This window comes from Xanthomonas translucens pv. cerealis (genome assembly GCF_006838285.1).
Taxonomy (GTDB): domain Bacteria; phylum Pseudomonadota; class Gammaproteobacteria; order Xanthomonadales; family Xanthomonadaceae; genus Xanthomonas_A; species Xanthomonas_A cerealis.
This window is the reverse complement of sequence record NZ_CP038228.1, coordinates 798,127-912,054: the sequence shown is the minus strand read 5'-3', so window position 1 is coordinate 912,054 and position 113,928 is coordinate 798,127. Positions and strand designations below refer to the sequence as shown.

General features: G+C 68.1%; 100 protein-coding genes and 13 pseudogenes (2 of these 113 cut by a window edge). 66 read left to right on the top strand and 47 right to left on the bottom strand.

All coding sequences use genetic code 11. From position 1 onward, the window contains the following. From E4A48_RS04025 to rraA, 5 genes are all read right to left on the bottom strand, one after another. Positions 1–820: the 5' portion of an ABC transporter ATP-binding protein gene (locus E4A48_RS04025; protein ID WP_142741926.1), read on the bottom strand. 1,010 nt of this gene lie to the left of the window's left edge; 820 of the gene's 1,830 nt are visible here — the first part of the coding sequence; the start codon lies at positions 818–820; its stop codon lies off the left edge, out of view. Positions 821–919: 99 nt separating this feature from the next. Then, positions 920–1,228, bottom strand: coding sequence for a helix-turn-helix domain-containing protein (locus E4A48_RS04020; RefSeq protein ID WP_260608059.1), 309 nt, complete (start codon positions 1,226–1,228; stop codon positions 920–922). 317 nt (positions 1,229–1,545) lie between these two features. Then, complete coding sequence (locus E4A48_RS04015; protein WP_222937051.1) at positions 1,546–1,944, bottom strand: VOC family protein; 399 nt, start codon at positions 1,942–1,944, stop codon at positions 1,546–1,548. Between the two features lie 8 nt (positions 1,945–1,952). Beyond that, entirely contained in the window at positions 1,953–3,542 is a 1,590-nt protein-coding gene (locus E4A48_RS04010) for a serine hydrolase (protein ID WP_260608120.1), read from the bottom strand. Positions 3,543–3,598: 56 nt separating this feature from the next. After that, positions 3,599–4,081 carry a ribonuclease E activity regulator RraA gene (gene rraA / locus E4A48_RS04005; RefSeq protein WP_003468754.1) on the bottom strand — a complete coding sequence of 161 codons (483 nt, stop codon included), beginning with the start codon at positions 4,079–4,081 and terminating at the stop codon, positions 3,599–3,601. Between the two features lie 124 nt (positions 4,082–4,205). Between rraA and E4A48_RS04000 the strand changes: the two are divergent. The 3 genes and pseudogenes from E4A48_RS04000 to E4A48_RS03990 all read left to right on the top strand — a co-directional run. Beyond that, positions 4,206–4,505 (top strand): annotated as a pseudogene (locus tag E4A48_RS04000) (DUF72 domain-containing protein); the annotation flags it as partial. Positions 4,506–4,736: 231 nt separating this feature from the next. After that, positions 4,737–5,702, top strand: coding sequence for a 2-keto-3-deoxygluconate transporter (gene kdgT / locus E4A48_RS03995; protein ID WP_142741924.1), 966 nt, complete (start codon positions 4,737–4,739; stop codon positions 5,700–5,702). Positions 5,703–5,797: 95 nt separating this feature from the next. After that, positions 5,798–6,745 carry a DMT family transporter gene (locus E4A48_RS03990; protein ID WP_039005374.1) on the top strand — a complete coding sequence of 316 codons (948 nt, stop codon included), beginning with the start codon at positions 5,798–5,800 and terminating at the stop codon, positions 6,743–6,745. 18 nt (positions 6,746–6,763) lie between these two features. Here the strand turns inward: E4A48_RS03990 and E4A48_RS03985 are convergent, their stop codons facing one another. The 3 genes from E4A48_RS03985 to E4A48_RS03975 form a co-directional block, all read right to left on the bottom strand. Continuing rightward, a complete protein-coding gene (locus tag E4A48_RS03985; protein ID WP_039005378.1) occupies positions 6,764–7,831 on the bottom strand; it encodes a GGDEF domain-containing protein in 1,068 nt (355 codons plus the stop codon). A gap of 88 nt (positions 7,832–7,919) precedes the next feature. Further along, entirely contained in the window at positions 7,920–8,639 is a 720-nt protein-coding gene (locus E4A48_RS03980) for a pseudouridine synthase (RefSeq protein ID WP_039005379.1), read from the bottom strand. A 143-nt stretch (positions 8,640–8,782) separates the two neighbouring features. Beyond that, entirely contained in the window at positions 8,783–10,780 is a 1,998-nt protein-coding gene (locus E4A48_RS03975) for a DEAD/DEAH box helicase (protein ID WP_142741923.1), read from the bottom strand. Positions 10,781–10,939: 159 nt separating this feature from the next. Here E4A48_RS03975 and E4A48_RS03970 point away from each other — a divergent pair. After that, a pseudogene (locus tag E4A48_RS03970) lies at positions 10,940–11,463 on the top strand (RNA polymerase sigma factor). Here the strand turns inward: E4A48_RS03970 and E4A48_RS20890 are convergent. Beyond that, positions 11,460–11,627: a hypothetical protein gene (locus E4A48_RS20890; protein WP_230812942.1), complete on the bottom strand. Its 168-nt coding sequence runs from the start codon at positions 11,625–11,627 to the stop codon at positions 11,460–11,462. The pseudogene E4A48_RS03970 and the gene E4A48_RS20890 sit on opposite strands and share 4 nt — an antisense overlap. 94 nt (positions 11,628–11,721) lie before the next feature. Between E4A48_RS20890 and E4A48_RS20885 the strand changes: the two genes are divergently transcribed. Together E4A48_RS20885 and E4A48_RS03960 are read left to right on the top strand one after the other, a co-directional pair. After that, positions 11,722–12,138 carry a hypothetical protein gene (locus E4A48_RS20885; RefSeq protein ID WP_235426686.1) on the top strand — a complete coding sequence of 139 codons (417 nt, stop codon included), beginning with the start codon at positions 11,722–11,724 and terminating at the stop codon, positions 12,136–12,138. A 125-nt stretch (positions 12,139–12,263) separates the two neighbouring features. Next, positions 12,264–12,485, top strand: a complete 222-nt coding sequence (locus E4A48_RS03960) for an RNA-binding S4 domain-containing protein (RefSeq protein WP_003478383.1) — start codon at positions 12,264–12,266, stop codon at positions 12,483–12,485. A gap of 579 nt (positions 12,486–13,064) precedes the next feature. Here E4A48_RS03960 and ubiM read toward each other — a convergent pair. Both ubiM and E4A48_RS03950 read right to left on the bottom strand, forming a co-directional pair. Further along, positions 13,065–14,252, bottom strand: a complete 1,188-nt coding sequence (gene ubiM, locus E4A48_RS03955) for a 5-demethoxyubiquinol-8 5-hydroxylase UbiM (RefSeq protein WP_039005382.1) — start codon at positions 14,250–14,252, stop codon at positions 13,065–13,067. A gap of 154 nt (positions 14,253–14,406) precedes the next feature. After that, entirely contained in the window at positions 14,407–14,796 is a 390-nt protein-coding gene (locus E4A48_RS03950) for an MAPEG family protein (RefSeq protein ID WP_039005383.1), read from the bottom strand. A gap of 173 nt (positions 14,797–14,969) precedes the next feature. On the opposite strand from E4A48_RS03950, the gene E4A48_RS20410 reads away from it, so the two are divergent. Continuing rightward, complete coding sequence (locus E4A48_RS20410) at positions 14,970–15,137, top strand: hypothetical protein (RefSeq protein WP_185910713.1); 168 nt, start codon at positions 14,970–14,972, stop codon at positions 15,135–15,137. Between the two features lie 13 nt (positions 15,138–15,150). Here E4A48_RS20410 and E4A48_RS03945 read toward each other — a convergent pair whose 3' ends face one another. Then, on the bottom strand, positions 15,151–16,113 hold the full coding sequence (locus E4A48_RS03945; protein ID WP_039006527.1) for an IS1595 family transposase: 963 nt from the start codon (positions 16,111–16,113) through the stop codon (positions 15,151–15,153). A gap of 230 nt (positions 16,114–16,343) precedes the next feature. Between E4A48_RS03945 and E4A48_RS03940 the strand changes: the two genes are divergently transcribed. Continuing rightward, the gene (locus E4A48_RS03940) at positions 16,344–16,946 is read left to right on the top strand and encodes an SEL1-like repeat protein (protein ID WP_142741922.1); all 603 of its coding nucleotides are present in this window, start codon (positions 16,344–16,346) and stop codon (positions 16,944–16,946) included. A 149-nt stretch (positions 16,947–17,095) separates the two neighbouring features. Beyond that, positions 17,096–17,404 carry a hypothetical protein gene (locus E4A48_RS20405; protein WP_185910712.1) on the top strand — a complete coding sequence of 103 codons (309 nt, stop codon included), beginning with the start codon at positions 17,096–17,098 and terminating at the stop codon, positions 17,402–17,404. 136 nt (positions 17,405–17,540) lie between these two features. Here the strand turns inward: E4A48_RS20405 and E4A48_RS03930 are convergent, their stop codons facing one another. The 3 genes from E4A48_RS03930 to E4A48_RS03920 all read right to left on the bottom strand — a co-directional run bounded on the left by E4A48_RS03930 (position 17,541) and on the right by E4A48_RS03920 (position 19,642). Then, positions 17,541–18,104, bottom strand: coding sequence for a DUF4019 domain-containing protein (locus tag E4A48_RS03930; RefSeq protein WP_039005384.1), 564 nt, complete (start codon positions 18,102–18,104; stop codon positions 17,541–17,543). 74 nt (positions 18,105–18,178) lie between these two features. Beyond that, positions 18,179–18,439: a hypothetical protein gene (locus tag E4A48_RS03925; protein ID WP_039005385.1), complete on the bottom strand. Its 261-nt coding sequence runs from the start codon at positions 18,437–18,439 to the stop codon at positions 18,179–18,181. 87 nt (positions 18,440–18,526) lie between these two features. Further along, entirely contained in the window at positions 18,527–19,642 is a 1,116-nt protein-coding gene (locus tag E4A48_RS03920; RefSeq protein ID WP_185910711.1) for a COG3904 family protein, read from the bottom strand. Between the two features lie 155 nt (positions 19,643–19,797). On the opposite strand from E4A48_RS03920, the gene E4A48_RS03915 reads away from it, so the two are divergent. From E4A48_RS03915 to E4A48_RS03895, 5 genes are all read left to right on the top strand, one after another. Beyond that, on the top strand, positions 19,798–21,270 hold the full coding sequence (locus E4A48_RS03915; RefSeq protein WP_142741920.1) for a DNA-3-methyladenine glycosylase 2 family protein: 1,473 nt from the start codon (positions 19,798–19,800) through the stop codon (positions 21,268–21,270). After that, the gene (locus tag E4A48_RS03910) at positions 21,267–21,791 is read left to right on the top strand and encodes a methylated-DNA--[protein]-cysteine S-methyltransferase (RefSeq protein WP_068829964.1); all 525 of its coding nucleotides are present in this window, start codon (positions 21,267–21,269) and stop codon (positions 21,789–21,791) included. The genes E4A48_RS03915 and E4A48_RS03910 overlap by 4 nt, the downstream gene beginning before the upstream one ends. 241 nt (positions 21,792–22,032) lie before the next feature. After that, positions 22,033–23,292, top strand: a complete 1,260-nt coding sequence (locus tag E4A48_RS03905; RefSeq protein WP_142741919.1) for an alkaline phosphatase family protein — start codon at positions 22,033–22,035, stop codon at positions 23,290–23,292. A 222-nt stretch (positions 23,293–23,514) separates the two neighbouring features. Beyond that, positions 23,515–24,915: a chloride channel protein gene (locus E4A48_RS03900; protein WP_039005388.1), complete on the top strand. Its 1,401-nt coding sequence runs from the start codon at positions 23,515–23,517 to the stop codon at positions 24,913–24,915. Positions 24,916–24,987: 72 nt separating this feature from the next. Then, positions 24,988–26,028: a zinc-dependent alcohol dehydrogenase family protein gene (locus E4A48_RS03895; protein WP_068829966.1), complete on the top strand. Its 1,041-nt coding sequence runs from the start codon at positions 24,988–24,990 to the stop codon at positions 26,026–26,028. A 113-nt stretch (positions 26,029–26,141) separates the two neighbouring features. Here E4A48_RS03895 and E4A48_RS03890 read toward each other — a convergent pair whose 3' ends face one another. Beyond that, a complete protein-coding gene (locus E4A48_RS03890; RefSeq protein WP_039008804.1) occupies positions 26,142–26,327 on the bottom strand; it encodes a 30S ribosomal protein THX in 186 nt (61 codons plus the stop codon). Positions 26,328–26,437: 110 nt separating this feature from the next. Beyond that, positions 26,438–26,851 (bottom strand): MerC domain-containing protein, encoded by a 414-nt coding sequence (locus E4A48_RS03885; protein ID WP_039008806.1) that lies wholly within the window; start codon positions 26,849–26,851, stop codon positions 26,438–26,440. A 166-nt stretch (positions 26,852–27,017) separates the two neighbouring features. Between E4A48_RS03885 and E4A48_RS03880 the strand changes: the two genes are divergently transcribed. Beyond that, positions 27,018–29,090, top strand: coding sequence for a TonB-dependent receptor (locus E4A48_RS03880; protein ID WP_039008808.1), 2,073 nt, complete (start codon positions 27,018–27,020; stop codon positions 29,088–29,090). A gap of 455 nt (positions 29,091–29,545) precedes the next feature. Next, on the top strand, positions 29,546–31,954 hold the full coding sequence (locus E4A48_RS03875; protein WP_058196158.1) for a TonB-dependent receptor: 2,409 nt from the start codon (positions 29,546–29,548) through the stop codon (positions 31,952–31,954). A gap of 122 nt (positions 31,955–32,076) precedes the next feature. Here the strand turns inward: E4A48_RS03875 and E4A48_RS03870 are convergent, their stop codons facing one another. After that, positions 32,077–32,547 carry a (R)-mandelonitrile lyase gene (locus tag E4A48_RS03870; protein WP_039008810.1) on the bottom strand — a complete coding sequence of 157 codons (471 nt, stop codon included), beginning with the start codon at positions 32,545–32,547 and terminating at the stop codon, positions 32,077–32,079. A gap of 436 nt (positions 32,548–32,983) precedes the next feature. Here E4A48_RS03870 and E4A48_RS03865 point away from each other — a divergent pair, with 436 nt between their 5' ends. Both E4A48_RS03865 and E4A48_RS03860 read left to right on the top strand, forming a co-directional pair. Beyond that, on the top strand, positions 32,984–34,768 hold the full coding sequence (locus tag E4A48_RS03865) for a S8 family serine peptidase (RefSeq protein WP_039005391.1): 1,785 nt from the start codon (positions 32,984–32,986) through the stop codon (positions 34,766–34,768). A 1-nt stretch (position 34,769) separates the two neighbouring features. Further along, complete coding sequence (locus tag E4A48_RS03860; protein WP_039005392.1) at positions 34,770–35,363, top strand: hypothetical protein; 594 nt, start codon at positions 34,770–34,772, stop codon at positions 35,361–35,363. Between the two features lie 406 nt (positions 35,364–35,769). Here the strand turns inward: E4A48_RS03860 and E4A48_RS03855 are convergent. Beyond that, positions 35,770–36,182, bottom strand: a pseudogene (locus E4A48_RS03855) (cupin domain-containing protein). A gap of 155 nt (positions 36,183–36,337) precedes the next feature. Here E4A48_RS03855 and E4A48_RS03850 point away from each other — a divergent pair. After that, positions 36,338–36,557: pseudogene (locus E4A48_RS03850) on the top strand (LysR family transcriptional regulator); the annotation flags it as partial. A gap of 241 nt (positions 36,558–36,798) precedes the next feature. After that, positions 36,799–38,100 carry a sugar MFS transporter gene (locus E4A48_RS03845; RefSeq protein ID WP_039005394.1) on the top strand — a complete coding sequence of 434 codons (1,302 nt, stop codon included), beginning with the start codon at positions 36,799–36,801 and terminating at the stop codon, positions 38,098–38,100. A 129-nt stretch (positions 38,101–38,229) separates the two neighbouring features. Here E4A48_RS03845 and E4A48_RS03840 read toward each other — a convergent pair whose 3' ends face one another. From E4A48_RS03840 to creD, 6 genes and pseudogenes are all read right to left on the bottom strand, one after another. Beyond that, a complete protein-coding gene (locus E4A48_RS03840; protein ID WP_039005395.1) occupies positions 38,230–38,718 on the bottom strand; it encodes a transcriptional repressor in 489 nt (162 codons plus the stop codon). 16 nt (positions 38,719–38,734) lie between these two features. Next, on the bottom strand, positions 38,735–40,141 hold the full coding sequence (gene gltX / locus E4A48_RS03835; RefSeq protein ID WP_039005396.1) for a glutamate--tRNA ligase: 1,407 nt from the start codon (positions 40,139–40,141) through the stop codon (positions 38,735–38,737). 180 nt (positions 40,142–40,321) lie between these two features. After that, positions 40,322–41,404: a DUF3616 domain-containing protein gene (locus E4A48_RS03830; protein ID WP_039005397.1), complete on the bottom strand. Its 1,083-nt coding sequence runs from the start codon at positions 41,402–41,404 to the stop codon at positions 40,322–40,324. A 118-nt stretch (positions 41,405–41,522) separates the two neighbouring features. Beyond that, positions 41,523–42,410, bottom strand: coding sequence for a carbon-nitrogen hydrolase family protein (locus tag E4A48_RS03825; RefSeq protein ID WP_039005398.1), 888 nt, complete (start codon positions 42,408–42,410; stop codon positions 41,523–41,525). After that, positions 42,407–43,000 (bottom strand): GNAT family N-acetyltransferase, encoded by a 594-nt coding sequence (locus tag E4A48_RS03820; RefSeq protein WP_142741918.1) that lies wholly within the window; start codon positions 42,998–43,000, stop codon positions 42,407–42,409. Before E4A48_RS03820 ends, E4A48_RS03825 begins: the two co-directional genes overlap by 4 nt. A 135-nt stretch (positions 43,001–43,135) precedes the next feature. Next, positions 43,136–43,854, bottom strand: a pseudogene (creD, locus tag E4A48_RS03815) (cell envelope integrity protein CreD); the annotation flags it as partial. Positions 43,855–44,264: 410 nt separating this feature from the next. On the opposite strand from creD, the gene E4A48_RS03810 reads away from it, so the two are divergent. Further along, on the top strand, positions 44,265–45,086 hold the full coding sequence (locus E4A48_RS03810) for a C1 family peptidase (RefSeq protein ID WP_039005400.1): 822 nt from the start codon (positions 44,265–44,267) through the stop codon (positions 45,084–45,086). A 97-nt stretch (positions 45,087–45,183) separates the two neighbouring features. Here E4A48_RS03810 and E4A48_RS03805 read toward each other — a convergent pair. Next, positions 45,184–45,460: pseudogene (locus tag E4A48_RS03805) on the bottom strand (ATP-binding protein); the annotation flags it as partial. A 51-nt stretch (positions 45,461–45,511) separates the two neighbouring features. After that, entirely contained in the window at positions 45,512–45,709 is a 198-nt protein-coding gene (locus tag E4A48_RS21420) for a response regulator (RefSeq protein WP_409975457.1), read from the bottom strand. Positions 45,710–45,829: 120 nt separating this feature from the next. Between E4A48_RS21420 and E4A48_RS03795 the strand changes: the two genes are divergently transcribed. Continuing rightward, positions 45,830–46,687, top strand: coding sequence for a 23S rRNA (adenine(2030)-N(6))-methyltransferase RlmJ (locus E4A48_RS03795; protein ID WP_039005402.1), 858 nt, complete (start codon positions 45,830–45,832; stop codon positions 46,685–46,687). A gap of 51 nt (positions 46,688–46,738) precedes the next feature. On the opposite strand, the gene E4A48_RS03790 is transcribed toward E4A48_RS03795, so the two are convergent. Both E4A48_RS03790 and E4A48_RS03785 read right to left on the bottom strand, forming a co-directional pair. After that, on the bottom strand, positions 46,739–46,972 hold the full coding sequence (locus E4A48_RS03790) for a DUF1963 domain-containing protein (RefSeq protein WP_039005403.1): 234 nt from the start codon (positions 46,970–46,972) through the stop codon (positions 46,739–46,741). A gap of 133 nt (positions 46,973–47,105) precedes the next feature. Then, positions 47,106–48,035, bottom strand: coding sequence for a cation diffusion facilitator family transporter (locus E4A48_RS03785; protein WP_039005404.1), 930 nt, complete (start codon positions 48,033–48,035; stop codon positions 47,106–47,108). Between the two features lie 115 nt (positions 48,036–48,150). On the opposite strand from E4A48_RS03785, the gene E4A48_RS03780 reads away from it, so the two are divergent. The 13 genes and pseudogenes from E4A48_RS03780 (at position 48,151) to E4A48_RS03720 (ending at position 65,413) form a co-directional block, all read left to right on the top strand. Next, the gene (locus E4A48_RS03780; protein ID WP_039005405.1) at positions 48,151–48,693 is read left to right on the top strand and encodes a GNAT family N-acetyltransferase; all 543 of its coding nucleotides are present in this window, start codon (positions 48,151–48,153) and stop codon (positions 48,691–48,693) included. Positions 48,694–48,815: 122 nt separating this feature from the next. Then, positions 48,816–52,535 carry a transcription-repair coupling factor gene (gene mfd, locus E4A48_RS03775; RefSeq protein WP_142741917.1) on the top strand — a complete coding sequence of 1,240 codons (3,720 nt, stop codon included), beginning with the start codon at positions 48,816–48,818 and terminating at the stop codon, positions 52,533–52,535. Between the two features lie 391 nt (positions 52,536–52,926). After that, a complete protein-coding gene (locus E4A48_RS03770; protein ID WP_142741916.1) occupies positions 52,927–53,247 on the top strand; it encodes an STAS domain-containing protein in 321 nt (106 codons plus the stop codon). A 13-nt stretch (positions 53,248–53,260) separates the two neighbouring features. Continuing rightward, on the top strand, positions 53,261–55,318 hold the full coding sequence (locus tag E4A48_RS03765) for a chemotaxis protein CheA (RefSeq protein WP_142741915.1): 2,058 nt from the start codon (positions 53,261–53,263) through the stop codon (positions 55,316–55,318). Positions 55,319–55,559: 241 nt separating this feature from the next. Next, positions 55,560–56,058 (top strand): annotated as a pseudogene (locus tag E4A48_RS03760) (methyl-accepting chemotaxis protein); the annotation flags it as partial. Positions 56,059–56,068: 10 nt separating this feature from the next. Continuing rightward, positions 56,069–58,060, top strand: coding sequence for a methyl-accepting chemotaxis protein (locus E4A48_RS03755; protein ID WP_142741914.1), 1,992 nt, complete (start codon positions 56,069–56,071; stop codon positions 58,058–58,060). 88 nt (positions 58,061–58,148) lie between these two features. After that, positions 58,149–60,098 carry a methyl-accepting chemotaxis protein gene (locus tag E4A48_RS03750; protein WP_142741913.1) on the top strand — a complete coding sequence of 650 codons (1,950 nt, stop codon included), beginning with the start codon at positions 58,149–58,151 and terminating at the stop codon, positions 60,096–60,098. A 9-nt stretch (positions 60,099–60,107) separates the two neighbouring features. Beyond that, positions 60,108–60,641 carry a chemotaxis protein CheW gene (locus E4A48_RS03745; RefSeq protein ID WP_009592275.1) on the top strand — a complete coding sequence of 178 codons (534 nt, stop codon included), beginning with the start codon at positions 60,108–60,110 and terminating at the stop codon, positions 60,639–60,641. Positions 60,642–60,697: 56 nt separating this feature from the next. Then, the gene (locus E4A48_RS03740; protein ID WP_142741912.1) at positions 60,698–61,951 is read left to right on the top strand and encodes an EAL domain-containing response regulator; all 1,254 of its coding nucleotides are present in this window, start codon (positions 60,698–60,700) and stop codon (positions 61,949–61,951) included. 13 nt (positions 61,952–61,964) lie between these two features. Further along, positions 61,965–62,771, top strand: a complete 807-nt coding sequence (locus tag E4A48_RS03735) for a CheR family methyltransferase (RefSeq protein WP_039005412.1) — start codon at positions 61,965–61,967, stop codon at positions 62,769–62,771. Between the two features lie 31 nt (positions 62,772–62,802). Next, positions 62,803–63,882 (top strand): protein-glutamate methylesterase/protein-glutamine glutaminase, encoded by a 1,080-nt coding sequence (locus E4A48_RS03730; protein WP_142741911.1) that lies wholly within the window; start codon positions 62,803–62,805, stop codon positions 63,880–63,882. A gap of 185 nt (positions 63,883–64,067) precedes the next feature. Next, entirely contained in the window at positions 64,068–64,706 is a 639-nt protein-coding gene (gene xopG / locus E4A48_RS03725; protein ID WP_080763346.1) for a XopG/HopH/AvrPtoH family type III secretion system effector, read from the top strand. Between the two features lie 80 nt (positions 64,707–64,786). Further along, positions 64,787–65,413 carry a glycoside hydrolase family 127 protein gene (locus tag E4A48_RS03720; RefSeq protein ID WP_345776674.1) on the top strand — a complete coding sequence of 209 codons (627 nt, stop codon included), beginning with the start codon at positions 64,787–64,789 and terminating at the stop codon, positions 65,411–65,413. 318 nt (positions 65,414–65,731) lie between these two features. Here the strand turns inward: E4A48_RS03720 and gpmA are convergent, their stop codons facing one another. Further along, a complete protein-coding gene (gene gpmA / locus E4A48_RS03710; protein ID WP_142741910.1) occupies positions 65,732–66,481 on the bottom strand; it encodes a 2,3-diphosphoglycerate-dependent phosphoglycerate mutase in 750 nt (249 codons plus the stop codon). Between the two features lie 307 nt (positions 66,482–66,788). On the opposite strand from gpmA, the gene nfi reads away from it, so the two are divergent. After that, positions 66,789–67,505, top strand: coding sequence for a deoxyribonuclease V (gene nfi, locus E4A48_RS03705; RefSeq protein ID WP_058196456.1), 717 nt, complete (start codon positions 66,789–66,791; stop codon positions 67,503–67,505). Positions 67,506–67,614: 109 nt separating this feature from the next. On the opposite strand, the gene E4A48_RS03700 is transcribed toward nfi, so the two are convergent. Then, positions 67,615–68,007, bottom strand: coding sequence for a hypothetical protein (locus E4A48_RS03700; RefSeq protein ID WP_039005417.1), 393 nt, complete (start codon positions 68,005–68,007; stop codon positions 67,615–67,617). A 241-nt stretch (positions 68,008–68,248) separates the two neighbouring features. Here E4A48_RS03700 and E4A48_RS03695 point away from each other — a divergent pair. Then, positions 68,249–68,489: pseudogene (locus tag E4A48_RS03695) on the top strand (carbon starvation CstA family protein); the annotation flags it as partial. Positions 68,490–68,706: 217 nt separating this feature from the next. Here E4A48_RS03695 and E4A48_RS03690 read toward each other — a convergent pair. Further along, on the bottom strand, positions 68,707–69,081 hold the full coding sequence (locus E4A48_RS03690) for a hypothetical protein (RefSeq protein ID WP_142741909.1): 375 nt from the start codon (positions 69,079–69,081) through the stop codon (positions 68,707–68,709). A gap of 791 nt (positions 69,082–69,872) precedes the next feature. On the opposite strand from E4A48_RS03690, the pseudogene E4A48_RS03685 reads away from it, so the two are divergent. Next, a pseudogene (locus tag E4A48_RS03685) lies at positions 69,873–70,429 on the top strand (pirin family protein); the annotation flags it as partial. Positions 70,430–70,734: 305 nt separating this feature from the next. Beyond that, positions 70,735–71,205 (top strand): hypothetical protein, encoded by a 471-nt coding sequence (locus E4A48_RS03680; protein WP_039005420.1) that lies wholly within the window; start codon positions 70,735–70,737, stop codon positions 71,203–71,205. A 212-nt stretch (positions 71,206–71,417) separates the two neighbouring features. Here E4A48_RS03680 and E4A48_RS03675 read toward each other — a convergent pair. Next, a pseudogene (locus E4A48_RS03675) lies at positions 71,418–71,672 on the bottom strand (pirin-like C-terminal cupin domain-containing protein); the annotation flags it as partial. Between the two features lie 117 nt (positions 71,673–71,789). Here E4A48_RS03675 and E4A48_RS03670 point away from each other — a divergent pair. Continuing rightward, entirely contained in the window at positions 71,790–73,862 is a 2,073-nt protein-coding gene (locus tag E4A48_RS03670) for a carbon starvation CstA family protein (protein ID WP_039005422.1), read from the top strand. Then, positions 73,862–74,086, top strand: a complete 225-nt coding sequence (locus tag E4A48_RS03665) for a YbdD/YjiX family protein (protein WP_039005423.1) — start codon at positions 73,862–73,864, stop codon at positions 74,084–74,086. The genes E4A48_RS03670 and E4A48_RS03665 overlap by 1 nt, the downstream gene beginning before the upstream one ends. A gap of 122 nt (positions 74,087–74,208) precedes the next feature. Here the strand turns inward: E4A48_RS03665 and E4A48_RS03660 are convergent, their stop codons facing one another. After that, positions 74,209–74,892 (bottom strand): HAD-IA family hydrolase, encoded by a 684-nt coding sequence (locus tag E4A48_RS03660; RefSeq protein ID WP_142741908.1) that lies wholly within the window; start codon positions 74,890–74,892, stop codon positions 74,209–74,211. 100 nt (positions 74,893–74,992) lie between these two features. Here E4A48_RS03660 and E4A48_RS03655 point away from each other — a divergent pair. After that, positions 74,993–75,825: pseudogene (locus tag E4A48_RS03655) on the top strand (XVIPCD domain-containing protein); the annotation flags it as partial. Positions 75,826–76,007: 182 nt separating this feature from the next. Here the strand turns inward: E4A48_RS03655 and E4A48_RS03650 are convergent. From E4A48_RS03650 to E4A48_RS03640, 3 genes and pseudogenes are all read right to left on the bottom strand, one after another. Beyond that, positions 76,008–77,234, bottom strand: a pseudogene (locus E4A48_RS03650) (DUF819 family protein). A 166-nt stretch (positions 77,235–77,400) separates the two neighbouring features. Continuing rightward, the gene (locus E4A48_RS03645) at positions 77,401–79,470 is read right to left on the bottom strand and encodes an alpha/beta hydrolase family protein (RefSeq protein WP_142741907.1); all 2,070 of its coding nucleotides are present in this window, start codon (positions 79,468–79,470) and stop codon (positions 77,401–77,403) included. 205 nt (positions 79,471–79,675) lie between these two features. Beyond that, positions 79,676–81,640 (bottom strand): OPT family oligopeptide transporter, encoded by a 1,965-nt coding sequence (locus E4A48_RS03640; RefSeq protein ID WP_039005426.1) that lies wholly within the window; start codon positions 81,638–81,640, stop codon positions 79,676–79,678. Positions 81,641–82,052: 412 nt separating this feature from the next. Here E4A48_RS03640 and E4A48_RS03635 point away from each other — a divergent pair, with 412 nt between their 5' ends. Together E4A48_RS03635 and E4A48_RS03630 are read left to right on the top strand one after the other, a co-directional pair. Further along, on the top strand, positions 82,053–82,418 hold the full coding sequence (locus tag E4A48_RS03635; RefSeq protein ID WP_260608057.1) for a helix-turn-helix domain-containing protein: 366 nt from the start codon (positions 82,053–82,055) through the stop codon (positions 82,416–82,418). Continuing rightward, positions 82,415–82,753 (top strand): HipA domain-containing protein, encoded by a 339-nt coding sequence (locus E4A48_RS03630; RefSeq protein ID WP_039005429.1) that lies wholly within the window; start codon positions 82,415–82,417, stop codon positions 82,751–82,753. The genes E4A48_RS03635 and E4A48_RS03630 overlap by 4 nt, the downstream gene beginning before the upstream one ends. Before the next feature lie 285 nt (positions 82,754–83,038). Here E4A48_RS03630 and E4A48_RS03625 read toward each other — a convergent pair whose 3' ends face one another. Next, on the bottom strand, positions 83,039–83,566 hold the full coding sequence (locus E4A48_RS03625; protein ID WP_039005431.1) for a single-stranded DNA-binding protein: 528 nt from the start codon (positions 83,564–83,566) through the stop codon (positions 83,039–83,041). A 191-nt stretch (positions 83,567–83,757) separates the two neighbouring features. Between E4A48_RS03625 and E4A48_RS03620 the strand changes: the two genes are divergently transcribed. Continuing rightward, positions 83,758–84,756, top strand: coding sequence for a polyprenyl synthetase family protein (locus E4A48_RS03620; protein ID WP_142741906.1), 999 nt, complete (start codon positions 83,758–83,760; stop codon positions 84,754–84,756). Between the two features lie 220 nt (positions 84,757–84,976). Here the strand turns inward: E4A48_RS03620 and E4A48_RS03615 are convergent, their stop codons facing one another. The 5 genes from E4A48_RS03615 to E4A48_RS03595 all read right to left on the bottom strand — a co-directional run bounded on the left by E4A48_RS03615 (position 84,977) and on the right by E4A48_RS03595 (position 91,800). Then, positions 84,977–85,774: a dienelactone hydrolase family protein gene (locus E4A48_RS03615; protein ID WP_142741905.1), complete on the bottom strand. Its 798-nt coding sequence runs from the start codon at positions 85,772–85,774 to the stop codon at positions 84,977–84,979. A 214-nt stretch (positions 85,775–85,988) separates the two neighbouring features. After that, entirely contained in the window at positions 85,989–87,419 is a 1,431-nt protein-coding gene (gene murD / locus E4A48_RS03610; protein WP_039005435.1) for a UDP-N-acetylmuramoyl-L-alanine--D-glutamate ligase, read from the bottom strand. Further along, complete coding sequence (gene murL / locus E4A48_RS03605) at positions 87,400–88,758, bottom strand: UDP-N-acetyl-alpha-D-muramoyl-L-alanyl-L-glutamate epimerase (protein WP_039005437.1); 1,359 nt, start codon at positions 88,756–88,758, stop codon at positions 87,400–87,402. Before murL ends, murD begins: the two co-directional genes overlap by 20 nt. Continuing rightward, positions 88,755–89,207 carry a hypothetical protein gene (locus E4A48_RS03600; protein ID WP_039005438.1) on the bottom strand — a complete coding sequence of 151 codons (453 nt, stop codon included), beginning with the start codon at positions 89,205–89,207 and terminating at the stop codon, positions 88,755–88,757. Before E4A48_RS03600 ends, murL begins: the two co-directional genes overlap by 4 nt. Further along, positions 89,191–91,800, bottom strand: a complete 2,610-nt coding sequence (locus E4A48_RS03595) for a bifunctional aspartate kinase/diaminopimelate decarboxylase (RefSeq protein ID WP_039005439.1) — start codon at positions 91,798–91,800, stop codon at positions 89,191–89,193. The genes E4A48_RS03600 and E4A48_RS03595 overlap by 17 nt, the downstream gene beginning before the upstream one ends. 174 nt (positions 91,801–91,974) lie before the next feature. Between E4A48_RS03595 and E4A48_RS03590 the strand changes: the two genes are divergently transcribed. After that, complete coding sequence (locus E4A48_RS03590) at positions 91,975–92,853, top strand: PhzF family phenazine biosynthesis protein (protein ID WP_039005441.1); 879 nt, start codon at positions 91,975–91,977, stop codon at positions 92,851–92,853. A gap of 135 nt (positions 92,854–92,988) precedes the next feature. Here the strand turns inward: E4A48_RS03590 and E4A48_RS03585 are convergent, their stop codons facing one another. After that, positions 92,989–93,606: a glycine zipper 2TM domain-containing protein gene (locus tag E4A48_RS03585; RefSeq protein WP_039005443.1), complete on the bottom strand. Its 618-nt coding sequence runs from the start codon at positions 93,604–93,606 to the stop codon at positions 92,989–92,991. Between the two features lie 266 nt (positions 93,607–93,872). Next, positions 93,873–94,304: an OsmC family protein gene (locus E4A48_RS03580; RefSeq protein ID WP_039005444.1), complete on the bottom strand. Its 432-nt coding sequence runs from the start codon at positions 94,302–94,304 to the stop codon at positions 93,873–93,875. Between the two features lie 352 nt (positions 94,305–94,656). On the opposite strand from E4A48_RS03580, the gene E4A48_RS03575 reads away from it, so the two are divergent. The 5 genes from E4A48_RS03575 (at position 94,657) to E4A48_RS03555 (ending at position 97,579) form a co-directional block, all read left to right on the top strand. Then, complete coding sequence (locus E4A48_RS03575) at positions 94,657–95,055, top strand: HU family DNA-binding protein (protein ID WP_039005445.1); 399 nt, start codon at positions 94,657–94,659, stop codon at positions 95,053–95,055. A 151-nt stretch (positions 95,056–95,206) separates the two neighbouring features. Continuing rightward, the gene (locus tag E4A48_RS03570) at positions 95,207–95,905 is read left to right on the top strand and encodes a tellurite resistance TerB family protein (RefSeq protein WP_142741904.1); all 699 of its coding nucleotides are present in this window, start codon (positions 95,207–95,209) and stop codon (positions 95,903–95,905) included. Positions 95,906–95,910: 5 nt separating this feature from the next. Then, a complete protein-coding gene (locus E4A48_RS03565) occupies positions 95,911–96,474 on the top strand; it encodes a M23 family metallopeptidase (RefSeq protein WP_142741903.1) in 564 nt (187 codons plus the stop codon). A 95-nt stretch (positions 96,475–96,569) separates the two neighbouring features. Beyond that, on the top strand, positions 96,570–96,869 hold the full coding sequence (locus tag E4A48_RS03560) for a DUF3861 family protein (protein WP_039005448.1): 300 nt from the start codon (positions 96,570–96,572) through the stop codon (positions 96,867–96,869). A gap of 110 nt (positions 96,870–96,979) precedes the next feature. After that, a complete protein-coding gene (locus E4A48_RS03555; protein ID WP_039005449.1) occupies positions 96,980–97,579 on the top strand; it encodes a DUF1439 domain-containing protein in 600 nt (199 codons plus the stop codon). A 149-nt stretch (positions 97,580–97,728) separates the two neighbouring features. Here E4A48_RS03555 and E4A48_RS03550 read toward each other — a convergent pair whose 3' ends face one another. After that, positions 97,729–98,274 carry a type 1 glutamine amidotransferase domain-containing protein gene (locus tag E4A48_RS03550; protein WP_058197039.1) on the bottom strand — a complete coding sequence of 182 codons (546 nt, stop codon included), beginning with the start codon at positions 98,272–98,274 and terminating at the stop codon, positions 97,729–97,731. A 91-nt stretch (positions 98,275–98,365) separates the two neighbouring features. Further along, positions 98,366–98,833, bottom strand: coding sequence for an SET domain-containing protein (locus tag E4A48_RS03545; RefSeq protein WP_058197038.1), 468 nt, complete (start codon positions 98,831–98,833; stop codon positions 98,366–98,368). 192 nt (positions 98,834–99,025) lie between these two features. Here E4A48_RS03545 and E4A48_RS03540 point away from each other — a divergent pair, with 192 nt between their 5' ends. The 15 genes and pseudogenes from E4A48_RS03540 to E4A48_RS03470 all read left to right on the top strand — a co-directional run. Next, positions 99,026–99,484, top strand: coding sequence for an SUF system Fe-S cluster assembly regulator (locus tag E4A48_RS03540; RefSeq protein WP_039005452.1), 459 nt, complete (start codon positions 99,026–99,028; stop codon positions 99,482–99,484). A gap of 15 nt (positions 99,485–99,499) precedes the next feature. Next, on the top strand, positions 99,500–100,942 hold the full coding sequence (gene sufB, locus E4A48_RS03535; protein ID WP_039005453.1) for a Fe-S cluster assembly protein SufB: 1,443 nt from the start codon (positions 99,500–99,502) through the stop codon (positions 100,940–100,942). A 167-nt stretch (positions 100,943–101,109) separates the two neighbouring features. Further along, on the top strand, positions 101,110–101,877 hold the full coding sequence (gene sufC / locus E4A48_RS03530) for a Fe-S cluster assembly ATPase SufC (protein WP_039005454.1): 768 nt from the start codon (positions 101,110–101,112) through the stop codon (positions 101,875–101,877). Continuing rightward, complete coding sequence (gene sufD / locus E4A48_RS03525) at positions 101,874–103,136, top strand: Fe-S cluster assembly protein SufD (protein WP_142741902.1); 1,263 nt, start codon at positions 101,874–101,876, stop codon at positions 103,134–103,136. Before sufC ends, sufD begins: the two co-directional genes overlap by 4 nt. Beyond that, positions 103,133–104,386, top strand: a complete 1,254-nt coding sequence (locus tag E4A48_RS03520; protein ID WP_058196392.1) for a cysteine desulfurase — start codon at positions 103,133–103,135, stop codon at positions 104,384–104,386. The genes sufD and E4A48_RS03520 overlap by 4 nt, the downstream gene beginning before the upstream one ends. A 114-nt stretch (positions 104,387–104,500) precedes the next feature. Beyond that, positions 104,501–105,040, top strand: a complete 540-nt coding sequence (locus E4A48_RS03515) for a GNAT family N-acetyltransferase (protein ID WP_039005457.1) — start codon at positions 104,501–104,503, stop codon at positions 105,038–105,040. Next, entirely contained in the window at positions 105,037–105,369 is a 333-nt protein-coding gene (locus E4A48_RS03510) for a non-heme iron oxygenase ferredoxin subunit (RefSeq protein ID WP_058196393.1), read from the top strand. Before E4A48_RS03515 ends, E4A48_RS03510 begins: the two co-directional genes overlap by 4 nt. A 299-nt stretch (positions 105,370–105,668) precedes the next feature. Continuing rightward, complete coding sequence (locus E4A48_RS03505) at positions 105,669–107,981, top strand: catecholate siderophore receptor Fiu (RefSeq protein ID WP_058196394.1); 2,313 nt, start codon at positions 105,669–105,671, stop codon at positions 107,979–107,981. Positions 107,982–108,051: 70 nt separating this feature from the next. Continuing rightward, positions 108,052–108,744, top strand: coding sequence for a Fe2+-dependent dioxygenase (locus E4A48_RS03500; RefSeq protein ID WP_058196395.1), 693 nt, complete (start codon positions 108,052–108,054; stop codon positions 108,742–108,744). A 148-nt stretch (positions 108,745–108,892) separates the two neighbouring features. Further along, positions 108,893–109,534: a PepSY-associated TM helix domain-containing protein gene (locus E4A48_RS03495; RefSeq protein ID WP_058196396.1), complete on the top strand. Its 642-nt coding sequence runs from the start codon at positions 108,893–108,895 to the stop codon at positions 109,532–109,534. A gap of 33 nt (positions 109,535–109,567) precedes the next feature. Further along, the gene (locus tag E4A48_RS03490) at positions 109,568–110,080 is read left to right on the top strand and encodes a DUF2271 domain-containing protein (RefSeq protein WP_058196397.1); all 513 of its coding nucleotides are present in this window, start codon (positions 109,568–109,570) and stop codon (positions 110,078–110,080) included. A 29-nt stretch (positions 110,081–110,109) separates the two neighbouring features. After that, positions 110,110–110,916 (top strand): annotated as a pseudogene (locus tag E4A48_RS03485) (DUF4198 domain-containing protein). A 37-nt stretch (positions 110,917–110,953) separates the two neighbouring features. Further along, positions 110,954–111,940 (top strand): FAD:protein FMN transferase, encoded by a 987-nt coding sequence (locus tag E4A48_RS03480; protein ID WP_185910710.1) that lies wholly within the window; start codon positions 110,954–110,956, stop codon positions 111,938–111,940. Beyond that, positions 111,937–113,559: a sulfite reductase subunit alpha gene (locus tag E4A48_RS03475; RefSeq protein ID WP_142741901.1), complete on the top strand. Its 1,623-nt coding sequence runs from the start codon at positions 111,937–111,939 to the stop codon at positions 113,557–113,559. The genes E4A48_RS03480 and E4A48_RS03475 overlap by 4 nt, the downstream gene beginning before the upstream one ends. Positions 113,560–113,692: 133 nt before the next feature. Next, positions 113,693–113,928, top strand: partial view of a phosphotransferase gene (locus E4A48_RS03470; RefSeq protein ID WP_312845575.1) — the 5' portion only. Its footprint extends 1 nt past the window's final position; 236 of the gene's 237 nt are visible here — the first part of the coding sequence; the start codon lies at positions 113,693–113,695; its stop codon straddles the right edge of the window (only 2 of its three bases are visible, at positions 113,927–113,928).

Below are 113,928 nucleotides of genomic sequence, written 5' to 3'. Positions count from 1 at the left end.
CCGCGATCGACAGGTCCATGGCGGTGGTCATCCGGGTCTGCCCGCGGTGCTTGACCACCAGCTCCTGGATCGACTCGCGCACATAGGCCTCCTCGCGCTTGGCATGCGCGAACAGCTTCAGCGTGGCGATATTGGTGTAGCCGTCGACGATCCGGCCCATCGCCTTGGAGCGCGCCTCTGCGGCGATCCACGCGCGCTGCTGCATGCGCGGCACGAAGTACGCCATCAGCGCCGCGTAGACGACCAGCCAGACCAGCAACGGCGCCATCAGGCGCACGTCGTCCTGCGCGAACACGTACAGCGCGGTGCCGGTATAGACCAGGATGTACCACAGCGCATCGACCATCTGCACCGCCGATTCGCGCAGCGAGGTGCCGGTCTGCATGACCCGGTTGGCGATGCGCCCGGCGAAGTCGTTCTGGAAAAAGCCCAGGCTCTGCCGCACCACGTAGTTGTGCATCAGCCAGCGCGTGCGGTTGCTCAGCCCGGGCATGATCGCCTGATTGACCAGCAGGTTGTGCAGCCCGGTCAGCAGCGGCCGCGCGATCAGGGTGATGGCCGCCATCCACAGCAGTTCGTCGCGGTGGCGCACGAAGAAATCCAGCCCCGGCGCCCCGGCGACCAGATCGACGATGCGGGCGAGGAAGTCGAACATCGCCACCTCGACCAGCGCCAGCAGCAGTCCGGCCACCAGCGTGGCGGCGAACACCGGCCACACCGGGCGCAGGTAGAACGCATAGAAGCGCCACACCCCGCGTGGCGGCGTACGCGGATCGATGGCGGGGAACACGGGAATCAGCGACTCGAACCAGCGGAACATTGCGGGCCATCCTTCTGCAAGACGCGCAGCGTAGCCGATGCCGGTGTCCTCGCCATGTGCGTTCGCGCCGGGTGCCGCGGCGCACGCACGCGTTTCGTCTCAGGCGAACGGCCCGAAGCCGCTGCGGTAAACCGATGGCGCCACGCCCACATGGCGCCGGAACGCGGCCCGGAACGCCTCCAGCGTCGCGAAGCCGCAGGCCGCGGCGACCCGTTGCAGATCCAGCCGCCCTTCCTCGAGCAAGGCTTTCGCCGCACGCACGCGCCCCTGCTGCAGCCAGTGTGCCGGGGTGGTGCCGATCGCCGCCTTGAAACGGCGGTAGCAATTGCGTTCGCTCATCGCCGCGGCCCGCGCCAGGTCCGCAGCGCCGATGCCGGTGTGCAACTGCTGCCGCGCCCAGTCGAACACGCCGTCGAACGGATGGCGGCGTTGCGTGGCGACCGGGCTGGCGACGAAGCTGAAGGCAGAGGCCTTCCGGCTTCGAGGTCGCGGCTGAAGCCGCTCCTACAACAAGCTGCACATGTCCAAGACCATCCGCATAGCCGACCCGGCTTCTTGTGGAAGGGACTTCAGTCCCGACTGCTGCCGAAGCCGGATACCACGCGGCTTCGATGTCGCGGCTGAAGCCGCTCCTATAACCAACTGGCCTGGCGATCGGTGCTTGTTTCCGATGCGATGCACCTAAACCAGGACAGCGGCCGACAGCATCGCAACAACCATCGCGCTCATTCCGCGCGGTGGCAGCACACGCCTAGCTTATTGCCGTCCAGGTCGCGGAAATACGCGCCGTAATAGTCCGGATGGTAGTGCGCGCGCAGCGCGGGCGGGCCTTCGCAGTGCCCTCCCTGGGCCAGCGCCAGCGCGTGGCAGCGATCCACCAGCGCCCGGTTCGGCGCCTGCAATGCGAGCATCTGGCCGTTGCCCGGCGCCGCCGGCTGGCCGTCGAAGGCACGGCCGATCAGCAGCAGCGGCCGCGGCGCGTGCGGCGCGGTCCAGCCGGCCCAGCCGCGCACGTCATCGCGGAACTTCAGTTGCAGCCCCAGCGCCTGCAGCAACGGCGCGTAGAACGCGAACGCGGCCGGGAAGTCGTTCACCCCGAGATGCACGTGCGAGAGCATCGGCATGGCCGCGCTCACGATGCGGCAGTCGTCGGGGTCAGCAGCAGGTCCTGGAAATCGAAGCTGAAATCGGTCAGCGGCGAGATCGCTTCCATGCGCACCTCGCGCACCTTGCCGTCCGGGGTCAGCGCGAAGTTGACGAAGGCATCGGCATTGAGCGAACGGTCGCGCCAGCGCACGATGAAGGTGTCGTGCTGCCAGTGCTGCAACGTGCCGACCAGCTGCGCGGTCTTGCTGAAGCGCAGTTCCAGTTGCTTGCCGCGCTGCACGATCGCCACCTCGCCGTACCACGGATCGCGATACGTGCCTGCGTAAGCTGCCAGCGGCAGCGACGGTTTGGAGCTGGCATCGCGCGCAGCCTGGTGCTTGCTCCAGTCCTCGTCGGCCGTCGCGTCGGCCTTGGCCACCGCAGCGGCATAGGCGGCGGTCCAGTCGGTCGGCGGCGCGCCCAGGTAGGCGTCGAGCACCTGCAGGGTCAGCGCGTTGAACGCCGCGCCCACTTCCTGGTTGGTCAGCACGATCACGCCCAGTTGCTGTTCCGGCAGCAGGGTCAGCCGCGACACCATGCCCGGCCAGCCGCCGGTGTGCCAGACCAGCTTGTGCCCGCGGTAGTCGCTCAGGCTCCAGCCCTCGCCATAGCCGGCGAAGTTCGGCCTGGCCGGCAACAGTTGCGGCACGCTCGGCTCGGCGATGGCGATCGGGGTGATCATCTGCCACATCTCCTGCTGCCGCTGCGCGCTGAACAGACGCCGCTCCTGGCCATCGGCCGATGGCAGGCGGCCGCCGTCGAGCTGCACCTGCATCCATTTGGCCATGTCGTGCACGCTGGCGTAGATGCCGCCGGCGCCTGCATTGTTCGACCAGGTCAGCGGCGGCACCGGGTGCAGCTCGCGGAAGTCGAACTTGGCATGGCCCACCGCCGCGTGATCGCCCGGCTGCAGGTAATCGCTGTTGATGCGCGCACCGCTCATGCCCACCGGCACGAAGATGCGCTGGCGCACGAACTCGGCGTAGGACTGCCCGGAGACCTGCTCGATCAGCCGCTGCGCCACCGCGTAGAGAATATTGTCGTAGGCATAGTGGTCGCGGAAACCGCCCTTCAGCGGCACCTGCGCCAGGCGCCGTACCACTTCCTCGTTGCTGTAGCTGGTGGCCGGCCAGAACAGCAGGTCGCCGGCGCCCAGGCTCAGTCCGCTGCGGTGGCTGAGCAGGTCGCGCACGCGCATCTCGCGGGTCACGTAGGGATCGGCCATCTGGAACCACGGCAGGTGCTCGATCACCCGGTCGTCGAGTTTCAGCTTGCCCTCGTCGGCCAGGATCGACAGCGCCGCGGCGGTGAACGCCTTGGTGTTGGAGGCGATCGCGAACAGGGTCTGCGCGTCCACCGGCTCGGGCTTGCCCAGTTCGCGCACGCCGTAGCCGCGCTCCAGCACCACCTGCCCGTCCTTGACGATGGCGATGGCGATGCCGGGCACGTCGAACTGCTTGCGCACCCGCTCCACCCGCGCATCCAGATCCTGCAGCGCAGGCGGCACTGCGGCGTCCACCGGAGCGGGCGCCTGCGCCTGCGCGGTGGCGGTCATCGCCAACAACAGGCAGCCCATCGACAGGGTCTTCAAATCGGTATCTCCAGCAGGGAAAGGAACAGGCGCCGGCACGCTCACGCCGGGAGCAACGCCTGCGCGGCGACCAGCACCCCGTTGCGATCAGCGTACAGCCAGTGCCCGGGCAGGAACGCCACCCCGGCGAACCGCAGCGGCACATCGACCTCGCCGAGGCCGCGTCTTTCGGTCTTGCGCGGGCACGCGGCCAGCGCCTGCACGCCCAGCGGCAACGCCGCCAAGGCCTCCACGTCGCGCACGCAGCCATGCAGCAACAGCCCGGCCCAACCGTTGCGCACCGCGTTCTCGGCGATCTGGTCGCCGAGCAGGGAGCGGCGCAGCGAGCCCTGCCCGTCGACGACGATGACGCGGCCGGCACCGGGGGTGGCCGCAAGTTCGCGCACCCGCGCGTTGTCCTCGAAGCAGCTGACGGTGACGATCGCGCCGCAGAACGCGGCGTGGCCGCCGTAACTGCGGAACAGCGGTTCGGCGACCTGCACCTCGGGATGGGCGTCGCACAGATCGGGCGTGGTCCAGGTCATGGTCGGTCGGGGCAGTCGGCGTTGCCTGGATGGTAGCGCGACGCATGCGGCAGCGGCCATGCATGCGGCAACGGCGCGGACTGCGGCACACTGCGCCTCCCCTGTCCGCGCCGGCGTGTATGCCATGACAGATCTCTTCGACTCCGCCCCGGCCGCGCCGGACGGCATCCGCGTCGGCATCGGCGGCTGGACCTATGTGCCGTGGCGTGGCGGCCTGTTCTACCCGCAAGGGCTGGTGCAGCGCCGCGAGCTGGAATACGCCAGCCGCCATGTCAGCAGCATCGAGATCAACGGCACCTACTACGGCACGCAGAAACCGGACACCTATGCGCGCTGGCGCGACGCGGTGCCGGACGATTTCCTGTTCTCGGCCAAGGCGCCCAAGCGCATCACCGGCATGCGCAAGCTGGCCGCGGCGATGGCGCTGCTGGCCGAACTCGGCACGCGCTGAGCGAACGGCAGCGGCGCCAGCGACTGCGGGCAAAAGCGACCGACGGCACAGTGCCGCTGCGACACGCAACTGAACCCAGCACAGACGGCGCGGCGCCGCGACACCCATCGCGCCATGCAGTTGCAGTAAAAGCAGGGGCGCAGAACGACAGCGGCGCATGCCGGCGTCGGATGCGACTTTTTTTCAAGAGGACGTCCAACCCCGATGCAGATCAAGCAAACGCTCGAACGCGTTCCAGGCGGCATGATGTTGGTGCCGTTGTTCCTCGGCGCCGCCTGCCATAGCGCATGGCCGCAGGCCGGCGCCTTCCTCGGCTCGTTCAGCCAGGGCCTGATCGGTGGCGTGGTGCCGATCCTGGCGGTGTGGTTCCTGTGCATGGGCGCCTCGATCCAGCTGCGTGCCAGCGGCCGCATCCTGCGCCAGTCGGGCGTGCTGCTGCTGACCAAGCTCGGCGTGGCCTGGCTGGTGGCGGTGCTCGCGGCGCGGGTGCTGCCGCCGGCGGGGATCGCGGAAGGCTGCTGGAAAGGCATCTCGGTGCTGGCCCTGGTCGCGGCGATGGACATGACCAACGGCGGGCTGTTCGCCTCGCTCATGCAGCAGTACGGCAAGCCCGGCGAAGCCGGCGCGGTGGTGCTGATGTCGTTGGAATCGGGGCCGTTGATGACGATGGTCATCCTCGGCAGCGCCGGCGTCGCCGTGTTCGAACCGCGCCTGTTTCTCGGTGCGGTGCTGCCCCTGTTGGTGGGCTTCGCGCTCGGCAACCTGGATCCGCAGCTGCGCGCGCTGTTCGCTGCGGCGGTGCCGGCGCTGATCCCGTTCTTCGCCTTCGCCTTGGGCAATACGCTGGATCTGCACGTGATCGCCAGTGCCGGGGTGCCCGGCGTGCTGCTCGGTCTGCTGGTCGTGGTGGTCACCGGGATCCCGTTGCTGTTCGCCGATCGGCTGCTCGGCGGCGGTAGCGGCAGTGCCGGCATCGCCGCCTCCAGCACTGCCGGCGCCGCGGTGGCGACGCCGGCGCTGATCGCGGCGATGGCGCCGCAGTTCCGTGCGGCGGCCCCGGCCGCCACCGCGCTGGTGGCGACCTCGGTGATCGTGACCTCGCTGCTAGTGCCGCTACTGACCGCCCTGCACGCGCGTGCGCACGCCAAGCGCAGCCCGCCCGGCAACTGACGCGCAGCTGGGGACGCGCGGCTGGCGACACGACTGCGGAATCCCCGGCGAACACGCGGTCCGCCGCGTCGCCGGTTTACGCGACAATAGGCACCATGTCCCTGCACCCCACCAGCAAAGCCCAGCTACAAATCCACTTCTGCGTGCTGCTGTGGGGCATCACCGCGATCCTGGGCAAGCTGATCACGCTGCCGGCGCTGCCGCTGGTGTGGTGGCGGATGCTGATGGTGGTGGCGGCGCTGGCGCTGCTGCCGCGGGTATGGCGCGGATTGGCCGCACTGACCCCGCAACTGCTGCTCGGCTACACCGTGGTCGGCGCCCTGGTCGGCCTGCACTGGCTGACCTTCTATGGCGCGATCAAGCTGGCCAACGCCTCGGTGGCAGCAACGTGCATCGCGCTGGCGCCGGTGTTCACCGCGGTGATCGAACCGTGGGTGGCCAAGCGCCCGTTCCGCCCCAGCGAACTGGTGTTCGGCCTGGCGGTGCTGCCGGGTGTGGCGCTGGTGGTCGGCGGGGTACCCGACGGGATGCGCGCCGGGGTCGTGGTGGGCGCGGTGTCGGCGCTGTTCGTCGCCGCGTTCGGTTCGCTCAACAAGCGCCTGGTCGATCACGCCGACCCACTGACCGTGACCGCGGTGGAACTGGGCGCCGGCACCATGACCCTGACCGTGCTGGCGCCGCTGCTGCCGTTCGTGCTGCCGGCGCTGAGCGGCCCGCTGCTGGTGCTGCCGAGCCTGCACGACACCGCGCTGTTGCTGGCCCTGGCGCTGCTGTGCACGCTGCTGCCGTTCGCCCTGGCGCTGGTCGCGCTGCGCCGGCTCAGCGCCTATGCGGTGCAACTGGTGACCAACCTGGAGCCGGTCTACGCGATCGTGTTCGCGATCCTTCTGCTGGACGAGCAGAAACAACTCACCGCGCTGTTCTACCTGGGCGTGACGGTGATCCTGGGCGCGGTGTTCCTGCATCCGCTGCTGACCCACGTCAGGCGGGTGCGGCACCCGGAACTGCTGGCGACCTGCGAAGCGAAGAACGCGCTGGAGTGAGCGCGCCGGCGGCGCGGTTCACTCCGCCAACGAGACGCAATCGCGGCCGGCGCGCTTGGCCCGGTACAGCGCCAGATCGGCGCGCTTGAGCACCTGATCTGCGCTCTCGCCCGGCTGCAAGGCGGCCACGCCGACGCTGGCGGTCAGCGCCACGCCCAGCTGCAGCAGGGCGGTTTCCTGGCGCAGCGTCTCGCATTCGTGCATGGCCTGGCGCGCGTCCAGCCCCGGCAGCAGGATCGCGAATTCCTCGCCGCCGTAACGCGCGACCAAGCTGCCCGGCGGCGCCTGCGCGCGCAGCATCTCGGCCAGCGCCAGCAGGACCGCGTCGCCTTTCTCGTGCCCGTGCAGGTCGTTGATGTGCTTGAAATAGTCCAGGTCCAGCAAGGCAACGCTGAGCGGCGCGGGGCTGAACTGCGCCGCCTGCGCATTGACCATCAGCGCGGTGACGAAGGCGCGGCGGTTGAGCAGCCCGGTCAACGGATCGGTGCGCAATTGCTCGAGCAGATCGGCGTTGAGCGACTCCAGCGATGCCTGGTACCCGGCCAGCTGCTGCTCGTAGCGGTCGCGTTCGCGCAGCTGCTGCGCCAGCGCATGGCTGGTGCGGCGCAGCTCGATCAACTGCATCACCTGCCGCGACAGCGCCTGCAGCGCCACCACCTGCTCCGGCTCCAGCGTGCGCGGGCGGCGGTCGAGCACGCACAGCGCGCCCACCGCCAACCCCTCGCTGTTCAACAGCGGCGCACCTGCATAGAAGCGCACGCCGACTTCGGTGACCAGCGGATTGAACGCGAACCGCGGATCCGCGGCCGCGTCGGCAACCACCAGCACGTCCTGCGGCGCGAGGATGGTATGGCCGCAGAACGAGTCGTCGCGCGAGGTGCTGAGCAGGGTGACGTTGCGCTGCGACTTCAACCACTGCCGCTCTTCGTCGACCAGCGAGATCAGCGCCGACGGCGTGTTGCACAGACTGGCGGCGATGCCGACCAGGTCGTCGTAAGCGGCCTCCGGCTCGGTGTCCAGGATCTGCAGCGCATGCAAGGCGCGCAGACGTTCGGCTTCGTTGTCGGGCTTGCGTGGCTTGATCACGGGAGCGGGCGGCCGGGCAGCGGGATGCGCCGCGGAGTATCTCCAATTCCGGCACAAATGCCAGTGAAAAGCCGCGCCGCGGCCGACGTCACCAGTCCTGACGTTGCGGTAGCAGGCCGCGCAGCTCCTGCTCGGTGAGGTTGCGCCACTGCCCCGGCTTCAACGCGCCGAGCTTGACGTTGTCGATGCGCACGCGGCGCAGCTGGGTGACGCGGTAGTCAAACGCAGCGGCCATCAGCCGGATCTGCCGGTTCAGGCCCTGCTCGAGCACGATACGGAAACCGAACTTGGCGATGCGCGCGGTGCGGCACGGCAGCGTGGTCTCGTTGTGCACGCGCACCCCGCGCGCCATGCCGCGCAGGAATTCGTCGCTGACCGGCTTGTTCACCGCTACCAGGTATTCCTTCTGGTGGCGGTTCTCGGCGCGCAGGATCTCATTGACGATGTCGCCGTTGCTGGTCATCAGGATCAGGCCCTCCGACTCCTTGTCCAGGCGCCCGATCGGAAAGATGCGCTGCTCGTGGCCGACGAAATCGACGATGTTGCCCTTGACCTCGCTCTCGGTGGTGCAGGTCACCCCGGCCGGCTTGTTCAGCGCGATATAGACATGGCGGCGGCCGGATTTCTGCTTGGCGCGTGCGCGCAGCGGCTGGCCATCGACCTGCACCTCGTCGCCCTCGCCCACCACCGCGCCGACCCCGCCGGGCCGACCGTTGACGGTCACGCGACGCGCGGCGATCAGCCGGTCGGCCTCGCGGCGCGAACAATAGCCGGTTTCGGCGATGTGCTTGTTGAGGCGGGTGGTCATGGGCCGGGACTCGGGACTGGGGACTCGGCAAAGCCGGCGATTCGCTGGCGGCGGCCACGATAGGGCTACGACGGCGGCGGCTGCGTGCCGCCGCTGCGTGCGGCCAGGTGAGCGGGGAGACCAACGCTCCCCGCTGCAGCCGCTCAGCGCTTGGGCGGACCCTTGCGCGGCGGGCGATCGCCGGCCTTGTCGGCCATGCGCGTGGTGGCGCCGGCCGGGCGCGGACCGGCCGCGTTCGGCCGCCCGCCGGGCTTGCCGGCTGCACGCGCGAACTTCGGCTTGAACGGTGCGCTGGCACCGGCGGCGGCGGCGTCGAGCTTGCGCATCTGCAGTTGCTGGCCGGACACCCAGACCTTCTTCAGGTGGGTCAGCAGCTCGTTCGGCATGTCCGCCGGCAGGTCCAGCACCGAATGGTCGTCGTGGATGTCGATGCGGCCGATGTATTTACTCTCCAGGCCGGCCTCGTTGGCGATCGCGCCGACGATGTTGGCCGGCTTGACCCCGTGCTGATGGCCGACCTCGATGCGGTAGGTCTCCATGCCCACTTCCGGCTCGCCGCGCGGCGCCTTGGGCGCCTTGTCGCGGCGCGGCGCCTCGAAGCTGCCGACGTCGCGCTGGTAGTCGAAGTCGGGGCCGTGTCCGGCCGGCGCGGGACGCGGCACACGCGGTGCGCGCTCGCCTTCGTCGCGGCGCGGCGGGTGCGCTTCGCGGTCGAACTTGGGCTCGAACTTGGGACGCTCCGTGCGCTCGCCGCGCTCGCGGCGCTCGGCAGTGGGCCGCTCGAAGCGCTCGCCCTGCGGCGGACGCGCCCGCTCCGGCGCCAGCAGCAGCGGCGTGTCGCCCTGCAGCAGGCGCGCCAGCGCCGCGGCCACCTCGACCATCGGCACGTTCTTCTCGGTCTCGAAACGCTGCAGCAGATCGCGGTAGGTGTCGATGCCGCCGCTGGCGATGGTCTCGCTGATCTTCTCCATGAAGCGGGTCACGCGCTGGTCGTTGACCGCGTCCACGCTCGGCAGCTGCATCTCTTCGATCGGCTGCCGGGTGGCGCGCTCGATCGCGCGCAGCATGCCTTTCTCGCGCGGGCTGACGAACAGGATCGCCTCGCCGCTGCGGCCGGCGCGGCCGGTGCGGCCGATGCGGTGCACATAGCTTTCGGTGTCGTACGGGATGTCGTAGTTCAGCACGTGGCTGATCCGCTCCACGTCCAGGCCGCGCGCGGCCACGTCGGTGGCGACCAGGATGTCGAGCTTGCCGTCCTTGAGCTGCTGGATCACCCGCTCGCGCTGCGACTGCTGGATGTCGCCGTTGATCGCCGCGGCGGCCAGGCCGCGCGCCTGCAGCTTCTGCGCCAGCTCGTCGGTGGCGGCCTTGGTGCGCGCGAACACGATCATCGCGTCGAACGGCTCCACTTCCAGGATGCGGGTCAATGCATCGAGCTTGTGCAGGCCGCTGACCGCCCAGTAACGCTGGCGGACATTCGCCGACGTGGTGGTCTTGGAGGCGATGATGACTTCGGCCGGATCGTTCAGATAGGTCTGCGCGATGCGCTTGATCGCGGTCGGCATGGTCGCCGAGAACAGCGCCACCTGGCGCGAGGCCGGCAGCTTCTTCAGCACCGCCTCGACGTCGTCGATGAAGCCCATGCGCAGCATCTCGTCGGCCTCGTCGAGCACCAGCGTCTTCAGCTCCGACAGGTCCAGGGTGCCGCGCTCCAGGTGGTCGATGACCCGCCCCGGGGTGCCCACCACCACGTGCACGCCGCGCTTGAGCGCCGACAGCTGCTGCACGTAGGGCTGGCCGCCGTACACCGGCAGCACCTGGAAGCCGGGGATCGCGCCGGCGTAGCGATGGAACGCCTCGGCGACCTGGATCGCCAGCTCGCGGGTCGGCGCCAGCACCAGCGCCTGCGGCTTGCGCTGGTTGAAGTCCAGCCGCGACAGGATCGGCAGCGCGAACGCGGCGGTCTTGCCGGTGCCGGTCTGGGCCTGGCCGAGCAGGTCGCGGCCGGTCAGCAGCGCGGGAATGGTGGCGGCCTGGATCGGCGACGGCGACTCGTAGCCGACATCGGCAACGGCCTTCATCACAGCAGGCGAGAGGCCGAGATCTGCGAACAGCAGCGGCGCGGGGGTATCTTGGGACATGGGAGACTCCGGAGGCGCCGCAGCGAGCCGGCAGGCGCAAAGAGGCGCATTGTGCGCCTTGGCGGGCCACATGTCTAAACAGGGTGAACGAGGCCGTTCAGGCGTGAGAAACCTCGGCGTGCCGCGAATCACTTTGCAGATCTTTGCGCGACCCGCTCCATGCCCGACGCTCCCAACCCCGCCGCACCGTCACCGGCCGACTGCGCCATGCTGTTCCAGGCGCACCGCGGCATCGCCGCGAAAGTGGCCGGCAGCTATTGCCGGCACCCGGACGACCGTGCCGACCTGATCCAGGAGATCGCCGCGCAGGCCTGGCGGCGTTCCCGCGCTACGACCGGCAGCGGCCGTTCTCCACCTGGCTGTACCGGATCGCGCTGAACGTGGCGATCGGCGCGTTGCGCGGGCGCAGCCGCGCGCACCGCCAGACCCTGCCGCTGCAGGACCTGGACATCGCCGACCCGCACGCCGCCGACCCGGAGCGCGAACGCCAGGTGCAGGCGCTGTGCCGCTTCATCGCGCAGCTGCCGGCGCCGGCGCCGGCGCCGGAGCGGGCGCGGGCGCGGGCGCTGCTGTACCTGGACGAGCGTCCGCAGCGCGAGATCGCCAAGATCCTGGGCATCGGCGAAAGCAACGTCTCCACCAGGATCGGCCGCCTCAAGCAACGCCTACGCGACGAACTCTAAAACCCCCTACACAGGAACCCACCATGCATCCCGACGAACTGAAACACGCATGGCAGGCGCTGGAGCGGCGCCTGCAGCGCCACGACGACCTGCACCTGCAGCATATGCTCGATCGGCGCGTGCGCGGCAGCCTGCGCCCGCTGTTGTGGGGTCAACTGCTGCAACTGCCGTCCAGCCTGGGCTGCATCGCCCTGACCGGCCTGCTGTGGAGCCGGGGCGGCGCGCTGCCGGCGCCGCTGATCGCCGCCGGGGTGGCCGGTGCATGCCTATGGCGTGATCGCCGTGGCGATGGCCGGCATCGTCCTGGGCAGTCTGCTGCATCTGGACTACAGCGCGCCGGTGCTGAAGATCCAGCGCCAGATCGCGCATACCCGCCGCTGCTACGTGCGCAGCGCTGTGGTGTGCGGGCTGTCGTGGTGGCTGCTGTGGGTGCCGCTGCTGATGCTGCTTGGCGCGCTGGCCGGCATCGATCTGCAGGCGCGGGCGGCCGGCCTGGTGTGGACCGGACTCGGCGTGGGGGTGGCCGGCATCGCCACCAGCGTCTGGCTGTACCGCTGGTCGCGCCGCCCCGGCCGGCCGCGGCTGACGCGGATCGTCGACGACCTGCTCGGTGGCTGCAGCTTGCGCCAGGCCAGCCGCCTGCTCGAGGAGGCCGAGCGCTTCGGCCACGACTGAGTGCGGCCGCCGCTGCACCGCGATGCGGGCCGGGTTTGTCCATCGCCGCGCGTGGCGGCGCGAAGTCCGAGCGTTTCGCCCGCGAATGACCGACAATGAGCGCCGATTTCCGAACAGCGTCCCCCATGCAGACCATCGATCTCCAATTAGAAAGCGACTACGTCGAACTCAAGCACCTGTTGAAACTGACCGGCGTATGCGACAGCGGCGGCGCGGCCAAGACCGTCATCAGCGAAGGCCAGGTGCGCGTGGACGGCGAAGTCGAGCTGCGCAAGGCCTGCAAGATCCACGCGGGCCAGGTGGTCGCGCTGCACGACGTGCAGATCCGGGTGATCGGCAAGGCATGAGCGCAGGCGGCGCGGCCGTTGTGCCTGTCGCACTCCATCCGCGGCGGACATGCCGAAGGCAGCGGCGTCGTCTTCCTGCGCCTGCACGCACTGGATAGCCGGCGCGGCGACTGCATCTGCGCCACACCGGCTGCGCCTGGGCCATCGCCCGGATCGAAGCGGCGCAACGCGCGGGCGATGTGCAACGCGGCCTCGCCCCGTTCATTGCCGGGGCGGATGAACGCCGCCTCGGCGGCGCGCCACAACGCCAGGCGCTTTCTGGCATCTGTGCCGGGCAACGATTTTTTTGCGGGAGCGACTTCAGTCGCTCCCACAATTGCTTCGCCAAGCGAATAGGACAGCCGGCATCCGCCTGCCGATCTTCAGGCCATGGCACCAATACCAGGTGGCGCTGGCTTTTTTAGGAGCGGCTTCAGCCGCGACCGGAACTTTCCTGGTAACGCCCGGTCGCGGCTGAAGCCGCTCCTACAGGGTGCAACTTCGCAACAGAACCGGTGTGCGGTAGCCTGGTTGCTCGGCTTTCGCTGTGACTCGCCGAGCAACGGCACAGGCCTCCCCGGCATCCCGCGCGTGCGCGCCTCAGCGCGCATGCGCCGCACCGCGCTGGGTCAGGTGCGCGGCGATCGCGCGCTTGAACGGCGCCACCCGGTCGGCCACGCGCAGCGCCACGTTGCGCAGCGCGCGCGCCGGCAGGCGGTCGTCGGTGTACAACGCGGCGATCGCATTGGTCGCCTCGTACAGCGGGCGCGTGGCCAGGCGGTGGCTGCGTTCGTAGCCGGCCAGCAAGGCCGGCGCGGCGATGTCGCGGCCCTGCGCCGCTGCCGCATGCAGCGCACGCGCCAGCCGCGCCTGGCTCTGCAGGCCGAAGTTGAACCCGTGCGCGGTCACCGGATGCATGCCCACCGCGGCGTCGCCGATCAGCGCGTAGCGCTTGCCGACGAAGCGCTGCGCGTACACCGCGACCAGCGGATACACCTGCGGCCGCACGCTCGGCGTCATCGCGCCGAGCCGGTGTTCGAAGCGGGCGCCGATCTCCGCGCCCAGTGCGGCGGCGTCCATTTCCAGCAGCGCCTGCGCGCGCTGCGGCGGCAGCGTCAACACCGTCGAGGCCTGGTTGCCGTGCAGCGGCAGCAGCGCCAGGGTCTGGCCGTAACCGAACCACTCCCAGGCGGTGTGGTGGTGCGGGCGCTCGTGACGCACCCGGCACACCAGCATGCTGCGGCCGAAATCGCGCATCTGCGCGCCGATGCCGCACATGCGCCGGGTGCTGGAGAAACGGCTGTCGGCCGCCACCACCAGGCGCGCGCTCAGCGCCTGGCCATTGGACAGGGTCAGCTGCGCCTGCGTGTCGTCGCAACGCAGCGCCTGCACCGACACGCCGTCGAGCAGGCGCAGTCCCGGTTGCGCCTGCACCGCCGCGAACGCGGCGCGACGGATCAGGTGGTTGGGCACTAGCCAGCCCAGGTCGCCGTGGCGGTCCTGACGGGTGGCGAAGGTCAGCGCGAACGGCGAGGAGCCGTTCATCACCCGCGCATCGCGCAGCGGCGCGATCGCATCCGGATCGATCCGCGACCACAGGTCGAGCTGTTCCAGCAGGGTGCGCGAGGCGTGGGTCAACGCGATCTCGCGGCCGTCGAAGGCGGCCGCGGCAAGGGCCGCGCGCGGCTGCGGTTCGATCAGCGCCAGCGACAGCCCGCTGCCGGCCAGCGAACGCGCCAGGCACAGGCCCACCGGGCCGGCACCGACGATGGCGATATCCACATGCATGGCGGCGCTTCCGGTAGTAGACGCGGCCAGCATAAACCCGCGGCGCGAGGCGGCATTGATCTGGATCAGCGCTGCGGCAAACGGTCGCAGCGCAATGGGTCAGGCCCCCGCTGCGGCCGCGCCCCGCACGGCGCGCAAGGCCGCGGGCGCGGCTTCAGAACAATGCCCACACCAACTGCAGGATCGACCACAGCGACACCGCCCACACCAGGCTGCGCAGATAGGGCACGCCGGCCGCGTACAACGGCACATAGGCCAGCCGTGCCCAGAAATACAGCTGCGCGGCCAGTGCGGTATGCGCACTGCCCTTGCCCATCGCCACCACCGCCAGCGCCGCGGCGGCGAACATCGGGAAGGTCTCCAGGAAATTGCGCAGCGCGCGCTCCAGGCGCCCGGCAACGCCGGCGGGCGGCGCCTGCGGCGCGTCGCGTGCGCCGGCATTCCACTTCAGCCCGCGCTGCGCGGTGATGAACGCGGCGGCCAGCAGCAACTGCACGATCCCGAGCAGGATCGCCCAGGCCAGCATGCGGATTTCGATCGTCATCGGAGCCTCGGGCAGTTGCGGAAAGGCAAGTATCACACGGCAAAGCCGGGGGACTCTCGCGATTGGTCTAGAGCGAGAAGCCTCGGGAGAGGTCTCGGGCATGGTTTATCAAGCTATTGCCATGTAAAACACATTTCGATATTCTTCGCAAAATAAACATGGAAGTCATGGTTATGAAGAAAAAGCAGCTCACCATCGTTGTTATTTTGCTTGGCGCCGCCTTTATAATCGCGCTATTTTTCTATTATTTTAAATCCAAGAATAATAGCAATGTGATTGACAGCACTGCAGCCAGCGATCGACCTGAGTCACCAGCATTCAAAAGTCAAAATACTTCCTGATTAGCCCCGACTCTCAGCCATGAAAATTGCTCGCTGCACGTAAAACCGGCTCTGGGCATGGTGTGGATTGCATCATGGCCGTGGCAAGTCGTGGCAGCATCTCGCGCAAGCGGAATCGACGATTAAAACGATAGGCCGCTTCTCCCAGGTAACGCCTTGCGTATTTGCCTTGCGCGATGGCGTGATACACGCCACTGATGGCGCGTTTGAGATTGCCCAGCACCACGTTGAGCCAACGTGCACCGGCCGTTTCGGTCGCGGCACGACCACCGCCAGTGTCCAGCGTGGTGTGCGCGTGGCCGGCGTCTTCTAGCCGGCGCAAGCAGGCCAGCCCATCGGTGTAGACCTCGCATTCGGGCGCCAAGCGACGGGCAATCCAGTCCTGCAGCGAGGTGTTATCGAAGCTGCGCACCGGCTCGATCACCACAAAGCGCGGCGCGGTGAAGGTGGCATCGGTCTGCACCGCAATCAGGAACGCTTGTTTGTTCTCTGATCCGCGTCCGGCCTTGCCACCGTTACGCTCGCCGCCGAGATAGGCATCGTCGATCTGCACGAAACCCGCCAGTTTCCGCATGGATTCGCGCTCGGCCATAACCTGCATGATCTTGTGTTTCATCCGCCAGGCCGTCTTGTAGTTGACGCCCAGATGCCGCATCAACTCCAGCGCGGCCATGTTGGTGTTGGTCGAGGTCAGCAGGTGCAACGCCAGCATCCAGGTGCGCAGCGGCAGTTTGGTGCCTTCGAACATCGTGCCAGCGATCAGGCTGGTCTGATGCCGGCACGCGCTGCATTGGTAGTAGATCGCAGCACCCCGCTTGAAACGCGACCGCGCCCGTCCAGCACAGGATGGGCAGCGAAATCCCTGCGGCCAGCGCCACTTGTAGAGCGCGCGATAGCACTTGGCCTGGGTGCCGTAGGACGCGAAGAACTCAGACATCGACAATCCAGCTTGGAACTGCACGGCATTGATGCTCATCAGGCCACCTCGTTGGCTTCAGGTGACAGCAGCATCCACCCAGCGCGGCGCAGATCCTGCGACAGGCAGCTGAAGGTCAGGGCTAATCAGGAAATACTTTAAATGCACTTACAACCACGGATAAGGTGCCAGCGAAGTTCACTCACATGGTAGGGCCAAAGGCGTTTGTCATAACTCGGACTGGTGACTTTCGACCCCATGGGAATGCTCTGGATTACGTCAACTCCCTATTGGATTCGTCCAAAAAAGGGAACGCTCTCGCCACGTTCAATATCTACCTGGCAGTTCTCGACTGTAAAGGCGCGTATTCCACAGATGATCTAAACAGCTTCAATGCCATGCAGGAAGCTGGTGCCGGTAAAAATTTCCTGAGAGATTACGAGCGGAGACTTGATGAATGCTCAAGTTTAGTTGGAAATAACGAGATCATGCAGGGGGAATGGCTCATCACAGCTGCGCAACAGGGCTCTATTGAGGCAATGATTCTGTATTCCATAGATACCAACTCAGCCATTGGGCCCTCAGACACTTTCATCAAAAATCCCGATAAAGTAATTAAATGGAAAACCAACGCCATGGGTTTTCTCGAAAATGCTGCATCCAAGGGTAGCATTGATGCAATCATAAGACTGGCTGACGCTCATGAAAACGGAATACTCGCAAAAGAAGATAAAGCGACCGCCTACGCATATTATCTGGCCGCTCAGAGAGCATACCCGAATTCCGTTTCAAGCGGAAATATGAAACGTTATCAAAGCTCAGTGAGAGTCGATCAGCAGCAGGCGGCAACCAATAGAGCAAACGCGATATATCAATCCTGCTGCGCAAACTAGGAATGAAATTATGTCGAACGGAGCGATTAAAAGGAAATTTTTTATCGGCAGGATTTATCGCATTGGGGCTAGCAGGAATTTATGCTTACGCCGATGAGTCCAAGATGTATGGGCCACATGCCCGCTCAACATGTAAGGTCGACACCCCGATGGCTGATTCCAATACCAAGGATTATATTAAGAACAAAGTTCCGGAAATGGAGAACAAATTTTTTCCATCACATGTTAATGTAGGCGATAAGATCGTAGTATGCAATGCGAATGCATGTGTCACCCATATGAACACCAATAACAACGATTGGCTCGGCAATAAAGCGGTACCAAGGACCACTAGCAGTAACGGCGGCGGTGGCGAAGGTGGTGGTGGTGGTGGTGGTGGCGGCAGTAACGGCGGTGTGAACTTACCGGGCGGCTGTATAGGACATTGCAATGGCACTGTCACCGTATGCAGGAGGTAAGTATCCCACGGCAAAGCCCGGGGCTTTAGATGTATGAGCCGCTCAAAGCGGCTGGCGGGGGCGCTGCGCGCTCCCCTTGGATGGGCCGCCTTAGGGCGGCCCTTGTGATTGGTCTAGGGCGCGACGCGTGCGCGCGTCAGGTCGGCGGACCGACGTGGTAACCGACCAGGCGCCAGGTCTTGTCCTCGTCCAGGCGCAGCGAGACCAGTTCGCGCACCGGCTGCGGCGCGTTGGCGAACCGGCTGGGGAAACTGACGTTGACGTAGACCCCCGGCGGCACCTGCGACCCCGCCGTGTACTGCACCCGCGCCACGCTGGCGACGCCGCGGCCGAGCAGCGCGCCCAGGCGTGCACGGTCGGCATCGACCTGGCGCACGAACGCCTCGCGCGCGACCGCCTTTTTGGCCACCGCCGATGCGCCATCCCACAGCTCGCCGCTGCGGCCGGCATCGACCAGCTGCGCGGCGCGCAAGCCGGCCTGCGCCATCTGCGCGTCCTGCTTGGACAGCGGCCCCGGCGCGGCAGGATCGGCATGCCTGGCCGCGGCGGGCTTGGCGGCGGCGGGCTTGGGCGCCACAGGCTGAGCCGGCGCTGACGGCGCAGGGACGCTCTGCGTCGGTGCGGTCGGTGCGGTCTGCGCCACTGCCGCGAACGCGGCAGCGGCGAGCAACGCAAGCAACAGGCGAAGGAACAACGGCATGGGCATCGCTCAGGCAGCGCGGTGACGGCGGGGGCCGCAGTCTACGCCGGCCATGCGCGCCTGCGCAGCGCTGCTCACGGCTCCTCGCCCGGCGCGGCCGCGGCCACCGGCACCGCGTAGCGCTGCCGGTGCCAGGCATGCCAGCTGACCCCCAAGGCCCAGGCGGTGCCGCCCAGCAGCCCGGCCAGGCTCAGCAGCGAGGCCATCCGCGCGATGATCTGCGCATGCGTGCCGCTGGCGAAGTGCAGCAACAGTTCGGCGACCAGGAAGCCGCCCAGCACCAGCAACGCCGGCGGCAGGTACAGCCGCACCATCAGCCTGGTTCCGATCGCCATGCGCCTGCTCCCGAAGTGAATGGCGCGGACGCTAGCGCCGCCCCGGTGCCTGGCACGTGAACGCCGGGCGCAGCGCGCAGCCGGCGTTCAGGCGCCGGGCGAGGCCAGCGGCAGCGTGGCCACGTCGATTTCCGACAGCGGGCTTTCCGCCGGGCAGGCCTGGTCGGGGAAGCCGAAGCGCTGCTTCAGCGCCTGGCCGCAGGCGGTCAGCGTCTCCAGGTCCACGCCCTTGGCCTTGCACTCGTGGTCGAACGCGATCAGGAACGCGTCCTTGCGCCGCACGAAGTCGTCGCCGCACTTGCGCAGCTGCTTGATCCGCTCCAGGTCGTCCTGCACCGCGTTGGTGCCGTCCAGCCCGTATTGCTTGAGTTCGTCGTTGCTGAGCAGGCGCAGGCTGCGATTGGGTACGGTCATCATCAGGTCGGCCACCGCCACCGCCACGCCGTTGCGCTCCAGGTAGTCCTTGACGTTGCCGTAGACCTCCTGCAGCTCGCGGTTGAGTTCGCCGCGCGAGGTCGCCGTGGAGCTGATCCGCATCATGCGGTGGATGCCGACCTTGCCGGAGATCAGCCGGTTGTCGCCGGCCGCGAGCACGAACACGCAGGCGCTGTGGCAGATCGAACCCTCGCGTACCCAGATGGTCCAGCCGGACTCGCCGATCGCATCGCCGGCGCGGATCGCCGCCTCGACCTGGCCGCCGCTGGAATCCAGGTCCAGCACGCGCTTGCCAATACCGGCGTGCGCGGCGACCTCGGCCAGGCGCTGCACCATCGCGGCGAAACCGGCGTTGATCTTGCCTTCGTAGCGCACCCGCAGCAGGCCGCGCTCGCGGCATGGCGCCAGCGCCGCCTCGATGGTCGGCCGGTCCAGCCCGGCCAGCGCCTCGCCGTCGCCGGCCGCGGCCGCGTAGTCGGTGGCACAGCTGACGAAGGCCTCGCCGTTCTCCAGCGCGGCCGCGTCCCACAGGTCGGTGTCGGCGTCGTTGGCCGGTTTCGGCTTGGCCGCAGGCGGCGGCGCGGGCGGCGGCGGCGTCCCAACCGAGACCATGTGCTCGCCATCGCCGGGCGGGCTGTCGGCCACGGTCCTGCCGGCGGACGGCGCGCCCGGCTGGCACGACAACAGGCCCGCACAGCACAGCGACAGCCACCAGGTTTTGCAGGGGAAAGACAAGACAGGGAAATCCGCAGCGGAGAGGCGGCGCATGGGCGATGCGCAGCGCTAGTCTAGTGCCGATGTGCATGCGCTTCCCAACTGCGCCTAAACCGTCGGCAGCGCACCGCCAGCGGACGCGCCGGGGTTGCCGCAACCATGTCCGAAAATGGCGAGTCCGCCGCGCCGGCGCGGACTAGACTGGCGCCATGTCCCAACTCAGCCTCGACGACCGCGCCCGCTACGATCGCGCCCGCCTGGCCCGCGATGCGCGCTTCGACGGGGTGTTCTTCACCGCCGTGCGCAGCACCGGCATCTATTGCCGGCCGGTCTGCCCGGCGCCGGTACCCAAGCGCAGCAACGTGCATTACTACCCCAGCGCCGCGGCCGCGGCGGCGGCCGGCTACCGCCCGTGCCTGCGCTGCCGGCCGGAGCTGTCGCCAGACGCGCAGCAGCACCTGGGCGAGGAATCGGTGCGACGCGCACTGGCGCTGATCGCCGACGGCGCACTACAGGACGCCAGCGTCGAACGGCTCGCCGCCGAGATCGGACTCAGCGCGCGGCAGCTGCAGCGCGTGTTCGTCGGCCAGCTCGGCGCCACCCCGGCGGCGGTGCATGCGACGCGACGCCTGCTGCTGGCCAAGCAATTGTTGACCGAGACCGCGCTGCCGATCACCCAGGTGGCATTGGCGGCCGGCTTCAACAGCCTGCGCCGCTTCAACACCGCGTTCCTGGAGGGCTGCGGCATGCCGCCGTCGGCGATCCGCAAACAGCGCGCCGAGGTGCCCGGCGGCGACCTGCTGCTGCGCCTGGGCTACCGCCCGCCGCTGGATTTCGCGGCGATGCTGGCGTTCCTGCGCAAGCGCGCGATCCCCGGCATCGAGCGCATCGGCGAGGCCAGCTACGAGCGCGTGCTCGGCCCGCTCGACGCCTCCACCAAGATCCGCGTCGAAGCCGACCCGCAGCGCCACGAACTGCGCCTGCAGATCGCCGCGGCCGATCCGCGCGCGATCCCCGACATCGTGCGGCGGGTGCGCCGCATCTTCGACCTGGACGCCGACCTGCGCGCGGTGCACGCCACGCTCGGCGCCGAGCCGCTTTTGGCACGCGCGATCGCGCGGCGCCCGGGACTGCGCGTGCCCGGTGGCTGGGACGGCTTCGAAGTGGCGGTGCGCGCGGTGCTGGGCCAGCAGGTCAGCGTGGCCGGCGCAGCGACCCTGGCCGCGCGTCTGGTCGAGCGCCACGGCGCGTATCGACCGGGCCAACCGCCCGGCATGGACCGCGCATTCCCGGCGCCGCAGGATCTGCTGGAGGCGCCGCTGGAGGCGATCGGCCTGCCGCGCTCGCGCGCCGCCACGCTCCGCGCGCTGGCCGCGGCGGTGGCCGACGGCCGCCTGCAGTTCCGCTCCGGTCAGCGCCTGTCCGAGTTCGTCGAGCGCGCCACCGCCCTGCCCGGCATCGGCGCCTGGACCGCGCACTACATCGCGCTGCGCGCGCTCGGCCAACCCGATGCGTTCCCGGCCGGCGACCTGGTCCTGCAACGCATGCTCGGCGCCGACGGCGCGCGCCTGAGCGAACGCGCCACCGACGCCCGCGCGCAGGCCTGGCGGCCATGGCGCGCCTATGCCGTGCTGCACCTGTGGCATCTGGCCGGCGACCCACCCGAAGAGAGTCCCCAATGACTGAGCAACGCCTGTACTACGACGCCTTCGCCACCCCGATCGGCGAATTGAGCGTGGCCGTCGGCGACGACGGCTTACGCCACATCCTGTTCCAGGAGAACCGCTACGACGCGCGCGGCCGTGCCGCCTGGATCCGCGACGCGGCGCCGGTGCGCGCAGCGCGCGAGCAGTTGCTGGCGTATTTCGCCGGCGAACGCACCCACTTCGACCTGCCGCTGGCACCGCGCGGCACCGCCTTCCAGTGCCGCGTGTGGCAGGCGCTGGCGCAGATTCCGTTCGGCGCGACCTGGAGCTACGCGCAGCTGGCGCGGCATATCGAGCAGCCGCGTGCGGTGCGTGCGGTCGGCGCCGCCAACGGCCGCAATCCGCTGCCGATCGTGCTGCCCTGCCATCGCGTGATCGGCGCCAACGGCACCCTGACCGGCTTCGGCGGCGGCCTGCCGACCAAGGCCGCGCTGCTGGCGTTGGAGCGGCGTGGCGCCGACCCCGCGCACGGCGCGCCGGCAGCGTTGTTCGACTGAGCGGCGGTGTCCCAACTCCGCGAGACGCTTCGCGCCGTATCCTCACCCCAACCCCTTTCCCGGGGGGGGAGAGGGGCCGTGGTCCCTTCTCCCAACGGGACCATGGCCCCCTTTTCTGGAGAAGGTAGCCCGCAGGGCTGGATGAAGGTACGGGCGCGCCTCGTGCACCCAACTCCACGAAACGCCCCGCGCGCCACACCATGTCTTCGTCAGGTCACCAGGCGCGCCTTATCATGCGCCGATGACGTCCATCGCCCTACGACTGGCAGGCGCCTGCGCGGCGCTGCTGCTCGGCGCCTGCGCCTCCACGCCCTCTTCTTCCAGCACCGCGCCGCAGGCCGCGTCCAGCGCGGCGCAGCGGCCGTTGCTGCTGCTGATCTCCATCGACGGCCTGCGCGCGGACATGCTCGATCGCGGCATCGCGCCGAACCTGAGCCGGCTGGTCCGCGAAGGCGTGCGCGCGCAATGGATGTCGCCGTCGTATCCGTCGCTGACCTTTCTGAACCACTACACCCTCGTCACCGGGCTGCGTCCGGATCACCATGGCATCGTCCACAACAGCATGACCGATCCGGCGCTGGGCACGTTCCGGCTCAGCGACCGCGACGCGGTCGGCAACGGCCGCTGGTGGGGCGGCGAACCGATCTGGGTCGGCGCCGAGAAGGCCGGCCTGCACGCAGCCACCTGGGCTTGGCCGGGTAGCGAGGCGGCGATCCAGGGCGTGCGCCCGAGCCGCCACCAGGCCTTCGACGAACACATCGCGCCGAACGCGCGGGTCGACCAGGCGCTGGGCTGGCTAGACGACCGCGACGCGCCGCATCCGCAGCTGCTGACCCTGTATTTCGAGCAGGTCGACGAGGCCGGCCACGACTTCGGCCCGCAATCGGCGCAGTACGCGCGCGCGGTCGAACAGGTCGATGCGGCGATCGGCCATCTGCTCGACGGGCTGGCCCGGCGCGGGCAACTGGATCGCACCAATCTGATCGTGGTCTCCGACCACGGCATGGCCACGGTGCCGGCGCAGCAGGTGCTCATCGTCGAGGACATGGTGTCGATGCAGGAGGCCGAGGTGGTCAGCTACGGCCAGTCGGTCGGCATCGCGCCACGGCCCGGCCAGGAGGCCAGGGTCGAAGCCAAACTGCTCGGTGCGCATCCGCAGTACGACTGCTGGCGCAAGGCCGCGCTGCCGGCACGCTGGCACTACGGCAGCAATCCGCGCATCCCGCCGATCGTGTGCCAGATGCACGAAGGCTGGGATGCGCTGCCAGCCGAGCGTGCCGCGGAGAAACCGGCTACCGGCCTGCGCGGCTCGCATGGCTACGATCCGGCGCTGCCGTCGATGCGTGCGGTGTTCATCGCGCGCGGCCCGGCGTTCCGCCAGGGCGCCACGCTGGCGCCGTTCGACAATGTCGATGTGTATCCGCTGCTGGCACGGCTGCTCGGCATTCCCGCCGCGCCCAACGACGGCGATCCGCAGGCGCTGCTGCCGGCGCTGCGCTGAGCGCCGCGGCGCTGCGCCACGCCGTATCGGCAAGGCGTGTCGTGACCCATGGCGCTCAAGCCATGCGGAGTCGCTCGCACATGCAGACTTGCACATCGCGTGCGCACGCGTTCGGCAGGAGCGCATGCAGCGGCCGCGAGGCTGCATGCAACACCTCGCCGGGCATGAATGCATCGACCCGGCGTCGGTCCAACAGCACGGCGACCGTGCGACAATCGGCGGATGCAGTCGCCCGATCCCGTGCCACCGCCGCGCATGCGCCATCGCTTGCGCCCTTTGCTCTCGCACGAGAGCTGGAAACAGCGCGCGGTGCTGTGGGGCGGCGCGGTCGCGGTGGCGCTGGTCGCGATCGTGTTCGCCAAAGCCAGCGACGCGGCCTTCCACCTGTTCCAGCGCATCATCGCGCACTCGCCATGGTGGGCATTGCTGCTCACGCCGAGCGTGTTCGCGCTGCTCGCCTGGCTGACCAATGGGGTATTGCGGCCCACCCGCGGCAGCGGCATCCCGCAGGTGATTGCCGCGCTGGAGCAGCCCGACGACGCCTTTCGCCAGACCAACCTGTCGCTGCGCGTGTCCGCCGGCAAGCTGCTGCTGACCACGCTGGCCTTGCTCGGCGGCGCCTCGGTCGGGCGCGAAGGGCCGACCGTGCATGTCGGCGCCAGCCTGATGTATGTGCTCGGGCGCTGGTTCGGCTTCCGCGATCCGCGCCAGGCCTCGCATTTCCTGCTCGCCGGCGGCGCAGCCGGCATCGCCGCCGCGTTCAATACGCCACTGGCCGGGGTGGTGTTCGCGATCGAGGAATTGAGCGGGCGTTTCGAACACCGCTTCTCCGGCACGCTGCTGACCGCGGTGATCGTCGGCGGCGTGATCTCGCTGGGCCTGCTCGGCAACTACACCTACTTCGGCAAGGTGTCGGCGGCGCTGCCGCTGGGCCGGGCGTGGCTGGCGATCGTGCTGTGCGGGGTGGTCGCCGGCCTGCTCGGCGGCGCATTCAGCCGCATGGTGCTGGCCACCGTGGCCGGCAAGCCGCGCTGGCTGGGCGCGCTGCGCAGCCGCCATCCGGTGTTGCTGGCCGCGCTGTGCGGCCTGGTCCTGGTCGCGCTGGGGCTGGTGTTCGGCGCCGGCGCGTTCGGCACCGGCTACGAGCAGGCGCGCAGCCTGGTGCAGGGCCATGCCAGCGTCGGCCACGAATTCGGGCTGATGAAGCTGCTGGCGAACCTGGTGTCGTACGTGGCCGGCATCCCCGGCGGACTGTTCTCGCCGGCGCTGGCGGTCGGTGCCGGGGTCGGCCACAACCTGGCGGTGCTGATGCCGGACGTGGATCCGCGCACCTTCGTGCTGCTCGGCATGTGCGCCTATCTGACCGGCGTCACCCAGGCGCCGCTGACCTCGGCGGTGATCTCGCTGGAACTGACCGACAGCAGCGACATGCTGCTGCCGATCCTGGCCACGGTGCTGATCGCGCGCGGCGCCTCGGCGCTGGTCTGCCGCACACCGATCTATCGCGGCCTGGCCGAGCAGTTGCTGGTGGCGCCGCCGCCCGTTCCCGAGGAAGCGCCGACGCCTCTGGTCGTGGAGTTGGCAGGCGACAGCGGCGAAGACGAGGCGCCTCCACGAACGTAGGCCGTACAGCCGCCCGCGAGCGGGGTAGCGTCGACAGATGCGCATCATCGTCCGGTGTTCATGAGGTTATGTATGCGAGCAATGCATTTCGAGCATTTTGGAAAGTCTCCTGAGATTGTGCATGTGCCCGACCCGACGCCGACCGAGGACGGCGTCGTGATCAAGGTGGCGGCGAGCGGCGTATGCCGGAGCGATTGGCACGGATGGATGGGGCATGATCCGGACATCGCATTGCCGCACGTGCCAGGGCACGAATTCGCCGGCGAGGTGGTCGCCGCGGGAAAGCGCATTTCGCGCTTGCAGATCGGCACCCGGGTCACCGTGCCGTTTGTGTCGGGGTGCGGGCGCTGCGCCGAGTGCCATGGCGGCAATCAGCAGGTCTGCCCGAACCAGTTCCAGCCGGGCTTCACCCATTGGGGCTCGTTCGCCGAGTATGTCGCGATCGACTTTGCCGAGACGAATCTGGTCAGACTGCCGGAAAGCGTCGACGATGCGACGGCGGCAAGCCTGGGGTGCCGGTTCGCCACGTCCTTTCGGGCCATCGTCGACCAGGCCAGAACCGGCCCCGGCGAATGGGTTGTGGTGCATGGCTGCGGCGGCGTCGGACTTTCAGCGGTGATGATCGCAGCCGCTCTGGGTGCGCAGGTGGTCGCCGTGGACATCTTCGACGACAAACTGGCGTTCGCCGTTGAATGCGGCGCGCTCGCAACGGTCAATGCGTCGAAAGAGGCCGACACTGTCGAGGCGATTCGAGAGATCACCAAGGGCGGCGCGCACGTTTCCATCGATGCGCTCGGCAGTCCTGCGACCTGTTTCAACTCCATCAAGAACTTGCGGCGGCGCGGTCGTCATGTCCAAATTGGGTTGATGGTGGGCGAACACGCCACGCCCAGCATCCCGATGGCGCAGGTGATCGGCCACGAACTGGAGATCTACGGCAGCCATGGGATGCAGGCTTGGCGGTACGATGCCATGCTGTCGATGATGGAAGCCGGGAAGATCGCACCGCAAAAGCTTATCGGCAAAAGGGTGAGGCTCGATGAGGCCATTGCGGTCCTGACCTCCATGGACGCGACGCGCGACATCGGCATCAGCGTCATCGATCGCTTCTAGAGCGCGTCACGGCCGGCGTCGATGCTCGCCGATGGCGCGGACCTGCCGTCCTGCGGGCTGCAAAAAAAAACGCGGCGCAAGCGCCGCGTCGTCTGCAACGAAGCGGACTGGCTTCAGCCGGCCTTGGCGACCGTCTTCTTGGCAACGGCCTTCTTCACCGCCGGGGCCTTGACCACTGACTTCTTGGCGACCGGCGAAGCGGCGTCCACGGCTACCTTGCTCTCGCTATGCAAACGCGAATTACCATAGCTGGCGTTGTAGCGCTTGCCCTTGGCGGTCTTGCGGTCACCCTTACCCATGCTCATCGACTCCTGAATGTGTGTACGAAATCCCCGCGCGATGCACGGGTTTGGCGAGGCCAACGCAGATCAGCGCCCTCGCGCAAGGGCGGCAAGCCTACCACGTGCGCTCAGTGGGCGCAGCTGGCGTCGTGCACGTGACCGTGGTTCAGCCGCAGGTTGAGCAGGTGCGCCAGCCCGACCAGGGTGCCGCCGAAGGTCATGATTGCCGCGTGCACCGCCACCGCGTGGTGCAGTGCCGGCACCAGCATGCCGGCCCACAACGACAGCAAGCCCAGCAGCAGCAGCCCCAGCGCCTGCCAGGCGCGGTGCCGGCGGTAGCCCAGCACCAGGCTGAACAGCCCCAGGCAGGTCACGAACAGCACCAGCGTGCGTTCCATGCCATCGCCCAGCCACACCGACAGGCCTAACGACGGCAGCACCGCCAGCGCCAGCGGCAACAGCGCGCAATGCACCGCGCACAGCAGCGAACCGGTGGCACCGAGACGGTCGAGCAATCCGCGCAGATCGGAGGTGGGGGGCATGACGTCCAGCACGGTGGCGATTGGATTGTAGAATAATATAACATTACTTGGCCGGCGACCTGGGGGTCGCCGCGCCCCAATGCCATGCTTGCCGCCGCCTGAGCGCGGCGAATGCGAGCGTACGCGCTCGCTTGGCGACGCCTTTTTCCTCCTATCCGGTATGCCGATGACCTCCTCCCGATCCCGTTCGCTCCGCCGCACCGCCCTGTCCCTGGCCGTGGCCATCCTGCTCAGTCCCGCCGTGGCGCTGGCCGCCGCTGCGCCCGCCGACAACGCCGGCAGCGACGCCACGCCGCCGGCCAGCGACAACCGCCATGCCGACGGCCGCAAGCAGGACCGCCACGTGAGGGACATGGACGCGGTGGTGGTCACCGCCAGTCCGCTGCGCGACGCCGCCGGCGACCTGAGCCAGCCGGTGGACGTGCTGGCCGGCGAGCGCCTGGACGAGAACCGCGGCGCCAGCGTCGGCGAGACCGTGGCCAGCCTGCCCGGCGTGCAGAGTTCCAACTTCGGCCCCGGCGTGGGCCGGCCGATCATCCGCGGTCTGGACGGCCCGCGCGTGGCGGTGCTCAGCGACGGCCTATCCACCCAGGACGTGTCGACCGTCAGCCAGGACCACTCGCCGGCCGTGGAATCGTTCCTGGCCGACCAGATCGAAGTGCTGAAGGGGCCTTCCACCCTGCTATACGGTTCCGGCGCGATCGGCGGCGTGGTCAACGTGGTCGACGGGCGTATCGCCGAGACCCCGGTGGACGGCGTGCACGGCCGTGCCGAAATGCGCTTCGACGGCGGCGACAAGGACGGCAACACCGACATGTTCCGGGTCGATGCCGGCAATGGTAGCGGCCTGTCGATCCACGCCGACGGCGTGTACCGCAACCAGAAGGACTACGACACCCCACAGGGCCGCCAGGCCAATTCCTTCCTGGACACCAAGACCGGCTCGATCGGCGCCTCGCTGGCCGGCGACTGGGGCTTCGTCGGCGTGTCGGCCTCGCGCTTCCGCGACAACTACGGCAACCCGGGCGAGCCCGGCGACCTGGCCGCCGGCGAGCGCGGCGTGTCGCTGCGCATGCACCAGGACCGCTACGAGCTCAAGGGCGGGCTGACCGATCCGTGGGGCGACGGCAGCGCGCTGCGCTACAGCTTCGGCCACACCGCCTACACCCACACCGAGTTCGAAGGCGAGGAAGTGGGCACGGTATTCGACAAGCGCGCCAACGAAGGACGCGTCGAAGCTTCATTCAGCGTCGGCGGCGGCTGGCAGACCGCGTTCGGCGTGCAGGGCAGCGACTCCACCTTCCAGGCGATCGGCGAAGAGGCGTTCGTGCCGAAGACCGACACCCGCGCCATCGGCGTGTTCGCCGTGGCCCGCAACACCTGGGAACGTGTCACCGCCGAGGTCGGCGCGCGCGTGGACAAGGTCAAGGACGAGACCGACACCGGCGTGAACCGCGACTTCACCCCGAAGAGCTTCTCGCTCAGCGGCGGCTTCCGCTTCAACGAGCAGTGGCGCCTGACCGCCAACCTCGACCATGCCGAGCGCGCGCCGGCCGAGGAGGAACTGTTCGCTGATGGCCCGCATATCGCCACCCTCGCCTATGAGATCGGCGACGCCAACCTCAAGCCGGAGAAGGCCAACCAGGCCGAGTTGGGACTGAATTTCAGGAACTCCTGGGTGGATGCAAAGGTGGCGGCGTACTACAACCGCTACGACGACTTCATCTACATCGTCGATACCGGCGCGCAGTGGTTCCACGAGGAGGACAACGACTTCCTGCCGATCCGCCAGTGGACCCAGGCCGACGCGATCTTCCATGGTTTCGAGGGCGAGGCCACCTTCCACCTGGCCGACAACGACAGCGGCGCCTGGGACCTGCGCGTGTTCGGCGACACCGTGCGCGCGCGGCTGAAGGACGGCGGCAACCTGCCGCGCATCGCCCCGGCACGCTACGGCGCGCAGCTGCGCTGGGACACCAGCAACTGGCGCGCCTCGCTCGGCGCCACCCGCTACCAAAAGCAGGACAAGGTGGCGGTCAACGAGACCCCGACCTCCGGCTACACGCTGGTCGATGCACACCTGGCCTACCACGTCGATACCGGCGCCACCGCCTGGGAAGTGTTCCTGGACGGCAACAACCTGACCGACCAGGTCGCGCGCGTGCACACCTCGTTCCTGAAGGACGACGTGATGCTGCCCGGCCGCAACGCCTCGTTCGGCGTGCGCCTGTTCTTCTGACGCGGCTCCCCTCCCGCGCGTCAGTGGAGGCCGCCTTCGGGTGGCCTCTTTTTTTGCGCCGCCGGCAGATGCGACCGCGAAGGTACCTTCGCAGCGAACGCATGCAGCCACTGCGCGATGCAGCCGATCGGCTGAGCCATACGACAGCCGTAAGGCCGGCAGGCCCGAGGCCAGCTGGCGTCGCTCCCACGACGCGGCGTCGCGCTGCGCACGGCACGCCGCACGACACGCCGCACGACACGCAGCGCTGGCGAGCAGCCTGCGCAACCGGTCACGCAAACGGCGCCTCTACCGCGCTGCACAACGGCCTGCCCGCGCAACGGCGTTACAAGGGAGCCGCGCGATGTCCTCTGCCTCGCGCTGTGCCGACCGATCCTGCAGCGACGTGCATTGCACGCGCGGGCCACCATGCGCACCGGCACACCGTTTTCGGATGAAGAAAGGAGAGATTCTTCATGAAAGCCGCCCTGCCCCTCCGCCTGCTGCCGCTGTCTATCGCCGCCGTCCTGCTTGCGCCGACCGCGTTGGCGCAGACCGCCACCACTCCCGACAACGCCGTCCAATCCGCCGCACCCGCAACGCAATCCGACGCCACCACCCTGGATACCGTGGTGGTCAGCGGCACCGCGCGCTTCAAGGGCCTGCGCAAGCGCGACGCCAGCTTCTCGATCACTACCGCCACGCCCGAGCAGATCCAGCAGGCGGTACCGCAGAGCAGCGCCGACCTGCTGAAGATCGTACCCGGCGTGTGGGCCGAGCCCAGCGGCGGCGGCACCGGCGCCAACATCTTCGTGCGCGGCATGCCATCGGAAGGCGATGCGCCGTTCGTCACCTTCCAGCTCGACGGCGCGCCGCTGTTCCCGCCGCCGACGCTGTCGTTCCTGGAAAACTCCACGCTGTTCCGCACCGACGACACCATCGAGCGCCTGGAAGTGCTGCGCGGCGGCTCCAGCCCGATCTTCTCCAACGGCCAGGCCGGCATCACCGCCAACTTCATCCAGAAGCAGGGCCAGGACGCACCGGCGGGCAGCGTGCGCCTGACCGGCGGCAGCGACACTCTGCGTCGCATCGACCTGTTCAACAGCGGGCCGATGGGCAACGGCTGGTACTACAGCATCGGCGGTTTCTTCCGCGAGACCGACGGCGTGCGCGACCCGCAGTTCTCCGCCGACAAGGGCGGCCAGTTCAGCGCCACCCTGAGCAAGCGCTGGGACAGCGGCGACCTGTCGTTCTACGCGCGCCACACCGACGATAACAACGCCTTCTACACCGCGATACCGCTGCTGTCGCGCAACAACGGCAGCGACCTGTCCAGCTTCCCCGGCCTGAACGCGCAGACCGGCACCCTGCTCAGTAACGACTTCCGCAACGTCAGCCTGCCGGTCGGCCCGAACGGCGAGACCGTGCAGCGCGACCTGGCCGACGGCCGAGGGGTCAACATCGACGTGTTCGGCGGCGAACTGAACTGGCAGCTCGGCGACTGGACCCTCGCCGACCGCTTCAACGTGATGGGCGGCACCGCGCCGACCTACGCGCTGTTCACCGGCGATGCGCCGCAACGCCTGGGCGATGTCATCGCCGGCTACGGCAGCACCGGCAGCGCCAGCTACAGCAACGGCGGCGGCGCGGTCGATCCCAACCAGCAGGTGCTGAAAGCCGGCTGGTGGTCGGTGGACAAGCCACTGAATTCCTTCACCAACGACCTGCGCCTGAGCCGCGCACTGTTCGCCGGCAATACGCTCACGGTGGGCAGCTACTACGCCAAGTATTCCTCCAGCGACACCTGGTATCTGGGCAACAGCATGCTGCTGACCGCGCACAACCACGCGCGGCGCATCGACGTGCGCCTGGACGACGGCCGCCAGCCGACCCGCGACGGCTTCACCAGCACCGCCTTCCTCGCCCTGCGCGCGCACTACGACGGCGAGAACAGCGCGGTGTTCGTCGCCGACGAATGGGAACTGGACGACCGCCTGCGCCTGGACCTGGGCGCGCGCTACGAGCGCCAGCGCGTCACCGGCAGCGTGCACGACACCGCCACCGTGGACCTGGATGGCGATCCGGCCACGCTGTACGACAACGCCACCTCGATCGCGCTGCCGAGCGCGCGCCGCATCGACCAGGACGACAACGCGCTGTCGTGGACCGCCGGCCTGAACTTCAAGCTCGACGCGCACAACAGCCTGTTCGCGCGGGTCAATTCCGGGGTCAAGTTTCCCGGCTTCGACAACCTGCGCGACGGCCAGACCAAGGTGCAGGACATCGACCAGTACGAACTGGGCTTGAAGTCCGGTGCGGCGGCCTACGATCTTTACCTGACCACGTTCTACAACACCTTCAAGAACTCGCCGTTCCAGGCGTTCCTGGCCGACGGCAGCAACTTCACCACGGCCGGCGATTCGCGCGCCTATGGCCTGGAAGTGGAAGGCGCGATCCGTCCGTTCGGCGGCTTCGAACTGGCCGGCACCGGGGTGTGGCTGGACGCCACGTACCGCAACTACCGCGAGTACACCGGCAACCAGGTGATGCGCCAGCCCAAGCGCCAGTTCCGGCTGACTCCGAGCTACTACTGGATGCTGCCGTTCGGCGACCTGCGCGTGTTCGCCATCTACGCCTACATCGGCGAGCGCTACGCCGACCTGGTCAACAGCCAGCGCCTGCCGCCCTACGACATGCTCGACGTCGGCGCCAGCCTGCATGCCGGCGCGCACTGGGAGGTCACCGCCAGCGGCAGCAACGTGACCGACGCACTGGGCCTGACCGAGGGCAATGTGCGCGTGCCCGGCGCGGCCACCGGCGGCGTGTTCATGGGCCGCCCGATCGCCGGCCGCCAGTACCAGGTGTCGGTGGCGTATCGCTGGTAGCGCCTGCACGTTGCCAGCGCCGACATGTGCGATCGGCCATGGAACGCCGAGGCGTACTTGGCCGCGTAGGCGATGATGCGCACGTGCACAGGGTCATCGGCATGCAGCGCACGGCGCGCCGCTCACTCTCCCCGATACTGGCTCTCCGACACCGGCTCCAGCCAGGTCACCAGCGAACCGTCCACCGCTTCGGTGATGGCGATATGGGTCATCGCCACCTGCGCGCTGGCGCCTTGCCAGTGCTTGACCCCCGGCGGAATCCACACGACGTCGCCGGGGTGGATCTCCTGCACCGGCTTGCCCCATTCCTGCACGCGGCCGACACCGGCGGTGACGATCAGGGTCTGGCTCAGCGGATGGGTATGCCAGACGGTGCGCGCGCCGGGCTCGAAACTGACCGAGGCGCCGCCGACGCGGGCCGGCGCCGCGCCCTGGAACAGCGCATCGATGTGCACCGCGCCGGTGAAATACGCTGCAGCGCCAACCGCCGAGGCGGCCACGCCGGCACGGGTGAGCCTGATCATCTTGGCGTCTTCGTCGGGAACCGTAGCAGCCGGGGTCGATAGCGGCATGGCGTTGGCAAACAGGTTCATCGAGATTTCCTTTGCACGGGGGGCGCAACTGTAATCGCGTCGCGCCAGCGACACTAGCGCACGCCAGGCGCATGCGGCTACAAACGCCACCCAAAAACCTTCGTCTGCGTTGAAGGAAATGATCGCTGCATTTTCGCGGATGAATTCGTAGACGATTTGTATGAAACCGGTCCGCACACCGGTGAAAATCCCACGCATTGGCGCGGCAATCGGCACACGCCCGGCACCGCCGCGACCCAGTTCATGCTTTGCCGCTGCTGCTGCGATTGCAGCGCAGGCGGCTCTGGCTATACGGTGCGGCAGCGATGCAGCCGTGCATGCGGAATGCGCTGCGCCGAAGGCGCTTGGCGCAGCGCACCGGGGCGGCATCCGGACCGGAAAATTCCGCGCGGTGGCAGGTGCGCGATCCGCTTCCACCACCCCTTGGATCCTGCTCATGACGCTTTCCCGCAACACGCACGCCGCAGTGCTGCTCTCGACACTGGCGCTCGGCGTCTGCACCGCTGCAGCCGCGCCGGCGAAACCGGCCGATGCCGGCGACCCGCTGTTCCGTTACCAGTGGTACCTCTCCAACCAGGGCCAGGCCGTCATCGGCGACACGCTGCCGACGCCCGGCGTCGACCTGGACGTGGACATCCTGCATAAGCTAGGCATCCGCGGTGCCGGCGTCGAGGTCGCCGTGGTCGATAGCGGCCTGGAGATCGGCCACGAGGATCTGGCCGCCAACGTGGTGCCCAACGGATCGCACAACTTCTTCGACGGCTCGCACGATCCCAAGCCGATCAATGCCGACGACGACCACGGGACCGCCGTGGCCGGCATCATCGCCGCGGTCGGCTGGAACGGCAAAGGCGGCCGTGGCGTGGCGCCGGAAGCGGCACTGGCAGGCTTCAACCTCATCGATGCCGGTGCGGCAGACCGAGCCAACGACCAGCGCTACACACGTTACGCATGGGGCGATGGCACCGAGGCCAAACGCGCCGACGTGTTCAACAACAGCTGGGGCATGTTGTCGGATTTCTACCCCAACTTTTCCGTCGAAGACCAGTATTCGTGGGAGAAACTGATGCGCAGCATGCGCAACGGCAAAGGCGGCATCTACGTCAAAGCCGCCGGCAACGCGTTCTCCGATTTCCTGGTCCCCGATGCGCAGGGCCAACTGGTGGACCAGTGCCCCGACAACGCGCGGCGCTACAACGTCGGCTGCAGTCTGGCCAATGTGGATCCGATGGACGACCTGATCACCAGCATCGTGGTCAGCGGCGTCAACGCGCGGGGCGTGCGCAGTTCGTATTCCTCGCCCGGTTCGGCGGTATGGGTCGCGGGTTTCGCTGGCGAATACGGCTACCAGAAGCGCTACTATTCGAACCTGGAAAAATCGAAGCCGGCCAATGCCGGCTTCGAGAGCGATCCTTTGTTCGATCCTGCGATCGTGAGCACCGACTTGAGCGGCTGTGCGGCCGGTATGAACCGCGATCGCAACGGCGCGATGTACAACGCGCTGGACACCAGCAAATCGCCGATCGACGCCTCTTGCAACTACACCGCACTCATGGGCGGCACCTCCTCTGCCACACCCACCGTCTCCGGCGTGGCGGCGCTGATGCTAAGCGTCAACCCGCAGCTGACATGGCGCGATGTGAAGTACATCCTGGCCACGACGGCGCAGCAGATCGATCCCGGACAGCCCAAGGCGGTCTACAACGGTAGCGTGATCGACCCGGGCTGGATCACCAATGCCGCCGGCCATGCCTTCAGCAACTGGTACGGCTTCGGCCTGGTGGACGCCGCCGCCGCGGTCCATGCCTCGGCGCATTTCGTCTCGCTGCCGCCAATGCAGGACACCGGCTACGCGGTCTACCATGGGCCGGAAAGCAAGATCGGGGGCGTCGCCGCGCCGGCCACGCTCAGCATCGACATCAAACGGACATTCAAGGTCGAAGCCGTGCAGCTGTACTTCGGCGGCACGCACAAGGATCCAAGCGCGCTGCGCGTGGTCCTGATTTCCCCGCACGGCACCCGCAGCTATGTGATGACGCCGTTCTCCAAACTCAACAAGGCGGTGTACGCCGAAGGCGGCGTCTCCGTCGAGCTTACCGCCAGCAACGCATTCCTGGACGAAGACTCGGCCGGGCGATGGACGCTGGAGGTGACCGACATGCTCACCGACACTGGCAAGGAAACGCTGCAGAACTTCGAACTGCGCATGGTGGGACACTGACATGAACACGATCGCTCTCGCACTTCTCGCCCTGCTCGCCATGAGCGCCGCGGCACCGGCATCGGCGCAATACGCCGACGCCAAGGCCCTGCACCAGGCCGCGACCGGCACGCGCTTCCAGGCCGGCCGCGCCAGCTTCCGCTTGCTGCCGGATGCCGTGGTGCGATCGACCTCGGCCATGGCGCAAACCACCTTGCAGGACGCTGAGCCCGCCGCGCGCGATGGCGATGGCGTCGTCGCCGCGCGCATCGGGCCGTATGCCGTGGTACTCAACGGTAGCGGACGCATCGCGAGCGCGACCGACGCACGCACGGCAGGGACCAGCGGCATGCGTGTGGCGATCAACGAACGCAGCGGCCAGCCGGTGCTGCTCACCGGCAGGCTCAAGCTGTTCGGCACCACGCCGGACGTCGCGCAGGCGCTGGCCAGCCGCAGCGCAGGCAGCGTGGTCTACGCCTCCGACATCGACGGCAGCGCCATGCTCGACTATGGCTCAGCCGATGCCGCGCTGCGCGCATGGCAGCAACTGCGGGACGCGCCCGGCACGCGCGAGGTCGCGATGGACATGATCCAGGGCGTCAACCAGACACTGTGACGCGACCCGCGGCGGCGGGCGCCATCCGCGGCACTGGCCGGGCTACTGGAAGCGGAAACCCTGCTGCCGTGCCTGTTCGCAGTGCTGAAGAACCAGTCGCGGGCATACCTGCGCAAGGCCCCACGGCAGGCGCTGCAGAGGGTCTTCGGGGCAGAGCGCCACTGTAGGAGCAACTTCACGCGACAACGGCCGAAGCCGGAACGCACGCCGCTGCGTTCGTCGCGACTGAAGGGCTCCCACAAGGATTCCACCGGCGCCGTGGAGCGGCGAGGCCTCTTGTGGGAGGGACTTCAGTCCCGACTGCATGCCCGTTCGGAACATTCACCACTGCGCTCGTCGCGGTTGAAGACAGTTGCGCTCCCACAGGTCAAGCGCAGCCGCGCCCCATCTGCCGCAACTGCGCCACTCACTCCCAGCGGCACTGGCTCTCCGACACCGGCTTCAGCCAGGTTACCGGCGATCCGTCCACCGCTTCGGCGATGGCGATATGGGTCATCGCCACCTGCGGCTGGCGCCGTGCCAGTGCTCGCCCCCCCCGGCGGAATCCACGCCATGCAGTGACGATCAGGGTCTGCCCCAGCGGATGGGCGTGCCAGACGGTGTGCGCGCCGGGTTCGAAACTGACCGTGGCGCCGCCGACGCGAGCCGGCGCCTCGCCCTGGAACGGCGCGTCGATGCGCACCGTGCCGGTGAAATAGGCCGCCGGGCCGACCGCCGAGGCGGCGCTGCCGGCGCGGGTGAGCTTGATCGGCCTGGCCTGTGCGCCGGGAACCGCGGCGGCCATCATCGACGCGACATGGCGGTGGCGAACAGCGGCATCGGAATCTCCTTGCATGGACGTCGGCAACGACTGTAGGCGCGCTGCACCGGCAGCACTAGCCTGCGCCGCGCGCATGCCGCTACAAAAGCGGCGCATCAATCCTGCGGTGGCGTTGAAGCAGGGCCGCATGATCGCCGCGCATGAACGGCATGGTGTGGCGATGACCGAGGCCGGCGAACGCCTGTTCGACACGCTGGCGCCGCGGCTGCAAGAGATCGACGCAGAGCTGGGAGCGATCGCCGACTTCCGCGACCGCCCCGCCTGCACCATCCGCATCACAACCGTCGGCCACGCCGCCGACGCCTACGTGTGGCCGAAGCTGACGCAGGTGCTGCCGCACTACGGAGCTGACCGTGGACTACGGGGTGGCCGACTCGGCGCCAGCGACGGTTGCCTGTAGGCGAGCGGATACGCGCTCGCACACCGCTGCCAATGCGACCCATCGCTGCAGTGCATCATTGCCATAATCGTATGGCCGCTGCGATTTAAATCATTGGTCGCGCGCCGCCGCTGCCGCCTATCCTCGACCCTGCATCCGCGCCGCCGTGGCGCGCACGGACGTAGCGTTGCATGCGCAACGACACCCCCCGCAACAGCGCAGAGGACACCCCCACGATGGCAGGACCAATAGGGCCGACGGCTCCGCTCTCACCCTCCGCTCCGCTCGCCGGCAACGCGCCCTCCTACCGCGCCGCACTGTCGCTGCTGGCCTCGCTGTTCTTCATGTGGGGCTTCATCACCGTCATCAACAACACCTTGCTGCCGCACCTGCGCAGCGTGTTCGAGCTGAGCTACACCCAGGCCACGCTGATCGAGTCGGTCTGGTTCATTGCCTACTTCTTCGCCTCGCTGCCGTCGGCGAAGCTGATCGAACGCATCGGCTACCAGCGTGCGCTGGTGATCGGCCTGGGCATCATGGCACTGGGCGCGCTGGGCATGATCGCAGCCGCGCGCCTGGTCTCCTACGGCATCACTCTCGGCTCGCTGTTCGTGATCGCCAGCGGCATCACCTTGCTGCAGGTCGCGGCCAATCCCTACGTCGCGGTGATCGGCAGCGCGGACACCGCCTCGGCGCGGCTCAACCTGGTGCAGGCGTTCAACTCGGTCGGTACCACCCTGGCGCCGTTGTTCGGCGGTTACCTGATCCTGGGCCGCTCGGCCTCCGGCACCGCCAAGGGCAACGCGGTACTGACCCAGGCCGAACGCCTGGCCGATGCGCAGTCGGTGCAGCTGCCCTACCTGATCGTGGCCGCGGTGCTGGTGGTGCTGGCTGTGGTCATCGCCCGCTTCAAGCTGCCGGCGCTGGGCCAGGCCACCCGGCGCGCCAGCGGCCAGGAACGTGCCAGCCATTCGCTGTGGCGGCATCGCAACCTGGTGTTGGGCGTCCCGGCCATCTTTATCTACCTGATCGCCGAGATCGGCGTGTCCAACCTGTTCATCAACTTCGTCTCGCAGCCGCAGATCGGCAACCTCACCCATGAGCAGGCCTCGCACTACCTATTCCTGCTGTGGGGCGGGATGATGGTGGGGCGCTTCGCCGGCAGCGCGCTGATGCGCCGCATCGCGCCGGAGACCGTGCTGGCGCTGTTCTCGGTCGGCGCGTTCGTGGTGGTGCTGCTGACCGTGCTCACCACCGGCCACGTCGCCATGTGGTCGCTGATCGCGGTGGGCCTGTTCCACTCGATCATGTTCCCGACCATCTTCACCCTCGGCATCAAGGGCCTGGGCCCGCTCACCGAGGAAGGCTCAGGCCTGCTGATCATGGCCATCGCCGGCGGCGCGCTGGTGGTGGTGCAGGGCTGGCTGGCCGACCATGTCGGCTTGCAGCGCGCCTTCCTGCTCACCGCCGCGTGCGAGCTGTACGTGCTGTTCTATGCGCTATGGGGCGCGAAGACGCCGCCTGCAGTCACCGCCTAGACGCAGGCAGGCCAGACGCAGGCAGGCCAGACGCACGCAGACGATCGTGCGGTATGTGCCATTCGGCGCAGACACGCTTGGCGGTCGGCGTCCCAGCCGGCGCAGGCGGCCTTGCGACAGCCCGGCGCCCTAGCCCGCGCAGCGCGCGCACAACCCGTGCACTTCCAGGGTCTGCGCCTGCGGCTGGAAGCCCAGCGCCTTGGCGCGCTGTTCCAGTTGCGCGACCACGTCGCGGTCCTCCAGTTCGACCGCGCTGTGGCAGCGGTCGCAGATCAGGAACGGCACCGAGTGCTGAGCGCTGCTGGGGTGGTGGCAGGCGACGAAGGCGTTGACCGACTCGAGCTTGTGCACGAAGCCGTTGGCCATCAGGAAATCCAGCGCGCGGTACACCGTGGGCGGCGCGTCGGCGCCCACGCTCTTGCCCTCGCGCACCCATTCCAGCAGGTCGTAGGCCTTCACCGGCCGCCCCGCCTCGGCGATCAGGCGCAGCACGTTGGCGCGAATCGGGGTGAGCCGCAGCCCGCGTTCGCGGCTCACCCGCTCCACCACCTTGACGAAGTCGTCGGCGTCGCGGACGTGGTGGTGCGGCTCGGTGCAGGCGGTCTTCTTGCTGGACATGGGCTTCTCCGGGGAATCAGCTTCCCGCTGGGATCTTGATGAGCGCAGCGTCGATACGTTTCAAGGCCTGCTCGCGCCCGGCCAGGTATACCGTGTGCGAGATGTCCGGGCTGACCTGGGTGCCGGTGATGGCCACGCGCAGCGGCTGCGCCACCTTGCCCATGCCGATCTCCAGCGCGGCGGCGGCGGCGTGCAGCGCAGCCGACACGCCGTCCACGCTCCACTGCCCCAGCGCGGCCAGCAGCTCGCGCGCCTTGCCCAGCGCCAGTTCGGCGCCCGGCTTCAGGTGCTTGGCCACTGCCGCCTCGTCGTAGGTCTCCAGCGGCCGATACCAGACCACCGCCTTCTCGGCCATTTCCTTCAGCGTCTGCACGCGCTCGCGCAGCGCCACCACCACGTCGGCGGCGGCCGGGCCGGCGGCGGGGTCGATGCCGAGCTTGGCCAGCTGGTACTCCAGCTGCGGCGCGATGGTGGACGGGTCGTCGGTCTTCAGGTAGTGCTGGTTGACCCAGCCGAGCTTGGCCATGTCCAGCCGCGCGGCCTTGGAGTTGACGTCCTTGACGTCGAACAGATCGATCAATTCCTGGCGGCCGAACAGTTCCTGGTCGCCGTGCGACCAGCCCAGCCGCGCCAGGTAGTTGATCAGCGCGTGCGGCAGGTAGCCGGCATCCTTGTACTGCATCACGTCGGCCGCGCCGGTGCGCTTGGACAGCTTGGCGCCCTGCTCGTCCAGGATCATCGGCATGTGCGCGAACTTCGGCACCGGCGCGCCCAGCGCCTCGTAGATGTTGATCTGGCGCGGGGTGTTGTTGATGTGGTCGTCGCCGCGGATGACCTCGGTGATGCCCATGTCCCAGTCGTCCACCACCACCGCGAAGTTGTAGGTGGGGTAGCCGTCGGGGCGGAAGATCACCATGTCGTCGAGTTCGCTGTTGGCGATCTCGATGCGGCCCTTGATCAGGTCGTCGAATACCACGCTGCCGCCGACCGGGTTCTTGAAGCGGATCACCCGGTTCGGGTCGTCGCGGTACGCCAGGTTCTGCTCGCGCGCGGCGCCGTTGTAGCGCGGCTTTTCCTGCTTGGCCATGGCCGCCTCGCGCATCGCGTCGAGTTCCTCGCGGGTCTCGTAGGCGTAGTAGGCCTTGCCGGCGGCGAGCAGTTGTTCGGCCACGTCCTGGTAGCGGGCGATGCGCTGGGTCTGGTAGACCGGGCCTTGGTCGTAGTCCAGGCCCAGCCAGTCCATCGCCTCCAAAATGGCGTCGATCGCCGCCTGGGTGCTGCGCTCGCGGTCGGTATCCTCGATGCGCAGCACGAACTCGCCGCCGCGGTGGCGCGCCTCCAGCCAGCAGTACAGCGCAGTGCGCGCGCCGCCGATGTGCAGGTAACCGGTGGGACTGGGGGCGAAACGGGTGCGGCAGGCCATGGAACGCTCGGAGCAAACGGGAATCGGGCGATTTTACCCCGCCGTGCCCGACGGTGCCCGAAGGCAGTGCGATGCCCGGTCCAACATTGCTTGGACGCGTTCCATTGTGGGAGCGACGTCAGTCGCGACGGGGCTTTTCCGGTAATGCCCGTCGCGACTGAAGTCGCTCCAACAAATATCCTAACGCAGCAGATCGCCGTACACGACGCATTCGCCGTCGCTGCGCGCCGGGCCCGGCGCGTCGTACAGCACCAGCCAGCTCGGCGCGCCGCCGGACAACGCCGGCGGCAGGTTGCAAAGCGCTTCGGCGCGGTCGCTGTCCTCACCGTGCGGCAGCACCAGCGACTTGACCAGCTCGCGCTGGAACCGCACCGGTGCGCGGTTGGCGGCCAGCGCCGCGCGCGCGCCGGGCCAGCGGAACAGGCGCATCTCACCGTTCAGCACCATGGTCGGGCCGGCCAGCAGGTAAAGGTCCTCGCCGTGGAAATGCAGGTCGCGCACGCCCAGCCCGCCCAGTTGCAGGAAATGCTTGCGCAGCAAGGTGCCTTGTGCGTCCAGCGGCACCAGCCGCAGATGGTCGTGGTGCGCCTCCACCGCGATTTCCAGCAATCCGGCCCAGCCGCGCAGCACCGGGCCGCGCAGGCCCAGCAGCAGGCGCTGGCCGTCCACCGCCATGCCTTCGATATCGAAGCCGTTGTCCTTGCCGGGAATCTTCAGATAAGCGCCGAAGTGTGGATCGTCTTCGAGCAGCAAAGTGAGTTGGTTGTGCCTGGCGTCGCCCTTCAGCCGCAGCGCGCGGCGACCGTCGGCGGCTGCGCGCACCAGCTGCGGCGCGCCGTCGGCATCGCGCTCGATCGGCAGGCAGGCGAGCAGGCGCCGGTTGGCGTCGAGCTTGAGCTTGGCCAGGCGCTTGCCGTTGGCGGCGTCGTCGCGATCGGGCGTGGCGTTCTTGCGCTTCATGCCGTGCGAGCCGACCACCCACAGGTAGCCCGGCGACAGCGCCATGCCTTCCAGGTCGGCCTCTTCGTCGTGGTCGCCGGGTAGGTCGAGCAATTCGCCGAGGGCGAAACTGCGGCCCTCGCCGAAGCGCAGCGCCTCCTCGCCGAGCGGCGCCAGCGCGTGCAGGCGATCGACCGCGCAGGCTTCGTCGCCGGCCACCCACAGCCAGTCATCGGTGAAGGCGGCGCCGGACAGGTTGGCGTGGACCAGCGCGCCTGGCGCGAATTCCAGGCGCACGGCGTGCGGCAGCAGGGTCTTGGGCATCAAAGCGATACACCGGTAGCGGATCGAAAGCGTAGCAAAGCGCATCGCGCGTTCGGATCGCGTGTGCTGCGGTGGCGGTGCGCGGCGTGTTCGCGGCAGCGCCAGGCGCGCCGCAGCCCTACTCGAAGCCGGCCAGCTCCGCGCGCACGATGGCCGGGGCCAGCTGACCGCGCCAATCGCGGTCGTTGGCGACCTGGGCGCGGGCGCGGCTGGCCTCGAACGCGGCGAAGTCCAGCTCGGCGAGCGCCCAGACCTGTTCGCCCTGGGTCTGCGCCACGATGCCGTCGGCCGGGAATCCGACATCCATCGGCGCGTAGATCGCCGCCTCGCCGGTGTTCACGTTCAGCGCCGGGCTCCACTCGGCCAGCCCGGCGGTCACCGACCGGGCGACGAAGATGCGGTTCTCCAGCGCACGCGCCAGGCAACCGATGCGCACGCGGGTGGCGCCGGCCTCGGTGTCGGTGCAGCTGGGCACCACCAGCAACCGCGCACCGGCCTCGTACTGGGCGCGCACCGGCAGAGGGAACTCGCTGTCGTAGCAGACCGCCACGCCGGCGCGCACGCCCTCGCCCGCCGCGAACACTTTCAGCGCGTCGCCGCGGTCGATCAGACCGCTGGCCTTCTCGAAGCCGGTCAGCTGCAGCTTGTCCTGCCAGCCGTGGCGGCCGTCGGGCGCGAACCAGTAGGCGCGGTTGCGGTAGCGCCCTTCCCCGCTGGCCAACAGGAAGCTGCCGGCGAGCAGATGCAGGCGATGCCGCTGTGCCAGCTGCGCGAACAGCGCCAGATACTGCGGGTGCAGCGCCTGGATCGCCGCCAGCGAGGCCGGCAGGTCCTCGGCCACGGCCGCAGGGAAGCTCGTGGCCAGTTCCAGCGCCAGGTATTCGGGCAGCACCGCCAGCTGCGCGCCGGCCTGCGCGGCCTGGCCGATCAAGGCCGCCTGCTTGTCGGCGAAGGCGGCGAAATCGACCGGCGCGCCGATCGGGTACTTGGCCACGGCGATCTTCATACGGCGGGCTCCAGCGGACGGGTCCAGAAACTCAGGGTATGCAGAATCTCGCCGCGGTCGATTTCGTCCCACGCCAGCTGCATGCGCAGCGACGGTTGGCGAACGTAGCCGCGCTTGTGCCAGAACGCGTCGTTGCCGCGGTAGCCGGGCGGGCGGCGCAGATCGTCTGGAGCGCGGTCCACCGCGCAGAACGCGGTCAGGGCGAAGCGGCCGAGCGCGCGCGCATGCGCCTGGCGATGATCGAAAAAGGCATGGCCGACGCCGCGGCCGCGATACGCGGGCACCAACACCGATTCGCCGAAATAGAACACGTCCGCTACCGCGATGGCGCTGGCGGCGAAGGCCTCGGCGTCGTCACCCAGCGGCAACCCGGTGGAGGCGCCGACCACGCGCTCGCCGTCGCGTGCCAGCACGAACACGCTGTCGGGCGAGGCGTCGTAGGCAGACAGGTAGTCGCGCTCGTGGTCAAGGTCGCCGGCGTACAGATAAGGCCAGTCGCGGAACACGGTGATGCGCAGCCGCGCGACATCGTCCAGGAACGGGGCGATCTGCGCGCCGCGCAGGCGCTGGATGGGAAGCGGAGCGTGCATCGGTGAACTCTATCGCAGGCGTTTGCGTGGCGCTGCCGGCTTGGCGATGATGCCCTGATGCCCTGGTCGTTGCGGCGTCTTGCAGCCAGCCTCGCGGTGTGTGCCGACATGGCGGGATCCTGGTCGCGTGCCGGTTCAGCGCAATGCCGCGCCGAGTTCGTACCAGTCGATCTTGCGGGTGATCCACATGATCGCAGCGAGGATGCCGAACAGCAGCAGCGAGCCAATCAGCAAGGCGTTGTCTTCCGAGGACAGCAATCCGTACAGCGCGCCGTACAGCACGCTGAACATGCTGGCGAAGCCTGCAGCGCGGGCGCGGTTGCGCAATACCCCGCCCAGGTAGAAGAACTGCAGGCCGATGCAGGCCATTGCCGAAAGCAGTCAGGCCTGCCGGAACGCGATGTACTCGGACAGGCTGAGCAGCAGCAGGAAGAAGATCGCCAGCGCCAGGCCGACCGGCAGGTAGTGCAGCGGATGGATCGGCAGGCGCTTGATCAGCTCGAACAGGGCGAAAGCGACGAAGGTCAGCACCACGAACAGGATGCCGTACTTGCTGGCGCGATCGGCCTGGGTGTAGACATCGACCGGATCGACCAGGTCCACGCGCAACGCATCGATGTCCTCGCTGCCGGAGGCCAGTTGTCCCTGCGCGCCGGTGGCAAGCGACGAGAGTGCCCAGCTGGCCTGGAAGCCCTGTTCGGTGATGCGCCGCTGGTTGGGCAGAAAGCGGCCGCCGAGCCACGGCGAGCTCAGCGCGATCTGGTTGTCGTCACCAACCGGCACGATGACAGGCACTGGGTGCCGTCCAGCACGAACTCCATCTCCACAGCAGCGGAATCAGCAGCAACAGGATCAATCCGCCGATGGTGGCGAATCGCAGGACCAGCCTCAGGGATTTCATCGACGGTCCTCGGTGATGGAGGACGCCAGGGTGCCGCCGCTGCGTGTGTGGGGTTTGAGGCGAAGTTGAGGTGAGTGTGAAGTCGGAGCGTGAGCGCGACAAAGTTGAGATCTGCGATGAACGCCCATACCCCGCTTCGGTTCCGCGATTGCCACTTCGCGCACTCACCGCGCCTGCAGGCGCCCAACGAGGAACATGATGCCGCGTTTCGATCCGATTCAGATAGTGACCGGACCGCTCGCACCTGCCTTTCCGGACTGGTTTCGATCACTTGCCTAACGCAACCGATCGCCGCCTGCCTGATTGCTGCGGTACGGCCCACGAAACGCGTGCCCCCTTTCAATCCACCCACAGGAAAACTGCATGGCTCTGCATCGCCCAATCACTTCCGGCCTTTTCGGCCTGCTCGCGCTGTCGGCATTTGCGCTCGCGCATGCGCAACCGCACGGCATGGGCCTGAAGCCTTCCGCCTCGGTGCAGAAGGTGCTGCCGCTGTTCGCCACCGATGAGGAACGTGCCGAGCCGCTGCCCAAAAGCGTCTCGCTGAAAAAGTGGGCGATCGAACCAGGCAACCAGAAAGAGGTTAACGCCTGCGCATCGTGGGCGACCGCGCATACCCTGGCTGGCTGGTATGCAAAGGCTAGCGGACAGACCGTCACCAAGTTCGCGCCGATGTACCTGTACACGCAGGTCAACGGTGGAGACGACAATGGTTCCAGCCTGCAAGCGCCGCTGGACGTCGCCCTGTCCCAGGGCATCGATACGGAACGCCATTACTTCCAGGGCGGCTACGATTACCTGACCCCGCCGACCAAAGAGGAGCATGAAAACGCCGCCAAGCACAAGCAGCCTTTCCAGTATCAGACGATCTTCGAGAACTGGAGCGGCATTGGCGGTGGCAGGCCGCTGATCCAGCAGATCAAGGCGGCGCTCGCCAATTCCACGCCGGTCGCCATCGGCTTCCTCCCGCGCGAGGGCTTCAGACACCTCACCCCCAGCAACGCAGTGGATTACGACGACAGCAGCCCGATCCTCGGAGGTCACGAGGTCATCGCCCTCGGTTACGACGAAGAAGGCCTGCTGATCGAGAACAGCTGGGGCACCGGCTGGGGCGACAAGGGCTTCGCTAAGCTCGCCTGGTCGGTGGTAGCCAAGGACGTGGTAGTGGCGGCGGTCGCCTACTAGCCTACGCGCCGCTGGGCTGCGGCGATCCCGCCTTGCCGCAGCGGCCGCTGACAGGCGCTGCGCAGTGCCGGCATGCCGGCACTGCGTTGGCTTCACCAAGCAGCAGGCGCGCCAGCGCGCCGCCGCACACGCGGTTGCGCAGACTGGCCTCGCCGCCGTGCAGCCGCCCCACTTCGCCACGAACGGCAGGCCCAGGCCGGAACTGCGCTGCCCGGACGCCGGCCGTGCCAGCGAATAGAAGCGCTCGAACACCCGCTCCAGCGCGTAAGCGGGTACGCATGGACCGGCACCTCCACCAGCAAGGCGATGCGCGCGTCCGCGTCGCGCTCTGCACGCAGCACCACCGTGCCGCCGGCGGGCGAGAACGCGATCGCGACCAGTTCGCGCGGCGAGAACGGTTTGGCGATGTAGTCGTCGGCGCCCAGTTACAGGCCGAGCACGCGGTCGATCTCGTCGTTGCGCGCAGTCAGGAAGATCACCGGCACCTGGCTGAAGCGGCGCAGTTCGCGGCACACCTCGAAGCCGCCCAGGTCCGGCGGGCCGACATCCAGCACCACCACGTCGATGCCGCCGGCGCGCGCCGCGCCTGCGCCCGAGCAGGCCGTGCCGCACCTGCTGCGCAACGCGCACAGCACCTTATCGGCGATGGCGGTTCGTCCTCGATGACGAGGACACACGGGGCGGCGGGCGCACACATGGCGCGCAGCGTAGCCGCAACCCCCGCCCGCCCGTACACTGCCGCGATGAACTATCGCCACGCCTACCACGCCGGCAACCATGCCGACGCGCTCAAGCACACCGTGCTGCTTGCCCTGATCGATGCGCTCAAGCGCAAGGACAGCCCGTTCTTCGTGCTCGACACCCACGCCGGGCGCGGCCGCTACCTGTTCGCCGCCAGCGAGGCGCGCAAGACCGGCGAGGCCGCGGCCGGGGTACTGAAGCTGATGGGCCAACCAACCTTGCCCGAGGTGCTGGAACGCTACCTGCGCGCGGTGCAGGCCGACAATCCGGTCGGTGCGTTGGTTGCCTACCCTGGCTCGCCGCTGCTGATCGCCCAGGCCATGCGCGAACAGGACCGGCTCGCCGCCTGCGAACTGCAACCCGAGGAAGCGGCCGAACTGAAGGCGCTGTTCGGCAACGACCGCCGCGTGCAGGTGCATGCCGGCGACGGCTATGCGGCGATCAAGGCGTTCGTGCCGCCGAAGGCCGGCACGGCCAAGATCGGCCGCGGCCTGGTGCTGATCGACCCGCCCTACGAATCGCAGGACGCCGAATACCCCCTGATCGCCGCGGCCCTGCGCGAAACCCTCACCCGCTGGCCGCAGGCGATGTGCGCGGTGTGGTATCCGATCAAGCAGCGCCGCAGCCTGCAGCCATTTTTCCGCAAGGCCGCGGCGATGCCGGCCACCTCGGTGCTGCTGGCCGAGCTGCAGGTGCGCCCGGACGATTCCCCGCTGCGGCTCAACGGCAGCGGCATGCTGCTGCTCAATCCCCCCTGGCAGTTCGAGCAGGCGCTGGCGAGCGCGCTGCCGGCGCTGAAGGCGCACCTGGGCGAAGCGGGCGCGTCCACCCGCCTGGAGTGGCTGAAACGCGAGGAGTGAGGCGGCGCTTGCGGCATCCCGGCACGTCGCAAGCGCGCGCGTAGCACTGGCTCAATCGCAATCCAAGTTGTAGGCGACCCGGCTGAAATCGCCGCGCCGCAAGTTGGCCGGATCGACGAAGAAGTTGGCGATGCCGCTGTCGCGCCACATCATGTGCTCGTCACTGTCCAGCTGCAGCAGCACCTGCGCATCCTGCGCGGTGCGCGGACCTTGCTGGGTGAACTCCGGGTAGCCGCCGAGCTTGTGCCCGCTGCGATTCAAGGCGGCGTACAGCGCCTCGTCCACGGCGTCCTGCGGCAGCGCATGGCGTGCGGCATCTTCGCCAGATCGACCTGCGCCAGCAGGGCCGGCGGCTGACCGCGGGCATCGCATGGGGTTGTCGCCGACGATGGGCCGGGCGCCACTGTAGCGACGCCGCTCAGCTGCCGGAAGCGACCGCGGCGGCGCCCGGCTCCGGCTCGAAGAAGCTCCAGCGCACCGTCGGAAACTGCTGCTTCAGGCCGCGCTCGATGCAAGTGATATCGGCGAGCAGCGCCGCCGCGTCGTGCTTCTGGCGCAGCGTCGCCTGCACCGACACCATCACGTCCTCGCCGAGCTGCACAGCGACCAGGTGGATCACCCGCTCGATCTGCGGCTGCGCCTGCAAGAACGCATGCAGTTGCCGCTGCATCGCCGGGTCCACGCTTTGCCCGATCAGCATCGCCTTGATCTGGATCGCCACCAGCACCGCGACCACGATCAGCAGCGCACCGATGGCGATGGTACCTAGCGCGTCCCACAGCGGATTGCCGGTCAGCACGGTCAGCAGCACCGCGGCCAGCGCCAGGGCCAGGCCGAGCAAGGCCGCCAGGTCCTCGCCGAAGATCACGATCAGCTCGGCCTGGCGGCTTTCGCGGAACCAGGTCCATAGCGAACGCCCACCGCGCACCTTTGCGATCTCCTGCAGGCAGCTACGCAGCGACACGCCTTCGGCGACCAGCGCGAACCCGAGCACGCCCACCGCCCAGCCCCAACTGCTCAGCGGCTCGGGCTGCAGCAGCTTATGCACGCCTTCGTACACCGAAAACATGCCACCGATGCAGAACAGCATCACCGCCACCAGGAACGACCAGAAGTAGATGGCGCGGCCGTAGCCCAGCGGATACTCGGCGCTGGCCGGGCGTTTGGCCTGGCGCATGCCCAGCAGTAACAGCAGTTGGTTGCCGCAATCGGCCAGCGAATGCACGGTCTCGGCCAGCATCGCGCCCGAGCCGGTGGCCAGCGCCGCCGCACCCTTGGCCAGGGCGATGGCCAGATTGGCACCGAGTGCGAAGAAAATGGCGCGCCGCGAATCGCCGCTGCCGGACATGGCCTATCCTCATCGAAAAATCGTGCACAGCGTAGGCAAACGCGGTGAGCGCTGCGTTCACGGCATCCGCCCTTGGTAATGCGAGAATCCAGGCTCCGTCGAGGATCGTCCGGCAATGGCTACCCGCAACCGCATGCCGCCGTGGCATGAAAACTTCACCCTGCCCAGCGGCCGCGAGCTGCTGATCCGGCCGATCCGGCCGGAAGACAGCGCACCGCTGCAAGGCGCCTTCAGCCTGCTCGGGCCGACCGAGATCCGCGAACGCTTCCTGCATTCGGTGCCGGAACTGACCGCAGACATGGCGCAACGGCTGACCCATCCCAATCCGAAGACGGAACTGACCCTGGTCGCGGCCGAACCGCTGCCGCCTGGCGAAGCGGTGGTCGGCGCGGTGGCGCGCGCGGCGATCACCCCCGGCACCCGCGAGGCCGAGTACGCGATCCTGGTCAGCAGCTTCGTGGCCGGTCAGGGCCTGGGCCGGCAGCTGATGCGCAAGCTGGTCAAGTGGGCGCGGCGCAAGTACCTGGACCGGCTCTACGGCGACGTGCTGGAAAGCAACCTGCCGATGCTGCAGCTGGCCGAATCGCTGGGTTTCCGGCCGATGCCGCACCCGGACACCCCGGGCCTGGTGCGGGTAGTGCTGGAACTGGGCAACTAACCCCCGCTCCCCGCCACCGCACACCCGTAACCGCCGCGCCACGCTTTTCCGAGTCCCGAGTCCCGAGTCCCTGGTCCCTGGTCCCTGGTCCCTGGTCCCGAGCTTGCTAAACTAGTCGGTCCATGGCGCCTCTTTCCTTCCCCGTTCCGCCGCTGCCCAAATCCGGCCAGCTCCGCGCCTTCTGGCGCGCCCCTGCGTCCTCGACCGCGCTGGCATGGCACATCGCCTGCGCCGCCGCGGCGCATCGCGGGCCGCTGCTGGTGGTCGCGCGCGACAACCAGAGCGCGCACCAGATCGAGGCCGACCTGCACACGCTGCTGGCCGGCGACGGCAGCCTGCCGGTGGTGCCGTTCCCGGATTGGGAAACCCTGCCCTACGACCAGTTCAGTCCGCACCCGGACATCATCAGCCAGCGCCTGTCGGCGCTGCACCGGCTGCCGACGCTGCAGCAAGGCATCGTGGTGGTGCCGGTGCAGACACTGATGCAGCGCGTGGCGCCGCTGCGCTACATCGTCGGCGGCAGCTTCGACCTGCGCGTGGCCCAGCGCCTGGACCTGGAGGCGGAAAAGCGCCGCCTGGAAAGCGCCGGCTACCGCAACGTGCCGCAGGTGATGGACCCGGGCGATTTCGCGGTGCGCGGCGGCCTGCTCGACGTGTACCCGATGGGCGCGGACACGCCGTTGCGGATCGAATTGCTGGATGAGGACATCGACTCGATCCGCGCCTTCGACCCGGAATCGCAGCGCTCGCTGGACCACGTGCAGGAAGTGAAGATGCTGCCCGGCCGCGAAGTGCCGATGGACGATGTCAGCGTGGAGCGGGTGCTGGCCACGCTGCGCGAACGCTTCGACGTGGACACCCGGCGCAGCGCGCTGTACCAGGACCTGAAAGCGCGGCTGGCGCCGTCGGGCATCGAGTACTACCTGCCGCTGTTCTTCCAGGAAGCGCGCAGCGCCGGCAGCGCGGCGCGCGATGCCACCGCCACCTTGTTCGACTATCTGGGCGAGACGGTGCTGCCGCTGCTCGCGCCGGGCGTGGGTGCGGCGGCCGATGCGTTCTGGGCGCAGACCCAGAACCGCTACGAGCAGCGCCGCCACGACGTGGAACGCCCGCTGCTGGCGCCCGAGGAGCTGTATCAGGCGCCGGACACGTTGCGCGAAAAGCTCAACGGCCTGCCGCGCATCGAGGTGTGGGCCGCCGACCACGCGCGCATCGAGGACGCGCAGGCGCTGGGCGACCAGCCGCTGCCGCCGCTGCCGGTAGCGGCCAAGGACGCCGCCCCGGCCGAGGCGCTGAAGAGCTTCCTCGGCAGCTACGCGGGCCGCGTGCTGATCGCCGCCGACTCGCCGGGCCGCCGCGAAGCGCTGCTGGAAGTGCTGGCCGCAGCGGGGCTGAAGCCCGAGGTGATCCCAAACTTCGCCGCATTCCTCCCTTCTCCCACCGGGAGAAGGTGGCGCGAGGCGCCGGATGAGGGTACGACGCTCGCGGCGTCTTCATCGAAGAAAGCTGCTGCTTCGTCTGCTTCTGTCTCTTCCACAGCTGCACAGAAAAAGCAGGTCGCGAGCGGTCGTACCCTCACCCCAACCCCTCTCTCCCACGGGGACTCCCTTCGGTCGCCGGCGGGAGAGGGGCTCGACTCTGCCGGCGTCGAGGCTATGCCGGCTGCATTCGCCATCGCGGTGGCGCCGCTGGACGACGGCTTCGCCCTCGACGACCCGCACATCGCGGTGCTCACCGAGCGCCAGCTATTCCCCGAACGCGCCGGCCAGCCGCGGCGCACGCGCCGCGCCGGGCGCGAGCCGGAAGCGATCATCCGCGACCTCGGCGAGCTGACCGAAGGCGCGCCGATCGTGCACGAGGACCACGGCGTCGGCCGCTACCGCGGGCTGATCGTGCTCGATGCCGGGGGCATGCCCGGCGAGTTCCTGGAGATCGAATATGCCAAGGGCGACCGCCTGTACGTGCCGGTCGCGCAGCTGCACCTGATCAGCCGCTACTCCGGCGCCTCGGCCGACACCGCGCCGCTGCATTCGCTGGGCGGCGAGCAATGGAGCAAGGCCAAGCGCCGCGCCGCCGAGAAGGTGCGCGACGTGGCCGCCGAACTGCTGGAGATCCAGGCGCGGCGCCGCGCCCGCGCCGGTCTGGCTTTGCAGGTGGACCGGGCCATGTACGAGCCGTTCGCGGCCGGCTTCCCGTTCGAGGAAACCACTGACCAGCTGGCCGCGATCGAGGCCACCCTGCGCGACCTGGGCAGCAGCCAGCCGATGGACCGCGTGGTCTGCGGCGATGTCGGCTTCGGCAAGACCGAGGTTGCGGTGCGCGCCGCATTCGCCGCGGCCAGCGCCGGCAAGCAGGTGGCGGTGCTGGTGCCGACCACGCTGCTGGCCGAACAGCACTACCGCAACTTCCGCGACCGCTTCGCCGACTGGCCGCTGCGGGTGGAAGTGCTGTCGCGCTTCAAGAGCGCCAAGGAGATCAAGGCGGAGCTGGAGAAGGTCGCCGACGGCGGCATCGACGTGATCATCGGCACCCACCGCCTGCTGCAGCCGGACGTGAAGTTCAAGGACCTGGGCCTGGTCGTGGTGGACGAGGAACAGCGCTTCGGCGTGCGCCAAAAGGAAGCGCTGAAGGCGCTGCGCGCCAACGTGCACCTGCTCACCCTCACCGCCACGCCGATCCCGCGCACGCTGAACATGGCCATGGCCGGGCTGCGCGACCTGTCGATCATCGCCACCGCGCCGCCGAACCGGCTGGCGGTGCAGACCTTCGTCACCGCCTGGGACAACGCGCTGCTGCGCGAGGCGTTCCAGCGCGAGCTGGCGCGCGGCGGCCAGCTGTACTTCCTGCACAACGACGTGGAAAGCATCGGCCGCATGCAGCGCGAGCTGAGCGAGCTGGTGCCCGAAGCGCGCATCGGCATCGCCCACGGGCAGATGCCCGAGCGCGAACTGGAACGGGTGATGCTGGATTTCCAGAAGCAGCGCTTCAACGTGCTGCTGTCGACCACGATCATCGAATCGGGCATCGACATCCCCAACGCCAACACCATCGTCATCAACCGTGCCGACCGCTTCGGCCTGGCCCAGCTGCACCAGCTGCGCGGCCGCGTCGGCCGTTCGCACCACCGCGCCTACGCCTACCTGCTGGTACCGGACCGGCGCAGCATCACTGGCGATGCGCAGAAGCGGCTGGACGCGATCGCCTCGATGGACGAACTCGGCGCCGGCTTCACCCTGGCCACCCACGACCTGGAAATCCGCGGCGCCGGCGAACTGCTCGGCGAGGACCAGAGCGGGCAGATGGCCGAGGTCGGCTTCAGCCTGTACACCGAACTGCTGGAACGCGCGGTGCGCAGCATCCGCCAGGGCAAGCTGCCGGACCTGGACGCCGGCGAGGAAGCGCGCGGCGCCGAAGTGGAGTTGCATGTGCCGGCGCTGATCCCGGACGACTACCTGCCCGACGTGCACACCCGCCTGACCCTGTACAAGCGCATCTCCAGCGCCCGCGACAGCGAGCAGTTGCGCGAGCTGCAGGTGGAGATGATCGACCGCTTCGGCCTGCTGCCGGATGCGGTCAAGCACCTGTTCGCGATCGCCGAGCTCAAGCTGCAGGCCAATACCCTGGGCATCCGCAAGCTGGAACTGGGCGAGAACGGCGGGCGCATCGTGTTCGAGGCCAAGCCCGACGTCGATCCGATGACCATCATCCAGATGATCCAGAAGCAGCCCAGGCTGTACGCGATGGACGGCCCGGACAAGCTGAAGCTGAAGCTGCCGCTGCCGGAAGCGGCGGACCGCTTCAACGCCGCGCGCGGCCTGCTGGCGGCGCTGTCGCCGCGCTGACGCCCAGGCCCTGAGCCGCGCGCAGGACGCCTGCGCGCAGCGGCATGCCATCCACCCGGTCGCGCAGCGAGGCTGCGCGCCACGCGAACGCTCCGAAAACGGCCGGCCTCCCCGGCCGTTTTTTGTCGTGCCGGCGCCAACGCGGCGTTGGCACGGCGCATGCATCCGTTTCGGGGTGGCCAAGCGGCGCCCGGTGCAACTGGAATGGGGTGCCGCTCACAAGAATGAACCGCTCATCCTTATCAAGGATTTGCGAGACAAATCTGCAATTGGGCCTAAATATTCCCGAAAAGCGCCGATATCTGCTTACAGCCAATTCCAACCTACTGTTCAGTACCCGCGCCGCGGCCCGGGATTTCGACGTTCCCCCTGCTCGAATCGGAGACATGCCATGCGCTCGAAACTCCCGGACTCCCCGCCCCCGCCGCTGCAACTGAGCCTGGACGGCGACATGACCATCCGCCGCGCCGGCGAACTGAAGCCGCTGCTGCTGCCGGCGCTGGACCACCCCGGCGGCCTGCAGCTGCAGTTGCAGGCGGTCACCGAAATCGACGCCACCGGCATCCAGCTGCTGCTCGCCACCCAGGCCGCGTTGCGCGCGCTGGGCCGGCCGTTCCAACTCGACGGCTGCAGCGCGCCGGTCAACGACGCACTCGACCTGCTCGGCCTGCGCGACACGCTCGCGCCCGGCGCTGGCGACACCTTCCACTGATCGGCGCCAGCTCATGAATTTCGCTCAACTGCTGCAGACCTTCATCGCCGAGAGCCGCGACCTGCTCGAGGATATGGAACGCAACCTGCTGGAAGCCGAACGCGGCGAAGCCGGTCCGGACGCGGTCAACGCCATCTTCCGCGCCGCGCACACCATCAAGGGCTCCGGCGGACTGTTCGACCTGGCGCAACTGGTCGGCTTCACCCACGTGGTGGAAAGCGTGCTGGACCTGGTGCGCGAGAACGCGGTGGCGCTGGATTCGGAGCTGATCCAGCTGATGCTGGCCTGCTGCGACCACATCCGCGCGCTGGTGGAAGCGGCGGCCGGCGCCGAGGCCGACGAAGCGGTGCTCGCCGCCGAAGGCGCGCCGCTGCTGGCGCGCCTGCACACCTACCTGCAACCGGACGCGGCGCCGGCCGCCGCCGCAGTCGCGGCCACCACCGCGGCGCAGACCGGCTACTGGCGGATCTCGCTGCAGTTGTTCAGCGATGCGCTGCGCTTCGGCAACTCGCCGCTGCACCTGATCCGCTGCCTACGCAGCCTGGGCACGCTGGAGGCGGTACGCACCCGCCACGCGCGCGTACCGGCGCTGCCAGAGCTGGATCCGGAAGCTTGCTACCTGGGCTTCGACATCCTGCTGCGCTCGGACGCGCCGCAATCGGCAATCGAGGACATCTTCGAATTCGTCCGCGACGACTGCGAGCTGCAGGTGGTCGCGGTGGATCCGCACGGCGACGCCGCCAACCTGGAGCTGCCGCTGCTGGTGGCCGAGGCCGGCACCCAGGCGCACGCCGACGACTTCGCGGGTTTCGACAGCCCGGCGCCGGCGGCCGCACCGGCGCCCGCTGCCCAGGCCCAGGCCCAGGCCGCGACCGCTCCTGCCGCTGCCGCAGCGCCGGCCGCCGCACGCGCGCAGGATGGCGGCTCGATCCGCGTCGATGCCGACAAGCTGGACCGCATGATCGACCTGGTCGGCGAGCTGATCATCGCCGTCGCCAGCACCGGCGCCAATGCGCAACGCACCGGCGATGCGCAACTGCTCGAATCCACCTCGATCCTGGCCGGACTGGTCGAGGACGTGCGCGAAAGCGCGCTGCAGCTGCGCATGGTCAAGATCGGCGGCACCTTCAGCCGCTTCCATCGCGTGGTCCACGACGTGGCGCGCGAACTGGGCAAGGACATCGTGCTGGTGGTCAACGGCGAGGACACCGAGCTGGACAAGTCGGTGGTGGAGAAGATCGCCGATCCGCTGACCCACCTGGTGCGCAACGCGATGGACCACGGTATCGAGCCGGCCGAGCTGCGCCAGGCGCGCGGCAAGCCGGTGCGCGGCACGGTGCGGCTCAACGCCTTCCACGATTCGGGCAGCGTGGTCATCCAGATCAGCGACGACGGCGGCGGCCTGAACCGCGAGCGGATCCTGGCCAAGGCGCTGGAGCGCGGCCTGATCGAACCCGGCCGCAGCTTGTCCGACCGCGAAGTGTTCGCGCTGATCTTCGAACCGGGCTTCTCCACCGCCGAAAAGGTCACCAACCTGTCCGGCCGCGGCGTCGGCATGGACGTGGTCAAGCGCAACATCACCGCGCTGCGCGGCAGCGTGGACATCAGCAGCCAGCAGGACGTGGGCACCACCATCTCGGTGCGGCTGCCGCTGACCCTGGCGATCATCAACGGCTTCCAGGTCGGGGTCGGCAAGTCGGTGTTCGTGGTGCCGCTGGACGTGGTCGAGGAATGCGTGGAATTCGCGCCGAACTACCAGAGCGACTACATCGACCTGCGCGGCGGGGTGCTGCCATACGTGCGCCTGCGTTCGTTGTTCGGCATCGCCGGCGCGCCGCCGCCGCGCGAGAGCATCGTGGTGATCCGCCAGGGCGCGCAGCGCTTCGGCTTGGTCGTGGACACGCTGCTGGGCGAATGGCAGACCGTGATCAAGCCGCTGGCCAAGGTGTTCGCCGGGGTCAAGGGCATCAGCGGCTCGAGCATCCTTGGCAGCGGCGACGTCGCCCTGATCCTGGACGTGCCCTCGCTGCTGACCCAGATGGAACCGGCGACAGATTCGCTGGCGGCCTGACCCCGTCCCGCACGCCGGTGCCGCCGCGCACCGGCTCACTCCCAGACGCTAGCCAGGAACCGCTGCCATGTCTCATCGCTCCCGGATTGCGACCACATTGTTGACAACGGCGACCATCGCCGTCGCCCTGCCCGCCGCTGCCGCGGCCACGGCCACGGCATTGTTGCTTCCGCTTGCGCAGGGAACGGCGCTGGGCCCGGTCGCGGCCGCGACGCTGGCCTGCGCCGGCTTGCTGGGCTGGGCCGCGCGTGCCGGCGAGCATGGCAAGGGCTTCGCCATGGTCGCCGCGGACGTGCGCAAGCTGGCCGAGCGCAGCCAGGTCGCCGCGCACGAAATCGGCGACGTGGCAGGGTCCAGCGTGGACCTGGCGGGAAGCGCCGGGCGCCCGCTCGACAGGATGGTGCCGTCCATCAAGCGCACCTCCGACCTGGTGCAGGAGATCAGCGCCGCCTCCGAGGAACAGACCTATGGGGTGGGCCAGATCAACTGCGCGGTGATCCAGCTCAACCAAACCACCCAGCAATCGGCGGCCAGCGCTGAAGAATTGGCCGCCACGGCCGAAGAAGTAAGCAGCCAGGCAGAACAACTGCAGGTGCTCATGAACTTCTTCAGGACCGGCGCCGCTCCCGCGGCGGCGACGCGGCTCGACGAAACCGCTTTCGAAACCTTCTGATCCCCGCAACAGCCCACCCCGAAACTGGTCGCCACATGTCCGCGACCCGCCACTCCATCACCCATAGGTACACCGCGATGTCCAACGCCACCTCACTCTCATCCAAACTATGGACTGGCTGCTGCATCGCGGTACTGCTGCCGCTTGCAGCCAGCGCGGCCGGCTTCGCGCTGGCGCTGCCGCCAGGCCAGGTGCTGGCGCTGGCCATCGCCGCGGCGGTCCTGAGCGGCGCGGTGCTCGCCTACCTGGCGTATGCGATCTCGCGCTCGCTGCGGATCGCCACCACCACGCTGAGCCGCTTCGCCCGGGGCGATTTCGAGGCGGTGCTGCCCACCGTGCGCAACGACCAGGCCTGCGAAATCCTGCTGGCGCTGCGCCAGGTGCAGGGCAACGTGCGCCAGATCGGCGACGAGATCGCACGCATGTCGCGCGAGCACGACGCAGGCGACATCGACGCGGTCATCGACGGCCAGCGCTTCGAAGGTGAATTTCGCGCCATCGCCGAGGGCATCAACCGCATGGTCGGCGACCACATCGCGACCAAGAAGAAGGCCATGGCCTGCATCGCCGAATTCGGTCGCGGCAACTTCCAGGCGCCGCTGGAGAGCTTCCCGGGCAAGAAGGCGTTTATCAATGACACCATCGAACAGGTGCGCCGCAACCTACTGGGGCTGATCGCGCAGATGAACCACATGTCCGCCGAGCACGACACCGGCGACATCGACGTGACCATCGACAGCCAGCGCTTCGAAGGCGATTTCCGCAGCATGGCCGACGGCATCAACCGCATGGTCATGGGCCACATCGCGGTCAAGAAGCAGGCGATGGGCGTGGTCGCCGAATTCGGCCGCGGCAACTTCGATGCGCCGATGGCGCAGTTGCCCGGCAAGAAGGCCTTCATCAACGACACCATCGAGCAGGTGCGCACCAATCTGCGCGCGCTGATCCGCGACACCAACCTGCTGGTCGAGGCTGCCGGCGCCGGGCGCCTGGATGTGCGTGCCGATGCCGGTCTGCACCACGGCGATTTCCGCCGCATCGTCGACGGCGTCAACCAGACCCTGGACGCGGTGATCGGGCCGTTGAACGAAGCGCGCCAGGTGCTCAAGGCGATGGAGGACGGCGACCTGACCCGCACCGCCGACGTGGCGTGCCAGGGACAGTTGAAGGAACTGTGCGACAGCATCAACGGCACGGTGGCGCGCCTGGCGCAGGTGGTCGGCGAGGTCAACATCAACGCCGAGGCGCTGGCCAGCGCCTCGGAGGAAGTCAGCGCCACCGCGCAGTCGCTGAGCCACGCGGCCAGCGAGCAGGCCGCGGGCGTGGAGGAAACCAGCGCCTCGCTGGAGCAGATGACTGCCTCGATCGCGCAGAACACCGAAAACGCCAAGATCACCGACGGCATGGCCGGCAAGGCCGCACGCGAAGCCATCGAGGGCGGCGAAGCGGTACGCTCCACGGTTGCGGCGATGAAGCAGATCGCGCACAAGATCGGCATCATCGACGACATCGCCTACCAGACCAACCTGCTCGCGCTGAACGCGGCGATCGAGGCGGCACGTGCGGGCGAGCACGGCAAGGGCTTCGCCGTGGTCGCCGCGGAAGTGCGCAAGCTGGCCGAACGCGCCCAGGTGGCCGCGCAGGAGATCGGCGACGTCGCCAGCTCCAGCGTGGAGCTGGCCGAGAACGCCGGCAAGCTGCTCGACCAGATGGTGCCGTCGATCAAGCGCACCTCCGACCTGGTGCAGGAGATCACCGCCGCCTCCGAGGAACAGACCTCCGGCGTCGGCCAGATCAATGCCGCGGTCGGCCAGCTCAACCAGACCACCCAGCAGGCCGCATCCAATTCCGAGGAACTGGCCGCCACCGCCGAGGAGATGAGCGCGCAGGCCGAGCAGTTGCAGCAGTTGATGAGCTTCTTCCGCACCAGCCAGGCGCCCGCGCCGCGGCGGCCGGTCGCGGTGCCGCGCAACGGCAGGAAGCCGGCACAGGCACGCGCGCGCAGCTACGGCGAGGCCGGGCTGGCGCTGGTGACGGCCCCGGACGAACTGCACTTCGACACCTTCTGAACGGCCGCGACGCCCGCCTGCCTTTCCCGAACACTGACCGCCCGCATTGCGGACGCCGCTCGCATTTCATCCTCAAGAGATCACCTCCGTGTTCGCCAACATGAAAATCGGTACAAGAATCGGCCTGGGCTTCGCCTCGGTGCTGCTGTTGATGCTCGGCATGGGCGTGTTCGCCACCGACAAGCTGGCCCAGATCGACCAGGCCTCGACCGACATGGCCGAGAACTGGATGCCCAGCATCCGCTACGTGCAGCAGATGAACACCAACACCTCCGACCTGCGCGTGGCCGAGCTGCAGCACGTGGTCAGCGAGCGCCAGGAAGAAAGGGCCAGGCTCGATCAGGTGATGGAACACCTCCTGGCCGACTACGCGAGCAACCGCGACCGCTACGTCAAGCTGATCTCCTCGCCCGAGGAAAAAGCCGACTACGACGACTTCGCGCACAAGTTCGACCAGTACCTGGCGCTGCACAAGCAGGTGCTGCAGCTGTCGCGCGACCTCAAGACCCGCGAGGCGATGGCCCTGCTCAACGGCCAGCAGCAGACCCTGTTCGACGATTCCTCGGCGATCCTGGACAAGCTCGTCGAGATCAACGTCAAGGGCGGCGAAACCGCCAGCGCGCAGGCCGATGCGCAGTACGCCAGCGCGCGCAGCTGGATCATCGGCGTGCTCGCGGCGTGCGTGCTGCTCGGCGCCGGCATTTCGGTGTTCATTGTGCGCGGGCTGATGCGCCTGCTCGGCGGAGAGCCGGCCTACGTGGCCGAGATCGCCAACAAGGTGGCGCAGGGCGACCTGGCGCTGGAGGTGAAGATCCGCGCCAACGACAGCGTCAGCGCGCTGTACGCGATGCGCAGCATGGTCGAGCGGCTGAAACTGGTCATCGACGGCCAGCGCCGCGTGGTCCAGGCCGCCAATCGCGGCGACTTCTCCGAGCAGGTCGCCCTGGACGGGCTGGCCGGCTTCCAGCGCGAGATGGGCCAGGGCCTGAACGATCTGGTGCAGACCAGCGGCGACAGCATCCAGGACGTGGTGCGGGTGATGGGCGCGATGGCCGAGGGCGACCTGACCCGGAGCATCGACAAGCACTACGACGGCGCCTACGCGGAGATGAAGAACTACGTCAACGACACCATTGCGCGCCTGTCGCAGGTGGTCAACGAGGTCAACGGCAACGCCGAATCGCTGGCCAGCGCCTCCGAGCAAGTCAGCGCCACCGCGCAATCGCTGAGCCAGGCCGCCAGCGAGCAGGCTGCGGGCGTGGAAGAGACCAGCGCCGCGATCGAGCAGATGACCGCCTCGATCGGGCAGAACACCGAAAACGCCAAGGTCACCGACGGCATGGCCAGCAAGGCCTCCAGCCAGGCCATGGATGGCGGCGAGTCGGTGCGCGCCACGGTCGTGGCGATGAAGCAGATCGCGCAGAAGATCGGCATCATCGACGACATCGCTTACCAGACCAACCTGCTGGCGCTGAACGCGGCGATCGAGGCGGCGCGCGCCGGCGAGCACGGCAAGGGCTTCGCCGTGGTCGCCGCGGAAGTGCGCAAACTGGCCGAGCGCGCCCAGGTGGCTGCGCAGGAGATCGGCGATGTCGCCGGTTCCAGCGTCGAGCTGGCCGAGAACGCCGGCAAGCTGCTCGACCAGATGGTGCCGTCGATCAAGCGCACCTCCGACCTGGTGCAGGAAATCACCGCGGCCTCGGAAGAACAGGCCTCCGGCGTCAACCAGATCAACACCGCGATCGGCCAGCTCAACCAGACCACCCAGCAGGCCGCGTCCAATTCCGAGGAACTGGCCGCCACCGCCGAGGAAATGAGCAGCCAGGCCGAGCAGCTGCAGCAGTTGATGAGCTTCTTCAAGCTCGGCGGCAGCGCAGCGCGGGCGCCGCGCCGCGCCACGCCTGCCGCCGCCCCGGCGCCGCGCAAGCCCGCGCAGTCCGCGCGTGGCCCGGCGCGCAAGCCGTTCGTGCATTTCGCCGATGGCCAGCTCGCGCTGACCGGCGACACGCCGGACGAAGCCCATTTCGAAACTTTCTGAGGACAGGCCATGACCACTTCCGCAGCGCCCGTGCCGTTCGGCGCCACCGATCTCGCTCCGAACCAGTTCCTGACCTTCCTGCTCGGCAAGGAGATGTTCGGCGTCGGCATCCTCGGCATCAAGGAAATCATCGAATACCGTACCCCGACCGACGTACCGATGATGCCGCCGGCACTGCGCGGGGTGATCAACCTGCGCGGCGCGGTGGTGCCGGTGGTGGACCTGCAGCAACGCTTCGGCCGCGCTGCCAGCGAGGTCACCAAGCGCACCTGCATCGTCATCGTCGAAGTCGCCAACGGCAACGAGCGCCAGGTGCTGGGATTGCTGGTGGACGCGGTCAGCGAAGTGCTGGAGATCGCCGCCGACGACATCGCCCCGGCCCCCGCGTTCGGCGCCGGCATCCGCCGCGACTTCATCCACGGCATGGGCAAGGTCGGCGAGCGCTTCGTGATCCTGCTCGATGCCGACGCAGCGCTATCCACCCAGGAGTTCGTCGCCATGGCCGGCATCCCGTCCGGGGTCGAGGAAGGCATCGCCGCCTGAGTTCCCCGCGTGGCGCACCGCGCCGCATCCCGCCCTTGTCCAACGACGGAATCCACATGCCGCTCGCCCAAGAAATCGCCACGCTCAGCCAGTTCGGCACGGTGCTGATCGTGGACGACAGCCAGGTCCAGCGCGAACATGCGCTCGCCCTGTGCCTGCGGCTGGGCGCGGTGGCGGTGGAAGGCGTGGCCGACGGCCATGCGGCGCTGGCGCGGGTGATCCAGGGACCGGCGCCGGGGCTGCTGATCGTGGACCTGGAAATGCCCGGCATGGACGGCGTACAGTTGCTCGACGCGCTGGCCCGCTGCAACGTGCAGGTGCCGATCGTGGTCGCCTCGCAACGCGGCGCGGCGCTGATCGAATCGGTGCTGCAGGTCGGCCGTGCCAGCGGCCTGCAGGTGCTGGCCGGCCTGGAGAAGCCGCTGCGCGCAGCCGAACTCGGCGCGGCATTGCAGGCGCACCCGCAGCCCGCGCCGGCCGTGCGCCACGACGCCAGCCTGGGCGGGGTGACCGACGCGGCGATGCTGCACGAAGCGCTGCGCCGCGGCGATATCGAAGTGGCGTACCAGCCAAAGGTGGACATGCGCAGCGGCGAGGTCAGCGGCGTAGAAGCCCTGGCGCGCTGGCGGCATCCGCAGAACGGGCAGATCGCGCCGGACCGCTTCATCGCCCTGGCCGAACGCGAAGGCCTGATCCACGCGCTGACCGCCAGCGTGGCCAACCAGGCGATGGCACGGCTGGCCACCTGGAAGCAATCCGGCTTGCGCCTGACCCTGGCGATCAACCTGTCGCCACGCCTGCTACAGGAACCGGGACTGCTCGACGAACTGCACAACCAGCTGCGCCGCCACGGGCTGGTGCCGGCCGACGTGATCCTGGAGATCACCGAAAGCTCGCTGGTCGAGGCCAGCGCGCTGGGCATGCTGGCGCGGTTGCGGCTGCAGGGTTTCGGCCTGTCGCTGGACGACTACGGCACCGGCTTTTCCTCGCTGCAACAGCTGACCCGCATCCCTTTCACCGAACTGAAGATCGACCGCATCTTCGTCCACGACGCGCACCGCAGCCGCAATCTGCGCACCGTGCTGGAATCAGCACTGGGCATGGCCCAGCGGCTGGGCCTGAGCACCGTCGCCGAAGGCATCGAGACAGTCGAGGACTGGCAACTGCTGCAGGAACTCGGCTGCGACCTGGGCCAGGGCTATCTGCTGGCGCGGCCGATGGGCGGAGGCGCGCTGACCACCTGGCTGCTCGAGCACCAGACACGGCTTCAGGAACACGGACCCGCTTCGACGCAAGCGCCGCACCACTAACTCGCAGACCATCATGACCAGCACCGACACCATCACCGAGCAGGAATTCGGCAAGTTCCAGCGCTTCATCTTCGACGCCGCCGGCATCACCATTTCCCCGGCCAAGAAGGCGATGCTGTGCGGGCGCCTGGGCAAGCGCCTGAAGGCGCACTCGCTGCAGACCTATACCCAGTACATGAAGCTGCTGGAAAGCCGCGAAGGCAGCAGCGAAGTGCAGACCGCGATCGACCTGTTGACCACCAACGAAACCTATTTCTTCCGCGAGCCCAAGCACTTCGAACTGCTGCGCAAGCTTGCCGGCGAGCACAAGGGCAACGCACCGTTCCGCATCTGGAGCGCGGCCAGTTCCACCGGCGAGGAAGCCTACAGCATGGCGATGGTGCTGGACGACGCGTTGCAGGGCCGCGCCTACGAAGTGGTCGGCACCGACATCAGCACCCGCGTGCTGGCCAAGGCGCGCACCGGCCACTATCCGCTGCAGCGCATCGAGCACATGCCGCCGGCGCTGCTCAAGCGCTACTGCCTGAAAGGTCGCGGCGAATACGAGGGCAGCCTGCTGATTGACCGCAAATTGCGCGACAACGTGCGCTTCCTGCACGCCAACCTCAATGCGTCGCTGCCCAACCTCGGCCAGTTCGACGTGATCTTTCTGCGCAACGTGATGATCTACTTCAACGGCCAGACCAAGCGCGAAGTGGTGGCACGGGTGCTCTCCGTGCTCAAGCGCGGCGGCATCTTCTGCATCGGCCACTCGGAAAGCCTCAACGACGTCAACAACGAGGTCGTGCAGGTGGCGCCGTCGGTGTACCGCAAGCCATGAGCAGCGCTGCCGCTTTTCAAAGGAACCACCGATGACGACGACGATCAAGGCCATGGTGGTCGACGATTCGGCGGTAGTGCGCCAGGTGCTTGTGGCGGTGCTCAACGAAGCGCCCGGCATCGAAGTGATCGCCGCGGCCGCCGATCCGCTGCTGGCGATGGAAAAGATGCGCCAGCAATGGCCGGACGTGATCGTGCTGGACGTGGAAATGCCGAAGATGGACGGCATCACCTTCCTGCGCAAGATCATGAGCGAGCGCCCCACCCCGGTGGTGATCTGCTCCACCCTCACCGAGAAGGGCGCGCGGGTGACCATGGACGCGCTGGCCGCCGGCGCGGTGGCGGTGGTGACCAAGCCCAAGCTCGGCCTGAAGCAATTCCTCACCGACTCGGCCGACGAACTCGTCGCCACGGTGCGCACCGCCGCGCGCGCCAACGTCAAGCGCCTGGCGATGCGCAGCGCCGCGGCGCCGGTGGAAGCGGAGGTCAGGTACACCGCCGACGTGATCCTGCCGGCGCAGGGGGGGCGCCCGTTGGCGCAGACCACCGAACGGGTGATCGCGATCGGCACCTCCACCGGCGGCACCCAGGCGCTGGAGGAAGTGCTGACCGCGCTGCCGCGGGTCAGCCCCGGCATCGTCATCGTCCAGCACATGCCGGAGAAGTTCACCGCCGCGTTCGCCGCACGGCTGGACAGCCTGTGCCAGATCGCGGTGAAGGAAGCGGCCAACAACGACCGCGTGGTCCCGGGCCGCGCGCTGATCGCGCCCGGCGGCAAGCACATGCTGCTGCGCCGCAGCGGCGCGCAGTATTTCGTCGAAGTGGTGGACGGGCCGCCAGTGAACCGGCACCGGCCGTCGGTGGACGTGCTGTTCCGCTCCGCCGCGCGCGCCGCCGGCGCCAATGCGCTGGGCATCATCATGACCGGCATGGGCGACGACGGCGCGGTCGGCCTGCTGGAGATGCGCCAGGCCGGCGCGCGTACCGTGGCCCAGGACGAGCAGAGCAGCATCGTGTTCGGCATGCCCAAGGAAGCGATCAAACGCGGCGGCGCGGAGAAGATCCTGCCGCTGGGATCGATGGCGCGCGAGATCGTGCAGCAGCTCGGCTAGCCGGCGCTCCACGCCACGCGGGGCGCCTGCCTACGCCGCGCTGGGCGGCGGCGGGCGGCGTTCGCTTTTTAAAACAAAACTTACGTGCGATACCGAACCGGCACGCGCAGGACGGGCGGCACTTCAGCGGCAATCGACGCGAGCGGTGCCCACCCCATCTCCAGCAGCTTGCCACCGATATCCCCATGCCCATCCAAACGAAGTATCCGGGAATTTACTCTCAGCCACTTCACGACACCGAACGGGAGCAACAGCGCTTCAATGCGGAAGTGACTGTTCATCTGGACAATCTCGGCTCGCAACCCAGCGGCAATCAGTTGCTCGATGAACTGACGGCACTGAGCAATCGACGCAGCCATATGCTCACCATCAGTGAGAAGACTCCCTCTAGGCGTGGCCCCAGGGCCGAGCCGGTGCTGTCAGGCCATCAATTGCAGCGACATCCCCGCCTGAAGAGCTATAACGAAATCACAAAAGTCGCCGGCGACCAATATGCACTGGAGAAGGACAACCGACCCAATGAGGGATCGAGCGTTGTCTTGTTATGGAGCGCCCATCAGACGAGCATGGGACTGGACAGAGACGGATATCCAACCGGCCCGACTGCAAGCAACAACGACAAAGTCAGCTTGCTGGCCCATGAGCTGGTGCATGCGAAGCACATGATGGCAGGCACGTGGAAAGGAGATCACGACGATCACGACTCTACCAGCACGGCAAGCGGCCAGGAAGAGTTGCGCGCGGTGCGTTACGGCATCGACAGCAGCGTCGCCTGGTCCTCGGCAGCGGCGGCGGCCGGCGCCAGTTCGAAATGCACCCAGTAGAAGCGTAGCGCGTCGGAGAAGCGGCCGAGGCCGGCGTGCTCTACGTGGACCTGTAGGTCGGCAACGACGTGGCGTTCGACGTGAACGGGAAGACGCTGCACCTGCAACAGCGCGGCGACTATCCGTGGCAGGATCGGATCGAGCTGACCTTGGAGTGCGAAACGCCGGTCGAAGCCGCGCTGGCGCTGCGCCTGCCAGACTGGTGCCGCGCACCGCAACTGCGACTCAACGGCGAAACGGTAGCGATCGCGGCGCACCTGCAGCACGGCTACTGCGTGCTGCGCCGTCGCTGGCAGCGCGGCGATACGCTGCAGTTGCACTTGCCGATGCCGGTGATGCGAGTCAGCGGCCATCCGCACGTGCGCCATCTGGCCGGCAAGGTCGCGCTGCAGCGCGGGCCGCTGGTGTACTGCCTGGAGCAGGCCGACAACGGCACGCAACTGCACCAACTGCGCCTGCCCGCCGACGCGGCGATCCGCACCGAACCCGGCAGCGGCACGCTGGCCGGCCAGGTGCTGCTGCGGGCCGAAGGCGAACGCCTGCACGGCCACGACGATGCGCAGGCCGACGCCATGCCGCTGTACCGTTACGACGCGCCGCCGCCGTCGCGGCAGGCGCAGACCCTGACCTTCGTGCCCTACTTCGCCTGGGCCAACCGCGGCGAAGGCGAGATGCGGGTGTGGGTGGACGCCAGCGGCGACGACTGAAGCCGCGCGCCGCGCGCTTACACCTCGGCGAGGATCGGCTGGCGCCAGCGTGCGTACTCTTCCGGATTGATCAGGACTTGCGCGCGCAACGCCTCGATAGCGCGCAGCCGCATCTCCAATCCAACGATGCCGCAGGCGGTAGCCGCGGCGGCACAGCGGCCAGGCGCGATGCTTGCGCACGCCGCTCGGCGCGCATCGCCAGCCACACCGCCGCGAACACCAGCGACGGCAGCGCCAGCACGACCGACACGCTCACAACGTGCCGAATGCTGAATCGAACACCGCATCCTCCTAGATGCGGCGCGTACCGCGCGGGTCTTACTTCGCCTTGCCCTGATTGGCCACCGCTTCGGCCGCCTTCTTCGCCGCTTCCGGATCGCCCAGATAACGATAGGACTGCACCTTCAATTCATCGTCCAGTTCGAACAGCAGCGGGATGCCGGTGGGGATATTGAGTTCCAGGATGTCCTCGCGCGAGACGCCGTTCAAATACTTGTACAGCGCGCGCAACGAGTTGCCGTGCGCGGTGACAAGCACGGTCTGCGCGGCCTTCAGCTGCGGCGCGATCGCATCGTGCCAATACGGCAGCACGCGCTCCAGCGTGGTCGCCAGCGACTCGGTGGCCGGCAAGGCGTTGCGGTCGAGCGTGGCGTAGCGGCGGTCGTGCAGCGGATGGCCCGGATCGTCGGCATCCATCGGCGGCGGCGGGATGTCGTAGGAACGGCGCCAGATCTTGACCTGCTCCTCGCCGTGCTTGGCCGCGGTCTCGGCCTTGTCCAGCCCCTGCAGGCCGCCGTAGTGGCGCTCGTTGAGGCGCCAGCTCTTGTGCACCGGCAGCCAATCCTGATCCAGTTCTTTCAGCGCACCCTGCAGGGTGTGGATGGAGCGCTTGAGCACCGAGGTGTGCGCCACGTCGAACTGCAGCCCCTCCTCGCGCAGCAGGCGCCCCGCGGCGGCGGCTTCCTGGCGGCCTTGCTCGGTGAGATCCACGTCCACCCAGCCGGTGAAGCGGTTATCCAGGTTCCACTGGCTCTGGCCATGGCGCAACAGTACGAGTTTGCGGGTCACTGCGACGGTCTCCGTTGGGGGAATGCGTAGGTTGTGCGGCCCTGGATTGTAACGGCATCGCCGTAAGCGGATGCCGAGGCAAGCACATCGCGCAGAGCGTTCGCCGGAGCGCTTCAATCCCGATGATGCCCCTGTACCTGCGGGAGCGGCTTCGGCCGCGACCGGATCTTGCTGGTGAAGCCCGGCGCGGCTGAAGCCGCTCCCGCACCAGCTCGCCAACTGCAGTACCCCAAGCCGACATGCTCCGGCAGCGGCAGCCGCACCGGCCTGCACGCCACAGCCACGACCGCGGCGTGATCATCCACGCATGGACATCGCTCCCCACAACACGGTCTTCGGCGACTGGGACGGCAGCATCGTGCAGGCGCGGGCGCTACAGGCCACGCTGGCCAAACAGGTGCGGCTGCACGACGAAGTGCCGGAGCCGCCGCGCTGGCTGGCCGGGCTCGACGTCGGTTTCGAGGACGAAGGCCGCATCACCCGCGCCGCGGCGGTGCTGATCGACGCCGAGACCCTGCAACCGCAGCAGGCCGAGATCGCCCGCGTGCCGACCTCGATGGCGTATGTGCCTGGCCTGTTGAGCTTTCGCGAACTGCCCGCGTTGCTGGCCGCGCTGAACATGCTGCGGCAGCGTCCGGACCTGGTGTTCGTCGATGGTCAGGGCATCGCCCATCCACGCAGGCTGGGCATCGCCGCGCACTTCGGCGTGGTTACCGGCCTGCCCAGCATCGGCGTGGCCAAGAAGCTATTGGCAGGACGCTACGACGAACCCGGTCCTCAGGCCGGCGACCGTAGCCCCATCGTGCACCGTGGCGACACCGTCGGCTGGGCGCTGCGCAGCAAGCCGCGCTGCAATCCGCTGATCGTCTCGCCCGGCCACCGCGTCGCGGTGGACAGCGCGCTGGCGTGGACCCTGCGCTACCTGCGCGGCTACCGCCTGCCGGAACCGACCCGCCTGGCCGACCGGCTGGCCTCGCGCCGCGGCGAGGTCAGCGTACAGGCGGCCACCGATCGCCTGCTGTGATGCGGCCGCGTTGACCGCCGCCACTGCGTCGGTCACGCGACAAGTAAGGCTGTCATGTGCATCTCGTCCAGCGCGGTCGCGCTGCGGAGGCGCCGCCGCGAAAAATGGATCAGCCCCGCTTATCGCCCGTGATGCGGCGCGCGGTGATTGTCATGTTTATCCCGTTGGGGTACGTAGGTAAGCCGACGATCCTTGCGAACAGACCGGCCAGGCCAGTACCAGGTGCGCAGTTGGATGTAGACATCGCGACAAATGTATAGATGTGGCCAGTCATCAGCGTTGGACCGATGTTTTCTTTATTTTGACCAAGCACTGGGGTACAACCTTGGCCCGGGCCGCCGTCCTCACTTGTCACCTGCACGGCCCGCACCTGGGGAACCGAGTTGAAATAGAAGATAGGCACCGTCCTGGTGGTTTGCTGCGCATTGGCCGATCCGGCGGCGAATGCTGCCATTACGACCACGGCGCTGTGGAATCTGCGGAAGTTCAAAGACATTGCCATGGTGACGTTCCTCGGGGAGAAATAAGAATGCAGAGATGATGAAGATACGCCGCGCCGGCCATTCAATGGCAACCCTGCTCCACGACGCGTCATCAATAATTATATTCATACCCCTAGCGGAAAATCTGGGCGGAACGCGCAAAATCGCAGACAACAATGGCGCAGTTTCACACTATGCGATTTCCCCCTGAGTCGCATCACGATCGGCCCCTAGATTACGTGCCGACCAAAATGCTGATCGGGCTACGGCTTCGTCGCCTCGGTGCTGCCGGTGTGGCTGCTGCTGGCACCACGGGACTACTCTGTCCACCTTCCTTAAGATCGGCACCGTCATCGCCCTGGCGATCGGCATCCTGCTGGTCATGCCTGACCCGAAGATGCCGGCGCTGACCCAGTCCGCGCACAACGGCATGGGGCCTGTATGGACCGGCGGCATCTTCCCGTTTCTGTTCATTATCCTCGCCTGCGGCGCGGTGTTCGGACTGTTGCGGCAAACGAGGCCAGCTATACCCGACCGTTGCTATGCCGCGCCTTACTCGGCCATCGTCTCGCCCCTAGAGCTTGATTGCGATCGGGTTCGCACGGGGCGGAGCAGTGACCGCGCCGTCGCACAACGCAGTACCCCCGCGCCGCGGCGCGGTGCAGCGAGGCAGGCCTCGCTGCCGTTAGACCATGTGGTGAGCGCTGTCGACGCTACCCTCACATGATGGTGATGCCGCTGCTGTAGATCACGATAGTGATGTCAGATGCGCTGGGCTGGAAATCCAAGTGAAAACCAGCCATTCCGGTTCCGGGCCTGCAGTGGGGATCAGACATGGCGATAGCCGTATAAACCACCCCAAACATCAGCGGATCGTCCGGAGTAACTATGCCATGACCGAGTTCATAGCAGCCGACACCCGACCCGCTACCGGAAAGCATGAGCGCCTTAGCCTTCCCAACATGACTTTCGATCTCAAACCTAGTTTTAGCAGTTTCCGCAGCCGCCGCCGATCCGGCGGAGAGCACTGCAGACACAGCGATAATCGGCAGCGCGGCCTTGCGGATAATATCGAATTTGGAAAAACGCAGCATGATGACACCTCAATCGAATTAAAGGAGGATGCAGAAAAAGCCAACATCAGATATATGGATATGCGCAACTTGAACAATTATCTCCAGACTCTCTCCTATCGCACCATTAAAAGATCATAAAATTGCAGACGAAAAGTGCAGCATGCCGCGCTATGCGATTTCGGCAGACGGGCATTCCATTAGCTCATACATCGTCATATTGGCGATATAGCGCTTGCAACTGGACCGCGCATGACCGGGACATGCTTGGTCGCGAGACAATCCGTCTTTCTGTAGCGCTGCGCCTGGTTGCACTCGCGTGCGAAGCTCAGCCGCTAGCGCGATCGCCGCGCGCAGCGCGACGTTGTGCAATCTGCTGAAGTTCGAAGAAATTGCCATTATCGTTGTTCCACTCCGAGGAAAGCAGGTGAAATGGCGGGAGGTGGGAATGAAGAGCCACTAAGCGCCGGTCACGCATGGCGACTCGGACCACGCGCGGAGGACCATATTCATACACCACGGGCGCAAACATCCATTTCGAATGCGAAAAATATTATGCAAGAACGCACTGTGGAATTTTTCCGGAGTCGCATTGTGATTGGGCATCGCCTTACAGGTGCCGCGGTCGAACGTCCGCATGCACCAGCGCGTATCGGCACGGCACATGGCCGCGTCAGCGCCAGCGCGCGCCCAGGACAGCCCGTATTGCGATCGCGACCGATAGCATCCGCCGCCCATGCGACGCTTCACTTTCGTTTCCTTGTCTACGCGAACGCTGCCATGCCCACCCTGATCGCCCCCGCGTCCACGACATCGCCCATGCCGAGCGCATGCCCGCGCCGCTGCGCACGCAGCGGCATCCGCTGCATGGCATGCAGACCTGGGTGGCGCTGCCGAAGTCGGCCGAGGAAACCGCGCCGGCGTTCTACCACCACGCAGCCGCCAGCCTGCCGCAGCAGCGCCGCGCCGGGGTGTGGGCTGCGGGTGCTCGCCGGCCGCGCCTACGGCGAGGAATCGCCTGTCACGGTGTTCGCCGACACGCTGAACGTGGCGCTGGACCTGGACGCGGACGCGAAGATCGACCTGGACACTGGGCCACATGCAGCGCTCGCTGTACGTGCTGGAAGGCGAGGCGCAACTGGACGGTGCGGACATCCCCGCGCGCGGCCGGCTGCGCGCCAAGACCGCGCTGAAGGCGATGCTGACGGGCGGCGAGCCGCTGGACGGGCCGCGCCATCTGTGGCGGAACTTCGTGTCCAGCTCCACCGATCGCAACGAACAGGCCAAGCGGGACTGGCGCGAAGGCCGCTTCGGGCTGATCCCCGGCGACGCCCAGGATTTCATCGCGCTGCCAGAGTCGGGCAAATAGCGCCTACCGGCGCGATGCCGCTGGCGACGCGGCCGTGGCCTGCTCCGCATCCAGTCAAACGCCTGCTGTTCTAACGCCGGATCGGCCGCAGTTCAAGCTGCATCCCAATTGTCAAGTGTCGCCAGCTGGGCTATGGTTCGAACAGCGGCCGGGTAACTGCAGCCGCACACTGGGACACGCACTGCGTAAAGGCATGCACTGCACGCGGATCCCGCAACGGACTGAGGGTGACGTGCCGGCCGGCGTCGGCGTGCGCTGAAGATCGCTGCCGCCGCATTGCGGCGGCGCGCATTGGGATATCGCGAATGAAGGTTGCACACTGGCTCACCGGCCTGTCGCTCCTGCCTGCCGTGCTGGCGGCGGCCACGGCCATGGCGCAGCAGGCGCAGAACTGCCCGCAACTGCCGCCGCAGTCCAATCTGCAGTGGAGCGAGCGCAGCGACAAGGGCTTCATCGTGTGCCGCGCGACGGCCGCCGACGGCCGCCAGGTGCTGGGCATGATGCTGACCTCGCGCGACCCGAACATCCCGCTGGCGCGCAACCTGCGCGAAGAGAAAGGCAGCATCGCCGGCGAGAGCATGCACTGGTACCGGCCCGATCTGGGCGGCGTGAACGCACCGGGCCTGGCCTCGCGCCGGGTGACCGTGGTCGAGCTGAGCAAGCACCACTACGCGCAGGTGTGGATCGACGCCGGCGATGTGCAGGAACTGCAATCGCTGCAGTCGCTGGTGCAGGGCCTGGATATGCGCCCGACCAGCGTGGCGCTGGATCGCTGAGGCAGGCAACAGCCTTTGTAGTAGCAACTGTCTTCAGCCGCGACGAGCGGAGTGGTGAATGTTCCGAACCGGCATGCAGTCGGGACTGAAGTCCCTCCCACAAGATGCCTCGCAACTCCGCGGCGCCGGTAGGAGCGACGTCAGTCGCGACGAGCGCAGCGGCGCACCCTCAGGCTTCGGGAGTTGTCGCGGCTGAAGCAGCTCCACAGGTTTCATGGCGTGTCGATCGACACCCCAAGCCGCTGCAACCGCCCTTCCCGGAAATCGACGAAGGCCTGCACCAGCGCCTCACGGGTGTTCACCACGAACGCGTGCCGCGCCACCGGCTCGCGCAGCGGGCGGCCGGCGACCAGCATCGGCCGTGCGCCCGCATCGCCGGCCTGCCGGTGCAGCCCCTGGCCGCCGCCGGACACGGCCAGGAGCTGCACCGGCAGCGCGCGCCCTCGCCCAGCGTCGCAACGCCCGATGCCATCGCCCAGCGCCGCAGACTACGACCAAAGGACTAGGGCCATTACCTGCCCCGGCATTGACCCCCCAGGCCATCGGGGCGACCCTTGCGGGAATCTCGTGGGGGAGCGATCTGCATGAAAGGAGTTTCCAAACTGGCCTGGGCCGCGCTCGCAGTGCTGGCGGCGTTGTGCCTGGGCACCGTCGCCCTGCGCCGCGGCGAACACATCAACGCGTTGTGGATCGTGGTCGCCGCGGTCTCGATCTACCTGATCGCGTATCGCTTCTACAGCCTGTTCATCGCCACCAAGGTGATGCAGCTGGACCCCACCCGGGCCACGCCCGCGGTGCTCAACAACGACGGCCTGGATTACGTGCCGACCAACAAGCACGTGCTGTTCGGCCACCACTTCGCCGCCATCGCCGGCGCCGGGCCGCTGGTCGGGCCGGTGCTCGCCGCGCAGATGGGCTACCTGCCCGGGCTCCTGTGGCTGGTGGTCGGCGTGGTGTTCGCCGGCGCGGTGCAGGACTTCGTGGTGCTGTTCTTGTCCAGCCGCCGCAACGGCCGCTCGCTCGGCGACCTGGTGCGCGAGGAGATGGGCCAGATCCCCGGCACCATCGCCCTGTTCGGCGCGTTCCTGATCATGATCATCATCCTGGCGGTGCTGGCGATGGTGGTGGTCAAGGCGCTGGCGGAGAGTCCGTGGGGCATGTTCACGGTGATCGCGACGATGCCGATCGCGATCATGATGGGCGTGTACATGCGCTACATCCGCCCCGGCAAGATCGGCGAGATCTCGGTGGTCGGGCTGATCCTGCTGCTGGCCGCGATCTGGTTCGGCGGCAAGGTCGCCGCCGATCCGACCTGGGGCCCGGCCTTCACTTTCACCGACGTGCAGATCACCTGGATGCTGATCGGCTACGGCTTCGTCGCCTCGGTGCTGCCGGTGTGGCTGCTGCTGGCGCCGCGCGACTACCTGTCCACCTTCCTCAAGATCGGCACCATCATCGCCCTGGCCATCGGCATCCTGGTGGTCATGCCCGACCTGAAGATGCCGGCGCTGACCCGGTACGCGCACAACGGCATGGGCCCGGTGTGGACCGGCGGCATCTTCCCGTTCCTGTTCATCACCATCGCCTGCGGCGCGGTGTCCGGCTTCCATGCGCTGATCGCCTCCGGCACCACGCCCAAGCTGCTCGCCAACGAAGGCCATATGCGCTACATCGGCTACGGCGGCATGCTGATGGAGTCGTTCGTCGCGGTGATGGCGCTGGTCGCCGCCTCGATCATCGAGCCGGGCGTGTATTTCGCGATGAACGCGCCGGCGTCGATGGTCGGCAGCGACGTGGTCGCGGTCGCGGCCAAGGTCAGCGAATGGGGCTTCGCGATCACCCCCGAGGTGCTTGAGGCCACCGCCCGCGACATCGGCGAGACCACCATCCTGGCCCGCGCCGGCGGCGCGCCGACCCTGGCGGTGGGCATCGCGCAGATCCTGCACCAGCTGTTGCCAGGCGAGAACATGATGGCGTTCTGGTACCACTTCGCGATCCTGTTCGAGGCGCTGTTCATCCTCACCGCGGTCGATGCCGGCACCCGCGCCGGGCGCTTCATGCTGCAGGACCTGCTCGGCAACTTCGTGCCGGCGCTGAAGCGGACCGAATCGTGGAGCGCCAACATCATCGCCACCGGCGGCTGCGTGGCGCTGTGGGGCTACCTGCTGTACACCGGGGTCAAGGATCCGTACGGCGGCATCCGCACGCTGTGGCCGCTGTTCGGCATCTCCAACCAGATGCTCGCCGGCATCGCGCTGATGCTGGGCACGGTGGTGCTGTTCAAGATGAAGCGCGACCGCTACGCCTGGGTGACCATCGTGCCGGCGCTGTGGTTGCTGATCTGCACCACCTACGCCGGGCTGATCAAGATCTTCGACCCGAATCCAGCGCAGGGTTTCCTGGCGCAGGCGCACAAGTTCCAGGACGCGATCGCCAGCGGCACCCTCACCGCGCCGGCAAAGACCGTGCCGCAGATGCAGCAGATCGTCACCAACGCCTACGTCAACACCGGGTTGACCGCGCTATTCCTGTTCGTGGTGTTCTCGATCCTGATCTACGCGGTCAGGACCATCCTCGCCGCGCGCCGCAACCCGCAGCGCAGCGACAGGGAAACCGGGTACGTGGCGCTGCAGCCGCACCAGATGGCGGACGTGTGATGACGACCGAACTGGTTCCGGTCGGGCACTACCAGGCGCACCGCCGGCTATGGCGGCGCCTGGTGCAGACCGCGCGGCTGTGCTGCGGCATTCCCGACTACGACAACTATGTGCGCCACGTGCTGGAGAAACACCCCGACCGGCAGCCGATGGACTACAAAACCTTCTTCCGCGAACGCCAGGAAGCGCGTTATGGCGGCAAGAGCGGGTTTCGCTGTTGTTGAAAGGCCGGGGGCGGGGATGGGTGGCAGCGCTGACGCGCACAGTTTCGGCGCCGACGAGAGCCTTTGTAGGAGCGATTTCAGTCGCGACGCGCGTTACCGGTGACGCTTGTCGCGGATGATCGCTACACCGCCGCGCGCACCAGCTCGGCGTAGACCTGCGGCAACTGCCGCATATGCGCCATCACCGCGGCCACGCCGAGGTGGCGCAGCGTTTCGGCATGCCCCGGCGGGATATGCGCGGCGCCGGTGAAACCGATCACGGTCATGCCCGCGGCCAGCGCGGCACTGGCGCCGGCGGCGCTGTCCTCGATCACCAGGCACCGCGGCGGCGCCACGCCCAGCGTGTGCGCGGCCAGCAGATACACGTCCGGCGCCGGCTTCGGCCGCGCCACCATGTCGGCGCTGAAGATGTGGCCGTTCACCCGCTCGGTCAGGCCGGCGCGCGCCACCGACGCCACCACGCTGTGGCGCTGGCTGTTGGAGGCGACCGCCAACGGCAGCGGCAGCGCCAGCAAGGCGTCGCGCACGCCGTCGATCGCTTCTACCTCGGCGGCGATCAACGCCTCCGAACGCCGCTGGATCTGCTCGAACAGGCCGGGCGGCAAGGCCACCGCGAAATGCCGCTGCACCCGCTCCACGATCGCGCGCGCGGTCTGGCCGAAACTGCCGGCGAGGTAGGCCTCCAGCGCGGCCCGCGGCACATAGGCGCCCAGCGTATCGAACATGACCCGGTCGGCCAGCACCTCGCTGTCGACGAGTACGCCGTCGCAGTCGCTGATCAGCAGGTCGAAAGGGGTTGCGGTCATCGCAAGGGCCTCGGCGTAAACCCGCATTATGCCAAGTTGCGCATGTATGCCGCCTGCCGACCCGGACGCTTCGCCGCGATCGGGTGACTCCGCGCTCCCGGTGGGCTTTGGCGACGCGCAGTACGCCGCGGCGATCCAGCTCGGCAGCCAGGCCAAACAGGCGTTCGGCCAGGAGCTGATGATCTCGGGGCATTCGCTCGGCGGCGGCCTGGCCGCGGCCTCGGCGATGGTCAACGACGTACCAGCGGTCACCTACAACGCCGCCGGGATCAACGACCGCACCCTGGAGCGCGAAGGCCTGGACGCGTCGGCGGCCAAGGCCTATACCGCCGACGGCCTGATCCGCGGCTACCACGTCAAGAACGAACTGCTGACCCATCTGCAGGAAGACAGCATTCCGCTGAAGTGTGCGCTGCCCGATGCCGCCGGCCATCTGATCCAGCTACCGGACCCGGATCCGCTGTCGTTCGGCCAGTGCCTGCTGCCGTGGATGATGCTCAAGCATCGCCTGGACCTGCACGGCATCGATTCGGTGATCAAGGCGCAGGACCTGGCATCGCAGAGCCACGCGCAGACCCAGGACCACGCACTGCCCACCGGCAGCCGCCTGTTCAACAACGAGGTGGTACGACTGGACGGCTCGGCCTGCACGACGATGCGCAGTTGCTCAAAACCGCCGCCAGCGCCGCCGTGCGCGCGGGCAACGACGGGCTGCAGCGCATCGACCAGCTGCTGCCCAGCCGCGACGGCGACCGCCTGTTCGCGGTGCAGGGCCGCGCCGACGACCCGGCGCACCTGCGCAGCCAGGTGCAGACCGCGGCAGCGGCCAGCGAACCGGCGCAGGCCAACGTCGGTCAGTTGCAGCCGCAGAGTTTGCAGGCGAATGCGCCGCAGCAGGAAGAGCAGCAGCGCCGCGTGGCGCTGCAGCAGTAGGCACATCTGTCATGGTGCAGGCCGGCCAGCCTGCGCCCTTCGGGTCCATACCGGTTCCACTTCACCGAAACCAGGGTGCTTGCTGTGGGAGCGACTTCAGTCGCGACGGGCTTTACCGATAACGCCCATCGCGACTGAAGTCGCTCCCACATTCTTCTCCAGGCACATCGCTGAGCCCGTGTTCACCCCGCTCCTGCCTTCGCGCGCAAGGTCATCCCGACCAGATAAGCCAGATAGCTGCCGGTGGCATAGCCCATCGTGCCCAGCAGCACGCCGACCGGCGCCAGCGCCGGGTGGAACACGGCGGCCACCACCGGCGCCGAGGCCGGTCCGCCGACGTTGCTCTGCGAGCCGATCGCGAAGATAGAAGAACGGCACCCGCAGCAGCTTGGCCAGCGCCAGCAACAGCAGGATGTGCACGCACAGCCAGATCAGCCCGAGCAGGGAGATCCATGGCCGGCCGAACAGCGCCAGCAGGTCCATCTGCATGCCGATGCAGGCGATCGGGAAATACAACAACAGCGAGCCGATGCGCGAGGCGCCGGCCCCTCCAGCGTGCGTGCGCGGGTGAAGCTCAGCAGCAGGCCGAGCGTGGCGGACAGCACCACCCCTCATACGAACGGCGCGCCGAGACTGAACTGCCTGGCCAAGGCGACGTTGGCTGCGAACCAGGCCGCGGTCGGCGCCGCGATGGCATGCGCCAAGCCGACCGCACCGAACGCGACGCCGACGATCAACATCAGGTCGGTCAGGCTGGCGACGCGTCCGTGCTGCGCCTGGAACTGCGCGATGCGCTGTTTCAGGTCGTCGATGCCACGGGTGTCGGCGCCGCTGCGCGCATTGATCGCCGCCGCGCGCGGGGCCAGGAAGATCAGCAAGGCCATCCACACGTCGCCGGCGCCGACATCGACCACCGCGAACTGGCCGAAGGTGGTGGCATCGACGTCGAACACTTCGCGCATCGCCAGCATGTTGGCGCCGCCGATCCAGCTGCCGGCCAGTGCGGCCATGCCGGCCCAGGTATCGCCGGCCACCGTGGCCGGATGCAGCCATTTCATCAGCTGGAACGCGACCACCGCGCCGAGCATGATGCTGAAGGACGCGCCCAGGTACATCGCCACCAGCGTCGGCCCCAGGCGCAGGATGCCTTTCAGGTCGACGGTGAGGGTCAACAGCACCAACGCCGCCGGCAGCAGCAGGTCGCGCGCGACCGAGTCGTACAGGCAGTTGTGCTACCCGTCGATCAGCCCGACGGTGTTGTAGATGCGGGGAATCAGGTAGTACAGCAACAGCACCGGCACCACGCCGTAGAAGCGCTTCCAGAATCCGCGCGGCCGCGCCGCGGTCCAGAACACCGCGCCGAGCGTGGCGGCGATCAGGCCGAAGATGATGATGTCGTTGTGGATCATGGTGAACCGGGACTCGCGACCGGGGACCGGGGACCCGGAACAGCGCAACAACGCGGCCGGACATCGGGCAGCGCGCACCCAACCGGATATCGCCCCTGTCCGTCAGCTAAACGCGCCATCCGCAACGGTCAGCGCTGTTCCAGGTCCCTGGTCCCTGGTCCCGGCCTCACTGCCCGATATGCTGCTTCAACCACCCATTCACCGTGTCGTGCCACAGGATGCTGTTCTGCGGCTTCAGCACCCAGTGATTCTCGTCCGGGAAGTACAGGAACTTGGATTCGATGCCCTTGCGCTGCAGCGCGCTGAACGCGGCCAGGCCCTGCTCCACCGGGATGCGGAAATCCTGCTGGCCGTGGATCACCAGCATCGGCACCTTCCACGTGTCCACGTGCAGCACCGGGTTGAACTTCTCGTAGCCAGCCGGGTTCTGCCACGGCGTGCCGCCGTTCTCCCACTCGCTGAACCACAGTTCCTCGGTGGCGTAGCCCATGGTGCGATTGTCGAACACGCCGTCGTGATCGACCAGGCACTTCCACGGCTGGTTCCAATTGCCGGCCATCCAGTACACCATGTAGCCGCCGTAGCTGGCGCCTAGCGCGCAGGCCTTGTCGCCGTTGAGGAACGCGTACTGTTTCTGCGCCGCGGCCCAGCCCTTCTGCAGGTCTTCCAGCGGACGTTCGCCCCAGTGCTGGCTGATCGCATCGGTGAACGCCTGGCCGTAGCCGGTGGAGCCGTGGAAATCGATCATCACTACCGCATAGCCCTGGCCGGCATAGGTCTGCGGATTCCAGCGGTTGCTCCAGCCGTTGCCGAAGCTGCCCTGCGGACCGCCGTGGATCAGGAACGCGACCGGATAGGTCTTGCCCGGCTGGTAGTTGTACGGCTTGACCACGTAGCCGTGCACGGTCTCGTCGTTCCAGCCCTTGAACTGGAACTGTTCGTAGTCGCCGAAAGCCACGTCCGGCAGCTGTTCGCCGGCGCTGGCGGTGAGCGCGCGCGGATGCTGGCCGTCGGCGTCGGCGACGAACACCTGGTCGCCGCTCTTGAGGCTATTGAGGGTGTAAGCCAGGGTGCTGCCGGCGAACGTCGGCGCACCGACGTGGCCGTCGGCGACCACGGTCGCGACCTTGCCGCTGGCGACATCCACCGCGAACAGCGGATGCTGGCCAATGTCGTCGGCGGTGGTGTAGACGGTGGCGCCGTCGGCCGAGAGCACGATCTCGCCGGCCGAACGATCCCACTGCGGCGCGATCTCGCGGGTCTTGCCGCTGGCCACGTCCATCGCCATCAGGCCGAAACGGTCGGCTTCGAAACCGGGGCGCTTCATCGCGCGGTAGTACAGGGTCTTGCCGTCGGCGGAGAACACCGGGCCGGCGTCCCAGGCCGGGTTGGCCGCGGTCAGGTTGACCGGCGCCGCCTTGCCCGCCGCGTCCAGCCGGTACAGGTCGAAGTTGGTCGACCACGGCTCCGCGCGCCCGGCCACGCGCACGCTGGCGACCAGCGACTGCCCATCCGGGGCCCAGGTGTAGTCCTCGCTGCCGCCGAACGGCTTGGACGGGATGTCGCCGGCCAGGGTCACGCTGATCGCCGAGGCGCCGAGTACCGGCTTGGCCTTGGCGTCGCCGGGCAGCGGCGCCACAAACAGGCTGTTGCGGCGGCCATCGTTCCAGGTGTCCCAATGGCGCACGAACAATTGGTCGAACACCACGCCGCTGGCCTTGGCGTTCTTCTTCGCGTCCAGGCGTTTTTGCGTGCAGCCCAGGTCCGAGCCGCAGTCCTGGAACACGCCGGCGCTGAAGGCGACACGGTCGCCCTGCGGCGCGACGTGGTAGCTGTCCACGTCCAGCGCGAAATCGGTGAGCTGGCGCGGGGCGCCGCCGGCCAGCGGCAGCGCGTATAGCTGCTGGCGGCCGGACTTGGCACTGAGGAAGTACACGGTCTTGCCGTCGGCCGACAGTTCCGGCGCATTGACGTTCCAGCCGTCCGCGATCAGCCGCTTCGGCGGCGCCGCATCGCGGGTGCGCAGATTGCGCAGCCACAGCCCGGTACTGGCCTTGTCGCCGGCCTTGTCTACCTGCCGCTTGACGAAGATCAGCGTGCCGCCATCGGGCGTCAGCAGCGGCGAGGACACCCGGTCCAGCGCCACCATGTCGCGGACGTCGAAACCGCGGGTCGCCGCCAGCGCAGGCAGCGCGGTCAGCAGGCACAGGGGCAGCAAGGCGTAGCGCAAGGTCATCGGGTGTCTCCGGAATACGGCAAAACGTCGATGGTAGGTGGGCGGGTAGGCGCGGTGCAAAGGCATGAAGTCATGGAGGGGCCGGGATTTGGGATTCGGGATTCGTGAAAGCGGTGTGGCTGCGCGTTTGATCGCTTGATCGTGCTGGAAACAAGAAGCCCGGCGCTGGGCCGGGCTTCTTGTAGTGCTTGGCGGGGGACTGCGCCTAAGCCGACGGCGGCAGCGGTGCGGTCGGCTCGCCCTTCCTGCCGGTGCGGTACAGCAGCCAGCCGACGAAGGCGAGCAAGGCCAAGCCGTACCACTGGTTCAGATGGAAGGCCGCAGGCAGCGCCAGCACGTCGGCGTGGCCGGAGACCACGATCGGTACGGCGATGGCGATGCCCATCAGCGCCTCGCCGGTGATCAGGCCGGCGGCGAACAGCGTGCCTGGACGGTGCACGCGGTCGCGACCTTCCTCGTCGTCGGCGCGGATCCTGTGGACGCGCTCGACCAGGTAGGTGATCAGGCCGCCCAGGAAGATCGGCACCATCAGTTCCAGCGGCAGGTAGATGCCGATCGCCGCAGCCAGCACCGGCACGCGGAAGCGCTTGCCGGCGCGCTTGAGCCACTCGTCCAGGGCGATGATCGCCGCGCCGACGCCGGCGCCGATCGCGATCATCGTCCATGGCAGTTCGCCGCCGAACAGGCCCTTGGCCACCGAGGCCATCAGCGTCGCCTGCGGCGCGGCCAACGAGTTCGGATGCTCCGGCGTCGCCGCGCCGATGCCGTAGGCCTGCGCCAGCAGGTTAAGCACCGGCGCCATGATCAGCGCGCAGGAGAACGCGCCGATGGCCAGCATCAGCTGCTGCTTCCACGGCGTGGCGCCGACCAGGTAGCCGGCCTTCAGATCCTGCAAGTTGTCGCCGCCCACCGCTGCAGCGCAGCACACCACAGCGCCGATCATGATCGCGGCGACCGCGCCGATTGGCGAGTCGCGCCCGAGCAACAACACCAGCACTGCCGAGGCGAACAGGATGGTGGAGATGGTGATGCCCGACACCGGATTGTTCGAGGAACCGATCAGCCCGGCCAGATAGCCGGACACCGACACGAACAGGAAACCGGCGACGATCATGATGATGGTCATCGGGATGCTGACATGCCACTGGCCGACGATCGCCTGGTACAGGCCCAGCAGCGGCAGCGTGCACAACAGCAGCGCCACCAGCATCCACTTCATCGGCAGATCGCGGTCGGTCTCGGCGACCACCGTGCCGGCGGTGCTCTTGCGCGCGGCGGCGAAGCCGCTCTTGACCCCGGAGAACAGCGACTTGCGCAGCGAGAACAGCGTCCACACGCCACCGATCAGCATCGCGCCCACGCCCAGATAGCGCACCTTGGCCGCCCAGATGGCGAACGCGGCCTCGGCCGCCGGCGCGGTGGCCAGGCTCTGCGCCAGCGCCGGATCGGAGCCCATGAAGAACTGCTGATACAACGGAATGGCGATGTGCCAGGACAGGATCGAACCGGACAGCACCACGATACCGACGTTGAGCCCGACGATGTAACCGACGCCCAGCAGCGCCGGCGACAGATTGGTGCCGACGTAGCCGACCAGCTTGCTGCTGCCCAGGTAGGTGGCCTGCGCCCAGGTGTCGGGAATCACGTTCAAGCCGCTGGCCGCGGCCAGCTTGACCAGTCCGCCGATGCTCGCCGACAGCGCCAGGATCTTCAGTCCCGGTCCCGGGTTCTCGCCGGCCTTGAGTACTTCGGCCGCGGCCTTGCCTTCGGGGAACGGCAGCGGATCCTCGACAATCATCGAGCGCCGCAGCGGTACCGAGAACAGCACCCCGAGCAGGCCGCCCATGCCGGCGATGCCGAGCACCCACCAGTACTTGAAATCCGGCCAGTAGCCCATGATCACCAGCGCCGGAATGGTGAAGATCACCCCCGCGGCGATCGACGAACCGGCCGAGGCGCCGGTCTGTACGATGTTGTTCTCCAGGATGGTGCCGCCGCCGAGCAGGCGCAGCACGCCCATCGACACCACCGCCGCCGGAATCGCAGTGGCGATGGTCAGGCCGGCGAACAATCCCAGGTAGGCATTGGCGGCCGACAGCACGACGGCCAGCACGATCGCCAGCACGACCGCACGGAAAGTGAGCTGACGCGGCGCAGCAGCGTTGTTCATGGTTACCCCTGAAACGACAAAAACGTTTTGCACGCTAGCGTCTGAGCCCAGGCAAGTCCAGCGCCCCGGCGCCCAGCTTGTGGCACATGTCTGGAAGGCGGTGATTGGGGATTCGTAGATGCAGCGTCGCCCGGCGGCCGATGGTGAGCCCCTCTCCCACCGGGAGAGGGATTTGGGTGAGAGTGCGGCGCGCGCGCAGCGAAAGCGGCAGGCACGGGCACGCCGAGCTGCTTTTCTAGCCAGATGCGAACGCACTTGAGCAGGTAGCCCTCCCTCGGCATGGGCAACGCACTGTGTAAACGCCTGCGCCTGCCGCGCTCGCAAAATTCCTTACAAATGTGAGGATTTCTGCCGAAATTCGTTTGCCGCAATGGAAATCCTTACAGAAATAAGGATTTGCCAGTGAGTCCTGATGATCGAAAGGATTTATCCAAATATTCTTTACAATCAACAGGATAAGATCGGTAAGTATGGTGTGGATGCGGTGAATCCGCACGAAAATGAGGATTCCACAATGAAGATCAGGCTGGACAATGCGGAAGCATTGGGTCCACTGGTCAAGGCCATGCGCAAGCACCAGGGCTTGCGCCAGGACGCCACTGCCGAAGACATCGGCGTGAGCGAGAACTTCCTGGCCAAGGTCGAGCGCGGCAGCGGCACGGTGCAATGGGGCAAGCTGTTCGCCGTGCTGTCCGAATTGGGCCTGCACGTCGAGATCGATGTTCCCGACAGCGTCATGGACGCGTCCAACCAGCGCAAGCGGGCGCGCACGCGATGAGCCGGACGCCGCAGCGCCTGCACCCGGAGCACGCGACGCTGGCATGGCCGATCCTGGGCGTGGAGCGATTCGGCGACATGAACTTCGCGCACATGGTGAAGGCGGGCGAAGCCATGGGACTTCCGCGGAAAGCCGCCGCGAATCTACTCGAACTGCAGCGGTCGGCGATCCTGGACGAGGCGCAACAGCTGCTCAACCAGGTGGACGCCGAAAACGCCCAGTTGTTGAAACACTCCCCGGACCTGGATGCCACGCTCGCCGACGAGATGCGCTGTTTGCGTGCGATCACCCACAACGTCGTCAAGGAAATGGCCGAGCGGCTGTCGCCGCGCTGAGTCCGGTCGCCAGCAACGGCGCTGCATCGCCGCCCGCCGCGGCTTCTCGCAGGAAGCCGACTCCGCTTCTTCGGAGCAGCGCTGCATCGTCCAATCGTCGCGTGGGCGATCGGACTCCAGCCCCTGCGCTGCATCGAGTGAACCTCGCCATCCCAGCTACGCCCCCCCCCCCCCGCATCACTGTTCGAAGGCGGCCACGGCACCCGAAATCGCGCGCGGGCATAAAAAAAGCCCGCTTCTGCTGGGAGACGCGGGCCGAGTTCCGAGGCGAGACGGATGTTCGGCTCAGAACGGGATATCGTCGTCCGCGAAATCGTCCATCGGCGCGGACTGCTGCGGCGCCGGCTGCTGCCGGCGCGGCGCATAATCCTGGCCACCGCCGCCCTGCGCGCCGCCGCCCTGGTTCGGGCGTTCCTGGCGCGGCGCGGCAGCACGCTGCGGGCGATCGCCGCCCATGCCGGCACCACCACCGCCGCCTTCGCGGCCGCCCAGCATCTGCATCTCGTCGGCGACGATGTCGGTGGAGTACTTCTCCACGCCGTCCTGGCCGGTGTACTTGTCGTAGCGGATCGAGCCTTCGACATAGACCGAGCTGCCCTTGCGCAGGTACTCGCCGGCGATCTCGCCGAGCTTGCCGAAGAACACCACGCGGTGCCATTCGGTGCGCTCCTGCTGGTTGCCGTCCTTGTCCTTGCGCACGCTGGTGGTGGCCAGGCTGATGCGGGTGATCGCCATGCCGGCCTGGGTGTACTTGGTGTCGGGGTCGTTGCCGAGGTTGCCGACGAGGATGACTTTGTTGATGCCGCGGGCCATGGAATTCTTCCGTTCGGGATGGTGAACCCGCTCGGGCGCGGGCATGTCGGATAGGGTTGCCAGTTCGGGAACGGGCGATGACAGTGAATTATAACGGGCTGGCGGCGGATATCAGCCCGGCCCCGGTTCAGGCGTAGGACTTGCCCGCACCGGCGGGCCTATAATCCCTGCATTCCTCCTAGTCCGACCGCATGAGCCTCGCCGAAGACCTCCGCCCCGCCCTGGGGCTGCCTCAGATCCAGGCGCTGGCCGCGCCCGACATGAGTGCCGCCGATGCGCTGATCCGCCGCCGCCTGGCCTCGGACGTGATGCTGATCAACCAGATCGCCGAGCATATCGTCTCCGCCGGCGGCAAGCGCCTGCGGCCGATGCTGGTGATGCTGGCCGGGCGCGCCTGCGCCGGCGGCGGACCGGTGCACCACCAGTTGGCGGTGATCGTCGAATTCATCCACACCTCGACCCTGCTGCACGACGACGTGGTCGACGAATCGGACCTGCGCCGCGGCCGCAGCACCGCCAATGCGCTGTGGGGCAACGCGCCCAGCGTGCTGGTCGGCGATTTCCTGTACTCGCGCAGCTTCCAGCTGATGGTCGAGCTGGACGACATGCAGGTGATGCGGCTGCTCGCAGACACCACCAACCGCATCGCCGAGGGCGAGGTGCTGCAGCTGTTGCATGTGCACAACCCGGATACCGACGAGGCCGCGTACCTGCGGGTGATCGAGCGCAAGACCGCGGTGCTGTTCGCCGCCGGCACCCGGCTCGGGGCGATGGCCTCGGGCGCGTCAGAAGACGTGCAGCAGCGCCTGTACGACTACGGCATGCACCTGGGCTATGCGTTCCAGATCGCCGACGACGTGCTCGACTACACCGCCGACGCCGCCGACCTGGGCAAGAACCTGGGCGACGACCTGGCCGAAGGCAAGGCCACCCTGCCGCTGATCCACGCGATGGCGCACGCCGACGCTGCCACCCGCCAGCGCCTGCGCCACATCGTCGAACAAGGCGATGCGGAGGCGATGCCGGAAGTGCTGGCGGCGATCCAGGCCAGCGGCGGACTCGACTACAGCCGGCGCCGCGCTGCCGAATACGCCGCCGCCGCCGAACGCGCGCTGGACGGCCTGCCGGAAAGCGAAGCGGTGGCCGCACTGCGCGGGTTGGCGCGTTACGCGGTCGAACGCAGGCATTGATCCGGCGCGCTGTGCGTGCCGGACCGGATGATCAGCCATTCGGCTGTGGAAAGCGGGGATGGGGGATTGGCAGAAGCGGCTTGGTCGCGCCTTTACGATCATGGCATTCGACCGCCGAACGGCTGGTCAGCGCAAATCCCTGACCACAACCCCGGGGGTTGTTGCGCTGAAGGACGGGACCCGCTTTTGCGAATCCCGAATCCTCAATGCCCGATCCCTGCTATTCGCCAAACCGCTCCTCGAAGAAATCATGCAGCATGCGATAGGCACGTTTGGCTGCGCGCGGGCTGTATTGGCAGCCCGGCGGACTGTTGGCGTCGGCCTCGGCGAAGCAATGCACTGCGCCGCTGAAGTTGACGAACTGCCAGTCGGCGCCGGCACCGTTCATTTCCTGCTCAAAGGCGGCGATGTCGTCGCGGCTCACGCTCTTGTCGTCGGCGCCGTTGAGCACCAGCAGCGGCGTCTTCGCGCTGCCTGCGGCGGCCGGTGACGGCGTACTCAGGCCGCCGTGCAGGCTGACCACGCCCGCCAGCGGCGCGCCGGCGCGGACCAGTTCCAGCACGGTGGTGCCGCCGAAGCAGAAGCCGACCGCGCCGATCCGCGCAACGTCCAGCGGCGCCTTGCCGGCCTGCGCCTTCAGCACCTCGACCGCTTTCAATGCACGCGCGCGCAGCGTCGCCGGATCCTTCTTCAGCGCACCGGCGAACTGCCCGGCCTCGGCATCGTTGGCCGGGCGCTTGCCCGTGCCGTAGACGTCGGCCAGCAGCACCACGTAATCGTCGCCGGCGAGCTGCTTGGCTTTTTCGATCGCCGAGGCGTTGACCCCGCGCCAGTTCGGCACCATCACCAGGCCCGGGCGCTTGTCGTTGTCTTCATCGTCGTAGACCAGCACGCCGCTGAAGCTGTCTTTGCCGACCTTCCATTCCACCGGCTTGGCCTGCATTGCGGCCAGCGCCGGCAACGGCAGCGCCAAGGCCAGGCCCAGCAGGCCGATCCACCGCATCGAACGAGTGCGCATCGCGTCTCTCCCATCGGAACCAATCGGCAGTCTAGAACGTTTTCTTCCAGCGATTCGCCCACTTGTGGGAGCGACTTCAGTCGCGACGGGCTTTATCGAGAGTGCCCGTCGCGGCTGAAGCCGCTCCCACAGACCGCATCATCTCGATCGAAACGCTCCAGGCGCGGCGCCGGATAAGCGGCGTGCGCGCCAACCCGATGCAGGAGCAGACGGCTCAGGCGATGCCCAACCCCGGGATCGCGCTGATCGCCTCCTGGTCGAAACCGGCCAGCTCGGCGAAATGGCGGCCGCGCGCCACGTAATCGCGGTAGGCGCCGAAGCTGGGCGCGCCCGGCGACAGCAGCACTACGCCGCCGCCCTCGCCCAGCGCTTCGCGCGCCAACGCCACGGCCGCCGGCAGATCCGCGGCGGCATGCAGGCCGAAGCCGCCGGCCGCGGCCAGCGGCGCAAGCAGCGCGTGGATACGCGGACCGTTGCTGCCCATGGTGACGATCTGCAGCGACGTGCCGTGGCGCATCGCCGTGGCGAAGTCCTGCCAGTCCAGGCCGCGGTCGTGGCCGCCGACCAGCAACGCGATACGGCGCCCGCGGAAGCATTCCAGCGCAGCCAGCGTGGCATGCGGGGTGGTGCTGATCGAGTCGTTGACATAGGCGATGCCATCGCGCTCGCCCAGGGTCTGCAAGCGGTTCGGCAACGGCCGGAACTGCGCCGCGGCCGGCGCCAGCGCCGCCGCGTCCAGACCCAGCGCCTCGATCGCCGCCAGCACCGCGCACAGGTTGCCGCGGTTGTGCCGGCCCGGCAGCGGCACCTGCGCGCTGTCGAACACCGCCACCTCGCCGCGGTGCACGGCAGCGCCGCGCATATGCCAGCCGTCTTCGCGATTGAACCAACGCACCTCGCTATCGGGCAACGCCAGCGCGGCCAGGTGCGGATCGGCGGCGTTGAGCAGCGCGATACGCGGCCGCGCCCGGGTCACCAGCGCCAGCTTGTCTTCGACGTAGCGCGCCTGGCTGCCGTGCCAGTCCAGATGTTCCGGGAACAGGTTCAGCACCAGCGCCAGCTGCGGCCGCGCGCCGCTGCTGACGACGTCGCCGGTCTGGTAGCTGGACAGCTCGATCGCCCAGTACTGCGGCGGCTGCGGCGGCGCCAGCACTTCCAGCAGCGGCAGGCCGATGTTGCCGACCAGGCCGGTACGGTGACCGCCGGCGCGCAGCAGATGCGCCAGCAACGCGGTGCTGGTGCTCTTGCCCTTGGTGCCGGTGATGCACACGCTGCCCGCCACCACGCCGCCGGCACTGGCGTGTTCGGCGAACCACAGCGTGGTACCGCCGATAAAGCGCGTGCCCTGCGCCGCAGCGGCCTGCGCCTCGGGCCGATACGGACTGATCCCGGGCGACTTGATGACCACGTCGAACGCCGCCAGGCGCTCGGCACTGGCCTCGGTCTCGACGCGCAGATCGCGATCATGCAGCTGAGCTACCTCATCTGCCTCGGCAGCCGAACAGAACACCGTCAGCGGCAGCTTTTCCGGGTCCCCGCTCCCCGGTCCCCGGTCCCGCGCGCGCAACGCGCGATACGCCGCCCGCCCCTCGCGGCCCCAGCCCCACAGCGCGACGCGCAAGTCCTCAAGCTGCGAAATTCGCACGCACGCGTTCCCACAGCTCGGCCGGAATGCGGTGCTGCGCGTCCAGCGCCAGCAGCGGTTCCACGCGCAGGTCCTCGCTGTCGAGCTGAGGCTGGATCTCGCGGATGAAACGCGCCACCAGCGCGTCTTCCTTCCATTCCGCACGCGCCGCCAGCGTGGCCATCGCCGCGCGCGATTCGCGGCCCTCGCCGACGCATTCGAACGGCTTGTGGTCCTGGAATTCCAGCAACGCGTCGAAGCCCGGCGCCTGCGCCGCGTCGTCGAGCAGGTTGCGGCCGAAGATCCGCACCAGCCGCGTCTTCGGCATGAACGGCGCCAGCGCCAGGAACACGAAATGGCACTTCGGGCACACCCCGCACCAGCGGTGCGCCGGGCGCTCGCCGAGGATGTGGAAGTTGCGGTTGCAGCTGGAGAAATGCGCGTCGTAATGGTCGTTCTTGGCGAACTGCCGCGCCACCGCCAGTTCCGACAGCGGGCGCAGCAGCGAGTAGTAGCGCAGATCGGCAGCGACGTAGCGCTGCACGTGCGCGCCGAACGCCTGCTCGAACGCCCAGCCCTTGGACCACTGGTGGTTGACCTCGCCGGTGCCTGCGATCTGGCTGCCGTAGCTGGCCGAATGCTCGTTGGAGAACACCACCTGGCCGGCGTCGTGCAGCAACGCGGCGAACACCAGGATCGCCGAGTTCACCGCGGTCACCGGGATATGCCCGTTCCACGCGCCCTGCCGGTTCAGTTCGAACAGCTCCGGCGCCAGCGCGCGGCCGATGTTCAGGGTCGGCAAAGCGGTACGTTCGGCGCAGGCGCGGATCAGCTGCGAGCCGCCGATCCAGGCCACGGTCTGTTCCACGCCGGCCGCGCGCAAGGCCTCGATGCTGACCAGCGAATCCTTGCCACCGCCGATCGCCACCAGCGCTTGCTCCCCCAGGTCCAGCGCCGCCGCGCCCTGCCCGTCCGCCGATGCGCTCGCGGGAAACCGGATCTTGCCGTGCAGATCCAGGCCGTTGCGGTAAGCGAACTCGCCCAGCCCGTGCAGGTACACGCTCTGCAGCAGCGCGGCGGTCGCCGCGTCGATCGCGTAGTCGTCGATGGCGATCTGCGGTGGCACCGCGGCCTTGTAATAGCTGACCCCGGCGATCAGGTGCAGCAGGCGCAGCGCGCGCTGCACCGCCTGCGCGCGCGCCGCGTCCAGCACGAACGGCGCGCCGGGCACGGTGATCGTCTCCACCAGCTCCGGCCCCTGGTCGAACGCATAGACCAGGCGCGCGACACCGCTGTCGGCGTCGAACGCGCAGCGCACGAAACGGAAGGTGGCGATCTGCTGTTTGTCGAAAGCGGTCATGGACTACCTGCAAGAACACGCGTGCGACGCAAGTAACGTCGGCACAGGAAAAATTCGATCATCGAAAACGGCAACGCCGCCCACAGCAACGGCAGGCAGCCGAACAGGAACGCCAGCGAAAACAGCCCCCAGTTCGAGCTGCCCTGCGTGGCATCGGCGGACGCCGCGAACACCACCCCGAGATACAACATTAGCGCCGGAACATAACTGCATGCGCCCAACAGCAGCGTGCGCAACGCCATGCCGCCGGCGCGGCCGCCATGCCGCCGGCGTTGCCAGCGCCAGGCCAGCCATGCACCCATGCCCGCCGCGCTCAGCGACGGCAGCACCCACTTGAGGCTGTCGGTCCACGGCAGGGCGGTACCCGCCTGATCGGCGGCGGTGGCCAACACCATCGCCGCGCCGCCGGCGACGGCGCTGAGCGCGATGAACTCAACCTGCGAGCGCATCGATCGCATCCTCGCGCGGCAGTTCGCGCTGGTTGTAGGTGCTGGCCATCGCGTAGCCGTAGGCGCCGGCATCGGCGATCAGTATCACGTCATCGGCCGCGGTGGCGGCGGGCAGGCGGCGGCGCTTGCCGAACACGTCGCTGGACTCACAGATCGGCCCAACCACGTCGAACACCGTATCGGCGTCGCGGTCCAGGCGGCTCAGGTTGGCCACGTCGTGCCAGGCGTCGTACAGCGCCGGACGCAGCAGCGCGTTCATGCCCGCATCCAGGCCGACACGGCGGATGCCGTCCTTCTCGACCACCTGGGTAGCGCGGGCCAGCAGCACCCCGCATTCGGCGACCAGGTAACGGCCCGGCTCGACCGCCAGGCGGAACGCCGGATGCACCGCCTTGGCTTCGGCCAGGCCCTGCGCCCAGGTGTCCAGATCGAACGGCTCGTCGTCGGCGCTGTACGGAATCGGCAGGCCGCCGCCGATGTCGATGATCTCCACGCTGCCGATGCGGCGCGCGAAGCCGGCCAGCTCGTCGCACATGCGCCGCCAGTGCTGCGCGGTTTCCACGCCGCTGCCCAGGTGCGCATGCACGCCGACGATGCGGATATCCAGCGCGCGCGCAGCCTCGACGAATTCGGCCACCCGCGTCGCCGACAGGCCGAATTTGGATGCCTTGCCGCCGGTATTGACCTTCTCGTGGTGGCCGTCGCCATGGCCCAGGTCGATGCGCAGCCACAGGCTGCGGCCGCGGAACAGCTCCGGCCAGCGCTGCAGCAGCTCGACGTTGTCCACGGTGACGGTCACGCCCAGTGCGAACGCGGCTTCGTACTCGGCCTTCGGCGCGAAGCTGGGGGTGAACAGCACCCGCCGCGGCGACAGCTCAGGCAAGGTGTCGAACACCCGGCGCAGTTCGCCGTGCGAGACGCATTCCAGGCCGAAGCCCTCCGCAACCAGCGTCTCCAGGATCGCCGGGTGCGAATTGGCCTTGATCGCGTAGTAGCGCTGGTCGATCGGCGCGATCGCCTTGAGCGCGCGCGCGCGCGCGCGCAGCGTCGGCAGATGGTAGACATAGCGCGGCGTGCCGGCCTCGGCCAGGCGCAGCAGGTGCTCGCGCTCGGCATGCCACCACGGCGTGGGCCGCGTGCGCACGCTGCCGGTGATCTCGCGCCAGCGCGGGCCGAACACCTCGGTCTCTTCCACCGGCATCGCGCCGCTGTCGATCAGTTCGGCGTGCAGGATCGGCAACAGGCCCTCGGCGTCGGCCTCGTCGATGACGAAGGTCAGGTTCAGATCGTTGGACGACTGCGAGATCATGTGCACACGCTCCTTGCCGAACGTGGCCCACACGTCCGAGAGCTTGTGCAGCAGCGAGCGCATGCCGCGCCCGACCAGGGTGATCGCCGCGCACGGCACGATGATCTTGACCCGGCAGATCTCCGCCAGGTCGGCCGACAGCGCCGCCAGCACATCGGTATTGACCAGGTTCTCGCTCGGGTCCAGCGACACGGTGACGTTGGTCTCGGCCGAACCGATCAGGTCCACCGACAGGCCGTGCTTGGCGAAGCGCGCGAACACGTCGGCCAGGAAGCCGACTTGCTGCCACATGCCGATGCCCTCCATCGACACCAGCACGATGCCGTTGCGGCGGCTGATCGCCTTGACCCCCGGCACGGTGCGCGCGTTGCCGTCGATGCTGGTACCGGGCAGTTCGGGGCGTTCGGTGTCCAGGATCGCCATCGGCACGCCGCCGTCGCGGCACGGCTTGATCGAGCGCGGGTGCAGCACCTTGGCGCCGGTGGTGGCGATTTCCTGCGCTTCGTAATAGTCCAGCCGGGTCAGCAGGCGCGCGTCCGGCACCTCGCGTGGATTGGCGCTGAACATGCCCGGCACATCGGTCCATATCTCCACCCGGCTGGCGCCGAGCAGCGCGCCGAAGTACGCCGCAGAGGTATCCGAGCCGCCGCGGCCGAGGATCGCAGTGCCGCCTTGCTGGTGCCGCGCGATGAAGCCCTGGGTGATCAGCATCCGCGCCGGCTGGGCGACGAAGCGTTCGCGCCAGGCGGTGTCGGCCTGCCACTGGCACGATACCGACAGGCGCTTGGACCACTCGCTCTGGTTCGGCTGCGGCGGCAATGCATCCAGCCACTGGCGCGCATCCATCCAGCCGACATCCAGGCCGCTGGCGCGCAGATAAGCCGCGCCCAGCGTCGAGGACAGCAATTCGCCCTGGCCCAGCACCTCGGCCTGCCAGTCCAGCGTGCGGCTCGCCGCGCGCGGGTCGTCGAGCAGGCCGCGCAGCGCCGCCAGGCGCTCGCCGAGCACGCTGTCCGCATCCAGTTCCAATTCGCCCAGGAAGTCGCGGTGGCGCAGCTCCAGCGCGGCCACGCGCTGCGCGCTGTCGGCGCTGCCGTCGGCGATCGCGGTCAGCTCGTTGGTGACCCCCGACAGCGCCGACACCACCACCAGCACCCGCGCCCCGGTCTCGTCGGCGCGTTTTTTCGCCAGCGTTCCGATCGTATCCCAGCGATGACGACGCGACACCGAGGTGCCGCCGAACTTGAGGACGATCCAGCGATCGACGGGGGGGGAGTAGGACATTTTGTTGTGGGGTCTAGTGGAGGGAAAGAGGCCCGGAACACCGGGCGGAACCTGCGATTCTATGCCAAGCGCCGCACTGCCGGCGCTTGGCCGCACGCTTGTGACGCAGGCACGTCCGCTGCCTGTACCCGGATTGCTAAGCTTCGCGCTCCGCCAAGCCATGCTCCGACGACCATGCCAAAACGCCGTTTCCTGCAGCTCGATGTATTCTCCCCGCGCCCCGGCGCCGGCAATCCGCTGGCGGTGGTGCTGGACGCGCAAGGCCTGGACGCGGCCGCCATGCAGGCGATCGCGCGCTGGACGCGGCTGCCGGAGACCACCTTCGTGTTTCCGGCCACGCAACCGAGCGCCAGCTACGGCATCCGCATGTTCAGTCCGCAGAAGGAAGTGCCGTTCGCCGGCCATCCCAGCATCGGGACCGCGCACGCGGTGCTGGAGGCTGGCATCGCCGCGCCCAGGGACGGCGTCTTCGTACAGGAAGGCATCGCCGGGCTGTTGCCGTTGCGGCTGGTTGCGGACCGTGGTGTGCCCAGCATCGCCATCCGCACACCGCGCGCGCAGGTCGCGGAGATCGCCGATGCCGCCGATCCGCGCCTGAGCGCCGTGCTGGCCGGCTGGCCGCTGGGTGCGCAACCGCCGGTACGCATGGACGGCGGCCGCTGCTGGTGGCTGGTCGAAATCGCCGACGAGGCGGCGCTGCGCAGCCTGGCGCCGGAGTGGGACGCAATCGCCGCCTTGGCCGAAAGTACCGCCAGCATGGGTGTGTTCGCCTACGCACGGGCCAGCGGCCAGGCGTACGAACTGGCCGTGCGTGCCTTCGTCGGCAATGGCCGCCGGTTCGAGGATGCCGCATCGGGCGCCGCCAATGCCGTGCTCGCGGCGTGGCTGGATCATCGCGCCGCGCTACCCGGCCACGATGGCTGCTACCTAGTCAGCCAGGGCCGCGAAGTCGGCCACGACGCGTTGCTGACCCTGAGTGTGGACAACGCCGGCGAGGTCTGGTCCGGCGGCCAGGTGCAGACGGTGATCGACGGACACATCGACTGGCGTTGATGCGCGGATGTGAATCTGTGCCACAACGCCAACATCGGCGACGGGCACGGATCAATGTCCTGCAGCGTCGGCCGCAACCGTCAGAACGGTCGCGGCCGACGGACATGGACGCCGCGCATGAGGCGTGCGCACCGGTCAGTCGGGCAGCACGTCCACGCGGACCCGGATACGGTCGCCGGGACGCTGTGCGCTGCGGGTGTGGTAGTAGCGGCCGCCGTATTCGTAGGTCACGTCGTAGCCGTCCACCCGGTCGTAGCTTTCGCTGCGGTAGGCGACCGGTTCGCAGACCCTGACCGAGCCGGTCTGCACAGTGGTGCGGGAGTTGCTGTCGTAGATCGAGCGCCCGGCCAGGCCGCCGACCATGGTGCCGACCGCGGTGCCGACGAAGCGGCCGTTGCCGCCGCCGACACGGCTGCCCAACAGCGCACCGGCGATGCCGCCGACCACCGTGGCCGCGCTGCGCCCGCCGTCGCTGCCGCGATAGCCGTCGCCGTAATAGCCGCCGCTGCGATAGCCGTTGTCGACGTATTCGCCGGCCGGGCGTTCGTAACAGCGCTCGGTGGTCTCGCGCGGGCCGCGCACCGGCACCAGGATCGGATCGGCCCGCACCACGCGGGCGTACTCGTAGGTGCCGCTGCCCGGATAGCCACGGTCGCGATAATCGTCGTAGCGGCCATAGTCCTGTGCAGCGGCGGAACCGACCACGCCCACGGCGAGCGCGGCGGTCAGAAGACGGGTCGAGAGCTTGTTCATGGCGAAGATTCCAAGCGCGTGGATCGCGCAACTGCATGCTCGGCCCGCGCCAGTGAAACAAGACTGAATTGGGGCCGGCCGGCGGCGCCTGTTTAGCATCGCGACAGCTGTTGTCGCTTGCAGGCGAACCGGCGGGGCCCGCCACGCATCGCAGCTGCAACCATTCCCAGCGCAGTGCGCGAAAGAGCCGCGCCTGCCAGTCGCATGCAGGCACGGCCTGAGCCATTTTCAAGCGACGGCCTGGCGGCGTGCGCCAGGCCGGGCGCTCAGCCCAGTTCCGCTTCCAGGCTGATCGGCACCGCGCTCAGCGCCTTGGAGATCGGGCAGTTCTGCTTGGCGTCGTCGGCCAGCGCGCGGAACTGCGCGGCCTCGATGTTCGGGACCACTGCCTTGAGCTTGAGCCGGATCTGCGACAACTGCGGACCGCCTTCCATCGACAGATCGACCTCGGCGCGCGTGTCCAGTGCTGTCGGCGGGAAGCCCGCTTCGCTGAGCTTGGCCGACAGCGCCATGGTGAAACAGCCGGCATGCGCGGCAGCGATCAGTTCTTCCGGGTTGGTGCCCTTCTCGTCGCCGAAGCGGCTACTGAAGGCATAGCGGGTGTCCTGCAACAGCCCGCTCTGCGGCGTGCTTAGCTGACCCTTGCCGGTCTTGAGATCGCCTTCCCAGTGCGCGGTGGCGTGACGCGAAATACCCATGCGATGCTCCTGCTGGTGGATGAGGCAGGCACCATAGAACAGGCTGCGTTACGGCCTTGTGCGGCGCAACGCGCGCGGTGGCCGGCGCGCGTTGTCGTGCGGGCGCCGCCGGCGACGGCGCGAGCGCCCGGGCGCAGTCCGGCTTGCGCGTTACAGGCAGGACCGGCGGCGGGCGCGCTGCCGTTTTTCCTGCCAAAATCCGCAGGTGCGGCGCGAGAAAACGCTGCGCGGGGCTTTTTCCGCGTCTTTTTGCGCTTTGCCTATTGGCGCGGCGTAGCACATGCCCTACATTTCGCCATGCCGACGGGGTCGGCGCGACCCAACCACCTATCGTTTACGGAATCAGGACATCATGGCAAAGACCGCGAAAAAGGCTGCCCCGAAAAAGGCAGCGAAGAAAGTAGCCACCAAGACCGCCGCCAAGCCGGTCGCGCCCAAGCCGATCAAGGAAGCGCTGAGCAAGTCGGCACTGGTCGCCCACATCGCCGAAGCCAGCGGCGTCGTCGCCAAGGACGTGCGCGCGGTGATGGCGTCGCTCGAGCACGCCGTGGCCGGCTCGGTCAGCAAGAAGGGCGCCGGTTCGTTCACCCTGCCGGGCCTGCTCAAGATCACCTCGGTCAGCGTGCCCGCCAAGCCGAAGCGCAAGGGCATCAACCCGTTCACCAAGGAAGAGCAGTGGTTCGCCGCCAAGCCGGCCACCACCAAGCTGAAGGTGCGCCCGCTGAAGAAGCTCAAGGACGCCGCGCTCTGAGCAGCGTCGCCTGACTCAGGCAAGCACACCTGACGAGACGGCCCTGGCCGTCTCGTTTTTTTTGCGCGCTCGCCGCCGCACGCAGCGGGATTGACAGGCCGCTAAGACGATGCCCGCTATACCTGTGGCTCCACACGACAGGAATGCGTGCATGAAGCTACAGGGCTTTCTCGACCAACTGCTGCAGTCGGCGCAGGGCGCCGCCGGCCAGGCCATGGCCAGGACCGGCACGTCCGCCCCCGCGGGATCGCCCGCCAGGAGCGGCGGCCTCGGCGGCATGCTCAACGCCGACTTCGGCAAGGGCGCCCTGAGCGGCGGCGCGCTCGGCCTGCTGCTGGGCAAGAACCGCACCACCCGCAAGCTGGCGACCTACGGCGGCCTGGCCGCAATCGGGGTGATGGCCTATCGCGCCTACGGCGACTACAAGCGCCAGCAGCTCGGCGCCGTCGCGCCGGAAGAACCGCAGACCCTGGACCGGCTGCCGCCGCTGGAGGTGGAACAGCACAGCCAGGCGGTGCTGCGCGCGCTGGTCGCCGCGGCCAAGGCCGACGGCCACATCGACACCCGCGAACGCGAGTTGATCGAAGGCGAGTTCACCCGCCTCAACGGCGACCAGGACGTGCAGCGCTGGCTGCATGCGGAACTGGAGAAGCCGCTGGATCCGGCCGAAGTGGCGCAGGCCGCAACCACGCCGGAGATCGCCTCGGAGATGTACCTGGCCAGCCTGCTCGCCGCCGACGCGCAGAGCTTCATGGAACGCAGTTACCTGGACGAGCTGGCGCGCCAGCTCGGCATCGACGACAACCTGAAGCAACACCTGCAACGGCAAGCCGCAGCGCACGCAGGCTGAGTGCGATGTCGGCCGCGCCGCCCTCGCCTGCGCGGCGGCTGCGCCGCTGGCTGCTGCGCGCCGCAGCGCTGGCCTGCACGGCGCTGGCGCTGGCATGGGCCTGGCAGCAACCCTGGACGCTGCGCGCGCGGGCCGGCTGGGAACTGGCACGGCAACCGCCGCCGACCGCGTTGCGGATGCCGGTGCAGGGCGTAGATCCGCGCAACATCGCCGCCACCTTCGGCGCGCCACGCGGCCGCGATCGCCAGCACGCCGGCGTGGACATCTTCGCCAGCCGCGGCACACCGGTACTGTCCGCCACTCGCGGCATCGTCGTCGCAGTCGCCGAGCGCGGCCTCGGCGGCCGCCAGGTCTGGGTGATGGGCCCGGCCCGCCAGCGCCATTACTACGCGCATCTGCAGGACTGGGCGACGGGCCTGCAGGTCGGCGACCTGGTCGAGGCCGGCGACCCGCTCGGCAGCGTCGGCGACAGCGGCAATGCGCGCGGCACGCCGCCGCATCTGCACTACGGCGTCTATGCCGAAGGCGGCGCCTACGATCCATTGCCGCTGCTGCGCGCGGCGCGCTGAACACAGACGCTGGAACAGAGCGTCGCGGCCATCCCTATCGTGATCGCGGCAAACGCGGCTTATCGTGGGCTTGTCCACCCGCCGTGCGCACGCTCATGACCGCCTCGCAACGCTACCGCATCACCGTCACGCCGATCGAAGCCGACGGGCTGCAATGCCAAGGGCGCTGCACCATCGAATTCGAGGCCCGCTGCCGCCAGGACTGGATGCGCCTGCTCGAAGCGGCGCAGCGTCATCCCGGCCTGCAGGGCGACGAGCGCGCCGCGCTGACCATCGGGACGCAGTTGCTGCGCGGACTCAGCGAGCGCAGCCACAGCGAAGCGCAGGCGCTGCTCGCACCACTGCGCCCGAGCCTGGATGCGATCCTGGCGCGGCTGGCGCCGAGCGGCGCCTGACGCGATCGGGTCAAATCGCATCGCGCGACGGTCCGCCCCCCTTCCGCTAATCGCGCATTCACCCGCTGCGGTTACTGTTAAACCCTGACTCTGCCAAGGCACCACATCCCATGAAGCTTCGCTTGCCGACCTTGCGCGCCGTCGCGCTGCTCGCGTTCCTCGCCGCCGCGACGCAGCTGCAGGCCCAGCCGATGATCCAGGGCAAGCAGGTCAGCGTCGGCGCCGCCGATGTGCAGCAGTACCTGGATGGCAGCTTCCCGCAGACGCACAAGGCGCTCGGCGGCCTGGTGAAGATGACCATCCGCGATCCCAAGCTATCGCTGCCGCCGGGCGACCGGCTGAAGATGCAGTTCGACCTGAACATGGCCACCGGCGGTGGCGCGCCGACGCCGCTCGGCACGGTGCTGCTGACCAGCGGGCTGCGCTACGAGCAGCAGACCCAGAGCTTCCACCTGCAGGCGCCGACCATCGACGACTTCCGCCCGGCCGCCAACGGCGGCAAGCTCGACGCCAACACCCGCGAACTGCTCAACGTGTGGCTGAGCGACTACGCGCGCAAGGAACCGATCTACAAGCTGGATCCGGCGCTGGCCGCGGTGATGGGCAACGTGCAGATCGAATCGGCGGCGGTGGAGAATGGCAAGCTGGTGGTGCACTTCAATCAGGACATCGACAAGTTGGTGCCGGCCGGCGCGTTGTCGGGGCAGTGATGTCGGGTTGCACGGCTTGATGCAGCACGTTGAACGCACGGTTGCATTTCGAGGGCTGTCGCAACCGGCATTCAGATAAAAGAACGGCGGCCCGGAGGCCGCCGTTCTTTGTTGCAGAAAGTTTTTCGTTGCAGAAACTGGCGCCGCACTCAGCCCATTGCCTTGGCCAGCGCCGCGGCGAACGCGGGAATATCGTCCGGCTTGCGGCTGGTGATCAGATTGCCGTCCACCACCACTTGCGCGTCCTGCCAGCGCGCGCCGGCGTTGCTCAGGTCGGTCTTCAGCGATGGCCACGAGGTCACCTGCTTGTCGCGCACCAGGCCGCTTTCGGCCAGCAGCCAGGGGCCGTGGCAGATCGCCGCAACAGGCTTGTCGGCGCTGGCGAACGACTGAATGAGACCGATCGCGGAGGCTTCCGTGCGCAGCTTGTCCGGATTGATCACCCCGCCGGGCAGCAGCAACGCGTGGTAGTCGCCGGCATCGGCCTGGGCCAGGCGCTTGTCGACCGGCACGCTGTCGCCCCAGTCCTGCTTGCTCCAACCGCGGATGCTGGACGCGTCACCGGGCGCGATCACATCGACCTGCGCGCCCCACGATTCCAGCAGGCGCTTGGGTTCCTGCAATTCGGACTGCTCGAAACCGTCGGTGGCCAGGACGGCGACGCGCTTGCCGGACAGGGAAAATGCTGTGCGCATGGGAGGCTCATCTACAGGGGGAACGTCACCGTAGGAGCGCCGCGGTTGCAGCGTCGTGAGCCGCGTGTCTAGGCCACGTGCAGGCGCGTGCTCAGCGCTTTGGCTGCAGCATGGTGCCGGTACAGTTCTTCGACCCGCAGCGGCATTCCCAGATCTTCTTCAGCCGCGGCGTGTGCCGTTCGCCCAGGGTGATGCCGTAGTTGTAGGTCAGTTCCTCGCCCGGCTTGATGTCGCGCAGCGCCTCGATCACCACCTTGTCCCGGCGCCGGTCGTCGCCTTCGGCCTCGACGATCACCGCTTCGCAGTTCGGCGCGCAGCTGTGGTTGATCCAGCGCGCGTCGTTGCCTTCGTAGTTGGCGTCGATCACGTAGTCGTCGCTGAGCGTGAACAGGAAGGTGTGTCCGGTCTCGACATCGCCAGCCTCGTCGCGATCCACGTCGGCATGGGTGCGGCGCCGGCCCTTGTACTCGATGACCCGCTCGCCTTTCTTGAGCGGCAGCGCGGCGAACACGCCATTGCCATGGATGCGGGACTTGCGGGCTGCGATCTTGCGGGGCATGCGGCGATCCGGAACGGGAAAGCGCTGATTCTGGCGCACATCGGCGGCGATCCCAAGCCCCGAGGCTCACCGTTGACGGCCGCGTCGGCGGCGCCGATCGCCGCGATGGCGAAAAACATGAACGCGCGGCTTGGACGCCGGCACCGCAAAAGCGTACAATTTCGGTCCGCATTGAATTCCGGCCCTTGCCCCATGCTCCGCGTCACCAAGCTGACCGATTACGCCACCGTCGTGCTGACCGTGCTCGCCGCGCGTCCGGGCGAGGTGCTGAGCGCGACCGAACTGGCCGAGCAGTCCGGTCTGGAGCCGCCCACCGTCAGCAAGCTGCTCAAGCCGCTGGCCCAGGCCGGGCTGGTCGAAGGCCTGCGCGGCGTGCACGGCGGCTACCGGCTGGCGCAGCCGGCCGATGCCATCACCCTGATCCAGATCGTCGAGGCGATGGAAGGCCCGCTGGCGATCACCGAATGCAGCCAGGACCACAGCCAGTGCGGCATCGCGCAGAAATGCGGCGTGCGCTCCAACTGGCGGCTGATCAACGACGTGGTCGCCGACGCGCTGCGCGGCGTGACCCTGGCGCAGATGCTGCACCCGCTTCCCTCTTCCGGCGAAACCAGACGGCGTCCAATCGCCGTGCAGTTCGCGACCACCTGACCTGTAGGCAGCCCCATGGCCACCGAAAACGCTGAAATCCTGGAACGGCTGGGACGTCGCTACGACGCCGGCTTCATCACCGACATCGAATCCGATGCGTTCCTGCCCGGCTTGAACGAAGACGTCGTGCGCGCCCTGTCCGTCAAAAAAGAAGAACCGGAGTGGATGACCGAATGGCGCCTGGCCGCCTACCGGCACTGGCTGAAGATGCCGATGCCGCACTGGGCCAAGCTCAACATCGCGCCGATCGATTTCCAGGCGCTGAGCTACTACTCCGCGCCGAAGGGTCCGAAGTACGCCTCGCTGGACGACGTGCCCAAGGAACTGCTGGACACCTACGACAAGCTCGGCGTGCCGCTGCACGAGCGCGCCCGGCTGGCCGGCGTGGCGGTGGACGCGGTGTTCGACTCGGTCTCGGTCGGCACCACCTTCCGCAAGGAACTGGCCGAGAAGGGCGTGATCTTCTGCTCGATGTCCGAGGCGATCAAGGAACATCCGGAGATCGTCAAGCAATACCTGGGCAGCGTGGTGCCGGTCGGCGACAACTACTTCGCCGCGCTCAATTCGGCGGTGTTCTCCGACGGCAGCTTCGTGTTCATTCCCAAGGGCGTGCGCTGCCCGATGGAACTGAGCACCTATTTCCGCATCAACGCCGGCCACACCGGCCAGTTCGAGCGTACCTTGATCGTGTGCGAGGACAAGGCCTACGTGTCCTACCTGGAAGGCTGCACCGCGCCGATGCGCGACGAGAACCAGCTGCATGCGGCAGTGGTCGAGCTGGTGGTACTGGAAGACGCGGAGATCAAGTATTCGACGGTGCAGAACTGGTACCCGGGCGACGAGAACGGCGTCGGTGGCATCTATAACTTCGTGACCAAGCGCGGCGAATGCCGCGGCGCGCGCAGCAAGATCACCTGGACCCAGGTCGAGACCGGCTCGGCGATCACCTGGAAGTACCCCTCGTGCGTGCTGCTCGGCGACGACTCGGTCGGCGAGTTCCACTCGGTAGCGCTGACCCATCACCGCCAGCAGGCCGATACCGGCACCAAGATGATCCACATCGGCAAGCGCACCAAGAGCAAGATCGTCAGCAAGGGCATCAGCGCCGGCCGCGGCCAAAACACCTACCGCGGCCTGGTCAAAGTGGAGCGCAGCGCCGAGGGCGCGCGTAACTACACCCAGTGCGATTCGCTGCTGATCGGCAAGCAGTGCGGCGCACACACCTTCCCGTACATCGAGGTCAAGCATCCCACCGCCACGGTCGAGCACGAGGCCACCACCTCCAAGATCAGCGACGACCAGCTGTTCTACTGTCGCGCCCGCGGCATCGACCAGGAAAACGCGGTGTCGATGATCGTCGACGGCTTCTGCAAGCAGGTGTTCCGCGAACTGCCGATGGAATTCGCGGTGGAAGCCAAGAAGCTGCTGGAAGTGTCGCTGGAAGGCTCGGTCGGCTGACGCCTTACCCTTCTCCCTACGGGAGAAGGTGGCGCGAAGCGCCGGATGAGGGTACGGGCGAAGCCTCGCGCCCCCGAACTCCACGAGACGCTTCGCCAGCACCCTCACCCCAACCCCTCTCTCCCGGCGTGAGAGGGGCTACACAAGAATTCTGACGGACCATCTGCATGCTCACTATCGAAAACCTCCACGCTTCCGTCGCCGGCAAGGACATCCTCAAGGGCTTGTCGCTGCAGGTGCAGCCCGGCCAGGTGCACGCCATCATGGGGCCCAACGGCGCCGGCAAATCCACGCTGGGCAACATCCTCGCCGGCCGCGACGGCTATGAGGTGACGCAGGGCAGCGTGCGCTTCGAAGACCGCGACCTGCTCGAGCTGGAACCGGAAGAACGCGCCGCCGCCGGCCTGTTCCTGGCCTTCCAGTACCCGGTGGAAATCCCCGGCGTGAACAACACCTACTTCCTGCGCGCCGCGCTCAACGCACAGCGCAAGGCGCGCGGCGAGGCCGAACTGGATTCGATGCAGTTCCTGAAGCTGGTGCGGCAGAAGCTCGCCGTGCTGCACCTGAAGGACGAGCTGCTGCACCGCGGCGTCAACGAAGGTTTCTCCGGCGGCGAGAAGAAGCGCAACGAGATCTTCCAGCTGGCGGTGCTGGAGCCGAAGCTGGCGATCCTGGACGAGACCGACAGCGGTCTGGACATCGACGCGCTGAAGACCGTCGCCGAAGGCGTCAACGCGCTGCGTTCGCCCGAGCGCGCGTTCCTGGTCATCACCCACTACCAGCGCCTGCTCGACTACATCAAACCGGACGTGGTGCATGTGCTGGCCGACGGCCGCATCGTGCAGAGCGGCGGCCCGGAACTGGCGCTGGAACTGGAAGCGCATGGCTACGCATGGTTGAAGGACCGTGTGGCGCCGGAGGCGACGGTCCGATGAGCGCCCTGCTCGACTCCCTGGCCGCCGCCTTCCACGGCGACGGCGCGCGCCGCGCGCCGCTGGAACAGGCGCTGCGCGACGGCCTGCCCGGCCCGCGCAGCGAGGCGTGGAAGTACACCTCGCTGCGTGCGCTGGAGCGGCGCAGCTTCAGCCCGGCGCCGAGCGCGGCGCCAGCCGTGGATGCGGCCATCGTCGACGGCATTCCCGCGCCGCGGCTGGTGTTCGTCAACGGCCGCGGCAGCGATGCGCTGTCGGACCTGGCCGGCCTGCCGGCCGGCGTCGAGCTGCAGCGGCTGTCCACGATCCTGCGCAGCGGCGACGACGCGATGCGCTTCCTCGGCCGCCGCTTCGAGCGCAGCGACGAAGTGTTCGCCCAGCTCAACGCCGCGCTGGCCGACGAAGGCTGCGTGTTGCGCGTGGATGCCGGGGTGCAGGTCGCGGTGCCGCTGCATCTGGTGTTCGTGTCCACCACCGGCGCCGGCGACCACGCCTGGCACCACCGCCACCTGATCGAACTGCGCCAGGACGCGGCGCTGTCGCTGGTCGAGCATCACCTGCACCTGGGCGAGGCCGCGCACCTGAGCAACACCCTGGCGCACGTGCACCTGGCCGCCGGCGCGCAACTGACCCACGCGCGGGTGCAGGCGGATGGGTCCGGCGTCACCGCGCTGCTGCGCACCGACGCGGTGCTGGCGCGCGACGCGCAGTACCGGCGCATCGACCTGGAGTTGGGCGGCGCGCTGTCGCGGCACGAGCTCAACGTGCGCCTGGAAGGCGACAACGCGCGGCTCATCGCCAACGGCGTGCTGCTCGGCAATGGCCGCCGCCAGATCGACACCCGCCTGGGCATCGAGCACATCGCCCGCGACACCGCCTGCGAACTGCTATGGCGCGGCGTGGCCGCGGCGCGCAGCCGGGTGGTGTTCCATGGCGGTATCCACATCCGCCAGGGCGCCGACGGCAGCGATGCTAACCTGTCGAACAAGAACCTGCTGCTGTCAGCCGACGCCGAGATCGACACCCAGCCGGTGCTGGTGATCGACGCCGACGAGGTCAAGGCCGCGCATGGCGCCACTGTCGGCCAGCTCGACGCCAATGCGCTGTTCTACCTGCGTTCGCGCGGGTTGCCGCGCGAACGCGCGCAGCAACTGCTGACCGCCGCATTCTGCCGCGAACCGCTGCGCGTGCTGGATGCGGGGCTAAGCGAGTTCCTGGTCGCGCGCCTGGACCAAGCGCTCGCCGCCGCGGGTGTGGCATGAGCAGCGTGGCCCCGCACGCCACGGCGCCGCAGCAGGCACCGGACTGGGACAAGATCCGCAGCGATTTCCCGCTGCTGATGCGCCAGGTGCACGGCAAGCCGCTGATCTATTTCGACAACGCCAACACCGGGCAGAAGCCACTGCAGGTGATCGCAGCGCTGGACGAGTTCTACCGCCGCTACAACGCCAACGTCAGCCGCGCGGTACACGCGCTCGGCACCGAGGCCACCGATGCCTACGAGGGCGCGCGCACCAAGCTGGCGCGCTTCCTCAACGTGCGCGCCGACGAACTGGTGCTGTGCAGCGGCACCACCTTCGCGATCAATCTGGTGGCCTATTCGTGGGCGCTGCCGCGGCTGAAGGCCGGCGACAGCATCCTGGTGTCGCGGATGGAGCATCACGCCAACATCGTGCCGTGGCAGCTGGTCGCGCAACGCACCGGCGCCAGCATCAAGGTCGCCGAGATCACTGCCGACGGTGCGCTGGACCTGGACGCGCTGCGCAAGGCGATGACCGCGGACGTGAAGCTGCTGGCGCTGACCCACGTATCCAACGTGCTGGGTACGGTCAATCCGGTGCGCGAGATCTGCCGCGAGGCGCGCAAGCGCGGCATCGTCAGCGTCATCGACGGCTCACAGGCCGCGCCGCACCGCACCCTGGACGTGGCCGCGATCGGCTGCGACTTCTACGCCATCACCGGGCACAAGATGTGCGGCCCCACCGGCACCGGCGCGCTGTGGGCGCGGCGCGAGCACCTGCAGGCGATGCCGCCGTTCATCGGCGGCGGCGAGATGATCAAGGAAGTCAGCTTCGACGGCACCGTGTTCAACGACCCGCCGCACAAATTCGAGGCCGGCACCCCGAACATCGCCGGCTTCGTCGGCCTGGGCGCGGCGGTGGACTACCTCAGCGCGCTGGGCCTGCAGCACGTGGAAGCGCGCGAGGCCGAACTGCTGGCGCATTTCACCGAGGAACTGCAGAAGATCGACGGCCTGCGCATCTTCGGCACCGCGCCCGGCAAGGCCGCGGTGGTGTCGTTCCTGGTCGAGGGCGCGCACGCCCACGACCTGGCCACGCTGCTGGACCTGGAAGGCGTGGCGATCCGCTCCGGCCAGCACTGCGCGCACCCGCTGCTGCAGTTCTATGGCGTCGCCGCCACCTGTCGCGCCTCGCTGGCGTTCTACAACACGCATGCGGAGATCGAGCGCTTCGTGGCGGCGTTGCTGAAGGTGAGGAAGTTGTTGGGGTGAGTTGTTTCGGGACCGGGGACAGGGGACCCGGAAAAGCGAAAGCGTTCATGACCTGCATTTGACTTTCCGGGTCCCTGGTCCCCGGTCCCGATCCACTCCGGCTAAAATCGACCGATGCCCCACCCCCTCACTTTTCGCCCCGCCACCGTCGCCGATCTCGACGCGATCGCCGCCCTGGTCACCTCGGCCTATCGCGGCGACAGCAGCCGCGTCGGCTGGACCACCGAGGCCGATCTGCTCGACGGCAACCGCATCGATCGCGAGCTGCTGCGCGCCGACATCCTGCGCCCGCGCAGCCTGGTGCTGCTGGCCGAGCGCGACGGCGAGCTGATCGCCTGCGCGCACATCGCCGACGACGACGGCGCCGGCTATTTCGGCATGTTCTCGGTGCAGCCGCAGGCGCAGGGCGGCGGGCTGGGCAAGACCGTGCTGACCGAGGCAGAGCGCATCGCCTGGCAGGAATGGCGGTTGCCGGTGATGCGGATGACGGTGATCGACCTGCGCGAGGAACTGATCGCGTTCTACGAGCGCCGCGGTTACCGCCGCACCGGGATCAAGACACCTTTCCCCTACGGCGACGCGCGCTTCGGCGCGCCCAGACGCAACGATCTGCGCTTCGAGCTGCTGGAGAAGCCGCTGGGGAGCGCTGCATGAGCGAGACCTGGACCTTCGTCTGCGCCGACGGCGCGCTGCTGCCGGGCGAGACCGCCACGGTGTGGGACGAGGTCACCGCCACCCCGATCGTGGTATTCAACCTCGATGGCGTCTTCTACGCGCTGGAAGACCGCTGCAGCCACGAGGACTACGAGCTGTCCCCCGGCAGCTTCGATGCCACCACAGGCAGCATCGAATGCGTGCTGCACGGCGCCCGCTTCGACGTGCGCGACGGCCGCCCGCTGTGCGCACCGGCCTATAGCCCGGTGCCGAAATTCCCGGTGAAGTGCCAACACGGCGGCCTCTGGACCCGCGATGACCGCGGCTGAGCGCAGCGCTGCATCTACGCATAAATAACTTATTTATCAAACACCTATAATGAAAGACAGCAGCTAACCGCGGCCGCGGGAAGCCGATGGCGGACGCCGCCGTGTCACGCAATTTCACGAAAGATATTGCAAATAATTCGCATTTGCGCGGAAATAGATGTGATGTCCGCGTTAAGCGGCCAGCGGCAGCCGGTCCATCCGGCCACCCTCCGACCTTCTCACGCAGTTCCCTGTCCTTGCGGACACGGCAGCGGCGTGCGCGGCGGACTGCCCCTCCATCCTGCATAGCCGAACCGTCCATGACCTCCCCGATCAAGAGCCGCAAGCACGCCGTTTCCCACCAGGCGTCCGCGCACACCCTCACCGCCGCCGCGCTGCTCAGCGGTCTGAGCCTGCTGTCCTCTCCCGCGCTCGCCGCCGATCCCGATGCTGCCGCCATCGACCCGCCCACCACCCTCGGCAAGGTCGACGTGGAAGCGCAGCGTGCCAAGCGCTACCTGGTGGAAGCGCCGGACTCGCCCAAGTTCACCCAGCCGCTGATCGACACCCCGCAGACGATCAACGTGATCAGCAAGGAACTGTTCAACGAACAGGGCGCCACCACGCTGACCGAGGCGCTGCGCAACAGCCCGGGCGTGGGCACCTTCTACGTGGGCGAGAACGGCACCACCACCACCGGCGATGCGATCTACATGCGCGGCTTCGACAGCTCCAGCAGCATCTTCGTCGACGGCGTGCGCGACCTGGGCTCGATCTCGCGCGACGTGTTCAACATCGAGCAGATCGAGGTCGAGAAGGGCCCGGCCGGCACCGACAACGGCCGCAGCGCGCCGACCGGCGCGATCGACCTGGTGACCAAGCAGGCGAACCTGAACGATACGGTCAGCGGCGCGCTGTCCGGGGGCAGCGACAACCAGCGCCGCCTGACCGCGGACTGGAACCAGTCCCTGGGCGCCAGCAGCGCGCTGCGGCTGAACGTGATGGGCCAGGACAGCGATGCGCTCGGCCGCGACCACGTCAACAACAAGCGCTGGGGCCTGGCCTCGTCGCTGGTGTTCGGCCTCGGCAGCGACACCCGCTACTACCTCGACCTGCTGTACGTGAAGCAGGACAACATACCCGACGGCGGCGTGGCCAGCATCGGCCTGCCCGGCTACACCTCGCCCGATCCGGCGCGTCCGTGGCTGAGCAACGCCCCGCGCGTGGACAGCGAGAACTTCTACGGCACCCGCTACGACCACGACGACGTGACCGCGAAGATGGCGACGTTCCGCTTCGAGCACGACGTCTCCGACACGGTCAAGCTGACCAACACCGCGCGCTGGGGCCGCAACGAACAGGACTACCTGCTGTTCGCGTTCATGCCCAACACCGCCAACCTGCGCACGCCCAACCCCGCCGACACCTCGACCTGGACGGTGGCGCGCAGCCTGCCCACGTTCAAGGACCAGCAGTACACCATCCTCACCGACCAGCTGAACCTGCGCGTGGACTTCGCCACCGGCGCGGTGCGGCACACCCTCAGCACCGGCGTGGAAGCCGCGCGCGAGGAGCTGCAGAGCTGGGGTCACAACATCGTCGGCCGCGCCGCCTGGCTGGCCGCCAACCCGGCCAACGTCTACGCCCCAGACTGGAATACCACGCCGCTGTTCACCGCGCGCAACGGCGCGCACAGCAAGGGCAGCACCACCACATTCTCGGCCTACGCCTTCGACACACTGAAGTTCGGCGACAGCGTCCTGGTCACCGCCGGCGTGCGCGCCGACCACTACAAGACCGACTTCAACAGCCTGACCTGCACCACCGCCACCTCCACCGCGGTGCCCTGCACCACCGCGGTCGGCGTGAACGCGGACATCTCCGATACATTGTTCAGCTGGAAGCTCGGCGCGGTCTACAAGGCAGCCGAGAACGTCAGCCTGTACGCCAACTACGCGATCTCGCAGCAGCCTCCGGGCGGCAGTTCGCTGGAACTGAGCGCATCGGCCAACAACGCCAACAACCCCCGCTTCGACCCGCAGAAGGCCAGAACCGCCGAAGTCGGCAGCAAGTGGAACTTCCTGGACGACAGCCTGTTCGTGACCATGGCGCTGTTCCGCACCGACGTCAGCAACGAGATCGCGCAGGGCAGCGACGGGCTCTACTACCAGACCGGCGAGAAGCAGGTGCAGGGCGTGGAGCTGTCGGCGGTCGGCAAGCTCAGCGACAACTGGTCGATCTCCACCGGCTACACCAAGCTCGACGCACAGGTGCAGCAAGGCGCCAAGGTGTCGCAGGACGGCAGCATGGACCTGGCCTACACCCCTGACAGCGCATTCACCGCGTGGACCACCTACACCCTGCCGTTCGGCCTGAGCGTCGGCGGCGGCGCCCGCTACTCCGGCGCGATGAAGCGCGGCAGCGACAGCGCGGTGGGCACGCCGGCCCTGGTGAAGTCGTATACGGTATGGGATGCGGTGCTGATCTACCCGATCAACGACCACTTCGATCTGCGCCTGAACGTGTACAACGTGTTCGACAAGGAGTATGTCGCGGCCATCAACAAGAGCGGCTTCCGCTACACGCCGGGCGCGCCGCGCTCGGCGATGCTGAGCGCCGAACTCAAGTTCTGACCGCGGCGGCGTCCTCCATCCACGCGCCGCGGCCGCCTTCAGCCGAAGGCGGCCGCGGCCGGAGCACCCCATGCTGCTGCACATCCCCGATATCCTCAGCGCCGACGAAGTCGCGCGCTTGCGCCAGGCGCTGGCCGGCGCCGACTGGACCGACGGCCGCGAGACGGTCGGCGCCCAGGGCGCGCAGGTCAAGCGCAACCTGCAACTGCCCGACGCCGCGCCGCTCAAGCACGAACTCGGCCAGGCGGTGCTCAACGCGCTGGCGCGCAGCCCGCTGTATTTCGCCGCCGCGCTGCCGCTGCGCACGATCCCGCCGCGCTTCAATCGCTACGAAGGCGGCGGCGAGTACGGCTTCCACGTCGATGGCGCGGTGATGACCCAGGCCGCCAACGCCACGCAGCCGGCGCTGACCCTGCGCACCGACCTGTCCTGCACCTTGTTCCTGTCCGCGCCGGAGGAGTACGACGGCGGCGAACTGGTGATCAGCGACACCTACGGCGAGCACGAGGTGAAGTTGCCGGCCGGCGACCTGATCCTGTATCCGTCCAGCAGCCTGCACCGCGTGCTGCCGGTCACCCGCGGCGCGCGCCTGGCTGCGTTCTTCTGGGTGCAGAGCCTGGTGCGCGACGCCGGCCGGCGCCAGTCGCTGTTCGAGCTGGACACGGCGATCCAGGCGCTGACCGCCACCAAGGCCGATGCCGCGGCGCTGCTGCGGCTGAGCAACGTCTACCACAACCTGCTGCGCGACTGGTCCGAAACCTGAGCCGGGCGGTGAACACGGTCGGCGTCGCTGCGTCGATGTTGCGACCTCGGTGTCTCCGGCGTCGCGCACGTGGCAGCAGCCCTGCCGCAATTGCGACTAATTCTCATTTATGTAGAATGCAGTTCGCCCCGCCTCTGCGACTGCCGCATTGTCCGATTCCCCCTCTCACGATCTGGTCACGGCGCAGCAGCGCCGCGGCTTCTGGCTGCGCACACTGCACCAGTGGCACTGGATCAGCGCAGCGCTGTGCCTGATCGGCATGCTGGTGTTCGCCGCGACCGGACTCACCCTCAACCACGCCGCGCGCATCGAGGCCAGGCCGCAGGTGCTCAACCGCAGCGCGCAGTTGCCGGCTGCGTTGCTGCAGCGCCTCGCCGTCCAGGCCGAGGGCGACGCGCCGCTGCCGCGGCCGGTGTCGGCCTGGCTGGAGCGCGAACTGGCGCTGCGCCTGGGCCGGCAAGCGGCCGAGTGGTCGGCCGACGAGGTGTACCTGGCCCTGCCCGGCCCCGGCCGCGATGCCTGGCTGAGCATCGACCGCGGCAGCGGCGCGGTCGAATACGAACGCACCGAGCGCGGCTGGATCTCCTATTTCAACGACCTGCACAAGGGCCGCAATGCCGGCCCGGCCTGGGGCTGGTTCATCGACCTGTTCGCGCTGGCCTGCCTGGTGTTCTGCAGCACCGGCCTGTTCCTGCTGCAGCTGCATGCGCGGCAGCGGCGCATGACCTGGCCGCTGGTCGGGCTGGGCCTGCTGATTCCGCTGCTGATCGCACTGCTGCTGATCCACTGACCCGCCCCGCCTCGTTCACCCATGGAGCCTCGCATGCGCGTCACCCTGACCATCGCCCTGAGCGGCCTGCTGTCAATGCCCGCGTATGCGGCCACGCTGGAACTGGACATGGAGATTCCCAAGCTCAACGTCGCCGAATACCACCGCCCCTATGTCGCGATCTGGGTGGAAGGCGCTGACCAGCAGCTCGCGCGCAACCTGGCGGTCTGGTACCAGTCCAGCGACAGCGCCGAAGGCCACGGCAACAAGTGGCTGCCGGACCTGCGCCAATGGTGGCGGCGCAGCGGGCGTACGTTGCAGATGCCGGTGGACGGCGTCAGCGGCCCGACCCGCCCGGCCGGCAAGCACGCACTGGCGTTCACCGATGCGCAGCAACTCAAGGGCCTGGCGCCGGGCCAGTACACGCTGGTGGTCGAAGCCGCGCGCGAAGTCGGCGGCCGCGAGCTGCTGAAAATCCCGTTCGCGTGGCCAGCCAAGGCTGGCGCAATCGGCAACGCACAAGGCAGCAGCGAGCTGGGCGCGGTGCGCCTGAGCGCAACACCGTGATTCCCCTTTTCGTCGCAAGGAGCAAGTCCATGAAGCGTTGTTTCGTGCTGGCATTGGCCATCGCCGCGGTCGTGCCGTTCTCCGCCCTGGCCCACAAAGCCTGGCTGCAACCTTCGCAGACCGTGCTGGCCGGCGAGCGGCCGTGAATCACCGTCGATGCAGCGGTGTCCAACGACCTGTTCTACTTCAACCACGTGCCGCTGCGCCTGGACACCCTGCTCATCACCGCGCCCGACGGCAGCGCCGTGCAGCCGCAGAACCCGGCCACCGGCAAGTATCGCAGCGTGTTCGACCTGGAGCTGATGCAGACCGGCACCTATCGCCTGGCCCTGGTCAATGACGGTCTGTTCGCCAACTGGAACGAGAACGGCCAGCGCAAGCGCTGGCGCGGCAATGCCGCCAGCTTCACCAGCGAAGTGCCGAAGGACGCGCAGGACCTGCAGGTGTCGCAGGCGCTGGGCCGGGTGGAAACCTTCGTCACCAACGGCGCTCCCAACCGGACCGCGCTCACCCCCAGCGGCCGCGGCCTGGAACTGCTGCCGGTGACCCATCCCAACGACCTGTTCGCCGGCGAGCAGGCCACCTTCACGCTGCACATCGACGGCAAGCCGGCGCCCGGGCTGGACGTGGCGATCGTGCGTGGCGGCACCCGCTACCGCAACGCGCAGGACGCACTGAAGCTCACCACCGACGCGCAGGGCCGCTTCAGCGTGACCTGGCCGGAAGCGGGCATGTACTGGCTGCAGAGCAGCAGCGAGGACGCCAAAACCTCGCTGCCGCAGGCCAGGCAGCGCCGGCTCAGCTACGTGGCGACGCTGGAAGTGCTGCCGCAGTGACCGCGCGCCGCTCCTGCGCGAGCCGGCACGCGGCGGCATGAACGCGCCGCACGCGCGCGCCGACGCCGAGACCGAGATCGCCACCCTCCGCGGGCAGAGCATGGGCACGACCTGGAGCGCGAAACTGGTGCTGCGCCGCGGTCGCGACCTGCATCCGCTGCACGCGGCGATCCAGGCGCAGCTCGACCAGGTGGTCGCGCAGATGAGCACCTGGCAAGCGGACTCGGCCATCAGCCGCTACAACCGCGCCGCCGCCGGCAGCGTGCACGCGCTGCCCGCGGCGTTCGCCGAGGTGCTGCGCTGCGCGCTGGACATCGCGCGGCGCAGCGACGGCGCGTTCGATCCGACGATCGGCGCGGTACTGGGCTTGTGGGGTTTCGGCGCCGACGCCGGTAGTCGGCGCGTGCCCGATGCGGATGCGTTGCGCCAGGCGCGCACGGCCGGCGATTGGCGGCAACTCGTGCTGGATGAGAGCGGCGCCAGCCTGCGCCAGCCCGGCGGCCTGCGCCTGGATCTTTCGGCGATCGCCAAGGGCTACGGCGTGGATCTGGCGGTGCGCGCACTGCAGGCGCAGGGCGTGGCCAGCGCGCTGGTCGAGGTTGGCGGCGAACTCTACGGTTATGGCCGCAAGCCCGATGGGCAGCCGTGGCGGGTGCTGGTGGAATCGGCACCCGACGAGGACGCGCAGGCGGCGACGCCGCCGCGGGTGCTGGCGCTGGACGGCCGCGCGGTCGCCACCTCCGGCGATCGCTGGCACCGCTTCGAACAAGACGGCCAGCGCTACAGCCATACCCTGGATCCGCGCAGCGGCATGCCGATCGCGGCGGCGCTGGCGGCGGTCAGCGTGGTCGCCGCCGATGCGATGCACGCCGATGCCTGGGCCACCGCGCTGAGCGTGCTCGGCGCCGACGCCGGCCTGGCCTGCGCCGAGCGCGAACGGCTGGCGGCACGCTTCCTGCTGCGCGATGGCGAACGCGTGCAGGAGCGGCTCAGCAGCGCCTTCGCCGCGCTGCTCGACGCATGACCCGGCCGCGCTCGCCACGCAACTGGAACGGCATCGGGCACGTGGCGACGTTCGCGCTGCTGGGCGCGATCGGCTATGCGCTGCTGCGGCTGCATCCGCAGCCCTGGTGGAACGGTGCGCCATCGCAGCAGCGCATCGTCTACGCGGCGCTGGTCGCCGCGGCGTACGCGCTGGCGTGCGCGTGGCTGTGGTGGTGCGGCGCGCGGCGCACGGGCAAGCAGGGCGACGCGACGCTGCTGCTGGCCTGGGCCAGCCAGACCGGCTTCGCCCAGCAACTGGCGCTGCGCAGCGCGGCGGCATTGCGCGCGGCGGGCCAGGCGGTACGCGTGCTGCCCCTGCAGAAAATCTCCGCGGCCGAACTGGCCGGCGCACGCCAGGCGCTGTTCGTGGTCAGCACCAGCGGCGAAGGCGATCCGCCCGACCACGCGCTGCCGTTCCTGCGCACCGCAATGGCGCAACAACCGCCCTTGCCGCAGCTGCGCTACGCAGTGCTGGCGCTGGGCGATCGCCGCTACGATCATTTCTGCGCGTTCGGCCGCCAGCTCGATGCCTGGCTGCGCCAGCGCGGCGCGCACCCGCTGTTCGACCGCATCGACGTGGACAACGCCGACGCCGCAGCGCTGCGCCACTGGCAACAATTGCTCGGCCAGCTCGCCGGCAGCAGCGAGCAAGCCGACTGGAACGCGCCGGCCTACCAGCGCTGGCAGTTGCAGCAACGGCGTCTGTGCAATCCCGGCAGCGTCGGCAGCGCGGTGTTCGAGCTGGCGCTGCAGCCCGCCGACGGCGCGCTGCCGCTCTGGCAGGCCGGCGACCTGGCCGAGATCGGTCCGTGTCATGGCGACGCCGCGGTGCAGGCCTGGCTGCAGGCCAGCGGCCTGGACGGTTCGGCACCATTGCCGCGTCCCGGCCAGGCGCCGACCACGCTGGCCGCGCTGCTGGCACGCAGCCACCTGCCCGATCCGCAACAAGCCGCCGGCAGCGCGCCCGCAGCGCTGGCCACGCGCCTGCAGCCATTGCCGCATCGCGAATACTCGATCGCCTCGATGCCTAGCGACGGCGCGCTGCGCCTGTTGCTGCGCCGCGCGTTGCACGCGGACGGCACGCCCGGCCTGGGCAGCGGCTGGCTATGCGATACCGCGCCGATCGGCGCCGAGATCGCGCTGCGGCTGCGCCCGAATCCGAACTTCCACCCGCCCGCCGATCCGGCACAGCCGCTGATCCTGATCGGCAACGGCACCGGCATCGCCGGGCTGCGCGCGCACCTGCGCGCGCGCATCGACGCCGGCGCCAGCCGCACCTGGCTGCTGTACGGCGAACGCCATGCCGCGCACGACGACCACTACGGCGGGGAACTGCGCACCTGGCTGGCGCACGGCGCATTGCAGCGGCTGGATGCGGTGTTCTCGCGCGACGCCGGCGCGCACCGCTACGTGCAGGACGCCCTGCGTGCGGCCGCGCCGCACCTGCGCGACTGGGTGGCGCAAGGCGCGGCGATCTACGTGTGCGGCAGCCTGCGCGGCATGGCCCCCGGCGTGGACGCGGTGCTGGAGGACGTGCTGGGGCTGCTGGGCAAGGAAACCCTGCTGCTGGAAGGGCGCTATCGGCGCGACGTGTACTGAGCGCTGCCTGCGCGGCGATGGCCGCAGCGCTTTTGCTTTGCTTCGCCTGCGCCCGCCATTGGCCGATGAAGCCCGCACTCGGCAATTGCACTGATCTGACGACGTCCATCCATACGACGGCTTCGTTGCTACGCTGCACATCGCAGCGGCCGGCGATTTTTCGCCGCCTAAGCAGCCGCGCTTCATGCACATGGACATCCATCCCTGGAACTTGATGGCGCGTAAGGACCACGGCCAAGGGACCCTGAGCGACCTGCTCGATTGCGACGATGCGATCGTCGGCCATTGCGATCTGTTCGAGTTGCTGACGCCGCTGATCTTCATGGCGCAAGGCAACCCGCTGCTGGCGACGGCACTGCTGGACGCCTA

Coding starts and splice junctions, on each gene's coding strand:
- E4A48_RS04015 (WP_222937051.1), bottom strand. CDS start 1,944: ATGCCGATGCTCTCGCACGTGCATCTCGGGGTGAACGACTTCCCGGCC.
- E4A48_RS04010 (WP_260608120.1), bottom strand. CDS start 3,542: ATGGGCTGCCTGTTGTTGGCGATGACCGCCACCGCGCAGGCGCAGGCG.
- rraA (WP_003468754.1), bottom strand. CDS start 4,081: ATGACCTGGACCACGCCCGATCTGTGCGACGCCCATCCCGAGGTGCAG.
- kdgT (WP_142741924.1), top strand. CDS start 4,737: ATGCAGATCAAGCAAACGCTCGAACGCGTTCCAGGCGGCATGATGTTG.
- E4A48_RS03990 (WP_039005374.1), top strand. CDS start 5,798: ATGTCCCTGCACCCCACCAGCAAAGCCCAGCTACAAATCCACTTCTGC.
- E4A48_RS03980 (WP_039005379.1), bottom strand. CDS start 8,639: ATGACCACCCGCCTCAACAAGCACATCGCCGAAACCGGCTATTGTTCG.
- E4A48_RS03975 (WP_142741923.1), bottom strand. CDS start 10,780: ATGTCCCAAGATACCCCCGCGCCGCTGCTGTTCGCAGATCTCGGCCTC.
- E4A48_RS03960 (WP_003478383.1), top strand. CDS start 12,264: ATGCAGACCATCGATCTCCAATTAGAAAGCGACTACGTCGAACTCAAG.
- ubiM (WP_039005382.1), bottom strand. CDS start 14,252: ATGCATGTGGATATCGCCATCGTCGGTGCCGGCCCGGTGGGCCTGTGC.
- E4A48_RS03950 (WP_039005383.1), bottom strand. CDS start 14,796: ATGACGATCGAAATCCGCATGCTGGCCTGGGCGATCCTGCTCGGGATC.
- E4A48_RS20410 (WP_185910713.1), top strand. CDS start 14,970: ATGAAGAAAAAGCAGCTCACCATCGTTGTTATTTTGCTTGGCGCCGCC.
- E4A48_RS03945 (WP_039006527.1), bottom strand. CDS start 16,113: ATGAGCATCAATGCCGTGCAGTTCCAAGCTGGATTGTCGATGTCTGAG.
- E4A48_RS20405 (WP_185910712.1), top strand. CDS start 17,096: ATGGCTGATTCCAATACCAAGGATTATATTAAGAACAAAGTTCCGGAA.
- E4A48_RS03930 (WP_039005384.1), bottom strand. CDS start 18,104: ATGCCGTTGTTCCTTCGCCTGTTGCTTGCGTTGCTCGCCGCTGCCGCG.
- E4A48_RS03925 (WP_039005385.1), bottom strand. CDS start 18,439: ATGGCGATCGGAACCAGGCTGATGGTGCGGCTGTACCTGCCGCCGGCG.
- E4A48_RS03920 (WP_185910711.1), bottom strand. CDS start 19,642: ATGCGCCGCCTCTCCGCTGCGGATTTCCCTGTCTTGTCTTTCCCCTGC.
- E4A48_RS03915 (WP_142741920.1), top strand. CDS start 19,798: ATGTCCCAACTCAGCCTCGACGACCGCGCCCGCTACGATCGCGCCCGC.
- E4A48_RS03910 (WP_068829964.1), top strand. CDS start 21,267: ATGACTGAGCAACGCCTGTACTACGACGCCTTCGCCACCCCGATCGGC.
- E4A48_RS03905 (WP_142741919.1), top strand. CDS start 22,033: ATGACGTCCATCGCCCTACGACTGGCAGGCGCCTGCGCGGCGCTGCTG.
- E4A48_RS03900 (WP_039005388.1), top strand. CDS start 23,515: ATGCAGTCGCCCGATCCCGTGCCACCGCCGCGCATGCGCCATCGCTTG.
- E4A48_RS03895 (WP_068829966.1), top strand. CDS start 24,988: ATGCGAGCAATGCATTTCGAGCATTTTGGAAAGTCTCCTGAGATTGTG.
- E4A48_RS03890 (WP_039008804.1), bottom strand. CDS start 26,327: ATGGGTAAGGGTGACCGCAAGACCGCCAAGGGCAAGCGCTACAACGCC.
- E4A48_RS03885 (WP_039008806.1), bottom strand. CDS start 26,851: ATGCCCCCCACCTCCGATCTGCGCGGATTGCTCGACCGTCTCGGTGCC.
- E4A48_RS03880 (WP_039008808.1), top strand. CDS start 27,018: ATGACCTCCTCCCGATCCCGTTCGCTCCGCCGCACCGCCCTGTCCCTG.
- E4A48_RS03875 (WP_058196158.1), top strand. CDS start 29,546: ATGAAAGCCGCCCTGCCCCTCCGCCTGCTGCCGCTGTCTATCGCCGCC.
- E4A48_RS03870 (WP_039008810.1), bottom strand. CDS start 32,547: ATGAACCTGTTTGCCAACGCCATGCCGCTATCGACCCCGGCTGCTACG.
- E4A48_RS03865 (WP_039005391.1), top strand. CDS start 32,984: ATGACGCTTTCCCGCAACACGCACGCCGCAGTGCTGCTCTCGACACTG.
- E4A48_RS03860 (WP_039005392.1), top strand. CDS start 34,770: ATGAACACGATCGCTCTCGCACTTCTCGCCCTGCTCGCCATGAGCGCC.
- E4A48_RS03845 (WP_039005394.1), top strand. CDS start 36,799: ATGGCAGGACCAATAGGGCCGACGGCTCCGCTCTCACCCTCCGCTCCG.
- E4A48_RS03840 (WP_039005395.1), bottom strand. CDS start 38,718: ATGTCCAGCAAGAAGACCGCCTGCACCGAGCCGCACCACCACGTCCGC.
- gltX (WP_039005396.1), bottom strand. CDS start 40,141: ATGGCCTGCCGCACCCGTTTCGCCCCCAGTCCCACCGGTTACCTGCAC.
- E4A48_RS03830 (WP_039005397.1), bottom strand. CDS start 41,404: ATGCCCAAGACCCTGCTGCCGCACGCCGTGCGCCTGGAATTCGCGCCA.
- E4A48_RS03825 (WP_039005398.1), bottom strand. CDS start 42,410: ATGAAGATCGCCGTGGCCAAGTACCCGATCGGCGCGCCGGTCGATTTC.
- E4A48_RS03820 (WP_142741918.1), bottom strand. CDS start 43,000: ATGCACGCTCCGCTTCCCATCCAGCGCCTGCGCGGCGCGCAGATCGCC.
- E4A48_RS03810 (WP_039005400.1), top strand. CDS start 44,265: ATGGCTCTGCATCGCCCAATCACTTCCGGCCTTTTCGGCCTGCTCGCG.
- E4A48_RS03795 (WP_039005402.1), top strand. CDS start 45,830: ATGAACTATCGCCACGCCTACCACGCCGGCAACCATGCCGACGCGCTC.
- E4A48_RS03785 (WP_039005404.1), bottom strand. CDS start 48,035: ATGTCCGGCAGCGGCGATTCGCGGCGCGCCATTTTCTTCGCACTCGGT.
- E4A48_RS03780 (WP_039005405.1), top strand. CDS start 48,151: ATGGCTACCCGCAACCGCATGCCGCCGTGGCATGAAAACTTCACCCTG.
- mfd (WP_142741917.1), top strand. CDS start 48,816: ATGGCGCCTCTTTCCTTCCCCGTTCCGCCGCTGCCCAAATCCGGCCAG.
- E4A48_RS03770 (WP_142741916.1), top strand. CDS start 52,927: ATGCGCTCGAAACTCCCGGACTCCCCGCCCCCGCCGCTGCAACTGAGC.
- E4A48_RS03765 (WP_142741915.1), top strand. CDS start 53,261: ATGAATTTCGCTCAACTGCTGCAGACCTTCATCGCCGAGAGCCGCGAC.
- E4A48_RS03755 (WP_142741914.1), top strand. CDS start 56,069: ATGTCCAACGCCACCTCACTCTCATCCAAACTATGGACTGGCTGCTGC.
- E4A48_RS03745 (WP_009592275.1), top strand. CDS start 60,108: ATGACCACTTCCGCAGCGCCCGTGCCGTTCGGCGCCACCGATCTCGCT.
- E4A48_RS03740 (WP_142741912.1), top strand. CDS start 60,698: ATGCCGCTCGCCCAAGAAATCGCCACGCTCAGCCAGTTCGGCACGGTG.
- E4A48_RS03735 (WP_039005412.1), top strand. CDS start 61,965: ATGACCAGCACCGACACCATCACCGAGCAGGAATTCGGCAAGTTCCAG.
- E4A48_RS03730 (WP_142741911.1), top strand. CDS start 62,803: ATGACGACGACGATCAAGGCCATGGTGGTCGACGATTCGGCGGTAGTG.
- xopG (WP_080763346.1), top strand. CDS start 64,068: ATGCCCATCCAAACGAAGTATCCGGGAATTTACTCTCAGCCACTTCAC.
- nfi (WP_058196456.1), top strand. CDS start 66,789: ATGGACATCGCTCCCCACAACACGGTCTTCGGCGACTGGGACGGCAGC.
- E4A48_RS03700 (WP_039005417.1), bottom strand. CDS start 68,007: ATGGCAATGTCTTTGAACTTCCGCAGATTCCACAGCGCCGTGGTCGTA.
- E4A48_RS03690 (WP_142741909.1), bottom strand. CDS start 69,081: ATGCTGCGTTTTTCCAAATTCGATATTATCCGCAAGGCCGCGCTGCCG.
- E4A48_RS03680 (WP_039005420.1), top strand. CDS start 70,735: ATGAAGGTTGCACACTGGCTCACCGGCCTGTCGCTCCTGCCTGCCGTG.
- E4A48_RS03670 (WP_039005422.1), top strand. CDS start 71,790: ATGAAAGGAGTTTCCAAACTGGCCTGGGCCGCGCTCGCAGTGCTGGCG.
- E4A48_RS03665 (WP_039005423.1), top strand. CDS start 73,862: ATGACGACCGAACTGGTTCCGGTCGGGCACTACCAGGCGCACCGCCGG.
- E4A48_RS03660 (WP_142741908.1), bottom strand. CDS start 74,892: ATGACCGCAACCCCTTTCGACCTGCTGATCAGCGACTGCGACGGCGTA.
- E4A48_RS03645 (WP_142741907.1), bottom strand. CDS start 79,470: ATGACCTTGCGCTACGCCTTGCTGCCCCTGTGCCTGCTGACCGCGCTG.
- E4A48_RS03640 (WP_039005426.1), bottom strand. CDS start 81,640: ATGAACAACGCTGCTGCGCCGCGTCAGCTCACTTTCCGTGCGGTCGTG.
- E4A48_RS03635 (WP_260608057.1), top strand. CDS start 82,053: ATGATCGAAAGGATTTATCCAAATATTCTTTACAATCAACAGGATAAG.
- E4A48_RS03630 (WP_039005429.1), top strand. CDS start 82,415: ATGAGCCGGACGCCGCAGCGCCTGCACCCGGAGCACGCGACGCTGGCA.
- E4A48_RS03625 (WP_039005431.1), bottom strand. CDS start 83,566: ATGGCCCGCGGCATCAACAAAGTCATCCTCGTCGGCAACCTCGGCAAC.
- E4A48_RS03620 (WP_142741906.1), top strand. CDS start 83,758: ATGAGCCTCGCCGAAGACCTCCGCCCCGCCCTGGGGCTGCCTCAGATC.
- E4A48_RS03615 (WP_142741905.1), bottom strand. CDS start 85,774: ATGCGCACTCGTTCGATGCGGTGGATCGGCCTGCTGGGCCTGGCCTTG.
- murL (WP_039005437.1), bottom strand. CDS start 88,758: ATGACCGCTTTCGACAAACAGCAGATCGCCACCTTCCGTTTCGTGCGC.
- E4A48_RS03600 (WP_039005438.1), bottom strand. CDS start 89,207: ATGCGCTCGCAGGTTGAGTTCATCGCGCTCAGCGCCGTCGCCGGCGGC.
- E4A48_RS03595 (WP_039005439.1), bottom strand. CDS start 91,800: ATGTCCTACTCCCCCCCCGTCGATCGCTGGATCGTCCTCAAGTTCGGC.
- E4A48_RS03590 (WP_039005441.1), top strand. CDS start 91,975: ATGCCAAAACGCCGTTTCCTGCAGCTCGATGTATTCTCCCCGCGCCCC.
- E4A48_RS03585 (WP_039005443.1), bottom strand. CDS start 93,606: ATGAACAAGCTCTCGACCCGTCTTCTGACCGCCGCGCTCGCCGTGGGC.
- E4A48_RS03580 (WP_039005444.1), bottom strand. CDS start 94,304: ATGGGTATTTCGCGTCACGCCACCGCGCACTGGGAAGGCGATCTCAAG.
- E4A48_RS03575 (WP_039005445.1), top strand. CDS start 94,657: ATGGCAAAGACCGCGAAAAAGGCTGCCCCGAAAAAGGCAGCGAAGAAA.
- E4A48_RS03570 (WP_142741904.1), top strand. CDS start 95,207: ATGAAGCTACAGGGCTTTCTCGACCAACTGCTGCAGTCGGCGCAGGGC.
- E4A48_RS03565 (WP_142741903.1), top strand. CDS start 95,911: ATGTCGGCCGCGCCGCCCTCGCCTGCGCGGCGGCTGCGCCGCTGGCTG.
- E4A48_RS03560 (WP_039005448.1), top strand. CDS start 96,570: ATGACCGCCTCGCAACGCTACCGCATCACCGTCACGCCGATCGAAGCC.
- E4A48_RS03555 (WP_039005449.1), top strand. CDS start 96,980: ATGAAGCTTCGCTTGCCGACCTTGCGCGCCGTCGCGCTGCTCGCGTTC.
- E4A48_RS03550 (WP_058197039.1), bottom strand. CDS start 98,274: ATGCGCACAGCATTTTCCCTGTCCGGCAAGCGCGTCGCCGTCCTGGCC.
- E4A48_RS03545 (WP_058197038.1), bottom strand. CDS start 98,833: ATGCCCCGCAAGATCGCAGCCCGCAAGTCCCGCATCCATGGCAATGGC.
- E4A48_RS03540 (WP_039005452.1), top strand. CDS start 99,026: ATGCTCCGCGTCACCAAGCTGACCGATTACGCCACCGTCGTGCTGACC.
- sufB (WP_039005453.1), top strand. CDS start 99,500: ATGGCCACCGAAAACGCTGAAATCCTGGAACGGCTGGGACGTCGCTAC.
- sufC (WP_039005454.1), top strand. CDS start 101,110: ATGCTCACTATCGAAAACCTCCACGCTTCCGTCGCCGGCAAGGACATC.
- sufD (WP_142741902.1), top strand. CDS start 101,874: ATGAGCGCCCTGCTCGACTCCCTGGCCGCCGCCTTCCACGGCGACGGC.
- E4A48_RS03520 (WP_058196392.1), top strand. CDS start 103,133: ATGAGCAGCGTGGCCCCGCACGCCACGGCGCCGCAGCAGGCACCGGAC.
- E4A48_RS03515 (WP_039005457.1), top strand. CDS start 104,501: ATGCCCCACCCCCTCACTTTTCGCCCCGCCACCGTCGCCGATCTCGAC.
- E4A48_RS03510 (WP_058196393.1), top strand. CDS start 105,037: ATGAGCGAGACCTGGACCTTCGTCTGCGCCGACGGCGCGCTGCTGCCG.
- E4A48_RS03505 (WP_058196394.1), top strand. CDS start 105,669: ATGACCTCCCCGATCAAGAGCCGCAAGCACGCCGTTTCCCACCAGGCG.
- E4A48_RS03500 (WP_058196395.1), top strand. CDS start 108,052: ATGCTGCTGCACATCCCCGATATCCTCAGCGCCGACGAAGTCGCGCGC.
- E4A48_RS03490 (WP_058196397.1), top strand. CDS start 109,568: ATGCGCGTCACCCTGACCATCGCCCTGAGCGGCCTGCTGTCAATGCCC.
- E4A48_RS03480 (WP_185910710.1), top strand. CDS start 110,954: ATGAACGCGCCGCACGCGCGCGCCGACGCCGAGACCGAGATCGCCACC.
- E4A48_RS03475 (WP_142741901.1), top strand. CDS start 111,937: ATGACCCGGCCGCGCTCGCCACGCAACTGGAACGGCATCGGGCACGTG.